The 115343-nt window shown below is 66.8% G+C and carries 90 protein-coding genes, 5 tRNA genes, 11 pseudogenes and 1 riboswitch (2 of these 107 only partly in view); of the genes and pseudogenes, 35 read left to right on the plus strand and 71 right to left on the minus strand.

Annotated elements, in window-relative coordinates:
- Window positions 1–23 carry the 3' portion of a serine O-acetyltransferase EpsC gene (gene epsC, locus NMQ03_RS12580; RefSeq protein ID WP_159631761.1) on the plus strand. It extends 562 nt beyond the left edge of the window, so only the last 23 of its 585 coding nucleotides appear in the window; the start codon falls outside the window, past its left edge; it ends in the stop codon at window positions 21–23.
- A gap of 82 nt (window positions 24–105) precedes the next feature.
- Here the strand turns inward: epsC and gndA are convergent, their stop codons facing one another.
- A complete protein-coding gene (gene gndA / locus NMQ03_RS12585; protein ID WP_255172483.1) occupies window positions 106–1542 on the minus strand; it encodes an NADP-dependent phosphogluconate dehydrogenase in 1437 nt (478 codons plus the stop codon).
- A gap of 232 nt (window positions 1543–1774) precedes the next feature.
- On the opposite strand from gndA, the gene NMQ03_RS12590 reads away from it, so the two are divergent.
- Window positions 1775–2500 (plus strand): FadR/GntR family transcriptional regulator, encoded by a 726-nt coding sequence (locus NMQ03_RS12590; protein WP_255172484.1) that lies wholly within the window; start codon window positions 1775–1777, stop codon window positions 2498–2500.
- 163 nt (window positions 2501–2663) lie between these two features.
- On the opposite strand, the gene NMQ03_RS12595 is transcribed toward NMQ03_RS12590, so the two are convergent.
- The 5 genes and pseudogenes from NMQ03_RS12595 to NMQ03_RS12615 all read right to left on the minus strand — a co-directional run bounded on the left by NMQ03_RS12595 (window position 2664) and on the right by NMQ03_RS12615 (window position 5065).
- On the minus strand, window positions 2664–2954 hold the full coding sequence (locus NMQ03_RS12595) for a hypothetical protein (protein WP_255172485.1): 291 nt from the start codon (window positions 2952–2954) through the stop codon (window positions 2664–2666).
- Between the two features lie 103 nt (window positions 2955–3057).
- Window positions 3058–3130 (minus strand) — tRNA-Val (locus NMQ03_RS12600).
- A 97-nt stretch (window positions 3131–3227) separates the two neighbouring features.
- Window positions 3228–4148: pseudogene (locus NMQ03_RS12605) on the minus strand (Sir2 family NAD-dependent protein deacetylase).
- Between the two features lie 6 nt (window positions 4149–4154).
- Complete coding sequence (locus NMQ03_RS12610) at window positions 4155–4649, minus strand: peroxiredoxin (RefSeq protein ID WP_255172486.1); 495 nt, start codon at window positions 4647–4649, stop codon at window positions 4155–4157.
- Window positions 4646–5065, minus strand: coding sequence for a DUF3052 domain-containing protein (locus NMQ03_RS12615; protein WP_255172487.1), 420 nt, complete (start codon window positions 5063–5065; stop codon window positions 4646–4648). Before NMQ03_RS12615 ends, NMQ03_RS12610 begins: the two co-directional genes overlap by 4 nt.
- A gap of 426 nt (window positions 5066–5491) precedes the next feature.
- On the opposite strand from NMQ03_RS12615, the pseudogene aceE reads away from it, so the two are divergent.
- The 6 genes and pseudogenes from aceE (at window position 5492) to fabF (ending at window position 13473) form a co-directional block, all read left to right on the plus strand.
- A pseudogene (gene aceE / locus NMQ03_RS12620) lies at window positions 5492–8232 on the plus strand (pyruvate dehydrogenase (acetyl-transferring), homodimeric type).
- 188 nt (window positions 8233–8420) lie between these two features.
- The gene (locus NMQ03_RS12625; protein ID WP_255172488.1) at window positions 8421–9665 is read left to right on the plus strand and encodes a CdaR family transcriptional regulator; all 1245 of its coding nucleotides are present in this window, start codon (window positions 8421–8423) and stop codon (window positions 9663–9665) included.
- A gap of 88 nt (window positions 9666–9753) precedes the next feature.
- Complete coding sequence (locus NMQ03_RS12630) at window positions 9754–10683, plus strand: ACP S-malonyltransferase (RefSeq protein ID WP_255172489.1); 930 nt, start codon at window positions 9754–9756, stop codon at window positions 10681–10683.
- On the plus strand, window positions 10680–11741 hold the full coding sequence (locus NMQ03_RS12635) for a beta-ketoacyl-ACP synthase III (RefSeq protein ID WP_255172490.1): 1062 nt from the start codon (window positions 10680–10682) through the stop codon (window positions 11739–11741). Before NMQ03_RS12630 ends, NMQ03_RS12635 begins: the two co-directional genes overlap by 4 nt.
- A 77-nt stretch (window positions 11742–11818) precedes the next feature.
- On the plus strand, window positions 11819–12064 hold the full coding sequence (locus NMQ03_RS12640) for an acyl carrier protein (RefSeq protein WP_009359314.1): 246 nt from the start codon (window positions 11819–11821) through the stop codon (window positions 12062–12064).
- Between the two features lie 173 nt (window positions 12065–12237).
- Entirely contained in the window at window positions 12238–13473 is a 1236-nt protein-coding gene (gene fabF, locus NMQ03_RS12645; RefSeq protein ID WP_255172491.1) for a beta-ketoacyl-ACP synthase II, read from the plus strand.
- Window positions 13474–13591: 118 nt separating this feature from the next.
- Here the strand turns inward: fabF and NMQ03_RS12650 are convergent, their stop codons facing one another.
- From NMQ03_RS12650 to NMQ03_RS12730, 17 genes and pseudogenes are all read right to left on the minus strand, one after another.
- Window positions 13592–14095, minus strand: a complete 504-nt coding sequence (locus NMQ03_RS12650; RefSeq protein WP_255172492.1) for a DUF3145 domain-containing protein — start codon at window positions 14093–14095, stop codon at window positions 13592–13594.
- Window positions 14096–14335: 240 nt separating this feature from the next.
- Window positions 14336–15262 carry a tyrosine recombinase XerC gene (locus tag NMQ03_RS12655; RefSeq protein ID WP_255172493.1) on the minus strand — a complete coding sequence of 309 codons (927 nt, stop codon included), beginning with the start codon at window positions 15260–15262 and terminating at the stop codon, window positions 14336–14338.
- Window positions 15263–15308: 46 nt separating this feature from the next.
- Window positions 15309–16483, minus strand: a pseudogene (dprA, locus tag NMQ03_RS12660) (DNA-processing protein DprA).
- Between the two features lie 74 nt (window positions 16484–16557).
- Window positions 16558–18102, minus strand: coding sequence for a YifB family Mg chelatase-like AAA ATPase (locus tag NMQ03_RS12665; RefSeq protein WP_255175603.1), 1545 nt, complete (start codon window positions 18100–18102; stop codon window positions 16558–16560).
- A complete protein-coding gene (locus tag NMQ03_RS12670) occupies window positions 18102–18458 on the minus strand; it encodes a YraN family protein (RefSeq protein ID WP_255172494.1) in 357 nt (118 codons plus the stop codon). The genes NMQ03_RS12665 and NMQ03_RS12670 overlap by 1 nt, the downstream gene beginning before the upstream one ends.
- A gap of 108 nt (window positions 18459–18566) precedes the next feature.
- Entirely contained in the window at window positions 18567–18893 is a 327-nt protein-coding gene (locus NMQ03_RS12675; RefSeq protein WP_056335405.1) for a DUF2469 domain-containing protein, read from the minus strand.
- Between the two features lie 49 nt (window positions 18894–18942).
- Window positions 18943–19728, minus strand: coding sequence for a ribonuclease HII (locus NMQ03_RS12680; RefSeq protein WP_255172495.1), 786 nt, complete (start codon window positions 19726–19728; stop codon window positions 18943–18945).
- 2 nt (window positions 19729–19730) lie between these two features.
- Complete coding sequence (lepB, locus tag NMQ03_RS12685) at window positions 19731–20558, minus strand: signal peptidase I (protein WP_255172496.1); 828 nt, start codon at window positions 20556–20558, stop codon at window positions 19731–19733.
- Window positions 20559–21236, minus strand: coding sequence for a signal peptidase I (gene lepB / locus NMQ03_RS12690; protein WP_255172497.1), 678 nt, complete (start codon window positions 21234–21236; stop codon window positions 20559–20561).
- Between the two features lie 84 nt (window positions 21237–21320).
- Entirely contained in the window at window positions 21321–21680 is a 360-nt protein-coding gene (rplS, locus tag NMQ03_RS12695) for a 50S ribosomal protein L19 (RefSeq protein ID WP_255172498.1), read from the minus strand.
- 233 nt (window positions 21681–21913) lie between these two features.
- Window positions 21914–22721, minus strand: a pseudogene (gene trmD, locus NMQ03_RS12700) (tRNA (guanosine(37)-N1)-methyltransferase TrmD).
- Entirely contained in the window at window positions 22722–23267 is a 546-nt protein-coding gene (rimM, locus tag NMQ03_RS12705; RefSeq protein ID WP_255172499.1) for a ribosome maturation factor RimM, read from the minus strand.
- Between the two features lie 115 nt (window positions 23268–23382).
- Entirely contained in the window at window positions 23383–23625 is a 243-nt protein-coding gene (locus NMQ03_RS12710) for an RNA-binding protein (RefSeq protein WP_013601399.1), read from the minus strand.
- A gap of 1 nt (window position 23626) precedes the next feature.
- Entirely contained in the window at window positions 23627–24049 is a 423-nt protein-coding gene (rpsP, locus tag NMQ03_RS12715; RefSeq protein WP_255172500.1) for a 30S ribosomal protein S16, read from the minus strand.
- Between the two features lie 246 nt (window positions 24050–24295).
- Window positions 24296–24742, minus strand: a pseudogene (locus NMQ03_RS12720) (hypothetical protein).
- A 140-nt stretch (window positions 24743–24882) separates the two neighbouring features.
- A pseudogene (locus NMQ03_RS12725) lies at window positions 24883–25706 on the minus strand (VOC family protein).
- 146 nt (window positions 25707–25852) lie between these two features.
- Window positions 25853–26936: pseudogene (locus tag NMQ03_RS12730) on the minus strand (amidohydrolase family protein).
- 77 nt (window positions 26937–27013) lie between these two features.
- Window positions 27014–27121, plus strand: a riboswitch (TPP riboswitch).
- A 16-nt stretch (window positions 27122–27137) separates the two neighbouring features.
- On the opposite strand from NMQ03_RS12730, the gene thiC reads away from it, so the two are divergent.
- Window positions 27138–28943, plus strand: a complete 1806-nt coding sequence (gene thiC, locus NMQ03_RS12735) for a phosphomethylpyrimidine synthase ThiC (protein ID WP_303695381.1) — start codon at window positions 27138–27140, stop codon at window positions 28941–28943.
- Here thiC and NMQ03_RS12740 read toward each other — a convergent pair.
- Complete coding sequence (locus NMQ03_RS12740) at window positions 28940–29674, minus strand: alpha/beta hydrolase (protein ID WP_255172501.1); 735 nt, start codon at window positions 29672–29674, stop codon at window positions 28940–28942. The two genes, thiC and NMQ03_RS12740, sit on opposite strands and share 4 nt — an antisense overlap.
- A gap of 103 nt (window positions 29675–29777) precedes the next feature.
- Window positions 29778–31361: a signal recognition particle protein gene (gene ffh / locus NMQ03_RS12745; protein ID WP_255172502.1), complete on the minus strand. Its 1584-nt coding sequence runs from the start codon at window positions 31359–31361 to the stop codon at window positions 29778–29780.
- Between the two features lie 84 nt (window positions 31362–31445).
- Between ffh and NMQ03_RS12750 the strand changes: the two genes are divergently transcribed.
- On the plus strand, window positions 31446–32849 hold the full coding sequence (locus NMQ03_RS12750) for a glucose-6-phosphate dehydrogenase (protein ID WP_255172503.1): 1404 nt from the start codon (window positions 31446–31448) through the stop codon (window positions 32847–32849).
- 96 nt (window positions 32850–32945) lie between these two features.
- Here the strand turns inward: NMQ03_RS12750 and NMQ03_RS12755 are convergent, their stop codons facing one another.
- Together NMQ03_RS12755 and NMQ03_RS12760 are read right to left on the minus strand one after the other, a co-directional pair.
- Window positions 32946–33284 carry a P-II family nitrogen regulator gene (locus tag NMQ03_RS12755; protein WP_159631736.1) on the minus strand — a complete coding sequence of 113 codons (339 nt, stop codon included), beginning with the start codon at window positions 33282–33284 and terminating at the stop codon, window positions 32946–32948.
- The gene (locus tag NMQ03_RS12760; protein WP_255172504.1) at window positions 33281–34633 is read right to left on the minus strand and encodes an ammonium transporter; all 1353 of its coding nucleotides are present in this window, start codon (window positions 34631–34633) and stop codon (window positions 33281–33283) included. The genes NMQ03_RS12755 and NMQ03_RS12760 overlap by 4 nt, the downstream gene beginning before the upstream one ends.
- 226 nt (window positions 34634–34859) lie before the next feature.
- Between NMQ03_RS12760 and NMQ03_RS12765 the strand changes: the two genes are divergently transcribed.
- Complete coding sequence (locus tag NMQ03_RS12765; RefSeq protein ID WP_255172505.1) at window positions 34860–36101, plus strand: MFS transporter; 1242 nt, start codon at window positions 34860–34862, stop codon at window positions 36099–36101.
- 87 nt (window positions 36102–36188) lie between these two features.
- Here NMQ03_RS12765 and ftsY read toward each other — a convergent pair whose 3' ends face one another.
- On the minus strand, window positions 36189–37394 hold the full coding sequence (gene ftsY, locus NMQ03_RS12770; protein WP_255172506.1) for a signal recognition particle-docking protein FtsY: 1206 nt from the start codon (window positions 37392–37394) through the stop codon (window positions 36189–36191).
- 62 nt (window positions 37395–37456) lie between these two features.
- Window positions 37457–41044 carry a chromosome segregation protein SMC gene (gene smc / locus NMQ03_RS12775; protein WP_255172507.1) on the minus strand — a complete coding sequence of 1196 codons (3588 nt, stop codon included), beginning with the start codon at window positions 41042–41044 and terminating at the stop codon, window positions 37457–37459.
- Between the two features lie 229 nt (window positions 41045–41273).
- Between smc and NMQ03_RS12780 the strand changes: the two genes are divergently transcribed.
- From NMQ03_RS12780 to NMQ03_RS12790, 3 genes and pseudogenes are all read left to right on the plus strand, one after another.
- Complete coding sequence (locus tag NMQ03_RS12780; protein ID WP_255172508.1) at window positions 41274–42296, plus strand: 3-oxoacyl-ACP synthase III; 1023 nt, start codon at window positions 41274–41276, stop codon at window positions 42294–42296.
- Window positions 42290–44982 (plus strand): annotated as a pseudogene (locus tag NMQ03_RS12785) (alpha/beta fold hydrolase). Before NMQ03_RS12780 ends, NMQ03_RS12785 begins: the two are co-directional and overlap by 7 nt.
- Complete coding sequence (locus tag NMQ03_RS12790; RefSeq protein ID WP_255172509.1) at window positions 44979–45950, plus strand: NAD(P)-dependent oxidoreductase; 972 nt, start codon at window positions 44979–44981, stop codon at window positions 45948–45950. The pseudogene NMQ03_RS12785 and the gene NMQ03_RS12790 overlap by 4 nt, the downstream one beginning before the upstream one ends.
- 54 nt (window positions 45951–46004) lie before the next feature.
- Here the strand turns inward: NMQ03_RS12790 and mutM are convergent, their stop codons facing one another.
- The 5 genes from mutM to coaD all read right to left on the minus strand — a co-directional run bounded on the left by mutM (window position 46005) and on the right by coaD (window position 49114).
- Window positions 46005–46970, minus strand: coding sequence for a bifunctional DNA-formamidopyrimidine glycosylase/DNA-(apurinic or apyrimidinic site) lyase (gene mutM, locus NMQ03_RS12795; protein WP_255172510.1), 966 nt, complete (start codon window positions 46968–46970; stop codon window positions 46005–46007).
- A gap of 6 nt (window positions 46971–46976) precedes the next feature.
- Window positions 46977–47705 (minus strand): ribonuclease III, encoded by a 729-nt coding sequence (gene rnc, locus NMQ03_RS12800; RefSeq protein ID WP_255172511.1) that lies wholly within the window; start codon window positions 47703–47705, stop codon window positions 46977–46979.
- Window positions 47706–47726: 21 nt separating this feature from the next.
- The gene (gene rpmF / locus NMQ03_RS12805; RefSeq protein ID WP_009356569.1) at window positions 47727–47930 is read right to left on the minus strand and encodes a 50S ribosomal protein L32; all 204 of its coding nucleotides are present in this window, start codon (window positions 47928–47930) and stop codon (window positions 47727–47729) included.
- Between the two features lie 36 nt (window positions 47931–47966).
- Complete coding sequence (locus NMQ03_RS12810; RefSeq protein WP_255175605.1) at window positions 47967–48491, minus strand: DUF177 domain-containing protein; 525 nt, start codon at window positions 48489–48491, stop codon at window positions 47967–47969.
- A 122-nt stretch (window positions 48492–48613) separates the two neighbouring features.
- Window positions 48614–49114: a pantetheine-phosphate adenylyltransferase gene (gene coaD / locus NMQ03_RS12815; protein ID WP_255172512.1), complete on the minus strand. Its 501-nt coding sequence runs from the start codon at window positions 49112–49114 to the stop codon at window positions 48614–48616.
- A gap of 43 nt (window positions 49115–49157) precedes the next feature.
- Between coaD and NMQ03_RS12820 the strand changes: the two genes are divergently transcribed.
- Window positions 49158–50387, plus strand: coding sequence for an aminotransferase class I/II-fold pyridoxal phosphate-dependent enzyme (locus NMQ03_RS12820; RefSeq protein ID WP_255172513.1), 1230 nt, complete (start codon window positions 49158–49160; stop codon window positions 50385–50387).
- Window positions 50387–51175, plus strand: coding sequence for a spermidine synthase (locus NMQ03_RS12825; protein WP_255172514.1), 789 nt, complete (start codon window positions 50387–50389; stop codon window positions 51173–51175). Before NMQ03_RS12820 ends, NMQ03_RS12825 begins: the two co-directional genes overlap by 1 nt.
- Here the strand turns inward: NMQ03_RS12825 and rsmD are convergent.
- The 4 genes from rsmD to thiL are packed head-to-tail and all read right to left on the minus strand — an operon-like array spanning window position 51172 to window position 56174.
- A complete protein-coding gene (gene rsmD / locus NMQ03_RS12830) occupies window positions 51172–51816 on the minus strand; it encodes a 16S rRNA (guanine(966)-N(2))-methyltransferase RsmD (RefSeq protein WP_255172515.1) in 645 nt (214 codons plus the stop codon). The two genes, NMQ03_RS12825 and rsmD, sit on opposite strands and share 4 nt — an antisense overlap.
- Window positions 51817–51858: 42 nt before the next feature.
- Window positions 51859–54129 (minus strand): ATP-dependent DNA helicase RecG, encoded by a 2271-nt coding sequence (locus NMQ03_RS12835; protein ID WP_255172516.1) that lies wholly within the window; start codon window positions 54127–54129, stop codon window positions 51859–51861.
- Window positions 54119–55105, minus strand: coding sequence for a DAK2 domain-containing protein (locus NMQ03_RS12840; RefSeq protein WP_255175606.1), 987 nt, complete (start codon window positions 55103–55105; stop codon window positions 54119–54121). Before NMQ03_RS12840 ends, NMQ03_RS12835 begins: the two co-directional genes overlap by 11 nt.
- Window positions 55106–55127: 22 nt before the next feature.
- Window positions 55128–56174, minus strand: a complete 1047-nt coding sequence (thiL, locus tag NMQ03_RS12845) for a thiamine-phosphate kinase (protein WP_255172517.1) — start codon at window positions 56172–56174, stop codon at window positions 55128–55130.
- Between the two features lie 69 nt (window positions 56175–56243).
- Between thiL and NMQ03_RS12850 the strand changes: the two genes are divergently transcribed.
- Complete coding sequence (locus tag NMQ03_RS12850; protein WP_255172518.1) at window positions 56244–56747, plus strand: DUF3515 domain-containing protein; 504 nt, start codon at window positions 56244–56246, stop codon at window positions 56745–56747.
- Window positions 56748–56935: 188 nt separating this feature from the next.
- Here the strand turns inward: NMQ03_RS12850 and NMQ03_RS12855 are convergent, their stop codons facing one another.
- The 6 genes from NMQ03_RS12855 to leuC form a co-directional block, all read right to left on the minus strand.
- Window positions 56936–58084, minus strand: coding sequence for a D-alanine--D-alanine ligase family protein (locus NMQ03_RS12855; protein WP_255172519.1), 1149 nt, complete (start codon window positions 58082–58084; stop codon window positions 56936–56938).
- A 2-nt stretch (window positions 58085–58086) separates the two neighbouring features.
- Window positions 58087–59136: an NAD(P)H-dependent glycerol-3-phosphate dehydrogenase gene (locus NMQ03_RS12860; RefSeq protein ID WP_255172520.1), complete on the minus strand. Its 1050-nt coding sequence runs from the start codon at window positions 59134–59136 to the stop codon at window positions 58087–58089.
- A complete protein-coding gene (locus NMQ03_RS12865) occupies window positions 59133–59903 on the minus strand; it encodes a 1-acyl-sn-glycerol-3-phosphate acyltransferase (protein ID WP_255172521.1) in 771 nt (256 codons plus the stop codon). The genes NMQ03_RS12860 and NMQ03_RS12865 overlap by 4 nt, the downstream gene beginning before the upstream one ends.
- A 9-nt stretch (window positions 59904–59912) precedes the next feature.
- Window positions 59913–61238, minus strand: a complete 1326-nt coding sequence (gene murA, locus NMQ03_RS12870; RefSeq protein WP_255172522.1) for a UDP-N-acetylglucosamine 1-carboxyvinyltransferase — start codon at window positions 61236–61238, stop codon at window positions 59913–59915.
- 148 nt (window positions 61239–61386) lie between these two features.
- Window positions 61387–61989: a 3-isopropylmalate dehydratase small subunit gene (gene leuD, locus NMQ03_RS12875; RefSeq protein WP_255172523.1), complete on the minus strand. Its 603-nt coding sequence runs from the start codon at window positions 61987–61989 to the stop codon at window positions 61387–61389.
- 9 nt (window positions 61990–61998) lie between these two features.
- A complete protein-coding gene (gene leuC, locus NMQ03_RS12880) occupies window positions 61999–63453 on the minus strand; it encodes a 3-isopropylmalate dehydratase large subunit (RefSeq protein WP_255172524.1) in 1455 nt (484 codons plus the stop codon).
- A 113-nt stretch (window positions 63454–63566) separates the two neighbouring features.
- Between leuC and NMQ03_RS12885 the strand changes: the two genes are divergently transcribed.
- Complete coding sequence (locus tag NMQ03_RS12885) at window positions 63567–64286, plus strand: IclR family transcriptional regulator (RefSeq protein WP_009356552.1); 720 nt, start codon at window positions 63567–63569, stop codon at window positions 64284–64286.
- A gap of 41 nt (window positions 64287–64327) precedes the next feature.
- A complete protein-coding gene (locus NMQ03_RS12890; protein ID WP_255172525.1) occupies window positions 64328–64873 on the plus strand; it encodes a DUF1697 domain-containing protein in 546 nt (181 codons plus the stop codon).
- Between the two features lie 10 nt (window positions 64874–64883).
- On the opposite strand, the gene NMQ03_RS12895 is transcribed toward NMQ03_RS12890, so the two are convergent.
- From NMQ03_RS12895 to NMQ03_RS12915, 5 genes are all read right to left on the minus strand, one after another.
- A complete protein-coding gene (locus NMQ03_RS12895; protein WP_255172526.1) occupies window positions 64884–66500 on the minus strand; it encodes a GTPase in 1617 nt (538 codons plus the stop codon).
- Window positions 66497–68266: a dynamin family protein gene (locus NMQ03_RS12900; protein WP_255172527.1), complete on the minus strand. Its 1770-nt coding sequence runs from the start codon at window positions 68264–68266 to the stop codon at window positions 66497–66499. The genes NMQ03_RS12895 and NMQ03_RS12900 overlap by 4 nt, the downstream gene beginning before the upstream one ends.
- Window positions 68267–68273: 7 nt before the next feature.
- A complete protein-coding gene (locus tag NMQ03_RS12905) occupies window positions 68274–69326 on the minus strand; it encodes an acyltransferase (RefSeq protein ID WP_255172528.1) in 1053 nt (350 codons plus the stop codon).
- 119 nt (window positions 69327–69445) lie between these two features.
- Window positions 69446–69521, minus strand: a tRNA-Glu gene (locus NMQ03_RS12910).
- 128 nt (window positions 69522–69649) lie between these two features.
- Window positions 69650–69721 (minus strand) — tRNA-Gln (locus NMQ03_RS12915).
- A 384-nt stretch (window positions 69722–70105) separates the two neighbouring features.
- On the opposite strand from NMQ03_RS12915, the gene NMQ03_RS12920 reads away from it, so the two are divergent.
- On the plus strand, window positions 70106–71590 hold the full coding sequence (locus NMQ03_RS12920; RefSeq protein ID WP_255172529.1) for a hypothetical protein: 1485 nt from the start codon (window positions 70106–70108) through the stop codon (window positions 71588–71590).
- Between the two features lie 72 nt (window positions 71591–71662).
- Here NMQ03_RS12920 and NMQ03_RS12925 read toward each other — a convergent pair whose 3' ends face one another.
- Genes NMQ03_RS12925 through NMQ03_RS12940 form a run of 4 tightly spaced genes read right to left on the minus strand, consistent with a single transcriptional unit; the run spans window position 71663 to window position 75577 of the window.
- Window positions 71663–72400: an HAD family hydrolase gene (locus NMQ03_RS12925; RefSeq protein WP_255172530.1), complete on the minus strand. Its 738-nt coding sequence runs from the start codon at window positions 72398–72400 to the stop codon at window positions 71663–71665.
- Window positions 72400–73914, minus strand: coding sequence for a glutamate--tRNA ligase (gltX, locus tag NMQ03_RS12930; protein ID WP_255172531.1), 1515 nt, complete (start codon window positions 73912–73914; stop codon window positions 72400–72402). The genes NMQ03_RS12925 and gltX overlap by 1 nt, the downstream gene beginning before the upstream one ends.
- Window positions 73915–73971: 57 nt before the next feature.
- Entirely contained in the window at window positions 73972–74748 is a 777-nt protein-coding gene (locus NMQ03_RS12935; RefSeq protein ID WP_255172532.1) for a fumarylacetoacetate hydrolase family protein, read from the minus strand.
- A 10-nt stretch (window positions 74749–74758) separates the two neighbouring features.
- Window positions 74759–75577 (minus strand): MBL fold metallo-hydrolase, encoded by an 819-nt coding sequence (locus tag NMQ03_RS12940; protein WP_255172533.1) that lies wholly within the window; start codon window positions 75575–75577, stop codon window positions 74759–74761.
- Window positions 75578–75710: 133 nt separating this feature from the next.
- Here NMQ03_RS12940 and NMQ03_RS12945 point away from each other — a divergent pair, with 133 nt between their 5' ends.
- Window positions 75711–76304, plus strand: coding sequence for a hypothetical protein (locus NMQ03_RS12945; protein WP_255172534.1), 594 nt, complete (start codon window positions 75711–75713; stop codon window positions 76302–76304).
- 82 nt (window positions 76305–76386) lie between these two features.
- Here NMQ03_RS12945 and NMQ03_RS12950 read toward each other — a convergent pair whose 3' ends face one another.
- The 10 genes and pseudogenes from NMQ03_RS12950 to ilvD all read right to left on the minus strand — a co-directional run bounded on the left by NMQ03_RS12950 (window position 76387) and on the right by ilvD (window position 91343).
- On the minus strand, window positions 76387–77499 hold the full coding sequence (locus tag NMQ03_RS12950; protein WP_255172535.1) for a branched-chain amino acid aminotransferase: 1113 nt from the start codon (window positions 77497–77499) through the stop codon (window positions 76387–76389).
- A 103-nt stretch (window positions 77500–77602) separates the two neighbouring features.
- Window positions 77603–78655: a 3-isopropylmalate dehydrogenase gene (locus NMQ03_RS12955; protein WP_255172536.1), complete on the minus strand. Its 1053-nt coding sequence runs from the start codon at window positions 78653–78655 to the stop codon at window positions 77603–77605.
- A gap of 91 nt (window positions 78656–78746) precedes the next feature.
- Window positions 78747–80303: pseudogene (gene metG, locus NMQ03_RS12960) on the minus strand (methionine--tRNA ligase).
- A gap of 36 nt (window positions 80304–80339) precedes the next feature.
- A complete protein-coding gene (locus NMQ03_RS12965) occupies window positions 80340–81095 on the minus strand; it encodes an ABC transporter ATP-binding protein (protein WP_159631700.1) in 756 nt (251 codons plus the stop codon).
- Window positions 81092–83889, minus strand: a pseudogene (locus tag NMQ03_RS12970) (FtsX-like permease family protein). Before NMQ03_RS12970 ends, NMQ03_RS12965 begins: the two are co-directional and overlap by 4 nt.
- A 217-nt stretch (window positions 83890–84106) precedes the next feature.
- Window positions 84107–85693: a phosphoglycerate dehydrogenase gene (gene serA, locus NMQ03_RS12975; RefSeq protein WP_255172537.1), complete on the minus strand. Its 1587-nt coding sequence runs from the start codon at window positions 85691–85693 to the stop codon at window positions 84107–84109.
- Between the two features lie 125 nt (window positions 85694–85818).
- Window positions 85819–86844, minus strand: a complete 1026-nt coding sequence (ilvC, locus tag NMQ03_RS12980) for a ketol-acid reductoisomerase (protein ID WP_255172538.1) — start codon at window positions 86842–86844, stop codon at window positions 85819–85821.
- 85 nt (window positions 86845–86929) lie between these two features.
- The gene (gene ilvN / locus NMQ03_RS12985) at window positions 86930–87442 is read right to left on the minus strand and encodes an acetolactate synthase small subunit (RefSeq protein WP_043453275.1); all 513 of its coding nucleotides are present in this window, start codon (window positions 87440–87442) and stop codon (window positions 86930–86932) included.
- 2 nt (window positions 87443–87444) lie between these two features.
- Window positions 87445–89350, minus strand: a pseudogene (locus tag NMQ03_RS12990) (acetolactate synthase large subunit).
- A 274-nt stretch (window positions 89351–89624) separates the two neighbouring features.
- Window positions 89625–91343, minus strand: coding sequence for a dihydroxy-acid dehydratase (gene ilvD / locus NMQ03_RS12995; protein ID WP_255172539.1), 1719 nt, complete (start codon window positions 91341–91343; stop codon window positions 89625–89627).
- Window positions 91344–91951: 608 nt separating this feature from the next.
- Between ilvD and NMQ03_RS13000 the strand changes: the two genes are divergently transcribed.
- From NMQ03_RS13000 to NMQ03_RS13010, 3 genes are all read left to right on the plus strand, one after another.
- Window positions 91952–92674: a hypothetical protein gene (locus NMQ03_RS13000; RefSeq protein ID WP_255172540.1), complete on the plus strand. Its 723-nt coding sequence runs from the start codon at window positions 91952–91954 to the stop codon at window positions 92672–92674.
- A complete protein-coding gene (locus NMQ03_RS13005) occupies window positions 92628–93827 on the plus strand; it encodes a sorbosone dehydrogenase family protein (protein WP_255172541.1) in 1200 nt (399 codons plus the stop codon). The genes NMQ03_RS13000 and NMQ03_RS13005 overlap by 47 nt, the downstream gene beginning before the upstream one ends.
- Before the next feature lie 114 nt (window positions 93828–93941).
- Window positions 93942–94017: transfer RNA gene (locus NMQ03_RS13010), tRNA-Lys, on the plus strand.
- Between the two features lie 270 nt (window positions 94018–94287).
- Here the strand turns inward: NMQ03_RS13010 and NMQ03_RS13015 are convergent.
- Window positions 94288–94746, minus strand: a complete 459-nt coding sequence (locus NMQ03_RS13015; RefSeq protein ID WP_255175607.1) for a MarR family winged helix-turn-helix transcriptional regulator — start codon at window positions 94744–94746, stop codon at window positions 94288–94290.
- A 95-nt stretch (window positions 94747–94841) separates the two neighbouring features.
- Here NMQ03_RS13015 and bcp point away from each other — a divergent pair, with 95 nt between their 5' ends.
- The 8 genes from bcp to NMQ03_RS13055 all read left to right on the plus strand — a co-directional run bounded on the left by bcp (window position 94842) and on the right by NMQ03_RS13055 (window position 104933).
- Window positions 94842–95315 carry a thioredoxin-dependent thiol peroxidase gene (bcp, locus tag NMQ03_RS13020; protein ID WP_255172542.1) on the plus strand — a complete coding sequence of 158 codons (474 nt, stop codon included), beginning with the start codon at window positions 94842–94844 and terminating at the stop codon, window positions 95313–95315.
- 126 nt (window positions 95316–95441) lie between these two features.
- Window positions 95442–95523 (plus strand) — tRNA-Leu (locus NMQ03_RS13025).
- A 232-nt stretch (window positions 95524–95755) separates the two neighbouring features.
- Window positions 95756–96460, plus strand: coding sequence for a fasciclin domain-containing protein (locus NMQ03_RS13030; protein WP_255172543.1), 705 nt, complete (start codon window positions 95756–95758; stop codon window positions 96458–96460).
- Between the two features lie 163 nt (window positions 96461–96623).
- Window positions 96624–98291: an ABC transporter substrate-binding protein gene (locus NMQ03_RS13035; protein WP_255172544.1), complete on the plus strand. Its 1668-nt coding sequence runs from the start codon at window positions 96624–96626 to the stop codon at window positions 98289–98291.
- A 79-nt stretch (window positions 98292–98370) separates the two neighbouring features.
- The gene (locus NMQ03_RS13040; protein WP_255172545.1) at window positions 98371–99873 is read left to right on the plus strand and encodes a malate:quinone oxidoreductase; all 1503 of its coding nucleotides are present in this window, start codon (window positions 98371–98373) and stop codon (window positions 99871–99873) included.
- Between the two features lie 69 nt (window positions 99874–99942).
- On the plus strand, window positions 99943–103173 hold the full coding sequence (locus NMQ03_RS13045; protein ID WP_255172546.1) for an efflux RND transporter permease subunit: 3231 nt from the start codon (window positions 99943–99945) through the stop codon (window positions 103171–103173).
- A 189-nt stretch (window positions 103174–103362) separates the two neighbouring features.
- Window positions 103363–104472 (plus strand): LLM class flavin-dependent oxidoreductase, encoded by a 1110-nt coding sequence (locus NMQ03_RS13050; protein ID WP_255172547.1) that lies wholly within the window; start codon window positions 103363–103365, stop codon window positions 104470–104472.
- Window positions 104472–104933, plus strand: a complete 462-nt coding sequence (locus NMQ03_RS13055) for a MarR family winged helix-turn-helix transcriptional regulator (protein WP_224026440.1) — start codon at window positions 104472–104474, stop codon at window positions 104931–104933. Before NMQ03_RS13050 ends, NMQ03_RS13055 begins: the two co-directional genes overlap by 1 nt.
- Here the strand turns inward: NMQ03_RS13055 and NMQ03_RS13060 are convergent.
- Together NMQ03_RS13060 and NMQ03_RS13065 are read right to left on the minus strand one after the other, a co-directional pair.
- Window positions 104930–105736, minus strand: a complete 807-nt coding sequence (locus NMQ03_RS13060) for a transglutaminase family protein (RefSeq protein WP_255172548.1) — start codon at window positions 105734–105736, stop codon at window positions 104930–104932. The genes NMQ03_RS13055 and NMQ03_RS13060 overlap by 4 nt on opposite strands.
- A gap of 70 nt (window positions 105737–105806) precedes the next feature.
- Window positions 105807–106634, minus strand: a complete 828-nt coding sequence (locus tag NMQ03_RS13065) for a hypothetical protein (protein ID WP_255172549.1) — start codon at window positions 106632–106634, stop codon at window positions 105807–105809.
- Window positions 106635–106814: 180 nt separating this feature from the next.
- Between NMQ03_RS13065 and NMQ03_RS13070 the strand changes: the two genes are divergently transcribed.
- The gene (locus NMQ03_RS13070) at window positions 106815–107477 is read left to right on the plus strand and encodes a DUF1684 domain-containing protein (RefSeq protein ID WP_255172550.1); all 663 of its coding nucleotides are present in this window, start codon (window positions 106815–106817) and stop codon (window positions 107475–107477) included.
- 25 nt (window positions 107478–107502) lie between these two features.
- Entirely contained in the window at window positions 107503–108003 is a 501-nt protein-coding gene (locus NMQ03_RS13075) for a GtrA family protein (RefSeq protein WP_255172551.1), read from the plus strand.
- A gap of 13 nt (window positions 108004–108016) precedes the next feature.
- On the opposite strand, the gene NMQ03_RS13080 is transcribed toward NMQ03_RS13075, so the two are convergent.
- The 5 genes from NMQ03_RS13080 to NMQ03_RS13100 are packed head-to-tail and all read right to left on the minus strand — an operon-like array spanning window position 108017 to window position 113755.
- Entirely contained in the window at window positions 108017–109183 is a 1167-nt protein-coding gene (locus NMQ03_RS13080) for a cysteine desulfurase family protein (RefSeq protein ID WP_255172552.1), read from the minus strand.
- A gap of 7 nt (window positions 109184–109190) precedes the next feature.
- The gene (gene nadC, locus NMQ03_RS13085; RefSeq protein ID WP_255172553.1) at window positions 109191–110108 is read right to left on the minus strand and encodes a carboxylating nicotinate-nucleotide diphosphorylase; all 918 of its coding nucleotides are present in this window, start codon (window positions 110106–110108) and stop codon (window positions 109191–109193) included.
- Window positions 110101–111744, minus strand: coding sequence for an L-aspartate oxidase (nadB, locus tag NMQ03_RS13090; RefSeq protein WP_255172554.1), 1644 nt, complete (start codon window positions 111742–111744; stop codon window positions 110101–110103). The genes nadC and nadB overlap by 8 nt, the downstream gene beginning before the upstream one ends.
- Window positions 111744–113048, minus strand: coding sequence for a quinolinate synthase NadA (nadA, locus tag NMQ03_RS13095; RefSeq protein ID WP_255172555.1), 1305 nt, complete (start codon window positions 113046–113048; stop codon window positions 111744–111746). Before nadA ends, nadB begins: the two co-directional genes overlap by 1 nt.
- Window positions 113045–113755 (minus strand): NUDIX domain-containing protein, encoded by a 711-nt coding sequence (locus NMQ03_RS13100; RefSeq protein ID WP_255172556.1) that lies wholly within the window; start codon window positions 113753–113755, stop codon window positions 113045–113047. Before NMQ03_RS13100 ends, nadA begins: the two co-directional genes overlap by 4 nt.
- A 287-nt stretch (window positions 113756–114042) precedes the next feature.
- Between NMQ03_RS13100 and NMQ03_RS13105 the strand changes: the two genes are divergently transcribed.
- Window positions 114043–115343 carry the 5' portion of an amino acid permease gene (locus NMQ03_RS13105; protein WP_255172557.1) on the plus strand. It continues 97 nt past the right edge of the window, so only the first 1301 of its 1398 coding nucleotides appear in the window; the start codon lies at window positions 114043–114045; its stop codon lies beyond the right edge, outside the window.

A 115343-nucleotide genomic window follows, 5' to 3' on the forward strand; every position in this document is an offset into this window, starting at 1 on the left:
ACGACATCGAGTATCGGATCTGATTGGTTTAGCAGGACAGCAAAAGGCGGGCAGGTCCCCGGGTCACCGGGAACCTGCCCGCCGTTGTTTAAGCGGCAGCAGGTGCTAGTGCGTGTCCACCGCTTCAACCTCGGATTTGTCCTCGCCCCAGAGGGTGTGGAAAGTCCCTTCGGTGTCGACTCGGCCGTAGGTGTGTGCGCCGAACAGGTCGCGCTGGCCCTGGATGAGGGCGGCGGCCACGCGCTTGCGCCGCAGGCCGTCGTAGTACGCCAGGGACGACGAGAACACCGGCACCGGAATGCCGAGCTGGACGGCGGTGGCCACAACTCGGCGCCAGGCCGGCAGGGCGTCTGCGATGGCCTTGGTGAAGGCCGGCGCGAAGAGCAGGTTGGCCGGCTTCTCGTCGGCGGCGTACGCCTTGGTGATGTCTTTGAGGAGCTCGGCGCGGATGATGCAGCCTGCGCGCCAGAGGGACGCGATTTCGTCCAGCTTCAGGTCCCAGCCGTATTCCTTGGCCGCGGAGGTGAGCATGTCCAGGCCCTGGGCGTAGGAGACCAGCTTGGAGGCGTAGAGCGCCTGGCGGACGTCCTCGACAAACGTCTCCGGGATCTCCACGGTGGCCTCGTTGCTTACCAGCAGTTCCTGGCCCAGCTTGCGCTGTGCGGCCTGGGAGGACAGTGCACGGGCAAAGACCGACTCGGCGATCCCCGACACCGGCGAGCCCAGTTCCAGGGCGGAGATGACTGTCCAGCGGCCGGTGCCCTTTTGGCCTGCGGCGTCGACGACGACGTCCACGAACGGCTTGCCGGTCTTGGCGTCAACGTGGCCCAGCACCTCGGCGGAGATCTCGATCAGGAAGGAGGACAGCTCGCCCTGGTTCCACTCGGAGAAGATCTTTGCCTGCTCGGCCGGCTCGATGCCCGCGCCGGAGCGGAGCAGGTCGAAGGCCTCGCCGATGACCTGCATGTCGGCGTATTCGATGCCGTTGTGCACCATTTTGACGAAGTGGCCCGCGCCGTCGGTGCCGATCCAGGCGCAGCAGGGCTCGCCGTCGACCTTTGCGGAGATCTTTTCCAGCAGCGGGCCAAGTGCCTTGTAGGACTCCTTGGAACCGCCGGGCATGATGGACGGGCCGTTCAGCGCACCTTCCTCGCCGCCGGACACGCCGACGCCCACGAAGTGCAGGTCCTTCTTGGCCAGGGCCGCTTCCCGGCGGCGGGTGTCCTCGTAGTGGGAGTTGCCTGCGTCGATGATGATGTCGCCCGGCTCCAGCAGCGGCTCCAGCTGTTCAATGACCGAATCGACGGGCTTGCCGGCCTTGACCATGATGAGGACGCGGCGGGGCTTCTCCAGGGAGTCCACCAGTTCCTGCAGGGTTTCGGTGCGGATGAAGTCACCCTCCGAGCCGTGCTTTTCCAGCAGCGCGTCCGTCTTCTCCACGGACCTGTTGTGCAGCGCCACGGTGAAGCCGTTGCGGGCCAGGTTCCGGGCGAGGTTGGCGCCCATGACGGCGAGGCCGGTGACACCGATGTGTGCAGACATCCATAACTCCAATTCATTGTTGGCCTCGGCTGCCGGCTTCCGCGGGCGGGAAGTCACCGGGCCAGATCAGGGGGTCGGAATAAAGCATATATATTCTGGCGGCGACGCGAAAGTAACGTTCGCGTCATGGAATCCATTGTGTCGGTGTCAGCCCAGGGCTGCTGCCTTTCAGTGTCCTGGGCCGCTGGCTTGCCTGAACTCCGGACGCCTGCCAACAACTAGGCTTAGCTTCATGACCAGCAGCCTCCACCACCGTGCCATCGACAACCTCGGTACGCGGATCATCTCGGGGGATCTTCCTGCTTACCACGTCATGCTCGCTGAGCAGCTTGAGGTTGAACTCAAAGTATCCCGTTCGGTCATCCGGGAAGCGGTGCGTGTCCTGCAGTCCCTGGGCCTGGTGGAGACCACCAAGCGGGTGGGTATCCGGGTGCTGCCGGTCAGCCGCTGGAATCCCTTTGATCCGCAGGTCATCCGGTGGCGTCTGGCCAGCGATGCACGCGGCGCCCAACTGCGCTCCCTTGCCGAACTGCGGGCAGCAGTGGAGCCTGCGGCTGCCGAGCTGGCTGCGCAGAACGCTCCGGCAGCGCTGCGGATGGAACTCGTGGACGTGGCCCGTGCCATGCGTGAGGCCGGCAACAACGGCGAGGTGGCCCGGTTCCTGGAGCTGGACATCCGCTTCCATTCGCTCCTGCTCTCAGGCTCCGGAAACGAGATGTTTGCCAACCTCATGGGCCAGGTGGCGGAAACCCTGACAGGACGCACTGTCCACGGACTGATGCCCGACCACCCCCATCAGGCCGCCCTGCAGTGGCATGAGGATGTGGCGGACGCGATCGCCCGTGGTGACGCAGTGTCCGCGCGGGAGGCCTCGGACCGGATCATGCGGCGCACGATGTCCCAAATGGCAGATACCTGGACGGAACAACCGCGGGTTTTTATCCCCGTTCGGCAGTAAGCATCGGCCGGAACCGGGAAATGACGTGAAACGCCCGCCACACGTGACTTTTTGTTTCCGGGAGTTCACGGTATATTCATCCCAGGCCCTCCACCGCGGCATCCCCCAATAGTCGCGGTGGAGGGTTTTCCAATGCCCGGACAAAGGCGCGGAGCTCAACCTCCTAGGCTGCGCCCACAACTGGTTCCCTCAGCCGCCAGCCGCCGCCCAGCCCGTCCCGCTGGAGATACATGGTGGTCAGGGCCGACCTGGAGTTGTTTCCCAGCCTGACCTGCACCTGCAATACTTCGACGTCCACGCCGCTGCTGCCCTTGGGCATCCGTCGGCTGGTTTCCCACCAGTTGACGCGCTCGAACCATCTCACCGGCTCGGCACCCACGGCCCATTCCCTGCCCCGGCTCAGCACCGCCGTCGGCATTCCGTCGCTGTCTGTCTGCACTATGACGTGTTCCATTCCTGCAAGCTATGGCAAGGCACTGACAATGGCGCCAGGAGGCCGGCGCAGCAAAAAACCCCGCTGCCTCCACCATCAGGCGGGGACAACGGGGTTCTACAGGTGGGTCCTACCGGGATCGAACCGATGACATCCACGGTGTAAACGTGGCGCTCTACCAGCTGAGCTAAAGACCCAAATTGCGTGGTTTCCGGCCGTTCCGCCGTAACCAACGAACATAGACTCTACCCGACTGTGGGCCGGAAACGCGAATCCATGGAAGAAGCGTCCCGCCTACAGGGAAGGAAGTTCCGCGGCGAGGTAATCCAGTGCCTGGCTGACACCGGTTTCCAGCTTGATGGTTGCCTTGTCGTCGCCACGGGTGGCGCCCCGGTTGATGATGACCACAGGTTTGGATTCCTTGGCGGCGTGCCTGACGAACCGCAGGCCGCTCATGACAGTCAGCGACGAACCGGCGACCACCAGGGCGGCAGCCTGGTCCACCATTGCGTAGGAGCGCTCCACACGGTCCTTGGGCACATTCTCGCCGAAGTAGACGAAATCCGGCTTCAAGGTGCCCCCGCATGCGGGACACACTGCCACCACAAAGCTGCTGATGAGGGTTTGGTCCTCCACAGTCGCGTCAGCGTCGGGGGCCATTTCCACGAGTCCGCCGGCCGCTGCCCGCTCCAGGAAGCCTGGGTTGAGTTCCTCAAAAACAGCGGCCAGCAGGCGCCGGGAGTACGTGCGCCGTCAGTCCAGGCAAACCACCTGGTCATACCTTCCGTGAAGATCCACCACGTTGGAGCTGCCCGCGTCCTGGTGCAGCCGGTCAACGTTTTGGGTTATCAGGCCGGTGAGGTAGCCGCGCCGCTCCAGCGCCGCGGCGGAATAGTGGCCCTGGTTCGGGTCTGCATGCCGCATGTGGGACCAGCCAATGTGGTTCCTGGCCCAGTACCGCTGCCGGTTGGCCGCGTCCCGGACGAATTCCTGGTACGTCATGGGCGAACGGGGCGGCGAATCCGGGCCGCGGTAATCCGGAATGCCGGAGTCGGTACTGAGGCCGGCGCCCGTCAGCAGGGCAAAGGGGGCGCCGGCGAGAAGGTCCCGGATCCGTGCCAGAACCTCAAGGTCATTGCCGGAAGGCGGGGCCGGGGCTACCGGCGGCATGCTGGCGAAGCCGGTAAGACCCGTCCCCCGCCGTTCCCCAGCCATGCTTCCTCAGGCCTGCTTCAGATCCGCCAGCGCGGCGCGGTATTCGCTGAAGTCGCGGGCCTGGCCGCGGGGGTTCACCACGCTGTAGCGGATCCTGCCCTCACCATCGATGATGAAGGTGGCCCGCTTCGCCATGCCGCTGCCGGCGTCGAACACGCCGTAGGCATTCGCCACGGCGCCGTGGGGCCAAAAATCGGCCAGAAGGTCGAAGGTGTAGCCCTCCTGCGCCGCGTAGGCCCGGAGGCTGAACTTGCTGTCCACGGACACGGCCAGGACAACCGCATTCGAATCCTCGAACATCCCCAGGTTGTCCCGGATTTCGCAAAGTTCACCGGTACAGATACCCGAGAATGCAAAGGGGTAAAAGACCAGTGCCACGTTTTGCCCCCGGAACGAGGACAGGTTCACCGGCTCGCCGTATTGGTTGGCCAGCTCAAAATCGGGAGCTGCAGCGCCCAGCGAAGGAACAGCCGGAGAAGCGGCCTCAACCGCTGCCGTCACTTGTTCTTCCTGCTGACCAGGCGGACGGCGCTCCAGTCCTTTGAGACGCCAGCTGAAGTGGTGACATGCAGGCTTACCGTGGGAGCGGCCTCCTGGATTTCCGCCGGCGAAACGTAGCCGTCGCGGCCTGACTTGGGGGTGAGCACCCAGACAACGCCGTTTTCGCTCAGGGTGGTGAGCGAATCCATCAGGCTGTCCACCAGGTCCCCGTCGCCGTCGCGCCACCAGAGGATGACGGCGTCCGCGACCTCGTGGTCGTCCTCGTCAAGCATTTCGGACCCGGTGAGGTCCTCAATATCGTCACGCAAGTCGAAATCGACATCGTCGTCGTAACCGAACTCCTGAATCAGATCCCCATTTTTGAAACCCAATTTTTCCGCCACATTTACCGAAGTGGCGGCGTCGGCCTCGCTCACGTGTTCCTCCAATACCTCATATATGCGGTGTGCATAGTGATTTCCATTACTCCCAAGCCAACACCCTTTGTGCCTGCGCTTCAAGCTGCCGCCCCCTGGACTGCGCATATTCTGCGTCACATCGGGCCACAGCGCCCCCGGGACAGGGGCTTTTCGTCACACAACCAGTATGACGAACGAAATACAACTGGAGCACCCGGACCGCAGCTACGCATCGTGTTGCCGTGAAGGCTAGAGTGGCTGATGACAACTATGCCTGCGGACGACGACCTTGTGACTCCGTGCAGACATAGGAGCGCTAGGAAGCTGCCCGGCACACATGACCGGGCTGTTGTAACCGATACGTCGCACACGGCGTATATACGCCGGGCAGTCACCCTGCCTGGCCTGAGTGCGCCGATTCATGCGCGCAAAGAGAGGTTGGACGTGGCTGCAGGAGAAGATACCTCCCATATCCTCAGCGGGTTGACTAACCAGCTGCCTGATCGTGATCCGGAAGAGACTGCCGAGTGGGTTGAGTCCCTGGACGCGTTGATCAGGGAACAGGGCACCGAGCGTGCCCAATACATCATGCGGAGCCTGCTGCAGCGCGCCGGCGCGCAGAGCGTGGGGGTGCCGATGGTGACCACCACCGATTACGTGAACACGATCCCGGTGGACCAGGAAGCTGCGTTCCCGGGCAACGAGGAGTTCGAGCGCCGGTACCGGGCGTACATGCGGTGGAACGCCGCGGTCATGGTGCACCGGGCGCAGCGGCCCGATATCGGGGTCGGCGGGCACATCTCCACCTACGCCGGGGCCGCGACCCTGTACGAGGTCGGCTTCAACCACTTCTTCCGCGGCAAGGACCACCCCGGCGGCGGGGACCAGGTCTTCTTCCAGGGCCACGCCTCCCCGGCATGTACGCCCGGGCATTCATGGAAGGACGCCTGTCCGAGGAAGACCTGGACGGATTCCGGCAGGAAAAGTCCCGCGAGGGCCACGCCCTGTCCTCCTACCCGCACCCGCGCCTGATGCCGCACTTCTGGGAATTCCCCACGGTGTCCATGGGCATCGGGCCGATGAACGCGATCTACCAGGCCCAGAACAACCGCTACCTGCACAACCGGGGCCTGAAGGACACCTCGGACCAGCAGGTCTGGGCGTTCCTGGGCGACGGTGAAATGGACGAGCCCGAGTCCCGGGGCCTGCTGCAGCTGGCAGCGAACGAGAACCTGGACAACCTGAACTTCGTGATTAACTGCAACCTCCAGCGCCTGGACGGCCCGGTGCGCGGCAACGGCAAGATCATGCAGGAACTCGAAGCGTTCTTCCGCGGCGCGGGCTGGAACGTGATCAAGGTCGTCTGGGGCCGGGAGTGGGATGACCTGCTCACCCGCGACACCGACGGGTCCCTGGTGAAGATCATGAACGAAACCGTCGACGGGGACTACCAGACCTACAAGGCCGAGTCCGGCGGGTTCGTCCGCGAACACTTCTTCGGCAAAACCCCGCAGACCAAGGACCTCGTCGCGGACCTCACCGATGACCAGATCTGGAACCTCAAACGCGGCGGCCACGACTACCGCAAGGTCTACGCCGCATACAAGGCCGCCACCGAATTCAAGGGCAAACCCACCGTCATCCTCGCCCACACCGTCAAGGGCTACGGCCTGGGACCGCACTTCGAGGGCCGCAACGCGACCCACCAGATGAAGAAGCTCACCCTCGATGACCTGAAGAAGTTCCGCGACCACCTGCGGATCCCGGTCACCGACGAGCAGCTGGAGAAGGACTCCTACCGGCCGCCGTACTACCACCCCGGTAACGATGCCCCGGAAATCAAGTACATGATGGAGCGCCGGGCCGCCCTGGGCGGATCCGTCCCGGAGCGCCGCGACACCCACGCCGAGATCGTGCTGCCGGAGGACAAATCCTACGAAGTGGCCAAGCGCGGTTCAGGCAAGCAGATGGCCGCAACCACCATGGCGTTCGTCAGGCTCCTGAAGGACCTGATGCGGGATAAGAACTTCGGCAAGCACATCGCCCCGATCATCCCGGACGAAGCCCGCACCTTCGGCATGGACGCGTTCTTCCCCACCGCCAAGATCTACAACCCCAAGGGGCAGAACTATCTGTCGGTGGACCGGGACCTGGTCCTGGCCTACAAGGAATCCCCCGCCGGGCAACTGATCCACCCCGGCATCAACGAAGCCGGCGCCGTGGCAGCCTTCACCGCCGCCGGAACCTCCTACGCCACCCACGGCGTACCCCTGGTCCCGGTCTACGTGTTCTACTCCATGTTCGGCTTCCAGCGCACCGGCGACGCCTTCTGGGCCGCCGGCGACCAGATGACCCGCGGCTTCATCATCGGCGCCACCGCAGGACGGACCACCCTCACCGGCGAAGGCCTCCAGCACGCCGACGGACACTCCCCCCTGCTCGCCTCCACCAACCCCGCCGTCCTCACCTACGACCCCGCCTACGGCTACGAAATCGGACACATCGTCCGCTCCGGCCTGGAACGGATGTACGGCGCGGATTCGACGGACAAGAACGTCATGTACTACCTCACCGTCTACAACGAACCCATCATCCAGCCCGCAGAACCGGAGAACCTCGACGTCGAAGGCGTCATCAAGGGCATCTACCTGCTCGCCCCGGCCAAGATCGACGGTCCCCGCACCCAGATCCTCGCCTCCGGCGTCTCCGTGCCCTGGGCCATCGAGGCCCAGCGCGTGCTGGCCGATGACTGGAACGTCTCCGCCGACGTCTGGTCCGTGACCTCCTGGAACGAACTGCGCCGCGACGGCCTCGCCGCCGAAGAGGAAGCCTTCCTCAACCCCGGCCAGCCCGCCCGCGTCCCATTCGTCACCCAGCAACTCGAAGGCGCCACCGGCCCCATCGTCGCCGTCTCGGACTACATGAAAGCCGTCCCGGACCAGATCCGGCAATTCGTCCCCAACGAATACGCCACCCTCGGCGCCGACGGCTTCGGCTTCTCCGACACCCGCGCAGCAGCCCGCCGCTTCTTCAAGAACGACACCCACTCCATCGTGGTCCGTGCCCTTGAAATGCTGGCGCGCCGCGGCGAGGTGGACGTTGACGCTCCGGTGAAGGCGATTGAGAAGTACAAGCTGCTCAACGTCAACGCCGGCACCACCGGCAACGCCGGAGGCGAAGCCTAGCCTTCCGGCTGGACAGCGGAACCAGCAGCGATACACGACGGCGGCCCTCACCCCACACGGTGAGGGCCGCCGTCGTTCTGTCCCGGGCGGCGCCCGCCGGCAGGTGACGGACGCTGTGACGCAGCGCAAGGCGGGTTGTAGCCTTCGCACAAATGGAGCTTGCCCGGCGGTGGCCGTATGCTCAAAGAATGCCAGCATCAGCCAGCCAGTCCCCGAAGCGGAAACCATCCCCGCCGAAGGTCACGCCGGAGAAGTCCGAGACCCTCAAGCAGCTCCGCGCCAACGTGGGCCAGCTCTCCACGACCACCATGCGCAAGCTTGAGCAGTCGCTGCCGTGGTACAGCCGGCTCAGCGCTGATGAGCGTTCCGCACTCGGCATGGTGGCGCAGAACGGAATCGCGGCGTTTGTCACCTGGTACGAGCGGCCAAGCTCTCCCTCATGGATCCTCACCGACGTTTTTGGGACGGCCCCTACGGAACTGACGCGTTCCATCAGCCTGCAAAAGGCGCTGCAGCTGATCAGGATCGTGGTGGAAGTGGTGGAGGACCAGGTTCCCGTCATTGCGCCCGAGGCCGACCAGCCATCCCTGCGGGAGGCTGTGCTGCGCTATTCGCGGGAAGTCGCATTCGCTGCCGCGGACGTCTACGCCCGCGCCGCCGAGTCCCGCGGCTCCTGGGACACCCGCCTGGAAGCTTTGATTGTGGATGCGATCCTGCGCGGCGAAAACACCGATGCCCTGCGCTCCCGTATCGCCGCGCTGGGCTGGAAGGCGCAGGAGCGCTTCACGGTCATGGTGGGCAATTCCCCGTCTGAACCCAGCGCCAGCTATGTCAGTGAACTGCGTCGGATGGCCGGGCGTTATGCCGAGGACGCGCTGGTGGGCATCCAGGGCGACCGGCTGATCCTCATCCTCGGCGGGGTGCAGGACCGCGAAACCGCCTATGTGAAGCTGAGCGACATGTTCGCCCCCGGGCCCGTGGTCTATGGACCCGAGGCCAGTTCGCTGCTGGAGGCCAGCGGATCCGCCCAATCCGCCTTCGCCGGATTGACGGCAGCCCGGGCGTGGCCGTCTGCGCCGCGTCCGGTGGCCGCGGACGACCTGCTCCCGGAGCGGGTGATCTCCGGAGATGACGCGGCCCGGCGCTCACTCGTTAAGAACATCTACCGGCCGCTCCTGGCCGCCTCCAACGGGCTGGTGGAGACACTGGGAACCTACTTGGAGCTGGGCCACTCGCTGGAGGCCACCGCCCGGGAACTCTTCGTCCATGCCAACACGGTGCGCTACCGGTTGAAGCGGGTCTGCGATGTCACGGGATGGGACCCGCTGCTCCCGCGGGAGGCATTCGTGCTGCAGGCCGCACTGGTGGTCGGCCGTCTTTCGGCGCCGCCGAAGGCCGCCACGGAGCGCCAGACGTCCCGTAACCAGGCCTGAGGCATTGTAGACTTCCTACAACCTGACCCCGTGAGCTTGGTGCGGAGAAACACCGCTGGATCACACAGTAATTTGGAAAGCTGGTTACGTGCTTGCAATAGTCTGCCCTGGACAGGGCTCACAGACCCCGGGTTTTCTTGCCCCCTGGCTGGAACTTCCCTCGGTGGCAGGCCAGCTGGCCTCCCTGAGCGACATCGCAGGCATCGACCTGATAGCCCACGGAACCACCTCCGATGAGGAAACCATCAAGGACACTGCCGTGGCGCAGCCCCTGATCGTTGCTGCCGGGCTGGTCGCCGCGGCCTCCCTCTTCGACGTGGAACTCAACTCCCTTCCGGTGATCCTCGCCGGGCATTCCGTAGGTGAGATCACCGCAGCAGCCCTGGCCGGGGTGCTGACCGAAAAGGAAGCCATGACGTTCGTCCGTGAGCGGGCCAACAGCATGGCCGCCGCGGCAGCCGTCACCCCCACCGGCATGAGCGCCGTCGTCGGCGGTGACCCCGCCGAGGTGCTGGCCGCCATTGAAGCCGCCGGCGCTGCCCCCGCAAACGTCAACGGTGCTTACCAGACAGTGGCGGCAGGAACCTTTGAGCAGCTGAAGGCCCTTGCCGACAACCCGCCGGCCAAGGCCCGCGTCATCCCGCTCAAGGTGGCCGGTGCGTTCCACACCAGCCACATGTCGCCCGCCGTCGATGCGCTCAAGGCGCTGGAACCCACTTTGAACCCGGTTGCCCCCAAGGTGCCCCTCCTGTCGAATTACGACGGCGGCGAAGTCACCGACGGTGGTGCCGCCGTCGCAAGCCTGATCGCCCAGGTTTCCCGCCCCGTCCGCTGGGACCTGTGCATGGAAACCATGGTGAAGCGGGGCGTTACCGGCGTGATCGAACTCGCTCCTGCGGGCACGCTGGCGGGCCTGGCCAAGCGCGGCATGCCCGGCGTCAAGACCGTTGCCGTCAAAACCCCCGATGACCTGTCCGCCGCACTGGCGCTCTTCGCAGAACTGGAGGGCAACGCATGAGCGTTCCCACGCTGAAACAGGCTCCCATCCAGGAGCACACCCGCATCCTCGGCCTCGGCGCCTACCGGCCGGACGTCATCGTCACCAACGAAGACGTTTGCCAGTGGATCGACTCCTCCGACGAATGGATCCGCCAGCGCACCGGCATCGTGACCCGCCACCGCGCCGCAGCGGACGTCAGCGTGATCGATATGGCCGAAGGCGCTGCCCGTGAAGCCATGGCGAAGGCAGGCATTGAAGCCTCGGAACTCGGTGCAGTCATCGTGTCCACCGTGACCCACCCGTACGCCACTCCCTCCGCCGCGGCCAGCCTGGCCGACCGCATCGGAGCCACTCCGGCGCCTGCGTTCGATATCTCCGCTGCATGCGCGGGTTACTGCTACGGCATTGCCCAGGCCGACGCGCTGGTCCGGTCCGGCACCGCGAAGTACGTCCTCGTGGTCGGCGCGGAGAAGCTGTCCGACGTCATCGACAACCGGGAACGCACCATCTCCTTCCTCCTCGGCGATGGCGCGGGCGCCGTCATCATAGGCCCCTCCGACACGCCGGGCATTGCCCCGTCCGTATGGGGCTCGGACGGCAGCAGGTGGGACGCCATCGGCATGACCCGCTCCATGCTTGACGTCCGCGACCTCGGCCTGGCTGCCCGCCAGTCGGACTCCACGGGCGATCTCGCACTGCTGGAAGAAGCCCAGGAGCTGTACCCCACCCTTCGCCAGGACGGCCAGACAGTGTTCCGCTGGGCCGTATGGGAGATGGCCAAGGTGGCCCAGCAGGCACTCGATGCCGCCGGGATCCAGGCGGAAGACCTGGTGGCCTTCATCCCCCACCAGGCCAACATGCGCATCATCGACGAGATGGTGAAGAAGCTGAAGCTGCCCGAGACGGTTACAGTGGCACGGGACATTGCCGAGGCCGACAACACGTCCGCTGCCTCCATCCCGCTCGCAACCCACCGGCTCCTGCAGGAGAACCCCGGACTGAGCGGCGGGCTGGCCCTGCAGATCGGTTTCGGTGCCGGACTGGTCTTCGGCGCACAGGTAGTTGTCCTTCCCTAGATACGCCCAAGGGTCGCAACCGCGGCCCGGACCGTTTCCGGCAGCCCCTGCCGACAATACAAGAAAAGGAGCCACCAATGGCTAGCAACGAAGAGATCCTGGCCGGTTTGGCTGAAATCGTCAACGAAGAAACCGGCCTGGCCCCGGAGGCCGTCGAGCTGGACAAGTCCTTCACCGAGGACCTGGACATCGACTCCATCTCCATGATGACCATCGTGGTCAACGCTGAAGAGAAGTTTGGCGTGCGCATCCCCGACGAAGAGGTCAAGAACCTCAAGACCGTTGGCGACGCCGTCAGCTTCATCGCCGGAGCACAGGCCTAATAACAGGCTTCCGCCGTCTCACGGCTTGGCAGGGCTGCCGGTCCGGACTGACCGGACCGGCAGCCCGCCGCATTTATCCGGGCAGAACCCCGACCGGGACTGGCCGATCATCAACATGTGCGGGACCCTGCGACAGGCGCAGACGGACTCCCCACCGACGAAAGAGTGATCCCATGACACGCAAAGTAGTCATTACCGGTCTGGGTGCCACCACGCCCATCGGCGGCGATGTACCCACGATGTGGAACAACGCCCTTAAAGGGGTCTCCGGTGCCCGCACCCTCGAGGACGACTGGGTAGCCAAGTACGAGCTCCCCGTCCACTTCGCTGCCCGCTGCAGCACCCCGGCGCTGGACGTGCTCAGCCGCGTTGAAGCCAAGAGGATGGACCCCTCCACCCAGTTCGGCGTTATCGCTGCCCGGGAAGCCTGGGCCGATTCCGGCATCACGGAATTCGACCAGGACCGGCTGGCAGTGGCCTTTGCCACTGGTATTGGTGGCGTGTGGACCCTGCTGGACGCCTGGGACACCCTGAAGGAAAAGGGCCCCCGCCGGGTCCTGCCCATGACGGTCCCCATGCTGATGCCCAACGGCGTTGCCGCAGCCGTCAGCCTGGACCTCGGCGCCCGCGCCGGTGCCCACACCCCCGTCTCCGCCTGCGCCTCCGGTACGGAAGCCATGCACCTGGGCCTGGAACTCATCCGCTCCGGCAAGGCGGACGTGGTGATGTGCGGTGGGGCCGAGGCCGCCATCCACCCCATGCCGCTGGCGGCATTCGCCTCCATGCAGGCACTGTCCCGCCGGAACGACGATCCCCAGCGCGCCTCCCGCCCGTACGACACCGCACGTGACGGCTTCGTCATGGGCGAAGGTGCCGGCGCCCTTGTCCTCGAAGCCGAGGAACACGCCCTGGCGCGCGGCGCCCGCATCTACGGCGAACTTGCCGGCACGTCCGTCACCGCCGACGCTTACCACATCACGGCCCCGGACCCGGAGGGTCTCGGCGCCACCCGCGCGCTGAAGGCTGCCATGTTTGATGGCCGGATCCAGCCTGAAGACGTGGTTCACGTCAACGCCCACGCAACCTCCACTCCTGTTGGCGACAAGCCGGAGTACACGGCCCTGCGTGCTGCCTTGGGCAACCACGTGGACAACGTGGCCGTATCGGCCACCAAGTCGCAGATGGGCCACCTCCTGGGCGCGTCCGGCGCGGTGGAGGCTGTTCTCACCGTGCTGGCCGTCCATGAGCGCAAGGCACCGGTCACCATCAACCTTGAGAACCAGGATCCGGAGATCCCGCTCGACGTTGTCACCTCCGCCCGCGACCTGCCTGCCGGCAACATCGTGGCGCTGAGCAACTCGTTTGGGTTCGGCGGCCACAACGCCGTCGTAGCGATCCGCAGCGTCTAGGCCTTGCCGGGGAAGCGCCCCCGGAAGCGCAAGGGAGGCCCCGCCAGCTGGCGGGGCCTCCCTTTTTGCTATGGAAGTGTTGCAGTACCCAGGTCACCGAGGGGACGGACGACGGCGGTCAGCCCACCTGGTGGAGCCAGCGCACCGGGGCGCCTTCGGCAGCGTGGCGGAACGGTTCGAGTTCCTCGTCCCAGGCTTCCCCGAGGGCGAGCGAGAGTTCGTGGTACACGGCGGCCGGGTCACCGGCGCCGGACTCGTAGGCGTAACGGATCCGGTCCTCGGACACCATGATGTTGCCGTGGACGTCCGTCACGGCATGGAAAATTCCCAGTTCGGGGGTGTGCGACCAGCGGCCGCCGTCCACGCCCTGGCTGGGCTCCTCCGTCACCTCGTAACGAAGATGCGCCCAGCCACGGAGGCAGGACGCCAGTTTGGCTCCCGTGCCGGGGGTACCGGCCCAGGACAACTCGGCCCGGAACATGCCGGGCGCGGCAGGCTGCGGGGTCCACTCAAGGTCCGTCCGCTTGTCCACCACAGCGCCGACCGCCCACTCAACGTGGGGGCACAGCGCCGTAGGGGCCGAGTGAACGAACAGCACACCGCGGGTCATTGCAACAGACATTCCATCCTCCATAGCTCTAGGTACGTCTTCCCCAACGACCTCTGCCTGGATGGAACTGCCGTGCCCTGCTGTGCGGCGGTGGTTCCCTGCGCGTATTCAGATGTATCACGTAAAGCTGAGTCCGGACTTGCCGCACCGCACAAAGCTCAGGGAGCTTCAAGCGACACTTGAAAGTTGCCGGACGTGACTCTTATTGTGCCGTACCCCGCAGAATTACGCCAGTGCGATTAGCCACACCGGTCAGGCCCTGGGATGGGCTTGTTGATAGCTCTTCCGAAGGCGGTCAACCGAGACGTGGGTGTAGATCTGGGTGGTCGCCAGGCTGCTGTGGCCCAGGATCTCCTGCACCGCACGCAGGTCAGCGCCCCCGTCAAGCAGATGCGTGGCGGCCGAGTGCCGCAGCGCGTGGGGCCCGGACGCCGAGGTATCGCCCAGTGCCGCGAACAGCGTGTTGACCAGGGCACGGACCTGCCGTTGATCGATGCGCCCGCCGCGGGCTCCAAGAAAAAGGGCAGGCCCGCTGTTGTCCTTCGCCAGTGCCGGACGCCCCCGCCGAAGCCAGTCGTCGACGGCCACGGCCGCGGGAACGCCGAAGGGAACTGTGCGTTCCTTGTTGCCCTTGCCGATCACGCGCAGCGTGCGGCGGTCAGGGTCGAGATCGTCGACGTCGAGCCCGGCCAGTTCGCCCACCCGGATGCCCGTGGCGTACAGGAGTTCCACCAAGGCGCGGTTTCGGACGGCGAGTGGCTCACCGTCCGTGGCGGAGGCCTCCAAACCCTCCAGCAGGCGCGTGAGCTGCGGCGCCTGAAGCACCCCCGGCAGGGATCCTTCGCGTTTGGGTGCCTTCAGGCGAAGGGCGGGATCTGTGTCGATGAGCTCCTCCCGGAGCGCCCAGGCTGTAAAGACCCGCGCGGTGGCGGACCGGCGGGCTATGGTTGCCCGCGAGGCGCCGGCGGAGCTTTGGCTTCCGAGCCACCGGCGGAAGGTTCCCAGTTCAAGGTCCTTCAGTTCTGCCACGCCTTCCGATGCCGCATGGACCAAGAGGCTGTGCAGGTCGCCCAGGTAGGCGCGCCTGGTGTGGTCTGACACCGCACGCTCCCCCGACAGGTAACCGGCGAACGCATCCAGTGCCTTGCCGAGTGCCCCGGGCAGTTCTTCATGTTCCACTCCTCTACTTTCCCAGTTGCGTGCCCAACACCATGCGCGGACACGGCTATCCTTTGCCGCGTTTCCAGCCTCCCCGTTCCGACACGGCCAGCCCGAGCAGCCCCAGCCTGCCAAGTCCGGCCCGCACCGAGTCCTGTCCCAGGCCGGCCACGGCGGAGAGCTTTTCTACGGATGTGGTGGAGCGAAGCGGCAGTGCGTCCAGCAGGATCAGGTCCTCCAGGGTCAGGCCGTCCTGGACTGCCGCTTCCGTGGTCCGTTGCCCGGGCAGTGCAGTTCCGCTGGGCGAGGCAAGTTCGGCAACCTCCGCCGCATCGGTGACGCAGACCGCCCCTCCGTCCCGCAGTAGACGGTGGCAGTAAGCGGAGTTGGCGCTGTGGACCGATCCGGGAACGGCGCCGACGGCACGGCCCAGGGTCTCAGCGTGGTGTGCCGTGTTGAGGGCGCCCGAGCGCCATCGCGCTTCCACCACGACTGTCACCGCCGACAGGGCAGCTATCAGCCGGTTGCGCTGCAGGAAGCGGTAGCGGGTCGGGGCGGAACCCGGCGGTACCTCTGCCAGGACTGCGCCCTGGTTGGCGACGGCACGCAGCAGGTCCTCATTGCCGGACGGATAGAACCTGTCCACTCCCCCGGCCATGACGGCGATGGTAGGCACGGCTGCGGATCCGCCGGCAAGGGCAGCCCGGTGCGCATGGGCGTCAATTCCGTAGGCGCCGCCCGAAACAATCGTGTAGCCGCGTTGCGCCAAGGAGTACGCGAGGTCTCCGGTGACCGCCGCCCCATAGCTGGTGCTGTCCCGGGACCCCACGAGGGCGATGGACTTCACCAGTGCAGGCAGCGGCTGCTCCTGTCCGCGCCACCAGAGGCAGATGGGTTCCTGGATTCCCAAGTCCGCAAGCTGGGCAGGCCACAGCTCGTCGCCGGGGATGATGACGCGTCCGCCCAGCCTGGCCATGGTGGCCAGGTCGCGTTCGGGGGCGAGGTCGGGGAGCCGTGGCTGCCAACGCTTCAACGCTGCTGCCAGTCCCGCCCAGCTGCCGCCCGCTCCGCTGTCTGCCAGGAGTGCGGTGATGTCGCCCTCCAGGCCAGGGGGCCGCCACCCGGTACCGCGATCCGCAGTGCGTCCGTCGCCCCTGCGAGCTGCACCAGGGCAAGGCCCGCCGCATCCTGCGGTTCCATCAGCCGTGAGAGGGCGGCCCGTGCCAGCCGTTCCGTTTCCATGCCAGGCGTCTTTTCCACTGCCCGTTCCTTTTCCACCCGCAGTTCCATTAGTCCGTTCCGTTCCTGCCCGGCTGTCATGCTGCGGCCGCCGCAGCCTGCCGGAGGCCCAGTGCCTGCCCGATGTCGTTGGTGTCAGGCGCGTGGCGGCGCCCCAGGTCCGCCAGGGTCCAGGCGAGCCGAAGGACACGGTCGTACCCGCGGGCAGTCAGGACTCCGCGCTCCAGCGACTGGTCCAGGATCCGGGTTGCTGCGGGAGCGAGCCGCAGGTCCCCGCGCAGGATCCGTCCGGGCACCTGCGAGTTCGTCTCGAGGCCAAAGCGCTGAAGGCGTTCGGCCTGCCGGCCCCGGGCCTCCCGTACCCGGCCCGCCACGGACGCGGTGTCCTCTTCGGCCCCTGCCTGGCCGAAGTCAGCCAGGGAAACCCGCTCCACCTGGAGCTGGATGTCCACCCGGTCCAGCAGGGGCCCGGACATCCTGGCAAGGTAGCGGCGGCGCATCACGGGAGTGCAGGTGCAGTCCAGTCCTTTGCCGGAGGCCTTGCCGCACGGGCAGGGATTGGCCGCAAGCACCAGCTGAAACCGTGCCGGGTACGCCGCAGTCCCGGCGGATCGGTGAATCACCAGTTCCCCGCTCTCCAGGGGCTGCCGCAGCGCGTCCAGGACGCGCCGTTCGTATTCCGGCGCCTCGTCCAGGAAGAGCACGCCCCGGTGTGCCCGGGATGCCGCTCCGGGCCTGGGCAGGCCCGATCCGCCGCCGATGATGGCTGCGGCGGTAGCGGAGTGGTGCGGGTTCTCAAAGGGCGGCCGGCGCAGGAGCTGTACGGTGGACGACGGGAGGCCGCACAGCGAATGGATAGCCGTGACCTCCATGGACTCATGGTCGCCAAGGTCGGGCAAAAGACCGGGCAGCCGCTCCGCCAGCATCGTCTTGCCGGCGCCCGGCGGCCCGGTGAGCAGCAGATGGTGGGCACCCGCGGCGGCCACCTCCAGGGCCTTGCGGGCGTCACTTTGGCCGGAGACATCTGCCATGTCGGGACACGCGGCGGGTAGAGAGGGCCCGTCGCCGGCCTCATCCGCGTCATCGGGTTCGAAATCCAGGGCGAGTTCCTGCGGATCTGCCCCGAAGTCGAGGGCAAGCCGGGCAAGCGTGCGGTATCCGCGCACCACGGCGCCCGGGACGAGGGAGGCCTCGGCGAGATTGGCCTGGGCCACCACGACCTCGGGATAGCCGGCCTGCACCGACGCCATGACGGTAAGCAGGATTCCGCGCACGGGCCGGAGCCTGCCGTCAAGCCCCAGCTCCGCGATGAAGACCGTGCGCCCCGTGGGCTTGATGTCGTTCGCCGCCCGGAGTACGGCCATGGTGACGGCGAGGTCGAAGCCGGAACCGCGCTTGGGAAGCGACGCGGGAATGAGGTTGGCGGTGATCTTCCGGCGGCTGAGCGGGATCCCGGAGTTCTTTGCGGCTGAGCGGATCCGCTCCTTGGCCTCGTTGAGGGAGGCATCCGGCAATCCCAGGAGGACGAAAGCCGGCAGCGTCTGGCCGATGTCCGCCTCGACCTCAACCATGTAGCCATTGAGCCCCACGAGGGCGACGGAATAAGTCCGGCCCAGCGCCATCACCCAACCCCCTTGAGGTGTTCCACCAGGGGTTCCCCGCCGCCGTCGTCCAAGACTGCGATAACGTCCACACGCCGCAGCGGCATCCGCAGCTCGCGGTCGCGGCACCAGGCAGCGCCAAGCCGGTGCAGCCGGGCCAGTTTTTCCGGGCCCACCGCCTCAAACGGGTGGCCGTAATCCAGGGAGCGGCGGGTTTTGACTTCAGCGATGACCAGTGCATCACCGTCCAGGGCAACGATGTCGATCTCGCCCTCGGCGCACCTCCAGTTGCGCTCCACCACCAGCATGCCCAGCGATTCAAGGTAGCCCACGGCGAGGTCTTCGCCGTGCCTGCCCAACAGGTCTTTCGATTTCATTTCTACCTCCGCAACCAGCCTGGCGGCGGATACGCGCGGAGAATAGAAGGCCCCTGTCCTATGTGGACAGGGGCCGGTGTGGAGGGAAAGTGGTGAATTCCGGGGTTTCTAGTTCCCCAGGTCCACGTCCTTGGGCAACGCCAGCTCCTCGTTGCGGGGCAGCTCCTCGACGTTGACGTCCTTGAAGGTCAGGACCCTGACGCTCTTGACGAACCGGGCGGAACGGTAGACGTCCCAGACCCAGGCATCCTGAAGCGTCAGGTCGAAGTAGACCTCGCCGTCAGCGCTGCGGGCCTGGAGGTCCACGTGGTTGGCCAGGTAGAAGCGCCGCTCGGTCTCGACAACGTAGCTGAACAGGCCGACGACGTCGCGGTATTCACGATAGAGCTGAAGCTCCATGTCGGTTTCATAGTTCTCAAGATCCTCAGCACTCATGCTTCCATCTTGCACCATGTCCGGCACGGCTGGCGCCGGGCGGCAGGAGTCAGTCTTCGTACGGCCCATCCCCGTCGGGGACCTCCGCCCCCTGCAGTTCCCCACCGAGCAGCCGCCAGCTGACCCGGTGGTAGGGGGTGGGTCCCGCTGCGCGAAGCACGTTCCGATGGGCTGCCGTGGCATAACCCTTGTTGATGTCCCAGCCGTAGTCGGGATACTCGGTGTGCAGTTCGCGCATCATCCGGTCCCGCTCCACCTTGGCGATGACGCTTGCGGCGGCCACGCTCAGGCACTGCATGTCGGCCTTTACCTTGGTGTGGACCGGGGCCTCGCACGTGGTCTCCAGCACGGGCTGGTCGAACAGGGACAGCTGCTCCGCCGGGGAAAGCCAGTTGTGGCTTCCATCCAGCAGGACCGCTTCCGGGACAATGCCTGCGCCGAGGATGCTCCCCCAGGCCCGGGTTCCGGCCAGCCGCAGGGCCGCGATGATGCCGAGCGCATCGATCTCGCCGGCGGTGGCGTGCCCCACCGCGGATGCGACGCTCCAGCGCCGCACCAGCGGATCCAGCCGTTCCCGTTCAGCCGGGCTCAGGAGTTTGCTGTCCCGCACGCCTGCAAGCGGTTTTTGGCGCTCCAGGTCCACGACGGCGATTCCCACGCTGACAGGGCCCGCGAGGGCACCGCGGCCAACCTCGTCAACGCCGGCCAGGAACCGTATCCCCTGGGCCTTGAAGGTTCGCTCGTGCCGCAACGTTGGCGCCTTGGCTCCGCGGGGCGTGGGCTTGGTGGCGGGACGGGCCGCGGGGGCCGGGGAGGCCTGTACTGCGGAAGACATGGTCAGCGGGCCGCCGGGACGTTCTTGAAGACGTCCGGGTAGTTGTCCAGCGTCTTGATCCTGTTCAGTGGCCAGGCGATGATTGCAGCCTTGCCCTCGAGATCCTTGAGGTCGACGAACCCACCGTCGGTCTCCATGTGCGCGCGGGAATCCGCGGAGTGGTTCCGGTTATCACCCATCACCCACACCTTGCCCTCCGGGACGGTGACGTCAAAGTTGCGGACCTGCGGGACTTCGGCGGGATTGATGTAGGTCTCGTCGACGGCGGTCCCGTTAATGGTCAGTTTACCGCCCGCGTCACAGCAGACCACGTGGTCGCCCGGCAGTCCGATGACCCGCTTGACCAGGTGCTGCTCTGAATTGTCCGGCAGGAGGCCTACGAACGTCAGGCCGTCCTGGACCCAGGTGAAGGGGCCCTGTGCCTTGGCCGGGGCGGGACCGAGCCAGCCCTTGGTGTCACGGAACACCACAACGTCCCCCCGGCTCAGGGCAAAGGGCTCGGGGACCAGGAGGTTGACGAAGATCCGGTCATCCACGTCCAGGGTGTTCACCATGGACTCGGAGGGGATGAAGAAGGCCCGGAACAGGAAGGTCTTGATGAGGAAGGACAACACCACCGCGATGACCACCACGGTGGCAATTTCCTTCAGCCATCCCAGCAAGGGATTGCCGGCGGACTTCCCGGCAGCTTTGGACCCCTGCCGGTTCCGCCTGTGGACGGGTTCTGACGCCTCCGGACCCTCAGCGGGCGTGGAGGAAACTGGAACGGCCGGTACCTCTGAAGCGCCGTCATGGCGGGGCTCAGGTTTCCGCGCGTGGTTCTCGGGCATTTACCGTCCGTTCTGTGTTGTCGGCCCCGGTACGGGCGGCCGTGCTACTGGGGCAAATCTATCAAGCGGCCAGAGGATCTGGACCGGCCTGCCGATGACCCGGTCCAGGGGGACGAGTCCGCCGCCGGGGGCGCCGAGCAGGCTCCGTGAATCGGCGGACACCGAACGATGGTCCCCCATCAGCCACAGCCTGCCCTCGGGAACCACCGTGTTGAACTTCTGCGTACTCGGCGCATCCCCCGGGAAGATGTAGGGCTCATCCAGCGCAGCCCCGTTGACAGTGACCTTCCCGCCGGCGTCGCAGCAGACCACGGTGTCACCGGGGAGGCCGATCACCCGCTTGACGTAGGTGGTGTCGCTGCCGGTCAGCCCGAGCCATTGCATCGCCGAGGCTGCGGCGTCCACCAGTGGGCCCTTGCCACTGTTCAGGGGTGCAAAGCTGCCACGACCGTCGAAGACCACAACGTCCCCATGCCGGATGGGCTCGGACTGGAAGCCGGTGCGTGAGACCAGGATCCGGTCCCCGCCTTCCAGGAGCGGCTCCATGGACTCGGACGGTATGAAGTACACATCGAGCCACAGGGACCTCACCAACCCGCTGATGGCAACGGCAAGGAGCAGCGCCAGAAAAACAAAACGCCAGCCCGTTTTGCGGGGCTGGCGTTTTGTCTGGTGCATGGTCCGTATCCTGGCGCTGGTGCATTGCTCCGGCGCTTGCCGGGTACGGCCGCGCTCCTGCCTGGCGGTAAGTCCGGTAAGGACTTACTTGGCGGAGCTGAAGTCGCGCTTTTCCTTGATCTTGGCGGCCTTGCCACGCAGTGCACGCATGTAGTACAGCTTGGCGCGGCGGACGTCACCCTTGGTGACAACCTCGATCTTTTCGATGATCGGGGAGTGCACCGGGAAGGTACGCTCCACGCCGACACCGAAGGAAACCTTGCGGACGGTGAAGGTTTCGCGCACGCCGTCACCCTGGCGGCCCAGGACGAAGCCCTGGAAGACCTGGACACGGGTGTTCTTGCCTTCGATGATGTTCACGTGCACCTTGAGGGTGTCACCCGCGCGGAAGTCGGGAACATCGTTGCGCAGCGAGGCTGCATCGACGGAATCGAGAATATGCATGATTGCACTCCTGGTGAACGCCACAGGTCATTCACTTTGGGTCACGGCAGGCAAGTCGGGCTGCTGGAATGCAGGCCGGGTCTCTCCGCCGAAGTAAAGTCCCGGCCGCTTCAAGGGTTGATGGGGCCGGTTGTCCGGCTGTTGGCCGCGCAACCCCCTGTGGCAGGTGCGGACCCAGCAGACACAAGGGTTAATTTTGCCACAACGGCAGGGTTACGCCAATTCCGGCGGCGCTAGTCCTGCTGTTCAGCTGCCGTCCCGGGGCGGCGGGCAAGCCTGCCGTCCACGACGTCGTAGCCCAGGTTGTGCAGTTCGGTGCGGTCGGCACGCGGGAGGCTGCCGGCGTCGAACCCTTCCAGCAGGTCCGGACGGCGCTCCGCAGTCCGGCGGTACTGTTCGTGGCGGCGCCACTGGGCGATCCGGCCGTGGTTGCCGCTGAGGAGGACCGGGGGCACTTCGCGGTCCCGCCAGACGGAGGGCTTGGTGTAGACCGGGTACTCCAGCAGCCCGTCAGAGTGGGATTCCTCCACCAGCGACTCGGGATTTCCCACCACCCCGGGCAGCAGCCGGCCAATGGCCTCCACCATGGCCAGGACGGCCACTTCCCCGCCGTTGAGGACGTAGTCGCCCAGGCTCACCGGACGGACAGTGAAGTGCTCCTGCGCCCATTCGATGACCCGCTCGTCGATGCCCTCGTACCGTCCGCACGCAAACGCGAGGTGCTGCTCCTCGGCCAGTTCGTAGGCGAGGGCCTGGGTGAACCGCTCGTGGCGAAGGGACGATCAGCACGGGCTTGCGGTCCGGGTCCGGACGTCCCCCGGCAACTGCCGAGAGGGCCTGCGCCCAGGGCTCGGGCTTCATGACCATGCCGGCGCCGCCGCCGTACGGGGTGTCGTCGACGGAACGGTGCTTGTCCGTGGTGAAGTTGCGCAGGTCGTGGACATGCAGGTCCAGGATGCCGTCCTGGCGGGCCTTGCCGATCAGTGAAAGTTCGAGCGGCGCGAGGTATTCGGGGAAGATACTGACGACGTCGATCCGCATCTAGGCGTTGCCTTCGGCTTCCCGGGCGGCGGCTTCGTCCGAGTTGATGTCGAAGAGGCCGTCCGGCGGGGTGAGGAGGATGAATCCTTCCTCGATGTTCACCTCGGGGACGATCTGCTCCACGAACGGGATGAGGATCTCGTCGCCGCCCGGGGTGGTGACCACCAGCAGGTCCTGGACCGGCATCGTGTTCAGGGCTGTCACCTTGCCCACCACCTGCGACCCGACCCGGGCTTCCAGGCCGACCAGTTCATGCTCGTACCAGCCCTCGTCGTCGTCCTCGTCCAGCTCTTCGGTTTCAATGAAGAGCTTGGCTCCGCGGAGGGTCTCGGCCTGGTTCCGGTCCGCCACTTCCTCGAAACCGAGCAGCAGGATGTCCTTGTTCCACCGGGCACTGCTGACGGTCAGGGGCCCTGCCGTGGCAGGCTCAACCACGAACTCCGTGCCGGGGACAAACCGGTCCTCCGGGGCGTCGGTCAGCACCTGGACGGTGACTTCCCCGCGAATGCCGTGCGGCTTGCCAATCCGTGCCACCTGAAGCTGCATCTGTTCCTCTGTTCCGCGTTGGGGTGTTTCTGCTGAAAGCACTTTGTTGTGAAAGAACTCCGGCCCCTCCACCTGTGGTGGAGGGGCCGGAGCAAAAACTGGTATTGCCGAGCGCTCAGCGGCGACGGTCGGTGTCGACGACGTCGACCCGTACCGGTTCGCCGCCGGCCAGTGCAGCCACCACGGTGCGCAGAGCGCGCGCGGTGCGGCCCTGGCGGCCGATCACCCGTCCGAGGTCGTCCTGGTGAACGCGCACCTCGAGGGTGTCCCCGCGGCGGTTGCTCTTGGAACTGACCTTGACGTCGTCCGGGGAATCAACGATTCCGCGGACCAGGTGCTCCAGCGCTTCTGCCAGCAATCTACTCAGCCTCGGTGGTCTCAGCTTCGGCGTCCGCCGGGGCCTCGGCAGCGTCAGACTTGGAAGCCTTCTTGGTGATGGCTTCCGGGATGATGACCGAGCCCTTTTCCGGGGCAACGAAGGCTTCCTTCGAGACCTTGGTCTTGAGGGTGCCTTCCTGGCCCGGCAGGCCCTTGAACTTCTGCCAGTCACCGGTGATCTTCAGGATCGCGGCAACCTGCTCGGACGGCTGTGCGCCGACGGAGAGCCAGTACTGTGCACGCTCGGAGTTGACCTCGATGTACGAGGGCTCTTCGGTGGGGTGGTACTTGCCGATCTCCTCGATGGCGCGGCCGTCACGCTTGGTGCGTGAGTCCGCGACGACGATGCGGTAGTACGGGGCGCGCATCTTGCCGAAGCGCTTAAGGCGAATCTTTACGGCCACTTTTGTGGTCACTCCTGTTTCAGAAAAGGGGTGAACCCGGCTTTCTGCACCCGTGGGGCGGGCCATACTTGCGGGCTCGAAGGACAGGATCCGGACGCGGAGAGAGGGGCCACGCAGATCGAGTACCTGTTTATTGTGCCAGATGAGCGCTGTTATTTCGACTTGGCGCTGCAGTCCGTGGCGCAGCAGGCAGCCCGAAGACTGCCGGCGGGCCGCCGGAAGGTTCCACGAACGGGCGGGGACGGGTCAGGCGGACCAGACGTACAGTCCGGTCCGTTCGGAATCGTCGATTCCGGCAGCAAGTTCCGCCAGCTGCTGCACGTACGCCCGCGCCTGGGCGGCACCAAACGGCATGTCCTCCTGGGCGGCCCATTGCTCCGCCACGTCATCAAGGACGTTGCCTTCACCCTCGGTTTCATAGGTGAGCAAGTCAGCAAGGGCCCGGACCATGGTAGCGGAACGGCAAGGAGGAGTCGCTGGCGACATCGACCATGGTCAGCTCATAATCGGCCCCGCATGGACGGCCGTCCCGGCGAGATCACCGAGTTGCTCCACCTCGAAGTCGCTGATGCCCTGGATCCGCACCGCCTGGCTGGCAGCAGCACCGTCCCCGGAGCTGCGTCCTTCATCAAGGAGGTCGGCGCGTTTCAGCGCGGCGTCATGGGTGGCGACAAAGATCTCGGTGAAGCCCATGGCTGGTGCCCTTCTTCCGTTGGCGGAGCTGCGCGCCGGGCGCTGCCTGCCGCCCGGCCGTACGGAATCAGCCTAGTAGCTGCGGGGCGGTGGCGCACACCCGCGGGCCTCCCGCTCAGTGCCGCCCGGAGCGGGATCAATCAGCGGACGGCGACGCGGATCCGGTTCCGCCACGGGTCCTCGAACCGGAGCTCCGCACCGGTGTGGTGGGCGGGCACCCCGGCAACCTTCAGGCGGTCGGTCAGCGCCCCGACGTCGTCGCCGGAAGGTACCTCGATGAGCACCTCGCCCAGCCCAAGGGTGTCCTTGCGCGGTAGCGCCGCGGCTGTTCCAGACGTTCATGGCCATGTGGTGGTGGTAGCGGCCTGCGGAGACGAAAAGCGCCTGCCCGTGCCAACCTGCGGTCTTTTCGAAACCGAGCGTCCCCACATAGAAGTCGCGGGCGGTCTGCACATCGCCAACCTGGAGGTGGACGTGGCCTACGCCGGCCGCCGTCTGCCGCTGGCCCTCCAGGGACTCCTCGGTGAGGTACTGCTCAAGGTAGCGCTGCGGCGGGAGCGCCAGGCTGTCCATGACCACGTCGGTCCCATTCCAGGACCAGTTGCTGCGGGGGCGGTCCCAGTACAGCTCGATGCCGTTGCCCTCGGGGTCGGTGAAGTAGAACGCTTCACTGACCAGGTGGTCGGCACTGCCCGTGAAGGCCCGCGGCTCGTACTGGGCAGCAGTAGCGACGGTGGCGGCGAGGGAAGCCTGGTCCTCGAAAAGCAGCGCAGTGTGGAACAGGCCTGCTTCTCCCCTGCCGGGAAGGTGCAGTCCGGGGTAGCGCGAGGTGGACCAACGGCCTGCCCAGGCGGCCAAGGTAGAGCCCGCCGTCCTGCTCGGCCACCACCTCAAGGCCCAGCGCACGCTGGTAGTAGTCGGTCATGACCTTCATGTCGCCCACCTTGAGCATCACGGTGCCCATGGCGAGGTCGGCAGGAAGAAGATCCTGGCTGCTGGCTGATGCGGTCATTGAACGCTCCTAGCATTGGCGGCCGTCCCATTGGCGGCCTGTCACCTCTTAAAATTACTTGAAGCTTCAATTTATTCCAAGTCCCTGCGAGCCGTTTGTCAGCGAATGATCCGCCCGCCCAGCACCACGTGCTCCAGCGCATGAATGGTCTCCGGTACCGCCCGCGGGTCTTCCCGGCATACGACGACGTCGGCGCGGGCCCCTTCCTCCACTCCGTGCGCTCCCAGCCACGTTCGTGCTGCCCAGCAGGCGGAGTCGAGGGCCGCGTCCATGGGCAGGCCGGCGCCGTGCAGGGCCAGGATTTCGTCCGTGATCCTGCCGTGCCGGATCACGCTGCCGGCGTCGGTACCGGCAAAGATGCGCACGCCCGCGGCATGGGCTTCCGCCACCCGCTCGAGCCTGCGTTCCCACAGGGCGCGCATGTGCGCGGCATAGCGTGGGAACTTGGGATCCGCCTGCGCAGCAATGTCGGGGAAGGTGGCGATATTGATGAGCGTGGGCACGATCGGTACGCCCTGCTCCACGAACCGGGGCAGGTGGCGGGGCAGGAGCCCGGTGGCGTGCTCGACGCAGTCAATGCCGGCGTCCAGCACCTGGTCCAGGGTGTCTTCGGCGAAGCAGTGCGCCGTCACCCGGGCGCCTTCGTCGTGCGCCGCCTGGACGGCATCGCGTACGACGGCGGCGGGAAACGACGGCGCCAGGTCGCCGGCGCTGCGGTCAATCCAGTCGCCCCACCAGCTTGACCCAGCCGTCGCCGTCGCGCGCCTGCTTGCGGACGGCCTCCACGAGGCCGTCCGGTTCAACTTCCTCAGCGAAGCCCCGCAGGTAGCGGCGCGTCCGGGCGATATGGCGCCCGGCACGGATCAACACCGGGAAGTCCCTGCCACCCTGCATCCAGCGGGTATCCGCCGGCGAGCCGGCGTCCCGGACCAGGAGGGTTCCGGCGTTGAGGTCCGCCTGCGCCTGGTCCCTGGCGGCTGCGGGCTCCACAGGGCCTGCGGGGCCCAGGCCGATGTGGCAGTGGGCGTCCACGAAGCCCGGCAGGACCCAGCCGTCGAGTATCCGGCCGGGAGGAGTGTCCGGCTTGTTGAACGTGAGCCTTCCGTCCACCGACCAAAGTCCATGCCGCACCCGGTCCGGTGCGGTCAGGACGGGTCCACGGAAGTGGATGATGTCTGCCATGGCGCTCCTTTCGATGCCCGGTCAGGCTAGCACCGCAATTATGACAAGCCCGGTTCAGGGGCCTGTGGTAGCTTCGTTCCTGACCACACGGGTGCCCTTGCAGGGGCTGAGATCGGGCTGACGCAGCCTGCGACCGTTGAACCTGTCCGGGTAATGCCGGCGAAGGAAGTGAGTATTCCCTTGAGTACGCAAAACACCCAGTTGAACCCTGCCCTGCTGCCGTCCGCCGGGGAGCCCGGCGACGCATCGGAACAGCCCGTGACCCAGTCCCTGAAGTCCCATTCCCTCGCCTACCTTGCGGATGAGGCGTCCGGGATCCGGGTACCTGTGACGGAAATTGCCCTTGAACCGTCACCCAACGGCCAGCCGAACGCACCCTTCCGGACTTACCGGACTGCGGGGCCCGGCAGCGACCCCGTCCGCGGGCTGCAGCCCTTCCGCGCAGAGTGGATCGCGGCGCGCGGGGACACCGAGCCCTACGGCGGCCGGGAGCGCAACCTGCTCGATGACGGCCGGTCGGCCGTACGCCGCGGCGCCGCCTCCGCGGAGTGGAAGGGCGCACAGCCGGTGCCCCGCCGCGCCGTCGACGGCCGGACGGTGACGCAGATGCACTATGCCCGGCAGGGAATCGTCACTCAGGAAATGCGGTTCGTGGCGCTGCGCGAAAACTGCGACGTTGAGCTGGTCCGCAGCGAGGTTGCTGCCGGCAGGGCCATCATCCCGAACAACATCAACCATCCGGAATCCGAGCCGATGATCATTGGCAAGGCTTTCCTGGTGAAAATCAACGCGAACATTGGCAACTCCGCGGTGACGAGCTCCATCGCGGAGGAGGTGGACAAGCTGCAGTGGGCCACCCAGTGGGGTGCCGACACCGTCATGGACCTCTCCACCGGCGACGACATCCACACCACGCGGGAGTGGATCATCCGCAACTCCCCCGTGCCGATCGGGACGGTGCCGATCTACCAGGCGCTGGAAAAGGTCAACGGCGAGGCCAACGCCCTCACCTGGGAGATCTTCCGGGACACGGTGATCGAACAGTGCGAACAGGGTGTGGACTACATGACCATCCACGCTGGCGTGCTGCTCCGCTATGTTCCGCTGACCGCCAACCGCGTCACCGGCATTGTCTCGCGCGGTGGCTCCATCATGGCGGGCTGGTGCCTGGCCCACCACCAGGAGAACTTCCTGTACACGCACTTCGATGAGCTGTGCGAAATCTTCGCCAAATACGACGTCGCCTTCTCGCTGGGTGACGGCCTCCGCCCCGGTTCCACGGCGGACGCCAACGACGCCGCGCAGTTCGCGGAGCTGGACACGCTCGCCGAGCTGACGCAGCGGGCCTGGGAGTATGACGTCCAGGTGATGGTGGAGGGGCCGGGCCACGTTCCCTTCCACCTGGTCCGTGAGAACGTGGAACGGCAGCAGGAGCTGTGCAAGGGTGCGCCCTTCTATACCCTGGGCCCGCTGGTCACCGACATCGCTCCCGGCTACGACCACATCACGTCGGCAATCGGCGCCACCGAGATTGCCCGGTACGGGACAGCCATGCTCTGCTACGTCACACCAAAGGAACATCTGGGGCTGCCCAACAAGGACGACGTCAAGACGGGTGTCATCACCTACAAGATCGCGGCGCACGCGGCGGACCTGGCCAAGGGCCACACGGGGGCGCACGAACGGGACGATGCCCTGTCCAAGGCACGGTTCGAATTCCGCTGGCGCGACCAGTTCGCCCTGTCCCTGGATCCTGTGACCGCGGAGGCGTTCCACGACGAGACGCTTCCCGCTGAACCAGCCAAGACGGCGCACTTCTGTTCCATGTGCGGGCCCAAGTTCTGCTCCATGCGGATCAGCCAGGATATCCGTGACGAATACGGGTCGGCAGACTCGCAGGCGGCACTGGCGGACATGGCCTCCGGCATGCGGGAGAAGAGCCAGGAGTTCCTGGCCAAGGGCGGCAAGGTGTACCTGCCGGAGCCGACGGTCGCTGCCGGCAGCTAGGACGCCCGGGCGGGCTGGCTCCGGCTGACCCCGCTGATGAACTGGCGGATGACCCGGTCCCCGTCCAGGGAGTCCTGGGGCCGGTGCCCTCCCGCGGCAACGCGGTGCAGGGCACCGGTCTCCCTGAGGTACCCGGCAATTTCCTCGTAAAGCGGCTCCCAGCCACCAGTCAGGACCAGCGTGGGGACACCGGGAACAATATGCAGCGGCGCCTCCCAGGATGGCGCCTGGAGCCTGAGCCTGCGGGCGGAGCGTTTTTCCTCGATGGTGGTAAGCTGCTGGAGGTCGGTGGCGTAGACGCGGCGGACGAATTCGCGCTGGAAGTCCTCGTCACTGAGCTGGTGGCGGACGTCGAAAAGCGGCTGCATCAGGCTGATGTGCGCGGCCGTGGTAAGCAGCTCCGCCGTCAGCGACAGGCAGGCCGGCTCCACCAGGGTCAGCGAAAAGACCAGGTCCGGACGTTCCACCGCGGCCATCATGGCGGGGATCGCCCCCTGGGAGTGTGCCACCACATGTCCGCCGGCGGCCCCGCGGCCATCGTCGGCAAGCGACCCCAGGATGATCGCGGTGTCTTCCGTGAAGGAGGATTCCAGCGGCTCCGCGGCGGAATCGTAGCCGTGCCTGCGGAGGAACAGGGCATCATAGGCCAGTGCCATGCCGTGCTGGCGGGGCCATGCGGCGGCGCCAAAGGTACCGGCGCCGTGCACGAACACTACCCTCTGCTTGAACATGTCCCAACCCTATTCCACGGTGCCGACATCCCAACGAAAAAGCGCCAGGTGTCGTCTTGAGCAGTCAAAACGTCACCTGGCGCTTCCCGATGTTGGGGAACTGCTACTTGCCCATGAACTTGTCGAAGCCCTTGGGAAGGTTCAGCTGGGACGGGTCGAAGTCGCCGCCCTGCTGGCCGAAGGCCGCTCCTGTGGGCAGCGCCTTGGCAGCGTTGGCACGGCGGGCTTCGGCTTCCTTACGCTCCTGCGCAGCCTTCGCCGGGTTTCCGGACTTTGGCTTTTTCTTCGGCGCGTTCTTGGCGTTCTTGCGCGCACCGCCGCCGGCTCCGGGCAGGCCGGGCATCCCGGGCATTCCCGGCATGCCGCCCTGGGCCATCTTCTTCATCATCTTCTGGGCCTGGGCGAAGCGCTCCAGCAGGCCGTTGACCTCGGAGACGTGGACACCGGAACCACGGGCGATGCGGGCGCGGCGTGAGCCGTTGATGATCTTGGGGGCCAGCCGCTCGTGGGGGGTCATGGACCGGACGATCGCCTCGACGCGGTCGATCTCCCGCTCGTCGAACTGTTCCAGCTGCTGCCGGATGTTCTGCGCGCCCGGCATCATCATGAGCATCTTCTTCATGGAGCCCATGTTGCGGATCTGCTGCATCTGGGCCAGGAAGTCTTCGAGGGTGAAGTCTTCCTGGTCGGCGAACTTCTTCGCCATGCGGGCAGCTTCGTCTTTGTCCCAGGCCTTTTCGGCCTGCTCGATGAGCGTGAGGATGTCACCCATGTCCAGGATGCGCGAGGCCATCCGGTCCGGGTGGAACAGCTCGAAGTCGTCCAGGCCTTCACCGGTGGAAGCGAACATGACGGGCTTGCCGGTGACCGACGCGACGGAGAGCGCGGCACCACCCCGGGCGTCGCCGTCGAGCTTGGACAGCACGATGCCAGTGAAGTTGACGCCTTCATCGAAGGCAAGCGCCGTGTTGACGGCGTCCTGGCCGATCATGGAGTCGATCACGAACAGGACTTCGTTGGGCACGATGGCGCGGCGGATCTGGCGGGCCTGCTCCATCATGCCGGCGTCCACGCCGAGGCGTCCGGCGGTGTCGACGATGACGACGTCGTGCAGCTTCTGGCGGGCTTCCTCGACGCCGGCACGGGCGACGGCGACCGGGTCACCGGCGGGCTGGTCCAGCTCGGTGGAGGTGGCTCCGGGGTGCGGGGCGAAGACCGGCACATTGGCGCGCTGGCCCACCACCTGGAGCTGGGTGACAGCATTGGGGCGCTGGAGGTCGCAGGCCACCAGTATGGGGCTGTGGCCCTGGGCCTTCAGCCACTTCGACAGCTTGCCGGCGAGGGTGGTCTTGCCCGCGCCCTGGAGGCCGGCGAGCATGATGACCGTGGGGCCGTTCTTTGCCAGCCGGATCCTGCGGGTCTCGCCGCCGAGGATCTCCTGGAGTTCCTCGTTGACGATCTTGACGATCTGCTGGCTCGGGTTCAGCGCAGCCGATACCTCGGCGCCCAGCGCCCGTTCGCGGACCCGCCCGGTGAACTCCCGGACCACCGGAACGGCGACGTCGGCGTCCAAAAGGGCACGGCGGATCTCGCGGACAGTGGCATCAACATCGGCCTCCGTCAGGCGGCCCTTGCCGCGGAGATTCTTGAAGGTTGCTGTCAACCGGTCAGAGAGTGAATTGAACACGCGCCGTGAACTTCTTTCAGGAGATGATCGGGACTCGACTATCTAGGGTATCAAGTCAGGCACGGTAGATGGCATGCTGGCAAAATGACGAGCCAAACAACTGTCAAGACCCTGCTCATCCTCGGCGCCTCGGGCGACCTCACCGGCCGACTCCTCCTGCCGGGCCTCGCCCGCCTTGTTGCGGCAGGCCGGGCGGAGGGCCTCAGCCTGGTGGGCGCGGGTTCGGATCCGTGGACACCGGAACAGTGGCGGGAGCGGGTGGAGTCGTCCTTTGCCGCGGCGGCCGGCACAGCAGACCAGCCGGGGAAAGACGCCCTGGAGGCCATGCAGAAGGAGACGGACTACCACCAGGTGGACGTCACGGCCAAGGGTGCCCTTGCTGCCCTGCTCGCCGGGCTGCAGGGCCCGGTGGCCGTCTACTTCGCCCTTCCGCCCCGGATCAGCCAACTGGCCTGCGAGACGCTCCAGCCTGCGGAGGTGCCGGAAGGCACCCGCCTGGTGATGGAGAAGCCGTTCGGCTCCAGTGAGGAGTCGGCCCGTTCCCTGAACCGGACCCTGAGCCGCCTCGTCCCGGAGGACCACATCCACCGGGTGGACCACTTTTTGGGCAAGGCCACGGTCCTGAACATCCTGGGACTGCGGTTCGCCAACAACTTCCTTGAACCCGTCTGGAACAGGCAGCACGTGGAAAAGGTGGAGATCTTCTTCGACGAGGACCTGGCGCTGGAAGGCCGTGCCCGCTACTACGACGGCGCCGGCGCGCTCCGTGACATGATCCAGAGCCACCTCCTGCAGGTCATGGCCATCATGGCGATTGAACCGCCTGCCACCATCGGCGAGCGCGACCTCCGGGACGCGGTCTCCGCCGTCCTCCGCGCCAGCAGCGTCAGGGCCCCCTTCACCGACTCAACGCGGCGGGCCCGCTACACGGCGGGTTCGGTGGCAGGCAAGGAGGTGCCGGACTATGCGAAGGAGGACGGGGTGGATCCTGCGCGGGGCACGGAAACCCTCGCCGAGATCCAGGTGGACATCGACAACTGGCGCTGGCGGGGCGTCCCCTTCATCCTCCGTTCTGGCAAGGCCCTGGGCGACAAGCGGAAGGAAGCGGTGGTCACCTTCCTTCCGGTGCCCCACCTCCCGCAGGGCTTTACCGGGGTGGACTCCCCCAACCAGCTGCGGATCGGCTTTGGTCCGGACACGCTGGAGTTCGACGTCGACGTCAACGGTCCCGGAAACATCTTCAGCCTGGGCCGGGTCACCCTGGAAGCGGAACTGAGCGCCTCCGAGCTCCTGCCCTACGGTGAAGTGCTGGAAGGTGTCCTGACCGGCGACCCGCTGCTGTCCGTCCGAAGCGACACTGCCGAGGACTGCTGGCGGATTGTCGAGCCCGTGCTCAAGGCCTGGGAACAGGGCAAAGTTCCCTTGGAGGAGTACGACGCCGGATCGGTAAGCCCGGCGTCGTGGCCCACCAACCGGCACAAGGACTGAGCTTTCACGGCAGACAGGACGGGCGGGAACCTTTCGGTTCCCGCCCGTCCTGCATCAGTCTTCAGTTGTTGCCCTGCTGGGGACCGTGCCGCCCGCCTAGATGGCGGCCACTCCGCGTTCCCCGGTCCGGACGCGCACTGCCTCATGGACGTCCATGGTCCAGACCTTGCCGTCCCCGGCCCGGCCGGTGTTGGAACTGGCAATGATCACGTCCAGAATGTCGTCGGCCTGTTCGTCCGTGGCCAGGACTTCCACCCGGATCTTTGGCAGGAGGTCCACGTTGTATTCCGCTCCGCGGTAGACCTCGGTGTAGCCGCGCTGCCGGCCGTACCCGCTTGCCGCGCTGACGGTCAGGCCCTGCACGCCGTAGGCTTCCAGGCCCTCCCTGATGGCTTCGAGCTTTTCCGGCCTGACGATTGCAGTGATCAGTTTCATGCCCCCACGCTTTCCTTACCTGTTGCCTGCTGTGCCTTTTGCGCACCGGATGCTGCCTGGACCGTCTCGCCCTGGCCCTTGCCGGTGATCATGTCGTGCAGCGGCTGGAAGCTTCCACCGTGGCCGCTGAGACCGAACTCGTAGGCAGTCTCGGCGTGCAGGCTGAGGTCCACACCCACCGTTTCCTGTTCCTGCGAGACCCGGAAGCCCATGGTCTTGTGGATGGCCAGCGCAATGATGGACGTCAGGACCGCTGAGTAGGCAATGGCGATTCCGGCTGCCGCGAGCTGCGCCCACAGCTGGGTGAGTCCGCCGCCGTAGAAGAGGCCGCCGCCAACACCGTCGGTGGGCAGTGCGATGAAGCCCAGGGCCACGGTGCCGATGATGCCGGAGACGAGGTGGACGCCGACGACGTCCAGGGAGTCATCGAAGCCCCAGCGGAACTTCAGGCCAACGGCGAGGGCTGAGGCGACACCGGCGACCACGCCGAGGCCAAGGGCACCGACCGGGCTGACGTTGGCGCAGGCGGGGGTGATGGCCACGAGGCCGGCCACGACGCCGGACGCGGCACCGAGCGAGGTGGGGTGTCCGTCGCGGATGCGTTCGGTGACGAGCCAGCCGAGCATAGCTGCTGCGGGGGCTGCGAGGGTGTTGATCCAGATGAGGCCGCCCTGTTCGGCAGTGGTGGCCGCGCCGCCGTTGAAGCCGAACCAGCCGAACCAGAGGATGGCTGCGCCGAGCATGACGAACGGGATGTTGTGCGGGCGGTGGTTGGGGTCCTTGCCGAAGCCCTTGCGGTTGCCGATGATCAGGACCAGGATCAGCGCGGCAACACCCGCATTGATGTGGACCACGGTGCCGCCGGCGAAGTCGATGGCCGGGCCGAGGGCCTTGCCGATGGCGCCTTCGGGGCCGAAGAGGCCGCCGCCCCACACCATGTAGGCCAGCGGGCAGTACACCAGCGTGACCCAGACGGGAACGAACACGGACCAGGCGCCGAACTTGGCGCGGTCGGCGATGGCCCCGCTGATCAGTGCCACGGTGATGATGGCGAAGGTGGCTGCGTAGCCCACCTTGATCAGGCCGTCGGGGGTGTTGATCCCCTCAAGGCCGAATATGGCGAACGGGTTGCCCACAATTTCCATGAACCCTTCCCCGGAGCTCATGGAGGCGCCCCACAGGACCCAGACGACGCCCACCATGCCGATGGAGATGAAGCTCATCATCATCATGTTCAGGGCTGCCTTGGCGCGGGTCATGCCGCCGTAGAAAAATGCCAGACCGGGTGTCATGAACAGCACGAGAGCTGCCGCTACCATGACCCAAACGTGACCTGCGGTAAGTTCCATGGTGCACGTCCTCTCTCATCGAATCTTGCGGAATACTCCGCCTGCCAACGCCTTTTTGCGTCCTGTAATGAGTGTGTGGGCGGCGTGTTTCGCCCGCGGAGGATTTAGATTGCCGGCCTGTTACAACAACCTCTAGGAAGTAAATGGTGCATATCCGCCTTGTTACGGTTATGTTTCCGCACCCGCGCAGCCACCCGGCTCCCTTTCCAGCAAGGACTCCTGCACCATGACGGCACCACCCCGCGCAAGCGGCGCCACTTCGAGGTTTTTGGCCCGGCTGAGGCCGCAGCGGGAGAAACTCCCCCGCGACATCAAGGTGATGCTGGCCGCGGCGTTCCTGATCGCGCTTGGCTTCGGGCTTGTTGCGCCGGTATTGCCGCAGTTCGCAACAACCTTCGGGGTGGGGAACACTGAGGCCGCCGTTATCGTGGCCATCTTCGCCTTCATGCGCCTGGCGTTCGCCCCTGCCGGCGGCGCCCTGATCGGCAGGCGCGGGGAACGTCCCATCTATGTCGCCGGGCTGCTGATCGTGGCGCTGTCCACTGCGGCGTGCGCCTTCGCCCAGGACTACTGGCAGCTGCTGCTTTTCCGCGGGCTGGGCGGGGCCGGGTCTGTGATGTTCACGGTGGCGTCAATGGCCCTGGTGGTGCGGCTGGCGCCGCCCAAGAGCAGGGGCAGGGTTTCCGGAGCCTACGCATCGGCCTTCCTGATCGGAAATGTGTGCGGGCCGATTGTGGGCGGCCTGCTGGCGGGACTGGGCCTGCGGGTCCCGTTCCTTGCCTATGCCGCTGCGCTGCTTGTGGCCGCGTTCGTCGTCCAGACCCAGCTGAGCCACCAGCGCCGGGGAGGCGCCGAAGTACAGGACCGCGCCCCGGACATGCGCTTTGGCGAAGCGCTGGCTGTGGGAACCTACAGGTCCGCCCTGGTCTCCAGCTTTGCCAACGGGTGGGCTACCTTTGGCGTCCGGATGGCAACGGTGCCGCTGTTCGCTGCGGCGGCCTTCGGAGCAGGCCCGCAGGCCGCCGGCCTGGCATTGGCAGTGTTCGCTGCCGGCAATGCCGCTGCCTTGACTTTCTCGGGACGGCTGGCGGACTCGGTGGGGCGAAAGCCCATGATGATCTCCGGCCTCCTGGTGGCGGCCCTGTCCACTGCAGCCATCGGCATCACCTCAGACCTGCCTTGGTTCCTGGCAGCGTCGACGCTCGCCGGCGTCGGGTCCGGTCTTTTCGGTCCCGCCCAGCAGGCCGCCGTCGCCGATGTCATCGGCAACGCGCGGTCCGGAGGCAAGGTTCTGGCGGTGTACCAGATGACGTCCGACGTCGGAGCGATCGTTGGGCCGCTCGTGGCGGGGATGCTGGCCGACGGACTGGGGTTCGGCTGGGCTTTCGGCGTGACCGGCGGGGTCATGCTCCTTGCAGCCGCCGGCTGGCTGCCCACCCGCGAGACACTGCGCACCGCAGGCAGCTAGCCTGTGGTGCGGGCAACGGCAGGCTCGTGCAGCAGGCCGGTTCAGCTGCCTATTCAACAGCTCACCGCAGAAGCTGAGTTTTGCAGGTCAGTTCAGCAGGGCGTCAACAAAGCCTTCGGTGTCGAAGGGGGCCAGGTCGTCGGCGCCTTCGCCCAGTCCAATGAGCTTGACGGGCACGCCGAGGGTTTTCTGGATGGCGACGACGATGCCGCCCTTGGCGGTTCCGTCCAGCTTGGTCAGGACGATGCCGGTGATGTTGACTACCTCCGAGAAGACCCGCGCCTGGTTCAGGCCGTTCTGGCCGGTGGTGGCATCGAGCACCAGCAGGACCTCGTCCACCTCGGCCAGCTTCTCCACGACGCGCTTGACCTTGCCCAGTTCGTCCATCAGGCCCACCTTGTTCTGCAGGCGCCCGGCGGTGTCGATCATGACCACGTCGACTTCCTGCTCGATACCGGCTTTCACTGCCTCGTAGGCAACCGAGGCAGGGTCGGCGCCGTCGATGTCGGACTTCACGGTGGGAACGCCCACGCGCTGGCCCCACGTGGCCAGCTGCTCAGCGGCAGCGGCGCGGAAGGTGTCCGCGGCGCCCAGCAGGACGTCCTTGTCCTCGGCCACCAGCACACGTGCCAGCTTGCCCACGGTGGTGGTCTTGCCCACGCCGTTCACGCCCACCACCATCATCACGGCGGGCTTATCGGCGTGCCGCTGCACGTTGAGGCTGCGGTCCATGGTGGGGTCCACAAGCTTGATGAGTTCTTCCCGGAGCATGGTCTTGACGTGTTCCGGGGTGCGGGTGCCCAGTACCTTGACGCGCTCCCGGAGGGCGTCCACCAGCTGCATGGTGGGTTCAGTGCCCAGGTCCGCGAGGAGGAGGGTTTCCTCCACTTCATCCCAGACGCTCTCGTCGATCCGGTCGCTGGACAGCAGCGCCAGCAGGCCCTTGCCCATGACGTTGTTGGAGCGGGCCAGCCGTTCCCGCAGGCGGGCCAGGCGGCCGGCGACGGGCAGCGGGGTTTCGACGGGAATGGTTTCCAGCCCGGCCGCATTGTCCGGAACGGTGGTGGTGTCCAGCCCGTCGAGGTCCACACCCTGCGGAACCGTGCCCTCGATGGTTCCCTCGCGGTCCGCCACCGCCGTGCTTCCGCCGGAGCGGATTTCGGGGTCGTTGGCATCCCTGGTGCCCGGGTAGCGGGTGATGTTCCTCCGCGTCTTGAGCAGGACCGGAATCAGCCCGCCGATGACCACCAGCGCAGCAAGAATGGACAGGACAATGGGAAGGATGTCGTTCACTCCCCTAGCTTCTCACAAACGGCCCGCCCGCTTCCGGCAGCCATCAGGCAGCTGACCTGCCGCTATACCTCGGCCCCCAACCGCTGGCTGATGACAGTGGAGACGCCGTCGCCCCTCATGGTGACCCCGTACAGCGCGTCCGCCACTTCCATGGTCCGCTTCTGGTGCGTAATGACGATGAGCTGGCTCGATTCCCGGAGTTCTTCGAAAATGGTGATGAGTAAGCCAAGGTTGGTGTCATCCAATGCCGCCTCCACCTCGTCCATGACGTAGAAGGGCGAGGGCCGCGCCTTGAAAATGGCCACCAGCAGCGCCACTGCGGTCAGGGAGCGTTCGCCGCCGGAGAGCAGGGACAGCCGCTTGATCTTCTTGCCCGCAGGGCGGGCCTCCACTTCGATGCCGGTGGTGAGCATGTCCGCCGGGTCGGTCAAAACCAGGCGTCCCTCGCCGCCGGGAAAGAGCCGCCCGAAAACCCGGACGAACTGGGCCTGGGTGTCCTCGAACGCTTCGGCAAAGACCCGCTGGACCCTCTCATCCACTTCCTTGATGATGTCCAGCAGATCCCGCCGGCTGGCCTTCAGGTCCTCGAGCTGGGTGCTGAGGAACTGGTGCCGCTCCTCCAGCGCCGCGAACTCCTCCAGCGCCAGGGGATTGACCTTGCCCAGGCTTGCGAGATCCCGCTCAGCCTTCCGCAGCCGTTTCTCCTGCTCCTGCCGGACATAGGGCTTGCCATCCCTGATTTCTTCCCCGTCCGCGTCAACCGGGGCCCGCAGGGCCGCCCATTTGTCACCGGATTCCTCCGCCGGAACGGGCACCGGCACGTGCGGCCCGAATTCGGTGACCAGCGCTTCGGGGGTGATGCCCAGCTCATCCACGGAGCGGGTTTCCACCGCCTCGATCCTGGCGCGCTGCTGGGCCCGGGCGAGTTCGTCGCGGTGCACGTTGTCGGTGAGTTGGGCCAGCTCCCTGGCCAGGGCATCGTTCGCTTCCCGAATCTCCCGCAGGCCGCGGTCGCGCAGCTCGCGGTTCTCCTCGGCCAGGTCCCGTTCGTGCCGGGCACGGTCCACGGAGACGTCCACATAGCCAAGAGCCAGTTCCACCCCCGAGGAAACGGCGGCCGCGCGCCGGGCCTGGATGCGGCGGCGGCGGGCGCGCTCTGCCGCCTCCTCACGGGCGCGGCGTTCCGTGGCGGCGGCGCGTTCCAGGGACGCCACCCTGTTGCGGGTGGCCACCAGCTGCTCTTCGGCACTGCGGAGGGACAGCCGTGCCTCCACCTCGGCGGCGCGGGCGGCGGAGGCTGCACGCGCCAGGGCGTCGCGCTGCTCCGTGGACGGTTCCTCTTCCACCGGCGCTTCCTGCGCCGCGGCCAACCGGGTAGCGACGGCGGCGAGCGCTTCCTCCTCCGCCGCGACGTTGCCTTCGGCCCGTGCCAGGGACGCTGCCAGCCGTTCGCTCTCGCCAACGGCGCTGCGCAGGACAGAGTTCAGGTGGCCCAAACGTTCGGCTACGGCAGCGAGCCGGGCATCGGATTCGTGCAGCTTGTCGAGCGCAGCGGCCGCCTCCTCCTGCGCTCCCGTGCGCCGTGCCTCCGCGGCTGCCAGGGCGAATCTGTTCCGCTCCAGGTCCGCCGTGACCGCCGAAAGCCCGCGCTCGGCGTCGTCCACCGCCGCCTGCACCTCAAGGAGGGACGGCGCTTTGGCAGAGCCACCCGTGGCGGAGACGGCGGTGAAGACGTCCCCTTCGCGGGTGACCGCTGTCATGTCCGGCAGTGCAGCAACCAGGGCAGCCGCGGCGTCGATGCCGGTCACGACGGCGGTCCGGGACAGCAGGTGCCGGACCAGGGAGACGTGCCCCGAAGGCCCATCGACCAGGCCGGCGGCCCACTGCGCTCCCTCAGGCAGCGTCACGTGCGGGCCATCTCCCTGGTGGAGTGCCGCCGCCGATGCGAGGAGCAGCGACGCCCGCCCGGCGTCGTCGTCCTTGAGCCGTCCCAGCACAGCGGCCGCTGCCTCCCCGTCCTGGACGAGCACTGCCTCGGACACTTCCCCCAGGGCGGCGGCGATGGCCGGCTCGAACCCGGCCTGCACGGTGATCCCGGCAGCAAGGCTTTCCTGCACGCCGGGGAGCCCGGACGCCAGCACGTGCCTGGCACCGTCCTTGCGGTCAAGGCCGAGCTTCAGGGCATCGAGGCGCGCGGCGAGGGCGTCCCGCTTGCGGACCCCCTCGTTGACGGCGGCTTTGAGGTCCGCGATCTCCCCCAGCACGGCGTCCAGGACATCGCTGGCGGCCTCATAATCGGCGTCAAGGGATTCCTCTCCCTCCTCCACGCCGGCCACCTGGTTTTCCAGCGCCGTGAACTCGGCCTGGGCACGGGCCCGGCGTTCGGTTCCGGCGGCAAGGGATTCGCGCAGCCTTCCAAGTTCCGCCTGCGCGGACTCCACCCGGGACCGGGCCGCCGCGACCTGGCCGGCCAGCCGCGCCAGGCCCTCGCGCCGGTCCGCCGCGGCACGGAGCTGGGCGGTGAGCCGCTGGTCCTCGGCCTGCGCAGCCCGCTCCGCTTCCACTTTCGCTGCGCTGGCCGCGTCCAGGGTGCTCCGCCTGGACTGGATGTCCTGTTCGAGTTCGGCCAGTTCCTGCCTCACCCGGGCTGCCTGGCGCTCCAGCTGTTCGGGGTCGCGGCCGGAAGACGGCGCGGCATCGTCGGAACCCAGCAGGCGGCTCCGTTCCGTGGCAAGCGAGCCGAGCGCCCGAAGCCGTTCACGCGCCGTGGACAGCCGGTACCAGGTGTCCCTGGCGGCATTGAGCCGCGGCGTGGCCTCGGCTGCGAGCTGCTCCAACGCTGCCTGCTGCCTGCGCCCGGCCTCGAGTTCCTGTTCGACGGCGGTCCGGCGCGCCTTGAGCGCCGCTTCGTCCGCCACGTCCTGCTCCAGGGCCTGCTGCAGCTGCACCAGGTCGTCGGCGAGCAGGCGCGCCCGCGCGTCCCGGACGTCGAACTGGACCCGCTGCGCTCGGCGGGCCACCTCGGCCTGCTTCCCAAGGGGCGTGAGCTGCCGCCGGATCTCGCCGGTGAGGTCGGTCAGGCGCTGGAGGTTGGCCTGCATGGCCTCAAGCTTCCGTACCGTCCGTTCCTTGCGGCGCCGGTGCTTGAGGATCCCGGCCGCCTCCTCGATGAAGCCGCGGCGGTCCTCGGGAGTGGCGTGCAGGACGCGGTCCAGCTGGCCTTGGCCCACAATGACATGCATTTCACGGCCCAGGCCGGAATCGGAGAGCAGTTCCTGAATGTCCAGCAGGCGGCAGCCTGCGCCGTTGATGGCATATTCGGATCCGCCCGTCCTGAACAGCGTCCGGGAAATCGTGACTTCGCTGTACTCGATGGGGAGTGCGCCATCGGTGTTGTCGATGGTGAGCGAAACGTGGGCGCGGCCCAGCGGCGGACGCCCGGACGTACCGGCAAAAATGACGTCCTCCATCTTGCCGCCGCGCAGGGTTTTGGCCCCTTGCTCGCCCATGACCCACGCCAGGGCGTCCACCACGTTGGACTTGCCGGATCCGTTTGGACCCACGACGGCGGTGACGCCGGGTTCGAAGTCGAAGGTGGTGGCGGACGCAAAGGACTTGAACCCCCGGACGGTGAGGCTTTTGAGGTGCAAGGCTTTTCTGGTCTCCTGGAGCGGGTAGGGCATTTTGCTGGAACCGGGTCACTACAATCTACTGCGCAGGACCGACATTTCCCGGCAGCAGCACCCGGGAACCGGCACGGGCACCGGGGGTGGATATGCGTGTTCCGGCACGGCAAAGGCATAGTTAAGCTCTTGAGCCTGCGCAGATGTGGGTACGGTCACCGCAGGAACGCGGGACGAATACGAAGAGGGGCTTGAATTGGCAGGTAATGCAACCTTCCGCCACAGCAACACCGCGCTGCTCTCGGTGAGCAGCGTCGAGGCTCCCAGGATCGTGAGCTCCACGGAATTTGACCGGCGGCTGGCATCGACCCTGCAGCGCCTCAAGTTTCCTCCGCGGCTGCTTGAGCGCGTGGCAGGCATCACGCACCGCCGGTGGTGGGCTGCTGGAACGTCGTTCGACGACGCCGCGGTGGAGGCGGGCGCCAAGGCCCTCGCCGAGGCCGGCATCGAAGCCTCGGAGGTCGGACTGCTGATCAACACCTCGGTGACCCGGCGCAACCTTGAACCCTCAGTGGCGGTGAAGATCCACCACGGCCTGAGCCTGCCGTCGTCGGCCATGAACTTCGACCTTGCCAACGCCTGCCTGGGCTTCGTGAATGCCCTGACCCTGGCAGCCAACATGATCGATTCGGGCCAGATAAGGTACGCCGTCATTGTCAACGGCGAGGACGCCCAGCTGACGCAGGAGGCCACCCTGGCCCGGCTGCAGCGGCCCGAGACAACGCGCGATGACTTTAACCGGGAGTTCGCCACGCTGACGCTGGGGTCCGGGGCTGCGGCGGCCGTCCTGGGGCCCGCCGACGAGCACCCGGGAGCACACCGGGTGGTGGGCGGCGTGATGCGCGCCGGCACCGAGCACCACGAGTTGTGCGTGGGCGGCATCGACGGCATGAACACCGACACGAAGGGACTGCTCGACGGCGGCCTCCAGCTCGTGGTCGATGCATGGCAGGAAGCCCAGCCCGAATGGGACTGGACCGCGATGGACCGCTACGTCACGCACCAGGTCAGCAACGCCTACACCCAGGCCATTATCGATGCGATCGATCTGGACCCGGACAAGGTGCCCATCACGTTCCCGCACTGGGGCAACGTGGGACCGGCATCGCTCCCCATGACACTCGCGGCCGAGGCGCAGTCATTGGGAAGCGGTGACAGGGTGTTGTGCATGGGCGTCGGATCCGGCCTGAACACCGCAATGCTGGAAATCGTTTGGTGATCGCGGACTGGCCGGGCGTCAACGCCGAGTGGTCGCGCCACATCGATGTCCCCTCCACCTCGGGGGCTGATTCGCCCGGCACGATGCGCCGCTGGCACCTGCTGGACAATGGCGGGGAACTGGCACGCCGCGGCCTGGCTCCCATGGGAACCCTGTTGTGCGTACACGGCAATCCCACCTGGTCCTACCTGTGGCGGAGCCTGCTGGCCGCCGGATCGAACCACGCGCACCCGTGGCGCGTGGTGGCCGTGGACCAGCTGGACATGGGTTTCTCGGAGCGGACCGGGACCTTCCGGCGGCTGGCGGACAGGATCAACGACCTGGGCGACTTGACCGACGCCCTGGACCTGGCAGGGCCGGTGGTTTCGGTGGGTCACGACTGGGGCGGGGTCATCAGCCTCGGCTGGGCGCAGGCCCACACCGACCAGCTGGCCGGCGTGGTCCTGACCAACACCGCCGTCCACCAGCCCGCCGGTTCCCCCATCCCGCCGGCGCTGCGCCTTGCCCTCCACCCTGCCGTGCACCGGTGGGGAACCACCACTACCGATGCTTTCCTGCGGGTGACGCATTCGTTGGCACACCCGCCGCTGCCCGCGGACGTGCGGAACGCCTTCATGGCCCCGTACCGCAGCGCCTCGCGGCGCGCGGGGGTGGGCAACTTCGTAGCGGACATTCCCGTTGACGCGTCGCACCCCAGCTTCGCTGCCCTCAACGGCGTGGCGGAGGGCGTGCGGGACCTTGAGGTGCCGGTCCTAATGCTGTGGGGCCCACGGGACCCCATCTTCTCCGACCGCTACCTGAAGGACCTGCTCACCCGCCTCCCCCACGCGGACGTGCACCGCTACGAGGGTGCTGGACACCTGGTGGCAGAGGACCGGAACATCGCGCCGGCGGTCTTCGACTGGCTTGCCGGCCGCGTCAGGCAGGGCGGGGACAGTGTTGCTGAAGCCGGCGCAGTTGCTGAAGCCGACGTGGTCACTGGAACCGCCGCCCCGGCTAACGGCAATGGCTTCACGCCCTTGTGGACGCTTCTTGGGGAGCTCGCCGCCGGCCCGTCCGCAGACGGGAGGGCCGTCGTCGAAATGGCACCGGACGGCACGGTGGCCCGCTCGCTCACCTGGCGGCAGCTGGAAGAAAGCGTCGGGCACCTCTCCGCAGGCCTGCAGGGGGCGGGAGTAGGACCGGGCAGCCGGGTGAGCCTGATGGTCCCGCCCGGGGTGGACCTGACCGTGGCCCTGTATGCCTGCCTGCGGCTGGGAGCGGTGGTGGTTGTTGCCGACGCCGGCCTGGGGACCAGGGGGCTGGGCCGGGCGGTCAAGGGAGCGACGCCTGATGTCCTGATCGGGATTGACAAGGCCCTTGCCGCTGCCCGGGCACTGGGCTGGGCGTCCAGGCGCATCAGTGTGCAGGACCTGCCGGCAGGTCCGCGCCGGCTCCTCGGGGTGGAGACCTCCCTCGCCGCCCTGGCCAGGGCAGGCGCAGGGCGTGCCGCTGCCGGTGGCGCTCCCGCCTCCAGCCCGGACGCGGACTCCCCCGCCGCCGTACTTTTCACTTCCGGCTCCACCGGTCCCGCCAAGGGCGTGCTGTACACGCACCGGCAGCTTGCCGCCATGCGGGACACCGTGGCGGGAACCTTCGGCATCAAGCCGGGCCAGAAGCTGGTTGCAGGCTTTGCGCCGTTCGCCTTGCTGGGGCGGCGCTGGGAACCGTGTCCGTGACGCTACCATGGACGTCACCGCGCCCCGCACCCTGACCGCGCGCGCCCTGGCCGATGCTGCAGCGGCCATCGATGCCACGGTGGTCTTTGCGTCCCCTGCCGCCCTGCGCAACGTCGTCGCCACCCGGGACGGCCTCACCCCGGAGGGCACCGCTGCACTCTGCCGCGTCCAAGTGCTGCTCTCTGCCGGCGCACCGGTTCCGGAACCTCTTCTTGCGGAGGTGCAGCGGCTGCTGCCCGCCGCCTCGCTGCATACCCCCTACGGCATGACCGAGGCCCTCCCCGTCACCGACATCAGCCTTGAACAGATCCAGGCCGCGGCGGCCGACGCCGAAGCCGGAACAACGCCAGGGGCCGGCAACGGCGTCTGCGTGGGGCATCCCGTCCAGGGCGCCCGCATAGCCGTGATCCCGTTGGCGGCCGACGGTACTGCCCCAGGGGCTGAGCTGGTGACCGAACCGGGGGTGACGGGGGAAATCCTGGTCAGCGCGCCGCACGTCAAGGACGGCTACGACAGGCTTTGGCTGACTGGGCGGGCGAGCGCCGGGCCGGCCGGCTGGCACCGCACAGGCGATGTGGGCCATTTCGACGCCGACGGCCGCCTGTGGGTGGAAGGGCGCCTGGCACACATCATCACGGCGCCCCCGGAGTGGTCACTCCGGTCGGCGCCGAACAGGCCATCGAACGGCTGGACGGTATCCGGATGGCAGCCGTCGTGGGCGTGGGGCCCGCGGGCACCCAGGCCATCGCCGCCGTCGTCGAAACCGTCCCGGCCGCCCGTAAGGGCCCTGCGGGCACGGAACTGGCCGGGAAGGTACGGAGCGCCGCCCAGGGGCAGGCGTGTCCGTGGCGGCAGTCCTGGTTGTTCCCGCGCAGCCGACCGACATCCGCCACAACGCAAAGATCGACAGGTCGCGGCTGGCCCAATGGGCCTCGTCAGTGCTGGCCGGTGGGCGGGTGGCGCCATGAAAATCCTGGTCACCGGGGCGAGCGGCATGCTGGGGCGGGAAGTGGCAGGGCTGCTGGTGCGCAAGGGCCATGCTGTCACCACCTTCCAGCGGCGTCCCTCAGGGGTCGACGGCGCGGCGGACCATTGCGGTTCGCTCACCGACGACGCCTCCGTCAGGGCTGCCGTCAGGGACGCCGAGGCAGTCATCCACCTCGCGGCCAAAGTATCCTTCGCCGGTCGCACCGATGAGTTTGACCGGGTGAACGTGGAGGGAACGCGGCGCCTCCTCCTGGCGGCGCGCGAAGCCGGCGTCGGCGACCTTGTGTTTGTCTCCTCACCGTCGGTGGCCAATTCAGGCGCCGCCATCGCAGGACACGGCGCAGAACCGGCCGATCTGGCACGCGCCCACGGCGACTACGCCCGCACCAAAGCGCAGGCAGAGCTTTTGGCCCTCGCCGCGGATGCCCCGGGCTTCCGCGTCGTTGCCGTCCGGCCGCACGTGGTCTGGGGACCCGGTGACACCCAGCTGGTGGAACGCGTGCTGGCGCGGGCGGCCCGGAACCGCCTGCCGCTGCTGGACGCGGGCGCCGCGCTTATCGACACCACGTACGTGGACAATGCGGCGGCGGCGATCGTTGCGGCCCTGGACCGCATCAGTGACACCCACGGGAGGGCATTGGTTGTCACCAATGGCGAACCGCGGCCGGTAGGCGAACTGATTGCCGGCATCTGCGCCGCCGGGCGCGTTCCCGCGCCGTCGTGGTCTGTACCGGGAAAGCTTGCCCGGATTGCGGGATCGGTGGTGGAAAAAGCGTGGCTCAGGCTCGGCAAAGAGGACGAACCGCCCATGACCAGGTTTCTTGCCGAACAGTTGTCCACGGCCCATTGGTTTGATCAGCGTGAGACCCAAGAACTCCTTGCCTGGACTCCAGCCGTCTCCATCGATGAAGGCCTTGAACGGCTGGCGGACTACTACCGCTCCCGCTGAGCCGTTTTACCGGCGCCGTACCAAGTGCAGGCGTTCGGGGTGCGGCAGGCGCTGTTACCAGCGCCCGTTGCGTGGCCGTGGCTGGCAGACCGGGCAGGTATGGGACGACCGGTTCATGAACTGGTCCCGACGAATGATCGCGTTGATCCCCGCTTCGGCGCACCGCTTGCAGGGCTCGCCCTGGCGGCCATAGGCGTTGAGGGACCGGTCAAAGTAGCCTGAGGCGCCGTTGACGTTGACGTACAGCGAGTCGAAGCTGGTTCCTCCTGCGGCGAGGGCATCGAGCATGACCTCCCGGGCGCTGTCCAGGACGCGCCGCGCCTCGCTGCGGCGAAGGGTGTCGGTGGGCCGGGCGAAATGCAGGCGGGCGCGCCACAGAGCTTCGTCGGCGTAGATGTTTCCAATGCCGGACACCAGCCCCTGGTCAAGCAGTGCCCGCTTCAGCCCGGTCTTGCGCTTGCGGAGGCGCTGGTAGAAGAGGTCGAAGGAAAAGGACGGGTCCAGGGGGTCGCGCGCGATGTGGGCCGCTTCCGCGGCGATCAGCGGAAGGGGGGACTCTGCCAGGCCGCCGGGGCCGCCGTCGTCCGTGGGTACTAAAGCGGTGACGAACAGGCCGCCGAAGATCCGCTGGTCCACGAACCGCAACTGGTCAGGCATGCCCTCCCGTGGACTGAGGCGGAGGCGGACCTTGAGATGCTTTTCATCGGGGACGTCCGGATCCTGCATCAAAAGTTGCCCGCTCATGCCCAGGTGTGCAATGAGTGCCACTTCCGGCACCGGCGCGGTTTCAGGATTTTCCGGTGCAGCGAGGCCGTCCGTCAGCGGCATCCAGAGGAATTTGCCGCGGCGCACGACGTCGGACACCGTGGCACCCTGGAGGTTGCCGACAAAGTCCCCGGGCCCAAGGGCATGGCGCCGGACGGAGCGCGGATCGAGGACGTCGACAGCACTGATGGTCCGGCCGCGGACCCAGCTCACAAGGCCGCGGCGCACCACTTCGACCTCGGGCAGTTCAGGCACGGAACACTACTTGGCGGTGACTGAGCCCGCGGACGTGCCGGCTGCACTCCGTGTCTCGGCACCCGAAAGTACACGCCAGGCGTCGGCCGCGGCTTCCTGCTCCGCTTCCTTCTTGGAATGCCCGGAGCCCTTGCCGTAGGCCGTTCCACCGATGTTCAGCACAGCGGTGAAGGTGCGGGCATGGTCCGGGCCGGAGCCATCCACTGCGTAGTGGATGCTGCCCAGCTGCCGGCTGGCCGCGAGTTCCTGGATACTGGTCTTCCAGTCGGTGCCGGCGCCCAGGACAGCGGCATCCTTCAGCAGCGGCCCAACCAGCCGCATGACCAACTGCCGCGCGGTCTCGATGTCGTTGGAGACGTAGGTTGCCCCGATGAGGGCCTCCATGGTGTCCGCGAGGATGGACGCCTTGTTTTTGCCGTGGGTGAGTTTCTCGCCCTGGCCCAGGTAGATGTACTCACCAATGCCCAGGCTGCGTCCGATGCCCGCAAGGGCGCGGGTGCTGACGACGGCGGACCGGCGCTTGGCGAGTTCGCCTTCGGGCAGGTCCGGGTTGTCCCGGTACAGGGCATCAGTGACGGAAAAGCCCAGGATGGAGTCGCCCAGGAACTCGAGGCGCTCGTTGGTGGGGATACCGCCGTTCTCGTATGCGTACGAGCGGTGGGTAAGCGCAAGACGAAGCGTCCCGGCGTCAATAGTGACACCGAGACGCTTCAGAAGCTCTTCAGTTGAAGACATCAGTCAGCCTGTTGGGGCCGATTAGACGTCAGCGACCTTGCGGCCCTTGTACTCAAGGAACAGCGCGGTGCCAGCAGAGTCGGTAACGACCTTTGCCTGGTGCGGCAGGCTGTAGGTGACCTGGCCGTTCTCAACGGTCTTCACCAGGTGGGGGGCGGTCGCCTTCCACTGCGAGCGGCGGGCGCGGGTATTCGAGCGAGACATTTTCCGCTTGGGAACAGCCACGGCTAACTCATTTCTCTCTAGACAAACACGTACAAATCAATTTTGCCGGTCAGGCTTAGCCATATCAGCTAGGGCAGCCCAGCGAGGATCCAGGACCTCGTGGTGGTGCCCCGGCTCGTCTTCCAGGCGAGCTCCACATTCGGAGCAAAGGCCCTGGCAGTCTTCCCGGCACACCGGCTGGAACGGCAGATTGGTGACAACTGCGTCCCGCAACACCGGTTCAAGATCGATTACATCGTGCTCGACTCGACGTTGCTCTTCATCTTCTTCTCCGTCCGAGAGCGCAGTGCCCTCGTAGAAGAAAAGTTCTTGCACATTGACCTCAAGGTCATACGCAAGGGGATCCAGGCATCGGCCGCACTCGCCGGTTACTTCGGCGATAACGGTTCCTGATACCAGAATTCCTTCGTGTACGGCCTCCAGTCTCAGGTCGAACTCGACATCCGAGCCTTCCTGAACACCAATGAGCGCCACACCAAGATCACCCGGTGCGGGTACATGTTCCTTCAGTGTCCGCATGCTTCCCGGGCTGCGCCCGAGGTCCTTGACGTCGAACGCCAGGGGCGAACCAGCATCTCTGTTAATGAGAACTCCTGTTGAACATATGACCGACGTACCATCTTAGCCTGAAGAGCCATGGTGACTCAAACCGGCAGCGGGCAGCGCCGAAGTACCGATCCAGCCTACCGCTTCGGCTGCTGATCCGGCGAAGGCTCGCCGGAAACCATGCGCCGGTGCACCGACCGGGGCACATAGTCCGAGACGCTGCCGCCCAGGACAGCCACTTCCTTGATCAGGGTGGAGGACAGATGGACGTAGCTGGCCTCTGCCGGGAGGAAAACTGTCTCCACCCCGCTCAACTGCCGGTTCATGGTGGCCATGGGAAGCTCGTAGTCAAAGTCCGACGACGACCGGAGCCCTTTGACGATGGCGGAGACGCCCCTCTGGCGGCAGTACTCCGCCAGGAGCCCCTCGCCCACGGGTTCCACCACGATGCCCTTGAGCAGCGCCAGGGTCTCCCGTGCCATTTCCAGCCGTTCCTCCAGGGTGAACATGTACTTCTTCGCGTAGTTGGTGGAGATGGCCACGATAACCTCGTCGAACAGCCCGGCAGCCCGCGCAATGACTTCGAGATGGCCGTTGTGGATGGGGTCGAAGGATCCGGGGCACACAGCGCGTCTCATGCTCCGAACCTACCGCATGGAAAGGCCGGGATACCATGGCTGGATGCATCCACCCCGGGATCTTTCCACCCCCCTGGCACCTGCTCCCTGGCAGCGCACCGCGCTCGGAGCAAACCTCCTGGCGCCGGACGGCGGACTCGGAGTCACCATCTTCGAAGAGATGACCACCCTGGCCGTCCAGACGGGCGCCATCAACCTGGGACAGGGCTTCCCCGATGAGGACGGGCCGGCGGAAATCAGGCATGCGGCGCGGGCGGCCATTGCTGCCGGGGCCAACCAGTATGCGCCGGGCAAGGGCCTTCCGGAACTCCGGGAGGCGGTGGCGTCGCACCAGGAGCGCTTTTACGGGCTGGCGCCGGACCCGGCAACGGAAGTCATCATCACTACCGGGGCTACCGAGGGCATCGCCGCCTCCTTGCTGGCGTTCGCCGGGCCGGGCGACGAGGTCCTCACGTTTGAACCGTTCTACGACTCCTACGGCGCGGTGATTGGACTTTCCGGAGCCACCCACACCACCGTCCCCCTGGCGGCCCCGGACTTCATGCCGGACCTGGCCGCGGTGGAGGCAGCCTTCAGCGAACGGACGCGCGTGGTGCTGCTGAACAACCCGCACAATCCCACCGGCGCCGTCTTTCCGCCCGCTGTCCTGCAGCGGGTGGTGGACCTTGCAGCCAAGCACGAAAGCATCATCATCACCGACGAAGTGTACGAGCACCTCACCTTCGGCGTGAGCCATATCCCGGTAGCCACCCTTCCGGGCGCCGCTGCCCGGACCATCACCATTTCCTCCGCCGGCAAGACGTTTTCCCTCACCGGCTGGAAGATCGGCTGGCTGAGCGGCCCCGAGGAGCTGGTCGCGGCGGTCCGAACGGTAAAGCAGTTCCTCACCTACAGTTCAGGCACACCCTTCCAGGCAGCGATCGCCCAGGGACTGGCCCTGCCGGATGGGTTCTACACCGGCATCGCCTCTGCTCTGGAGCAGAAGCGGGACATTCTCAGCGCAGGGCTCCGGGCTGCGGGCTTTGACGTCTTTACTCCGCAGGGAACCTACTTCGTCAATGTAAATACAGCTCCGCTGGGCATCACGGATGCGCTGGACCTGGCCCGGCGACTGCCGGCACTGGTGGGGGTCGCCGCCATCCCAGTTCCGGTCTTCTGCCACCCGGAAGGCGCCGAACGGACACGAAGCCTGCTCCGCTTTGCCTTCTGCAAGAAGACGGAAGTCCTGGAGGATGCCGCCGAGCGGCTGGCAACCCTGCGCGGCAGGCTCTGATGTCCGGCCGCGGCGGCGGTGCCGCCAGCCGCTTCCTGCGGACCACCGGCCAGCACGCCACGATCGAACCCGACGCCTTTACCGATGGCGGCTACGTCCTCAGCATCGGCGGCGCTGAACAGTCACACGTCAACCTTGACCGGCCGGAGGACATCTTCTACGAGTACCTTCGCCGGATCGGGCACCTGGTGGATCTGGCGGCACCGGCAGGGGAACAGATCAGGGCGCTCCACCTTGGAGCAGGGGCTCTGACACTGGCGCGGTACATCCAGGCCACCCGTCCGGGCTCAACCCAGTACGCGGTGGAGCTGGAACGTGAACTGCTGGACTTTGTCCTGCGGCACCTGCCGATGCCCGAAGGGACGAACCTGACCACCGTCATCGGCGATGCCCGCGAAGCACTCGGTGCGCTTGACCCGGGCCTCACCTTCGACGTCGTGATCCTGGACATCTTCTCCGGCCCTGAGGCACCGGAGCACATAGCCAACAGCGGTTTCTACCGCGAGGCCAGGGAACGCCTGGGCCCGGAAGGGCTCCTGATCGTGAATGTGGGCGACGAACCGGCGCTCACCCTCGTCAGGAGCCAGGTGGCGGCGATGCGCGGGGCCATGGCCGATGTGGGCGCCGTTGCCGAGGCCGGCATGTTCCAGGGCAGGTATCCGGGAAACATCATCCTTGCGGGAACCCAGGGCCCGTGGCCGGAATCGTGGACAGCTGAGCTGACAGCGCGGGGCCCCCACCCCGCAAGGGTCCTGGCCGGAGTGGACCTGGACCCTTTCTCGGCCTAGGCGCCCGGGGACTCAGCCCCGTCAGCGTCAGCAAGGTCACCGTCGGCCAGGTCACCGGGGGCGATGGCGTCGGGAACGAACGGCTCCGCGAACCACAGCCTGGTCTCCCCGTATTTCTTTTCGGCGAACCTGGTCATCCCCACCGGCCAGCCCGGTTCCGGTGACCGCGAGGAGCGTTCCACCACCACCACGGCTCCGGGGCCAAGGTGGGCCGCAAGCTTCTGCAGCACCGCTGACAGCGTTCCGTCCTCCAACGGATACGGCGGGTCCAGGAACACCAGGTCCCAGGCGCCCGTTGGTGCAGCGCGGTCAAGGAACGGCTCCACCTTTGAGCGGTGGACGGTAACGGTTTTCTGGCCCAGCACTCCATTGATGAGGTCCGCGTTGCGCTGGCACACGGCGCTGGCCTTGGCTTCCGACTCGACCAGGTCCACCGCCCGCGCTCCCCTGCTGCCGCTTTCCACGCCCAGGGCACCGGAACCGGCATAAAGATCCAGCACCCGGGCGCCGGCGATCACGCCAAAAGCATCGAGGCGGGAGAACAGCGCTTCCTTGACCCGGTCCGTCGTAGGGCGGGTCAACGATCCGGGAACAGCTGCCAGCGGTGTGCCGCCGGCGGCCCCGGCGATGATCCGCGTCACGGCGTCCACCGTGACCCGGCGGCGCCCGCTGCGCCCTCGTTGCTAACCGCGTTCAAGGAACGCCTCCTTCTCGGGGTTGAGGTACTGCTCAATGGCATCGGCGAGGCCGGGGTGGCCGGTCAGCAACGGGTCACCGCCGACGATTGCCTGGGCGTCGTCCCTGGCCCGGGCTATCACGTCTTCGTGTTCGAGGACCCGCAGCAGCTTAAGGGTGGACCGGCCGCCGGACTGGGAAGCACCAAGGATATCGCCCTCGCGCCGCAGCTTAAGGTCTTCCTGCGACAGAACAAAACCGTCCGTGGTTGCAGCCACGGCCTCCAGCCGCCGCCGGCTGGGATGGCCGGGTTCAAGGGCGGTGACCAACAGGCAGGTCCCCGGCAGCCCACCACGGCCCACACGCCCGCGAAGCTGGTGCAGCTGGGAGATCCCGAACCTGTCGGCGTCCAGGATCACCATCAGGGTGGCGTTGTGCACGTCCACCCCCACTTCGATCACGGTGGTGGAGACGAGCAGTTTGATGCGGTTGGCGGTGAACCCGGCCATGGTGTCCGTTTTCAACTCGGGGTCCTGGCGCCCGTGAAGGGGAGCCAGCGGAACTCCCGCCAATGAGGACTCAGCCAGCAGGTGGTCCATGACGGCGGTGACGGACGCGAGTTCCCTGGCCTCCTCCGCCTCCACGCCCGGTGGTGCGGCCTCCCCGGGGCTGAAGTCGCCGTCGTCGTCGGTTCCGATCTTGGGACAGACCACGTACACCTGGTGGTAAGCGTCGATTTCCTCCCGGGCGCGTGCCCAGATCCGTGCCGCCCAGGCAGGGTTCTCCGCGAGGCCCACGAGATGGGTGGTGATGGGGGCCCTGCCTTTGGGCAGTTCATCGAGGGTGGAGGTTTCGAGGTCACCAAACACGGTCATTGCCACGGTGCGCGGAATGGGCGTGGCGGTCATGACCAGCAGATGCGGCGGCTTCCGGGCCTTGGCCCGCAGGGCATCGCGCTGTTCCACGCCGAAGCGGTGCTGCTCGTCCACCACGATCAGGCCGAGGTCGTAGAACGAGACGTTGTCGCTGAGGAGGGCGTGGGTGCCGATGATGATCCCTGCCGTCCCCGAGGCCGCATCCAGCATGGCTTGCTTCCGTGCCGCCGTGGGCATGGATCCGGTTAACAGCGTGACCTGCACGGATGGCCCGTTGCTTCCGGCCAGGCCGCCAAGGAGTCCGTCGCTGGAGAGCGAACCCAGGGTGCGGCGGATGGAGTCGTAGTGCTGGGCTGCGAGCACTTCGGTGGGGGCCAGGAGCGCGGCCTGGCCGCCGGCGTCCACTACCTGGAGCATGGCCCGCAAGGCCACGACGGTCTTTCCGGAGCCCACTTCGCCCTGGAGCAGGCGGTTCATGGGCGTGTCCTGCGCCAGCTCCCCTGCGAGGGTCCTGCCGACGGCGGCCTGGCCGGCCGTGAGGGTGAAGGGCAGCGCCTGGTCGAAGGCGGCCAAAATGCCTTCTCCGACAGGGCGCCGGGCGGTGGCTTCCTCAGCGGCGAGCTGGGCCCGGCGCCTGGCAAGCGCTGACTGCAGCACCAGGGCTTCCTGGTAACGGAACCGGTCGCGTGCACGCTTCCAGTCGGCGGCGGTTTCAGGCACGTGGATGAGGCGGTAGGCGTCGGCCACGGGCAGGAAGTCTTCCCGGGCCGCGACCACCGGGGGCACCGGGTCCGGCACCGCGCCAAGGTCCGAGGTCTCAAGCAGCGTCGCGATCACCTTCTGGATCTTCCAGCTGGGCAGTTTGGCCGTGGCCGGATAGACCGGAATGGGCATGGCCGCAAGCTTTTCGGGATCCTGGCCCCCGTCGCTGAAGGGATCTTCGTCCAGGAGCTGGAAGTCCGGGTTGGTGAGCCCAAGCTTCCCTTTAAAACTGGTAACCCTGCCCGAAAACAGGGCACGGCGTCCCTGCAGGAGTTCGTTTTTCGCCTTGAACCCGTTGAAGAAGCTGATTTTGAGGGTCCCCGGAACTTTTCCGGTGTAATCCCGGCCACCCACCAGGCGAAGCCCCTGCTGCCCGTCGTCGTCGGAAACGATGACGTCGGTGATGGTCCCGCGCCGTGCCTGCATATGCCGGGTGCTGCTGGACAGAACCCTGGCAATGAGGGTGACCTCCTCATCCAAAGGAAGCTCCGTGATGGGCGTGAGCTCACCGCGGCTCATGTAACGGCGCGGGAAGTAGTTAAGGAGGCCCTCCACGGTGGTTATGCCGAGATGTTTCTCAATGACTGCCGCCGAACGCTTCCCGATCCGCCGCTCCAGGGCCAGTTCCAGCTCAGCGTTCATGCCCGCCAGTGTTCACCGCATCCGCATCAGGATCCCTGGGCAGGGCCAGTTCGCTGATGGTGATCTGGGAAGGTTCGCCCAGCGAGCGGATAATTGCAGCAGCCGGGGCAGCCTCCGGCACGTGCACGTGGACCCGCCACCGGTAGTTTCCTTCGGCGTCCGGCCCGTTGCCAACCTGGCTCATGATCACGGACTCGCCAATCTCGTCCAGCCGCTGCCGGAGGGTTGCGGCGTTCAAGGGCGAAAGGCTGATGGTGCACATGACTTCCACGCCGTCGTCGTCCGGCAGGGAGGTGTGGATGTGAGGATCGGAGACATCGTAGCCGTGCAGGCCGTCGAGGAGCTCGCCCTGCAGTTCCTGCCCCATGACGGCTGAGCGGAGGCAGTCGAGGATCAGCAGCATCCCCACACCGCCGGCATCCACCACCCGGGCAGACTGGAGCGCATCAAGCTGCTCCTCGGTGTGGATCACGGCGGCCAGGGCCCCCTCCACCGCTGCGTCCAGCGCGAGGCCCAGGGCGTGGTTGCTGTCATCGCCGTCCTGGCCGTCGTCCACAGCCCCAGCCGCACGGGCTGCCGCCTCCATCACCGAAAGCATGGTTCCCGGAACGGGATCACTCAGCGCAGACCAGGCGCGGATCTGGGCACGGTTCAGGGCTGCCGACAGGAGGGTGGACGTCAGCCGGGTGTGCCCGGCCAGTGGTTCGGCAGCAGCACACAGGAAAACCGAAAACAGGGTTCCGGAATTTCCCCTGGCCTCTTCCATGGCTGCCTGCCCGGCCTTGGAGAGGACTTCCCCGACGTCCACGGGGGCCGGCTGGTCCGCGTCCAGCACCAGCGACCGGGCGGCAGCGCGGACCGTGAGGTAGAGGTTGGTGCCGGTATCACCGTCAGCGACCGGGAAAATGTTGATGGCGTTGAGCCGGTCGCTGTGGTTTCCCAGGGCAGTTTCAGCCTTGCCCAGCCACCTCTTCATCGCCAGCGCGTTGGCGGCAACCTTAGTGTGCAAAGTGATCCCATCCCCCGGTGTCCGCGGCCCGGCCAGCTATCAGGACACCCGGGCCTTCGTCGGTGCCGAGTGCATGTATCGAGCCTATCGCAGTGAATCCGGGTGGCAGCTGAACGCCGGCCGGGAATGTGGCCAGCAGCCCGTGGTCCTCCCCGCCGCCCAGGACCCACGGTGCCGCATCTGCTCGCAGCCGCGCCGCAGCAGGGCCCAGCAGGTCCGCCAACTGGGTAAGACGCGCTGGGTCGAGGACCACCGCGACATGGCTGGCGGTGGCCAGCCGCTTCCCGTCGCGCAGGAGTCCGTCCGAGATATCCAGCATCGCCGTGGCACCTGCCGCGCGGGCTGCCGGGCCGGCTTCCAACGGCGGCCGCGGACGGCACTGCAGGTCCACAAAGGCCTGCTCTGCAGGGGTGAGGGAGTCCAGCGGCACGCCCGATTCGAGCAGGGCCAGGCCCGCTGCCGCGTGGCCGACGGTTCCGGCCAGCGCGAGGATGTCCCCGGGCCGTGCGCCGGACCGGAGGACGGGCCGCCCGCCGTCGAGGGTTCCCAGGACCGCAGCAGTCACCGAAATTTCCCGGCCCCGGCCAAGGTCGCCACCCGCCACGGAACAGTGGACTGCCCCGAGTTCCCGGATTCCGGCCGTCAGCCCGTCTGCCAGGTCCTCCACCCAGCGGACCGGCGTGTCAACGGGAAGCGTGAGGCTGACCACCAGGGATGTGGCATGCGCACCCATGGCGTTGATGTCGCTAAGGTTCTGTGCCGCGGCCTTCCAGCCGACGTCGAACCCGGTGGTGCGGTAGCCGTTGGGCCACAGGAGCCGGAAATCCTGGTCCTGGACCTGGGTGTCGATGCTGATGACGGTCTTCCCATCCGGAGCAGCGACGATGGCGGCATCATCCCCCGGGCCGAGGAGCGTGCTCGAGTTGTGGCCGCCCTCCATATGCAGGCGCGGAAAGATCCGGGCCAGCAGGTCGGCTTCGGAAAAGCCGGCCACGGTGGGCTGGCGGTCAACGCGGTTACGGAGGTCTTCAGGCACGCCACTACGCTACCGTGCCGGGCCGACATTGTGTCCGGACGGGGACTGCGGCGGCGATAGGCTGGAAGCATGCACCATCCCCAGCTGCCCCTGTCCGCCCGCGCCGCCAGGATCGCGGCAGTTGGGGCAATTGCCGCCCTTTCACTGGCTGCCTGCTCCCCCGCCGTTGATGTCACCGCCGCCAAGGACGCCGCCAACCCGGCGTGCGCGCCCATGATGGTGGCCCTGCCTGATGCCATAGGCGATTCCAAACTGCGGAAGACAAACAGCCAGGCCACCGCTGCCTGGGGCGATCCGTCCCTTGTCATTCTCCGTTGCGGCGTCAACGTTCCGGGGCCGACGACCGACCGCTGCGTCACCGTCAACGGAATCGACTGGGTGATCAAGGAAGGCGACCCCGTGTGGACGCTGACCACCTACGGCAGGGAACCCGCAACGGAGGTCCTGATGGACCCGGACAAGATCAGCTCCGCGACAGTGCTGGCGGACCTGGCAGCAGCGGTAAGCAAGGTTCCGTCGTCACGGAACTGCGTAGGCCAGGAGGATCTGCAGAACCTGCCCAAGAGCCAGTAACCGGCCGGTGAGGGCCCACGCCGGCAGGGTTCCCTGGCCGAAGCGGAGCGAGGTTAGGGTGCCGGTGGGTGGGCCCACGCCGGCAGGGTTCCCTGGCCGAGCGGAGCGAGGTTAGGGTGCCGGTGGGTGGGCCCACGCCGGCAGGGTTCCCTGGCCGAAGCGGAGCGAGGTTAGGGTGCCGGTGGGGATCAGCGGAGTCCGGTGTTGCGGTTCAGCGCCAGGTAGATCAGTTCGTCGATGAGGTCGGCGTAGCCCAAACCTGTTGCCGCCCACATCTGGGGATACATGCTCTTCGGGGTGAAGCCGGGCATGGTGTTGATCTCATTGATGATCAATTCGCCCTCGGGCGTGTAGAAGAAGTCCACCCGGCTGAGTCCCTCGGCCCCGACTGCGTCAAAGGCGGCTGCCGCCAGCTCACGGACCCGGGAAATGGCTTCCGCAGGCATGTCGGCCGGGCAGCTCAGTGCTGCGGCGTCATCCTCCACGTACTTGGCGTTGAAGTCGTAGAACTCGTGGGTACCCCCGGCGACGGAGATTTCGCCGGGCATCGATGTCCGTGGCGCATCCGTGCCCCGGCCCTCCAGGACCGCGCACTCGATTTCGCGTCCAACTATGCCGGCTTCGATCACGAGCTTGAGGTCGTGGCGGCGGGCTTCCTCGATGGCGGCGTCCAGCCCCTCGAGGGAGTCGACTTTCGAAATGCCCATCGAGGACCCGGCACGGGCCGGCTTGACGAAGACGGGGAACCCTAGGCGGTCCACCTGTTTACGCACAGCTTCCGGGTCCTTGCGCCATTGCCGGTCGGTCACAACCACATACGGGCCCACGTGCAGCCCGGCAGCTTCGAAGACCACCTTCATGTAGTGCTTGTCCATGCCGACGGCCGATGCCAGGACCCCGGCGCCGACGTAGCGCGTATCCGAGAGCTCCAAGAGGCCCTGGATGGTGCCGTCCTCGCCGAACGGGCCGTGCAGCAGCGGGAAAACCACGTCAACGGCGCCCAGTTCCTGGGGAACCTGGTTGGGCGAGGCCACGATCAGCTGGTGTTCCCCGCCGATCTCGGCCAGGGTTACGGTCTCCGACGACGGCACAACTTCCGGGAGCGATGATGCCGCCAGGGACCATTGGGCCGTTTCGGCGGGGGCGAGAACCCACTGGCCGGTCTTGGCGATCCCGATGGGGATGACCTCGTACTTGTCCTTGTTGATGGCACCCAGCACACCTGCCGCCGTGACGCAGCTCACGGCGTGCTCGCTGGAACGGCCGCCAAAAAGCACGGCAACGCGCGGCTTCCTGGTGGGGACCGTTTGGCCTGTGGTGGGTTTGTCTTGGGACATGGTCAGTAATCGCCTTCAGGTTTCAATTCCCGGGACAGCAGAACCGGCCCCAGTTGGTCAACGGACAGCTTGCCTGCCAGCACCGCCACGACGGCGGCAGTAATGGGCATTTCGACGCCGAGCTTGCCGGCAAGTTCATGGACGGCCTGGCCGGACTTGATGCCTTCGGCGGTCTGGGTCATCTTCCGGCCCACCTCCTCCAGCGTCAGGCCCTGTCCCAGCAGCCGGCCGGCAGTGTGGTTCCGGGACAGCGCGGAGGAACACGTCGCCACGAGGTCGCCAAGCCCTGCGAGCCCGGCCATGGTTTTCGCTTCGCCGCCCAGCGCCAGCGCAAGGCGGGATGTTTCCGCAAGTCCCCGGGTAATCACCGAGGCCTTGGTGTTGTCCCCCATCTGCCTGCCCTCGCAAATGCCAACGGCCAGTGCGATGACATTCTTGACGATGCCGCCAATTTCGACGCCGACGACGTCCGCCGTGGTGTACGGGCGGAAGTAAGGGGCGGTGCAGCTCCTGGCAAGCCAGCCAGCCGTCGCGGAATCCGTGCACGCCACAACGGACGCGGTGGGTTCCTCACGGGCAATTTCCATGGCGAGGTTGGGGCCCGAGACGACCGCGATGCGCTCCTGCGGCAGACCCAGTTCCTGGCCGATGACCTCACTCATCCGGGCATCAGTTCCCAGCTCCAGGCCTTTCATGAGGGAGACGACGACGGCCCCGGGGGCGATCATGTCCTTCCACTCCCGCAGCTGGGGACGCAGCGACTGGGCCGGAACGGCCACCACCACCAGCTCCGCCCCTGTCAGGACCTCCCGGACGTCGGTTGACGCCGTGATGCTCTCCGGCAGGACGATGTCCTTGAGGTAGTCGCTGTTGCGGTGGCTGGTGTTGATCTCTTCCACCACTTCGGCGCGCCTGCCCCACAGCTTGATGGCGCGCGGCGTACCGGTGGCAAGGGCGGCGTCGGCCAGGATCTTCGCGAACGTTGTTCCCCATGATCCTGCACCGAGGACGGCCACTGTGCGGGCCGCTCCCGGCTTTGCGTCAGCGGTCACTGCGCTTCCGTTTCTGCGCCTGGCTGCTGCCCGCGTTCCACGAACCGCCCGTGCTTGGCCTGCTGCTGCTTGGCCGGATCCCAGCGTTCCGCGGGAGGCTGCTCACCGCGCAGTCCCGCCAGGAGCTCCGTGATGGCATCCATGATGAGTTCGGTGGCCTCGCTCAGTGTGGCCTTGTCCAGGGGACGGCCCTTGAAGGCGCTCAGGTCCACGGGATCGCCCACGACCACCCGGGAACGCTTCCGCGGGAACAGGTGGAACCGCTTGCCGTACCGGGGGAAGACCTCGTGCGCACCCCAATGGGCGATGGGCACCACAGGGATGCCCCCCTCAAGGGCAAGCCGTGCCGCGCCGGTGTGCCCCTTCATCGGCCAAAGCCCGGGGTCGCGGGTCAGCGTGCCCTCCGGGTAGATGATGATTGCGCCGCCCTCAGCCACAATCTCCTGGGCCACCTGCAGCGACCGGTTCGCTCCCGCCGTCGAACGCTCCACGGGCACCTGCTTGGTCGCGCGCAGGAGCGGGCCCAGGCCCGGCACCTTGAAGAGTCCGGCCTTGGCCAGGAAGTGCGGGGCCCGCTTCTGGTTGTAGAGCATGTGCCCTACCACCAGGGGATCGATTTCGGTGCAGTGGTTGGGCGCGGCAATGAAGCCGCCCGCGGGAAGCTTCTCAGTGCCTTCCCACGTTTTGGACATCATGACGTTCATCAGGGGCCGGACGACGCTGGCGATGAACACAAATGTGGCCCTGCTCCTGGCAGATTCCTTCACGGTCCCGCTCTACTTCGTGGTGGTGATGTCGAAATCGGCACCGAGGCCGGCAAGCTTCTCGGTGAAGCGCTCGTAGCCGCGGTTGATGATGTCGATGCCGGTGACCCGTGAGGTCCCCGTGGCGGCCAAAGCGGCGATCAGGTGGCTGAACCCGCCGCGCAGGTCCGGAACATCGATGTCGGTTCCCTTGAGCTGGGTGGGGCCGGAAATGACCGCGGAGTGCAGGAAGTTGCGTTGGCCGAAGCGGCACGGAACGCTGCCCAGGCACTCCCGGTGCACCTGGATGCTGGCGCCCATGCGGATGAGCGCGTCCGTGAAGCCGAAGCGGTTCTCGTACACGGTTTCGTGGACAATCGAGACGCCCTCGGCCTGGGTGAGTGCCACCACCAGCGGCTGCTGCCAGTCGGTCATGAAGCCGGGGTGGACATCCGTTTCGAGGACCAGCGGGTTCAGCTTTCCGCCCTTGTGGTAGAACCGGATGCCGTCCTCGCCGATGTCCATTCCGCCGCCGACTTTGCGGTAGGTGTTCAGGAAGGTCATCATGTCGCGCTGGGAGGCGCCCTCGACGAAGATGTCGCCGCGCGTCACCAGCGCCGCCGACGCCCAGGACGCCGACTCATTGCGGTCCGAAAGCGCGCGGTGGTTGTAACCGCCCAGGTCCCGGACGCCTTCGATGCGGATGGTGCGGTCGGTCTGGACGCTGATGATGGCGCCCATTTTCTGCAGCACGGCGATGAGGTCGACGATTTCCGGTTCGGTGGCGGCACCGGAAAGTTCCGTGATGCCTTCCGCGCGGGTGGCGCTCAGCAGGACCTGCTCCGTGGCCCCCACGGACGGGTAAGGGAGGGAGATCTTGGCGCCCTGCAGGCCTTTGGGCGCCGAGATGTGGATGCCGCCGGGGCGTTTCTCCACAACGGCGCCGAACTGGCGCAGGACGTCCAGGTGGTAGTCGATGGGCCGGTCACCGATCTTGCAGCCGCCCAGGTCCGGGATGAAGGCTTCGCCGATCGCGTGGATCAGCGGCCCGCACAGCAGGATGGGAATGCGGGAGTCGCCGGCGTGGGCGTCGATCGCGGTGCTCGGCGCCGTCTTGGCGGCCTTGGGGTCGAGGGTGAGGTCACCGTTGACCGGGTCTTTCTCCACGGTCACGCCATGCAGCTGCAGCAGGGAGGTGACTACCTCGACGTCCTTGATTTCCGGCACGTTCCGCAACACCGAGGGTTCGTTTCCCAGCAGCGCCGCCACCATTGCCTTGGGGACAAGGTTCTTTGCCCCACGGACGCTGACGCGGCCTGTAAGCGGGACACCGCCGCGGATTGTCAGAACACTACTCATATACCGGTTTCCTCACGATCACTAGCCCCCAAAACCTTGCAAAGGCTCCAACCAAGCATAGGAGGTCGCGTTACCGAACCGAAATAAGGGGGCACCGGCGGCGGGGCGTGGCGGAACGGACACCCGCCGCCGGATGGCGCACCCCAGGCTAGGAAAGCTTCGCCGTCAGGGTCTTGGGCTTGAATGCCGGGCGGGTGGCCTCATAGGCCGTGATGTCGGCTTCGTGCTGCAGGGTCAGCCCGATGTCATCCAGGCCTTCCAGGAGCCGCCAGCGGGTGTAGTCGTCGATCTCAAAGGGCGCCACGATGTTGCCGCACACCACGGTCTTGGACTCGAGGTCCACCGTGACCTGGGTGCCCGGGGCGTTCTCGAGTTCCTTCCAGATGAGCTCGATGTCGTCCTGGGCCACCTGCGCGGCCAGGAGCCCCTGCTTGCCCGAGTTGCCGCGGAAAATATCGGCGAAGCGGGACGACAGCACGGCCTTGAAGCCGTAGTCCTTCAACGCCCAGACGGCGTGCTCGCGGGAAGACCCGGTACCGAAGTCCGGGCCGGTCACCAGGACCGAACCGGCGCTGTACGGCTCTTGGTTGAGGATGAAGGAGGAGTCCTTCCGCCATGCCGAGAACAGGGCATCCTCGAAGCCGGTCCGGGTGATGCGCTTGAGGTACACCGCGGGGATGATCTGGTCGGTGTCGACGTTGCTCTGGCGCAGCGGGACGCCAATGCCGGTGTGCTTGGTGAACTTTTCCATGGTGTTGTCCTAGGCTGCGTCGATGCGGATGGCTGCGGGTTCGGGAGCCGGTTCAAGGTCCGACGGCGAGCTGAGCGTGCCGCGCACGGCCGTGGCTGCGGCCACCACCGGCGAGACCAGGTGCGTGCGTCCGCCCTTGCCCTGGCGTCCTTCGAAGTTGCGGTTGGAGGTGGAGGCGCACCGCTCCCCGGGCTCCAACTGGTCCGGGTTCATGCCCAGGCACATGGAGCAGCCGGCGAAGCGCCATTCGGCACCGAAGTCCTTGAAGACCTTGTCCAGGCCCTCGGCCTCTGCTTCGAGCCGGACGCGGGCCGAGCCGGGCACTACCAGCATGCGGACCTGCGGATCCTTTTCGCGGCCGCGGATAATGTCCGCGGCGGCGCGCAGGTCCTCGATCCGGGAGTTGGTGCAGGAACCGAGGAAGACCGTGTCCACCCGGATGTCCTTCATCGGCGTGCCGGCTTCGAGCCCCATGTACTGCAGGGCGCGCTCCGCGGCGGCCTTGGCGTTCTCGTCGCCGAAGTCCCCGGGGGACGGAACGGACTGGGACAGCGATACGCCCTGGCCGGGGTTGGTTCCCCAGGTGACGAACGGCTCCAGCGTGTCGGCGTCCAGGTCCACCTCGACGTCGAAGGTGGCGTCGTCGTCGGTCCTCAATGTGTTCCAGTACTCGACGGCGGCGTCCCAGTCAGCGCCCTCCGGCGCGTGCGGGCGGCCCAGCATGTAGTCGTAGGTGGTCTGGTCGGGTGCCACCATGCCCGCCCTGGCGCCTGCCTCGATGGACATGTTGCAGATGGTCATCCGTGCTTCCATGGACAACGCCCGGATGGCCGAGCCACGGTATTCGAGCACATAGCCCTGGCCGCCGCCGGTGCCGATTTTCGCGATCACGGCGAGGATAATGTCCTTGGCGGTAACGCCCGGGCGCAGCGTGCCCTCCACGTTGATGGCCATGGTCTTGAACGGCTTCAGGGACAGCGTCTGGGTGGCCATGACGTGCTCCACCTCGGACGTGCCGATACCCATGGCCAGCGCGCCGAACGCACCGTGCGTGGAGGTGTGCGAGTCGCCGCAGACAACCGTCATGCCGGGCTGCGTGAGTCCCAGCTGGGGACCTACGACGTGGACGATGCCCTGTTCGGCGTCGCCCAGGCTGTGCAGCCGGACCCCGAACTCCGCGCAGTTGTTGCGCAGGGTCTGGATCTGGGTGCGGCTGGTGAGGTCGGCAATGGGCTTGTCGATGTCCAGCGTGGGGGTGTTGTGGTCTTCGGTGGCGATGGTCAGGTCCGGCCGGCGCAGCTTGCGGCCGGCCAGGCGCAGGCCTTCAAAGGCCTGCGGGGACGTGACTTCGTGGACCAGGTGAAGGTCGATGAAGAGAAGGTCAGGCTGGGCGTTGGCACCATCGCCGTCACCTTTGCGCACCACGTGTGCGTCCCAGACTTTCTCGGCCAATGTCTTTCCCATGGCCCTCTCCCTTCACTGCTGTTTGGCTGAATGGTCCAACTGAATCAGGAGGGCTCCACACCGCGCCACCCGAAAGATTTGCATCTCAGATAATGAGACGGCAATATCATTACATGGACAATTCTAGTGGAGTCGGTGTCATTGATAAAGCGGCCCAGGTGCTCGACGCCCTCGAGGCAGGACCCACCACCCTGGCGCAGCTCGTGGCGGCCACAGGCTTGGCCCGGCCCACTGTCCACCGCCTCGCTTTGGCGCTGGTGCACCACCGGCTCGTCAGCCGCGACATCCAGGGCCGCTTCGTGCTCGGCAGCAGGCTTGTTGAGCTCGCCTCGGCAGCCGGCGAGGACCGCCTGATCGCCTCCGCCGGCCCGGTCCTGATGCAGCTGCGCGACGCCACGGGCGAGAGCGCCCAGATTTTCCGCCGCCAAGGCGACTGGCGCGTCTGCGTCGCCTCCGCCGAGCGGCCCATCGGGCTTCGCGACACCATCCCCGTCGGCACACAATTGTCCATGAAGGCAGGTTCCGCGGCCCAGGTCCTGCTGGCGTGGGAAGACCACGACCGGCTCCTGGAGGGCCTGCAGTCGGCCCGCTTCACGCCCACTGTCCTGGCAGGAGTACGACGGCGGGGCTGGGGGCAGAGCCTGGGCGAACGCGAGCCGGGGGTCGCGTCCGTCTCGGCACCGGTGCGGGGTCCGTCCGGCAGGGTGATCGCCGCCGTCTCCATTTCGGGCCCGATCGAACGCCTGACCCGCCAGCCGGGACGCCTCCACGCCGAAGTGGTCTGCAATGCAGGACGCATCCTGACCGAGGCGCTGCGGAAGAACAACGACTAGGACCTTCCCTCCCCCGGCGTCCGCGCCGCTAGGCTGTGGCCATGGGCAGCTACGCAGTGTTCCTCCGCGGCATCAACGTAGGCGGAATCAATATCAAAATGGCGGACCTCAGGGGCGCGCTGAAGAACTGTGGTTTCGAGGACGCGAAGACCCTGCTGGCGAGCGGCAACGTGGTGCTGTCCAGCAGCCTGGACGCGGCAGCCGTGAAGCGCGAGTGCGAAAAGTGCCTCCGTGCGGCCTTTGGCTACGAAGCCTGGGTGGTGGTCCTGGAAGCCGGGCGGGTGGGCCACCTGGTGGAAGCCTGCCCTTACCCTGACGACGACAAGTCCACCCACGCCTACATCACCATCTCCTCGGACACCGCAGTCCTGGACGAACTCGAGGCGGCCGGTTCAGCCCTGGAAGGCCAGGACCAGCAGCGGCTGGCGCCGGAGGCTCTCGCCTGGCTGGCCCCCGTAGGCGGAACCCTTGACAGTCCCTTCAGCAAGATCAGCGCCAAGGCGAAGTTCAAAGCGGCAACCACCACCCGGAACCTGCGCACCATGATCAAGGTCCGCGACGCCGCACGGGCCCTCGCAGCAGGCTAGCGAACAGGCCCTAGGCCTGCCCGGCCTTCTTCAGTGCCTTGTTGAACGCCGCAAGCCTTCCGATTTCCGCTTCCACCGGTTCCACCACCAGCTCCTGCGCCGCCGCTGCAACGGCGCTGTTGAGCCGTCGTCGTGCCCTGGCAGCCCTGGCCCGGGCAGCCGCGGCTGCAATGAAACGTCCGGTGATCGCCAGGAAAATCCCCAAAACCAGTCCGAAGGCGATCATCAGGGTGGGCACCGGCCATCCCTCCACGCGCGGCACCTCCGGCACCGGCAGCTGAAGGTAGCCGAGCCCGGCCAGGACGCCCAGCCAGCCCAGACCGCCCACCAGGATTAACAGCGCCAGCCACTGCACCGCGTTGAAAGCACCCCACCACCACGCTTTCCGGTCGGCAGCCAGGTCGGTTCCGGCGATGGCCTGGTCCAGCGCATCGGGCAGGCGCTCCCGGTAAGCCCTTGCAGCCCCCCGGATCGCGGCCCGCCATGGGCCGGGCGCGCCGGCACTGGCCGCGTCCGCGAACTCCCTGACAGCTGCATCGGTGCGTGCCCGGTCCGGCGCACCGGCCGTCGGCAGCGAAGTCCGGTTCAGGCTGGCAGGAGAACTGCTGCGGAGGTTGAGCCGGCGCAGCGGGTCAACCCGGAACCGGGAGAGCCAGCGGGTTACCGGCCAGCCGGTGCGGCGCACGGACTCGAGGCGGTAAGACTGTCCCACGGCCCGCACCACGGCAGGCACATTCGCCGCAACGGCCAGTTCCTCCGCAAGCTGCGTCCTGGCGGCAGAACGGATCCCTGCGGCATCGCCGTCACCGGAGGCATGCAGCAGATCCTCCGCGGCCTTGCTGATGTCCGCTTCCAACCGCCGGGACTGGGCCTGCCGCTGCACAGCCACCTTCCGGATCGCGGCCCGCACCTCCGCAATCCCTGCCCCTGTCAGCGCGGATGACGCGAGTACGCGCACCTGTCCCAGCCCCTCGCCGTCAAGGATCGCGTGCAGCGAGTCAAGTACCGGCTGCACATCGTGCGCAGGCAGTCGGTCCACCTGGTTGAGGACCACCAGCGTGACGGCCCCGTGGGACGCCAGCGGCGCCAGGAAGCCGTTATGGAGGGCCGCATCCGCATACTTCTGCGGATCGAGCACCCAGACCAGGACGTCCACCATGCCCACCATGCGCTGCACGATCTCGCGGTTGGCGGCGCGGGTGGAGTCGAAGTCGGGGAGATCCAGCAGGATCAGCCCGGTCCGCTCGTCCGCAAAGCCCTCCACGGGCTGGGCGTGGTGCCGGTTCCCCACCTCCAGCCAGTCGAGGAGCGCTTCACTGCCCGCTGCTCCCCAGACCCCTGCCAACGGTTCCGATGTGGTGGGCCGGCGCGCGGCCGCCGTCGCGATTTCCGCGCCGCTGACGGCGTTGAAAAGGGACGACTTGCCGCTTCCTGTTGCCCCAAAGAAGCCGACCACTGTGTGGTCACCGGACAAGGAACGGCGGGAACTTGCGCGTTCCAGGACAGCGAATGCCTCCTGCAGCGCCTGGTCCGGCAGGACACCCTCCCCCAGTTCGCGGGCGTCCTGGAGGGCCTGGAGCCGGGTGTCCAGCCGTGAGGACTCCCGCGCTCCGCTGTGCCGGTTCACGCGCTCCCCGCCAGCCGCGCCAGTTTTCCGGCCTGCACTGCAAGTGCCTGTGCCAGGTCCGGGTTGTCCGCCGGCAGCCGCTGCAGGAACTTCTGCTGCTCGTCCATCAGCAGCTGCCGGCAGCGTACTGCCAGGTCCTCGCGCGCCTTGTCCGCCATCCGGCGCACGGCATCCTCGCCAAACACCGCCTCCAGCAGGCGCTGGCCCACGACGGCGGTGCCTCCGGCCACGCCGATCTCCAGTCCCGTGAGCCCCGCCGTCATCGAAAACACCACGATCATCAGCGCGGCACCGAGGCCGTTGATGCCGAACGACAACCAGCGCGCCTGGGTGCGTCTGCCCTGGCCTTCGGTGCGGATCAGCTCCATCAATGCTTCCTGCCAGGCCCGGATCTCTGCAGCCGCCCGGTCAGCGAACCCGGGCGCCGTCCCGGACAGGTCGTCCGCGGCCAGCAGTTGCCGGCCGGCCGGGTCCGAACGCCACCGCTGGTCAGTGTCTTCGGCAGCATTGGCTGCCTCGTCGACAATGACTGCCTGCAGGCCGGTCTCGATAGCCGCCTCCACCCGCACGGCCGGCGCGGGTTCGCCACGGAAGAATGCCCCCAGCCGGTCCCTGAACCGACCCACGTTCTGCTCGAGGGTGCGGAAAAATTCGCCGGTGCCCACGAAGTCCTGCCAGCGGGCCAGCACCTCGCCCCGCAGCAGGGCTCCGTCGCGGGTGGCGTCCAGGATCCGGGTGGCCGCATTTTCATAAGCCGCCACGGCATCGGATTCGAGCCGGGCAGCTGCCTGTTCCTGTTCACGCACAGATTCGGCGAGGTCTGCAACCCGCTGGGCCAACGCACGGACTGTCCCGTTCAGCGTTCGGCGTGCCACATCGGCCCGCCCCGCCGCATCGGATGCCAGCGACGCCAGCCACACCCCCAACTCATCCACGGCCCCGGCGGGCAGCATGCCGCGAGCATCCAGGACTGTTTCGGCGATGATGAACAGGCGGCTTCCGGCCAGGCCTTCGCGGTCCAGCAGGCCCCGGAGGTCCTGGCTCACCTCCGCTTCGGCGCCCTGCGGCACCCGGTCCAGCACCACGGCCACCGTGATGTCCCGGGAAGCGGCGTCCAGGAGGAGCTTCCAGGGGACGGCGTCGGCATACCGGTTTGCGGTGGTGACAAACACCCAGAGGTCGGCGGCAGCCAGCAACTGTCCGGCCAGGAGGCGGTTCTGGTCCGAAATCGAGTCGACGTCGGGCGCATCAAGGAGGGCGATCCCGGCAGGTACTGCCGCATCAGCCAGCAGGACCAGGGAATCGGTGGCAGCGGCCGGCTCCCCCGCGTGGCCCGTGGGCGCTGGACTGGCAGCCAGGGTTCCCCGGATCCGGCTTAGCCCCGGCAGGACGCGCTGGCCTTCAAACCAGGCAGCCTCGGCGGGGTTGTGCAGCAGGATTGGCTGGCGGGTGGTGGGCCGGATGGCTCCGGCGCGGGTTACCGGGTGCCCCACGAGTCCGTTCACGAGGGTGGATTTGCCCGCGCCGGTGGAACCGCCGACGACGGCGAGCAGGGGGGCGTCCAGGCTGCGGTACCGCGGAAGGATGTAGTCGTCCAGCTGGGCCCTTGCGGCTAAGGCGTCGCGGCGCGCCTGGTCTGCACCCGGCAGGGCCAGCGGCAGGGTGACATCGTCCAGCCCGCTGCGGATTTCCTCCAGCAGCGTCACCGCCGCCAAGGATTGCGGGGGCGGCTGGGCTGGGCGGCCGTGCTCGTCGTGGGAGGTCACAGCAACATCATGCCAGTTGAGTGGCTGGCCCCCGGTCTTTTGTAAGTGGGAACCAGCTCCGCGCCGACATTTCCACGTAACGGCACGATAGCCAGGCTGCAGGCGCTAGCGCCAGCAGCGATGCCGCGGCGAATAGCAGCGGTGGAACCCCAGTATGCAGCCCCATGGACGCCAGGACCTGCTGGACCGGCCAGCCGTAGATGTACACGCCGTAAGAGATATCGAAGCGCGAACCGATACGTGACAACGGCAGATGCAGAGAGCTGGCCAGAAGGAGAATACACAGCGGTATGTGCACGAGCGACTGCGCGTAACCCAGAGAAGCAACCAACACGACGAAGCCAGCGGACAACAATGCGGCTCCGCGTCCCGCCGGGATCCAGTCCCGGAACATGTACACCAGCGAGCCAGCGAGAAAGGTGATCACCGGCACAAGAGGCCAATCGTAAGGGGTTGGTGGGAAGGTCCAGCCGGCATCAACGGCAAATGCGGCAACGGTGCCCGCAAGGAAGAGACAAAGCACCGCCGCCCGCGCCAACTCCGCCTTAAGCGCGAAAAACAAAACGCCGATCAACATGTAGCAGGCGATTTCCCAGAACAAAGTCCATAGGGGCCCGTTCCACAGTCGGGGATCAGGAACGCCGTCCAACGATCCCGGAATGCCCCCAACGGCAACTCCGGGGAATCCCGCGGACAGGTTGCTTGCAAAGTAGAGCACGGCGTCGGGAAACCAATAGCTTCGCCCTGTCGTCACGGCCGTCAGTGGGGCGATGACAAACGCTACTGCCGCGACGCAGGCGACAAGTCCGGGAAATATTCTCAGGAAGCGCGCACGCCAATAGGTACTGCCCGTCACCCGCATCCTGCTCCGGGTGATCAGGTACCCGGAGATACCGAAAAATCCAAGAACTGCCCAGCTCCCCAGCTTGACTCCCCCCGGTGCCGGTTCGGGCCCATAGGCGCCAAGCCACCATGAGTGCGAAACAACCACAAGGGCTGCGAGCACCAGCCGGATGGCATTCAACGAATTCTTGCCATCAGCAAAAAGTTTCCCCAGCACATCTTCCCCCGACGCTCGCCCCTGGAGTTCAGAGTAGGCGGGGCCCCGCAACGTTTGCGCGGGGTATGCGCAAGTTAAACGAAAAATGGCCCCGGACTGTTGCCCGGGACCATTTCCGATGGTGACCCCAGCGGGATTCGAACCCGCGTTACCGCCGTGAGAGGGCGGCGTACTAGGCCGCTATACGATGGGGCCGTGTACTTCCGGCAGCGTTTCCGCTGCTCAAGCTCAGTGAGTATTTCACACACTTTGCCGTGGTTTCAAATCGGCGAACCGAGTGGAAACCTCCTGTTTTGCGGCTGAAATCAGCACTCAAACCAGAGCTGGGATACCAGGACTCGAACCTAGAATGACGGTACCAGAAACCGTAGTGTTGCCAATTACACCATATCCCAATGGCACTTTCGGGCCGGATTTCAGGGCGTTTTCCCTGCTCCGTGCGCCTCAGCACGAGAAATTACTTTACCCGAGACTTTCGGCTCGCACAAATCGAGAGCCGGACAGGCGCGGGAGCCACGGCAGAACGGTTGCACCAAACCCCTTGCCCGCCTTCCGCCCGTATGGTTACCCTCGAGTAAGTTACCCATCAGTAACAATCTCCCTTTCCCCTCTCATGGGGCACCCACGAGGAAAACGGGAACGCCTTACCAGCCACGGTTTTTCGCCCCCGGGCAGCGTCGTCCGGCGGAAGTTAGGAAGTGTCAGCGTTGACAACCCGCACAGCAACCATTGCCGCAGCCAGGCCCAGACCCCGGTCACAATCCATCGCAATCATCGCCTTGTCCCTCTTGCTCACCCTGTTCCTTGCGTTCTACACCTACCTCACCGGCCAGATTTCCAACGGTGCCGCCCAGCTCATGGACGGTGCCGGGCAGGCGGCCGCGGGGGCGTCGCAGCTCAGGGACGGCTCCGGGCAGCTGGCCACAGGAGCCGGCGCAGCGAACAAAGGCGCGGGCCAGGTCAAGGACGGCTCGGTCAAGGTCAAGGAGGGAAGTGCCGAGCTTAATACCGGGGCTGCGGCCCTGCAGGCGGGTGCCGGGAAGATCTTCTCCGGAGTCCGTGACCAGCTGGCGCCCGGGGTGGACAAGCTGCATGCCGGCACCACCAAGCTTCAGAATGATGTCCTGAACAAACTCGTCCCCGGCGTCTACCAGGTGGATGACGGCGCCCACAAGCTTCAGGCCGGCGCCATCGCACTGTCCGCGGCGCTGACTCCCACTGCTGCCGGAAACGCGCCGAACAACCTTGCCGACGGTGCGGGACAGCTGGCGGCGGGTACCGGCCGGCTCGCGGCAGGCGCCGGTCAGCTCGACGCCGGCACCACCAGCCTGAGCGCAGGGACAGCGGCGCTGAAGAACGGAACAGCGCAGCTGAAGGGCTACCCCGGCGCGGGGAATGATCCGGCCAAGGGAGACGGGCTCGCCGCGCTCAGCCAGGGGCTGGACCAGCTTGAAGCGGCGGCGAACGGGCCCCAGGGCCTGGTTCCCCTGGCCGTCATCAAGGACCAGATCGCCAAGTTGGCCGACGGCGGCCGGCGCGCCTACGCGGGAGCGGGGCAGCTCGATGCGGGAGCAGCGAAGCTGAACGACGGCGCCGGGCAGCTTAAGGCCGGAACCGGCAGTTTGACCACGGGAGCCGCCCAGCTGGATGACGGGGCAGCCCGGCTGAAGGCGGGCTTTGCCACGTTGGCCGGGAAGCTCAATGCGACGGACCCGCAAAATCCGGGTGTGGTGTTGGGCACGTCCATGCTGGCCGAGGGCACGGCCAAGATCAGGGTAGGAATGGACGGCGTCCCCGGCAACCCGGACAGCCCCGGACTGATCTACGCCGCAAACAACCTCCAGGACGGCACCACCAAACTCAGCGCCGGAATCAACGGCGGCGAAGACCCCGCCAACCCTGGCCTGCTGGCCGGAACCGAGGCGTTGTCCGACGGCACAGTGGCCCTGAGCCGCGGCACAGGCCAGCTGCAGGCCGGATCCGCCCAGCTCGCCGACGGAACGGGGCAGCTCGCGGACGGCAACGGCAAGCTGGACGACGGCTCAGTCAAACTCGCCGACGGTGCGGGCAAGCTGGCGGACGGCAATGCGAAAATCGCGGCCGGCACGCAGGAGCTGCACTCGAAGGTGGCCGCTGTATCGCCGTCGTCGTGGCTGGACAACCCGGTAGTCGCACTTGTGGTGGTGGCGCTGCTGGTGGCTGCCGCCGTCGGGGCCTACCTGGTCCTCCGCAGGCGTTCCCTGCGGCCGGAAGCTGCGGCCTGACACCCGGAGCACTCTTGTCGACACAGCGGCCGCCGTCCCGCAAGAAGGGCAGCGGCCGCTGTGGCCGGAATCTTATCCCAGCAGCTGGTCCAGGGATGCGACCATGCCGCCCTCGAAGTCGTCCACGACCTCCCCCACGCGGTTGAGCCACACACCCACCAGGCCCGCCGCCGTCGAGCCTTCTGCATCCAGCAGCCGGTTGTCGCCTACATACAGCGTTTCGGCAGGGCCAGTGCCCAGGAGCCTGACGCCTTCGAGATACATCGCCGGATGCGGCTTGGCGACGCCCAGGGTGTCGGTGCCCACCAGGTGGGTGATCCGCTCCAGCCCGGCGCCGTCCAGCTTGGCCCGCTGGTAGTCGTGGACGTTGTTGCTCACGGCGCCATACGGGATGCCCGCCTGGTCCAGGGCATCGAGCAGGGGCAGCACATCGGGAAACGGCTTCACGTAAGCGGGCTGCTTCTCCATGTAGGCGCTCAACCACTGGTGTGATTCCTCGCCGTCGGCCAGCTCCACGCCGAAGTGCCCCAGCGCCGCCCTTCCCCGGAGCAGCCGCTGTTCGTTGAACGTCAGCTCACCTGCAAGGTAGCGGTCGTAGTAATGCGTGGTTTCGTGCGTGAAGATGCGCCCGAACCGCTCCCATCCGGCCTGGTCCAGGCCGGGCAGGAGGTGTTCACTGACCTCGCGCAGGGCGGTCGTCATTGAATATTCGAGGTCCACCAGGGTGTCGTCAATGTCGAACAGGACACCCCGGACAGCGCCGAAAGGTGTCTGCAACACGCCGGCGGGTGCCTGGCTGGGGGCGGTCATCAGCCGCGGAAAGCTTGGAGCCGGCGCAGGGACGACTCCTTGCCCAGGATCACAATGGACTCGAACAGGGGCGGCGACACGCGGCGGCCGGAAACCGCCGTGCGGACCGGACCGAAGGCGAGCCGCGGCTTGATGCCCATGTCTTCCACCAGGGCCTGCTTGAGTGCAGCCTGGATGTTCTCCGCCGTCCAGTCCGCCACCGGCTCCAGGGCGGCGATGGCGGCGTCCAGGACCTCGGGAAGGTTGGCGGGGAGGCCCTTGCGGGCGTCATCGGCAACGTCGACGGCGTCGTCTGCCTTGAACAGGAATGCCAGCATCTCGGGCGCTTCACCCAGCAGCGTGATGCGCTCCTGGATCAAGGGTGCCGCTTCGGTGAGGATCTCCTCCTCACGGTCGGTCAGGATCTCCCCCACCAGGCCGGCCTCGCGCAGGTAGTGCGCCACCCGGTCGCGGAAGACCTTCGGTTCGAGCATCCGGACGTGGGTGCCGTTGATGGCCTCGGCCTTCTTCAGGTCGAAGCGCGCGGGGTTGCCCAGGACGTCATGGATGTCGAAGTGCTCCACGAGCTGCTCTACCGTGAAGATGTCCTCGTCCGCGCTGAGGGACCAGCCCAGCAGTGACAGGTAATTGAGCAGCCCTTCCGGGATGAAGCCCCGCTCGCGGTGCAGGAAGAGGCTGGACTCGGGGTCCCGCTTGGACAGCTTCTTGTTTCCCTGGCCCATGACGTAGGGCAGGTGTCCGAACTCCGGCATGTACTCGGCAACACCGATGGCATACAGGGCCCGGTACAGGGCGACCTGCCGGGGCGTTGAGCTGAGCAGGTCCTCCCCGCGCAGCACGTGCGTGATGCCCATCAGTGCGTCATCCACGGGGTTGACCAGGGTGTACAGCGGCGCACCGTTGGCCCGCACCACGGCGAAGTCGGGAACCGACCCGGCCTTGAAGGTGATGTCGCCCCGGACGAGGTCGGTGAACGTGATGTCCTCGTCCGGCATCCGCAGGCGGAGCACAGCCTGCCGGCCTTCGGCCCGGTACTGTGCCAGCTGCTCGTCGGTCAGGTGCCGGTCAAAGCCGTCGTAACCGAGCTTCGGGTCGCGGCCTGCGGCGCGGTGGCGTGCCTCGATCTCTTCCGGGGTGGAGAAGGACTCATAGATGAATCCGCCCTCCTGCAGCCGCTTGATGACGTCCTGGTAGATGTCGCCGCGCTGGGACTGCCGGTACGGCTCGTGCGGGCCGCCCACTTCCACGCCCTCGTCCCAGTCGATGCCGAGCCACTTCAGCGCATCCAGCAGCTGGTGGTAGCTTTCCTCGCTGTCGCGAGCCGCATCCGTGTCCTCGATCCGGAAGACCAGCGTGCCCTTGGTGTGGCGCGCGTAGGCCCAGTTGAACAGGGCCGTCCGGATCAGTCCCACGTGCGGGGTGCCCGTGGGCGAGGGGCAGAAACGGACCCGCACGGGCGTTTCCGCGGTGACGGGGGGAATGGAGGCGGCAGGTGACGAAGAAGCGATACTCATAGTGGCTTCAACTTTACCCGCCCGGCCGGATCCCGCCTCCCGCCCTGCGGGCCGGTGCTAACGGCGGACGATGGGGTTGGACAGCCGGCCGATGCCCTCGATTTCCACCTCGAAGCGGTCGCCCTCCTTGACCAGCCCCACTCCGGCAGGGGTACCGGTCATGATCACGTCGCCTGGCAGCAGGGTAAACGCCTGGGACACCACGGACACCAGTTCGCGCACGCCACGGATCATCTGGCTGGTGCTGCCGTCCTGGCGCACCTCACCGTTCAGGCGGCCCTGGATCTGCAGGTCCTCCGTGTCCAGGTCGGTTTCGATCCAGGGACCCAGCGGCGCCGAGGTGTCGAAGCCCTTGGCACGGGTCCACTGCAGGTCGGTTTTCTGGACGTCCCGGGCCGTGAGGTCGTTGCCGCAGGTGTACCCGAAAATGACATCGCCCACGCGGTCTTCCGGCACGTCCTTGCAAATGCGGCCAATGACCACGCAGAGTTCGGCCTCGAAGGAGACCTCCTCGGAAAACTCCGGCAGCACCACGGGGTCGTTGGGGCCAACGACGGCGGTGTTGGGCTTCAGGAAGAGCAGCGGCTGGGCGGGTACCTCGTTGCCGAGCTCATGGGCGTGCTCCACGAAGTTCCGGCCCACACCGATCACCTTGCTTCGGGGAATGATGGGCGCCAGCAGCCGGACGTCCTCCAGCTTGTGGCGCACGGAGGTACGCTCCACGCCGTTGAAGAAGGGGTCGCCGTGGATGACAGTGATTTCCTCACTGCCGGGAGCACCTTCCACAACGCCGTACAGGGGATCGGAATCGACGACAAACCTGGCAATACGCATGGCTCCTACCCTACCGTCCCGGCGGCGCCGCCTGCCCTTCATCCCCGCCGCGCAGGTACGAGAGCTGGGCGGCCACGGACAGTTCGGCGGCGCGCCGGACGGAAGGTCCGACGCCGGCATAGACGGCGTCAGCCACCTCACCCACGGTCGCGTCCCGGCCCAGCCGCGCCAGTGCAGCGCGGATTTGCGCCAGCCGTTCCTCCCGGTGCGTCCGGTAGTCGCGGGCTGCAGACTCCAGGGACGGCAGCACCGGGCCGTGCGCGGGCAGGACGGTTGCAGGGCCCATGGCCTCCAGCAGGTCCAGGGATGCAAGGTAATCGCCCAGCGTCCCGTCCGGGTAGTCCAGCACGGTGGTCCCCCGGCCAAGGATGGTGTCCCCCGTCAGCACCGATCCGTTCTGCCCGTCCGCCGGCAGATGGAAGCAGGCGGAGTCGGAGGTGTGGCCCGGGGTGGCAAGCACTGCGATCTCCAACCCTGCCACCCGGATAACTTCCCCGGACGCCAGGGGTTCTCCCCCGCCATGGCAGTGGTTGGCATCCATGGCGCGGACTGGTGCGCCCGTCAGCTCGTGCAGGCGCGCGGACCCGGCAGTGTGGTCCGCGTGCCGGTGGGTCACCAGGATCAGCTCCACGGTGCCAACGCCGGCCAGTGCGGCCAGGTGCGTTTCATCCTCCGGTCCGGGATCCACCACCACCACGGCAGAATGCGCGGGCGCGCGCAGGACGAAGGAGTTGGTGCCGTCCAGGCTCATGGGACCCGGGTTGGGGGCAAGGAAGAATTGCGTGAGTGCGCTGCTCCGCTGCAGGACCGGGCCGGAATTGAAAGTCACGGACCCATCCTTGCATCCATGGCCACCCCTCCCCCAGCCTGGCCGCTGCGGGCCGCGGAATAGAAGGGCGCCGGCTGCGGGTTGGCACCAGTGACAGCACCACGATCTCCATCAGGAAGCCGGATACCCGCCCATGAGCACAGCATCACTCGCAGACCTTCTCGCCCAGGCGGACGCCGACGGCCACGACCACTCGGCCACCGAAAAGGCCACTGGCCTGCTGCACGTCCACAACCACGCCACGGGCAGCATCGTCTGGTTCCCGACGTGGCGGAAGTTCCGTGAAACCCCGGACTGGACGGAGGCCGTCGCCGGCATCTCCGCGGAACTCGATGCCGCCTCCGCGCCGGCAGACCAGGCAGGCGCCGCAATCGTTGCCACGGACCTGGAATCCCTGCTGGACCAGGCCGCCCGGTCCGGCGATGCCAACCTCTTCGTGCAGGAGAACCTCACCCGGCACCTGACCAGGACCTGGGCTGTGGGCGATGCCGTGGCGAAGGCCGCCGACAAGGACCTGTTCACCAGCGGCCCCACCCCTGCCGTTTTCGCCGGCTACCCGTACGACGTCTATGCCCAGGACGGTGCCGTGTTCGCCACGGCCCTTTGGAACGACCTCATCGACGCGCGGCGCAACCGGGCTTTGGCGGAGGAAGCGGCCCGCAAGGCGCTCAAGCCGGTCTCCCGAAAAGCCATGAAGAACGCGGCCCGGAAGGCAGCACGCCGCTGACCAACCCGCCGTCGGCTGAAACGCAGAACGGCGCCTGCCGGACCAAAGTCCGGCAGGCGCCGTCGTGCGTTGAAGCCTGAAACTATGCCAGGCGGGTGAGCCAGCCGTGGGTGTCCGGCTCGGCGCCGGTCTGGATGCCCAGGAGCTTTTCACGGATGGCCATGGTGACCTCGCCGGCCTTGGCGTCCTCGGAGCCGATGAACTCGGTGTCATCCTTCAGGACCCCGATGGGAGTGATCACAGCTGCGGTACCGCAGGCGAACACCTCGGTGATCTCGCCGGACGCCACGCCGTCGCGCCACTCGTCCAGGGTGATCTTGCGTTCGGCCACCTCGCGGCCCATGTCCTTGGCCACCTGGATGACGGACATGCGGGTGACGCCTTCCAGGATGGTGCCGGTCAGGGCGGGAGTGGCCAAAGACCCGTCCTTCATGACGAAGAACACGTTCATGCCGCCCAACTCTTCCACGGCGTTGTCGTTGGCCTGGTCCAGGAACAGCACCTGCTTGCAGCCGTTGGCTTCGGCTTCCTGCTGCGCGATCAGGGAGGCAGCGTAGTTGCCGCCGCACTTGGCGTCGCCGGTGCCGCCGCGGCCTGCACGGGCGTAGTGACGCGAGATCCAGATGGACACCGGCTTGAGTTCGCCGCCGAAGTAGTTGCCGGCCGGCGACGCGATCACGCGGAAGGACACTTCACGGGCTGCCCTGACACCCAGAAAGGCCTCGGTGGCGATCATGAAGGGCCGCAGGTAGAGCGCTTCGCCGTCGCCGGAGGGCACCCATTCCTTGTCCACGGCCACCAGTTCACGGATTGCGCCAAGGAAGTATTCGGCCGTCAGCTCGGGCAGGGCAAGCCGGCGCGCGGACTTGTTCAGGCGTGCCGCGTTGGCTTCGGGACGGAAGGTCCAGACGGAGCCGTCCGCGTGGCGGTAGGCCTTGAGCCCTTCGAAAATCTCCTGGCCGTAGTGGAAGACAGCGGCGGAGGGGTCGAGCACGATCGGACCGTAGGGTTCGATCCGGGCGTCGTGCCAGCCGCCGTTGCCGTCCGCGTCCACGCTGTAGTCGACGATGGCGGTGTGGTCGGTGAAGTAGTTGCCGAATCCCGGGTTTGCCAGGATGGCTGCACGCTCTTCGGCGGACTTCGGGTTCTCCGAGGGCTGCCGGGTGAATTCGACGCCATGGGCGGTCTGAGTCATGGTTCCTCCACGATCGGCCGCCCGGGGTTCAGCGCTGAACGGGAAGGCGGCATTTGGTGATTCGAGTAAAGCTTACGCCCGATGCCGGCGGCCCCGGCGCGGGCTACAGGCCGGCAGTGATGGCGTCGCCCACGGCGCTGGTGCTGCGTGCGGTACCGTCGCGCTTTTCGACGTCGGCGACGACGGCCGCTTCGATCCTGCGGGCAGCGTCGGTGTAGCCGAGGTGGTCCAGCAGGAGCGCGGCGGAGAGGATGGCCGCGGTGGGGTCAGCCTTGCCCTGGCCGGCGATGTCCGGCGCGGACCCATGGACCGGTTCGAACATGGACGGCGCGGTGCGGTCCATGTTGATGTTGCCGGAGGCTGCCAGGCCGATGCCGCCGGTGACGGCCGCGGCGAGGTCGGTGAGGATGTCGCCGAAGAGGTTGTCGGTGACGATGACGTCGAAGCGGGACGGGTCGGTGACCATGAAGATGGTGGCCGCGTCCACGTGCAGGTAGTCATGGGTGACCCCGGGGAATTCCTTGGCCACGGCTTCGACGGTGCGCTTCCACAGGTGCCCGGCGAAGACCAGGACGTTGTGCTTGTGCACCAGGGTGACGTGCTTGCGCTCCCGCAGGCTGGCGCGGCGGAATGCGTCGCGGACTACGCGCTCCACTCCGTGGGCGGTGTTCAGGGACACTTCGGTGGCTACCTCGTGCGGAGTTCCCGCCCGCAGCGTGCCGCCGTTGCCCACGTACGGACCCTCGGTTCCTTCGCGCACCACGATGAAGTCGATGGTGCCGGGGTTGGCCAAGGGGCTGCCGACGGTTCCGTAGAGCCGTGACGGCCGCAGGTTGACGTAGTGGTCCAGGCTGAAGCGCAGCTTGAGCAGCAGCTCACGCTCGATGATGCCGGACGGGATGCGGGTATCGCCGGGGGCGGCACCCACAGCGCCGAAGAGGATGGCATCGCGGGTCTTCAGGTCGGCGAGGACTGCATCCGGCAAGGTCTCCCCCGTGGCCAGCCAGTGCTCGGCGCCGAGCTCATAGTGGGTCGGCTTGAGCTCCACGCCCTCCGCCGCCACAGCCTTTTCCAGGACTTTGATGGCCTCGGCAATGACCTCGGGGCCGATGCCGTCGCCGGGAATAACTGCAAGATCGATGGAGGATGCGCTCATGGTTTCAGGGTAGCCAAGACATCCATATGCTGGTCAAAACGTCTCAGCTTTTGGACATGAGCGCGTCCGCCGGGCTCGCGGAGGAAGGAACCTACTCCGCTGGTTCCTCGAACTTGGGGAACACCGGGGTGGGAGCGGGCAGCGGCGTACCGGGCACGATCGGGGTTGCGATTGCCGCGAACTGCCGGGCGTCGCCTTCCGGCTGGCCGAGGGCGTCCAGGAGCTTGGCCGTGGCGTCGGGCATGACCGGCTGGGCCAGGACCGCCACGATCCGCAGGACCTCCAGCGTCACGTACAGCACGGTGTTCATGCGTTCGACGTCGGTCTTCCGCAGGACCCAGGGTGCCTGCTCGGCGAAGTAGGCGTTGGTGTGGTGCAGCACGCTCCAGATGGATTCCAGGGCGCGGCTGAACTCCTGCTTGTCGAAGGCGGCGCGGGCGGCGTCGAGGAGTCCGTTCGCCTGGGCGAGGATCGCGTTGTCCTCTGCCGTGAAGGCTGCGGGCGTGGGAACGGCGGCCCCGCAGTTTTTCGCCACCATGGACAGGGAGCGCTGGGCCAGGTTGCCGAAGTTGTTGGCCAGGTCCGAGTTCATGCGGCCCACGATGGCCTCGTGGTTGTAGCTGCCGTCCGCGCCGAAGGGAACCTCGCGCAGGAAGAAGAACCGCACCTGGTCCAGGCCGTAGCGGGCAACGAAGTCCGCCGGTGCCACCACATTGCCCAGGGACTTGGACATCTTGACCCCGTTGTTGTGCAGGAAGCCGTGGATCATGACGCGCTTGGGCAGTTCCAGCCCTGCGCTCATGAGGAAGGCGGGCCAGTAGATGGCGTGGAACCGGGAAATGTCCTTGCCGATGATGTGGAGATCGGCTTACCAGTACTTCCGGAACTTCTCCGAGTCCACGTCCGGGTACCCCACCCCGGTCAGGTAGTTGGTCAGCGCGTCCACCCAGACGTACATGACGTGCTTGTCGTTGCCCGGGACGGGAACGCCCCAGTCGAAGGTGGTCCGGCTGATGGACAGGTCCTCCAGGCCGCGCTTGACGAAGCTGATGACCTCGTTGAACCGGTACTGGGGTGCGCCGAACTCCGGGTGGGATTCGTAGAGGGCCAGCAGCTTGTCCTGGTAGGAGGAGAGCCGGAAGAAGTAGCTCTCCTCCGCCGTCCACGTCACCTCGGTGTCCGTCTCTTTCGAGTAGCGCACGCCGTCGTCCTTCACCACGGTCTCATCCTCGGCGTAGAAGGCCTCGTCCCGAACGGAGTACCAGCCTTCGTACTTGTCGAGGTAGATGTCGCCGTTGGCTTCCATCTTCTTCCAGATGGCCTGCGAGGCAGCGTAGTGGTCCGGGTCGGTGGTGCGGATGAACCGGTCGTAACTAATGCCCAGGGCGGAGTGCGCCCCCTTGTAGACCGCAACGTTCCGGTCCACCAGTTCCTTGGGGGTGATGCCTTCCTTCTCCGCCGTCTGGGCAATCTTCATGCCGTGCTCGTCGGTGCCGGTCAGGAACATCACGTCAAAGCCGTCCAGCCGCTTGAAGCGCGCCATGGCGTCGGTGGCAATGTACTCGTAGGCATGCCCGATGTGCGGCACGCCGTTGGGGTAGGTGATGGCCGTGGTGATGTAGAACGGCGTTTTCTCTGGAGCAGTCACGTTCGGACGGTTACCTTCGGTGCGTAAGGGGGCGGACTAGATCAGTTCTGTCAGGGTATCGCTCAGACGCACCAGTTCGTGGTCGTGCGAGGCCACCAGGACGGCGATGCCATCGGAGGTGGTGTCCTTCAGGATGCTGATGATGCGGTTGGCGGAGGCACGGTCCAGGGAGGCGGTGGGCTCATCCACCACCAGCACCCTGGTGCCGAGGATCAGTGCCCGGGCGATGGCCACGCGCTGGCGTTCACCGCCGGACAGCTGGGCAGGGCGGTGCCGCATGCGGCGGCCCAGGCCCACCAGGTCCAGCAGGTCCTTGGCCATGTCCCGCCGTTGCTCCACTTCGCCGTCCGGAACGGCGGGCAGGAGGACGTTTTCCAGGGCGCTCATGCCGTCGATCAGGGCGCCGCCCTGGTCCACGTAACCGATCAGGGCGCGACGGCGGTCGGCGATTTCGTCGTCGCCCATGCTTTCGAGCGAATCACCTTCCCAGAACACGCGGCCCGACGTCGGCAGGGTAAGTCCCGCGCCGACGGTCAGGATGCTGGTCTTGCCGGAGCCGCTTCGGCCGGCGACGCAGTGCATCTCGCCCGCGTGCAGGGTCAGGTCGAAGCCTTCCACCACGCTCACGGCCTCGGCGCCGCCCTTTCCGCCGCCATAGCGGATGGTGATGTCGCGCATCTCCAGCGGGGTGGCGTGGTCGGCCGACTTGACGATGGTGTTGGCCCGGGTCTGCAGGGGGACCTCGTTGGAGCCGCTCCTGCGGCTGCGCTGGACGTTCGTCGGGTTTGTCATTGGACCACTTTCGTTGCAATCGGTATCCAGCAAATTACAGCCACCAGCCCGGCCACGGCAGCCCAGATGGCTGCATAGGGGGCCAGCAGCAGGCCGATGCCCAGGGCGCCCAGCACGCCCAGCGGCAAGGCCACGATTCCCACCAGTGCGTTTTCGAACAACCGGACCTGGCGGAGCATGTCCGGGTTCCAGCCCATGGCCTGGAGGATGCCAAGGTACTGCCGTTTGGCATTGAGCTCGAAGCGTCCCGTCACCAGGGTCAGCACCAGCCCCACGGCCACGCCGGCAAGCGCCAGCAGGATGCTGGGCAGCGTTACGCTCGCTGCGGCCAGCCCGCTCAGGGCGCTTGCTCCGGCGGCGCGCGGAATGTCGATCAGCAGGGCGATCAGGCCGCCGACCGCAGCACCGAAGACACCAACCGCGACTGCCAGGGACAAGGTGTTGAACTTGTTGGTGCTCAGCTGCCGGTTGGCGAAGGTCAGTGGCGAGTCGACCGGGATGAGGCGTTCGTCGTGCTGCGGTTCCTGGTCAATGACGTCGCGGTGCCGGAGCTGCCGGGCGGCAAACAGGGCCGCAGCGCAGTAGAGCACCAGGACAGCGGCGCACACCAGGGCGGTGGCCAGGCTCCAGCTCAGCAGGCTCAGGACGATGCCCGCAGCGGCGAGCAGCACGGCGCCGACGCCGAATTCCTCCAGCACCCAGCTGCGGATCCGCCGCTGGGTCCAGCCCATGGCCCGCAGTGTTCCGGCCTCGCTGCGGCGTTTGCGGATGTAGCTCACGGTCGATGCGCCCGTCAGGAGGGCGGCCCCGCACAGCGTCAGGAAGAGCAGGGTGATGTTGGTCCCGGAAAGAGCTCCGGCCACCGCTTCGGCGGCATTTTGCCGTACCCAGGACTGCTGCACCGTGCCCAGTGCCGATTCCTTGCCGGCTCCGTCCTTGGAGTAGCCCGGAACGAAGATGCTGGTGTCCTCACGGGCCGAACCGGCCACCACAGTGGCGTCCAGGCCCATGTCCCGGATCTCGGCGGCAAGCTTCTCCACCTCCGGCTGGGCGTCCTTCCAGCTGCCCGGCGCCTTGGCGCGGACGCGGACGGCGTCGATGACGGCGGCGTTCTGCTTGTAGCCACGAGCCGCGGCGAGTCCGTAGTAGTCGGTGATGGCACCGGCGGACTGGCTGGCCAGGCCGGTGGCACTGAGCGACGGCTTCAGTTCCGCTGCCGGCACGTCCTTGCCGGTCGCGTCCTTCTCCAGGGTGAACGGCGTGGGGTCGTACCCTCCGAGCGGAAGCTTGTTCACGTCACCGGAGGCTGCCTCAACTGCGGCGGGGTCGAACGTGCCGTAGACCATGGGCAGCGGCGAGGCGGCCTGCTGCTGGCCGGTGGGCAGGTTGTCCCGGTACGACCGCTCGTCCACGGGGTCGCGCTGGGTCTGGTCAACGGGGGCGCCGTTGGCGGCCTTGTCCGGCAGCCGGTTGACGGTGACCCACTCACCGGGAACGGCGGTCTTGTCCACGGCGCCGTTGGCGGCTGTGTCACCGTCCGTGTACTTGGGGGCTCCGGCAAAGTTGGTGCTCCACTTGGCGGGTGTGTACAGGCCGGGGTTGAAGTTTCCGTTGCTGCCCAGGAGGGACGAGTGGTCCGTGGAGCCGGGCCAGGACAACACGAAGGGGTCCTTGGAAACGAAGGGCAGGTAGTCCTTGCCCAGGGACTTCGACACGGTGCCGACGTCCTTGACTACCTTGCCGGCGCCGTCAATTTCCTCGATCTTGACGTTGTACTTAAGGTCCAGCGTCGTACCGGAGCGGACAATCAGTGGAACTGCCTGCGAGGCGCTGGTCAGCTGGCCGGTGCGCTTGGCCTGCTGGTACTGGGTCATCAAGGGGGCCCAGTACTTGAGCTTGACGCCCAGGAAGTCCGGCCCTTCCTTCAGCTGGTCCATGCTGATGCCCTTGGTGAAGAGCCCTTCCAGGTAGCGGCCCACGGCGCCTGCGTCACGCGCATCAGCGGGGGGCGCCTTCTCCAGCGGAGCAAGGAAGTCGCCGGCGGAGCCGAGCAATGCCCGTTCGGCGGCAGGGTCGACGGCCACGACGGACTCGGTGACCTCAGGGGCGAGCGGCAAGGCCACGGAGAGGTTGAAGAGGTTGTGCTCCGAGCCATGCGGCGGGCGGGGAACTTGATGCCGGTCTCCCCTTCTGCCGGGGCGATGCGGATGCTGCTGCCGCCAGGTGCCTTTTCCTCCACGAGGCGCGCCTTGCCCAGGCTGCCCTCGGCCGTGGTCTTGAAGAGCGTCTGCTCGGAGTGTCCATCGGAGCTCACGGCGCTGGCGGTCAGGCGGTACTTCTTGGCAGCATCGGTCAGCACCGATTCAGCGGCGGGCCACTTGTCCGGCGCGGTGGCGCCGGCAGCCTGGTCCGCCGTGGCGGTGCCTGCCAGTCCTGCGTTGTAGCCGAGGTAGTCCATGGCGTCGAGGCGGGGCGTCTCGAGGTTCTGTGTGACGCGGGAGACCAGGCTGATGGGGGCGGCTACGGAGGTGCCGGACAGCTTCCTGATGGAGTCCAGCTGGTCAAAGCCGATGCCGCCAGCGCCGTTGGCGATCTCGGGCTGCAGCAGCGCCCCGGACGGCGCCTTCGCCTGGACCAGGATGTCGTAGAGCCCCCTCGAATTTTCATTGACCGTCCGGTTGAGCGCAGCCTGTGACTGGCTCTGGACGACGACCGACAAGCACATGGCTGCGATCAAGATGGCCGCGGTCAACAGCAGCACCCTGCTTCTGATGAACCTCTGGACGGCGTTCATGGAACTCCCTGAAACCTGGATTGCGTGCGCGCACATCCATCCCCCGGGCAGACGTGGGCAATGACGGACGGATGTGCAAAAGGTATTGGCCGGTCTGCCGGCTATGGTCCCGAATCAGGACGTAGCCATTGTAAGCAGACCGGCCAATCATACGTGGCTCCGCACGGACGTACCCTTGCGGAGGAGCGGCTTTCGGCGTTTCGGCCGGTGTGTCGCGTTAGTCTTCCAGGTCCACTTCCCGGACCATCTCAGCGCCGATGCCGGCCTTGATCGCGTCCAGCACCTGCTGGGGAACGGAGCTGTCGATGGTCAGCAGGGCCAGGACCTGGCCGCCCTCGTTGGAGCGGGCCACCTGCATGCCGGCGATGTTGATGTTGTTCATGCCCAGGATGTGGCCGATGGTTCCGATGACGCCGGGGCGGTCGGTGTAGGCAACCACCACAAGGTGCTCGCTGATGGGGATTTCCACCTCGAAGCCGTTGATGCCCACGAGCTTCTCGATCTGCTTGGGGCCGGTCAGGGTGCCGGCCACGGAGATCTGGCTGCCGTCGCTGAGGGCGCCGCGCAGAGTCAGGACGTTGCGGTAGGACTCGGTCTCCGGCGTGGTGATCAGGCGGACGTTGATGCCGCGCTGCTCGGCGATGACGGGCGCGTTGACGTAGGAAACCTGCTCGGTCACGACGTCGGCGAAGATGCCCTTCAGTGCCGCAAGTTCCAGCACCTTGACATCGAGGAGGAAATTTCGTACCACTTCGACGTCGAACTGCGTCAGGGACGCGTGGGTCAGCGCGGTGAAGATCCGGCCGAGCTTCTCGATCAGCGGGATGCCAGGACGGACGTCGGGGGCAATGACGCCGCCGGCGACGTTGACGGCGTCCGGGACCAGCTCGCCCGCGAGGGCAAGGCGGACGGACTTGGCCACGGAGACGCCGGCCTTTTCCTGGGCTTCGTCGGTGGAGGCGCCCAGGTGCGGGGTGACCACTACATTGTCGAGCTTGAAGAACGGCAGGTCGGTGCTGGGTTCCTTGGCGAAGACGTCCACACCGGCGCCGGCGATTTCGCCGTCCTGCAGGGCCGTGAAGAGCGCTTCTTCGTCGACGAGGCCGCCGCGGGCCACGTTGACCACGTAGGCGGTGGACTTCATCTTCTTGAATGCGTCCGCACCAAGCATGCCCACGGTCTCGGGGGTCTTGGGCATATGGATGGTGATGAAGTCGGACTGGGCCAGGAGCTCGTCCAGGGTAACCAGCTGCACGCCGAGCTGCGCGGCGCGGGCCGAGGTGATGTAGGGATCGTAGGCCAGGATCTTGGTGTCGAAGCCCTTGAGGCGTGCCGCCACCAGGGCGCCGATGCGGCCCAGGCCGATGATGCCGATCTTCTTTTCGAACAGTTCGATGCCGGTGTACTTGGAGCGCTTCCATTCGCCGTCCTTGAGGGCGGCGCTGGCCTGCGGGATGTGGCGGGCCAAGCTAAGGATGTGGCCCACGGTGAGTTCCGCGGCGGACACGATGTTGGACGTGGGGGCGTTGACCACCATCACGCCGGCCTGGGTGGCGGCCTTGATGTCCACGTTGTCCAGGCCCACGCCGGCGCGGGCGATGACCTTCAGGTTCTTGGCCGCGGCGATCGCTTCGGCGTCCACCTGGGTGGCGGAGCGGACCAGGATGGCATCCACGTCGCTGATCGCCGAGAGCAGCTGGGAACGGTCGGCACCGTCGGTCTGTCGGATTTCAAAGTCCGGGCCAAGGGCCTCGACGGTGGCGGGGGAAAGTTCTTCGGCGAGCAGTACTACGGGTTTTGACACGGCTGATCCTCTGCGTTGCAGTCCTGGGGATGGAAACAAGTCTAGGCCGACAGAAAGGCCGGGCTCACATTGTTAAGTGTGAACCCGGCCTCACCATTGGGGTCTATGCGGTTGCGCTGGCAGCCTTAGCGGGCTGCGGAGCCTTCCACGTAGTCCACGTCCTGCTGCTGCCAGGAGAACAGGGAGCGCAGTTCGCGGCCAACGGCCTCGATGGGGTGCTGCTCAGCCTTGGCGCGCAGTTCCTTGAACTCGACGGCGCCGTTGTCCTGGTCTTCGATGAAGCGCTTGGCGAATGCACCGGACTGGATGTCGGCCAGGACGGCCTTCATGTTTTCCTTCACCTCGGGGGTGATGACGCGCGGGCCGGAGACGTAGTCGCCGTACTCTGCAGTGTCGGAGACGCTCCAGCGCTGCTTGGCGATGCCGCCCTCCCACATGAGGTCAACGATCAGCTTGAGCTCGTGCAGCACCTCGAAGTAGGCGATCTGCGGCTGGTAGCCGGCCTCGGTCAGGGTCTCGAAACCGTACTGGACCAGCTGGGAAACGCCGCCGCACAGCACGGCCTGCTCGCCGAAGAGGTCAGTTTCGGTCTCTTCGGTGAAGGTGGTCTTGATGACGCCGGCGCGGGTGCCGCCGATGGCCTTGGCGTAGGACTTGGCCAGCTCCCAGGCGTTGCCCGATGCGTCCTGTTCGACGGCGATGATGTCAGGGATGCCGCGGCCGGCTTCGAACTCGCGGCGCACGGTGTGGCCCGGAGCCTTCGGGGCAACCAGGATGACGTCAACGCCTTCCGGCGCCTTGATGTAGCCGAAGCGGATGTTGAAGCCGTGAGCGAAGGCCAGGGCCTTGCCGTCGGTCAGCTTGTCCTTGATGGAGTCGTTGTAGATGGCGCGCTGGTGCTGGTCCGGCGCGAGGATCATGATGACGTCGGCCCATTCGGCGGCGTCGGCAACGTTCTTGACCGTGAAGCCGGCGTCCTCGGCCTTGGCGGTGGACTTGGAGCCGTCCTTCAGTGCGATGACGACCTCGACGCCGGAATCGCGCAGGTTCAGCGCGTGGGCGTGGCCCTGGGAACCGTAGCCAACGATGGCAACCTTGCGGCCCTGGATAATCGACAGGTCGGCGTCGTCGTCGTAGAACATTTCAGTCACTTGCGTAACTCCTCTTGAGTGGTTGTAGATAGTGGTCTTGCGGTGCTGCGGTTACGGGCGCGTGGTCCCGCCTGGACGCAAATGCCTAGGCGGAGCGGAGCGCCCGGTCACTCATGGAGCGGGATCCCCGTCCAACGGCCAGGGTGCCGGACTGCACAATTTCGCGGATGCCGAAGGGCTCCAGCACTGAGAGCAGGGCTGTGAGCTTTTCGGGGTGGCCGGTGGCTTCAATGACGACGGAGTCGGTGGAGACGTCGACCACTGAGGCGCGGAACAGGTCTGCGGCCTGGGTTACCTGCAGACGTGTTGCGGCATCCGCACGTACCTTGACCAGGATGTGGTCGCGCTGTACGGAAGATTCTGGGGTCAGCTCAACGATCTTGATGACGTTGACCAGTTTGTTGAGCTGCTTGGTGACCTGCTCGATAAGGTCGCCGTCGGCGTCGACCACCACCGTCATGCGGGACACGCCCGGCACTTCGGTGGGGCCCACGGCCAGGGAGTTGATGTTGAAGGCGCGACGGGCGAAGAGGCTGGCCACGCGGGTCAGGACGCCGGGCTTGTCCTCAACCAGGACGGAAAGTGTGTGGCGGCTCATGCTCAGTCTTCCTCTTCCCATTCCGGGGTCATGTTGCGGGCAACCTGGATCTGGTCGTTGCTCACGCCGGCGGGCACCATTGGCCACACCATGGAGTTGGGGCTCACCACGAAGTCGATGACCACGGGGCGGTCGTTGATTTCGAGGGCCTTCTGAATGGTGGCATCGATGTCTTCTTCGCGTTCAACACGGAACGACGCGCAACCGTAGGCCTCCCCCAGCTTGACGAAGTCCGGAATGCGGACCGTGTCATGGCCGGTGTTGAGGTCCGTGTTGGAGTAGCGGCCCTCGTAGAAGAGGGTCTGCCACTGCCGCACCATGCCCAGCGAGGAGTTGTTGATGACAGCTACCTTGATGGGGATCTTGTTGATGGCGCAGGTGGCCAGTTCCTGGTTGGTCATCTGGAAGCAGCCGTCGCCGTCGATGGCCCAGACCACGCGGTCCGGGTTGCCCACCTTGGCGCCCATGGCTGCCGGTACGGCGTATCCCATGGTGCCGGCGCCACCCGAGTTCAGCCAGGCGTGCGGACGCTCGTACTTGATGAACTGGGCGGCCCACATCTGGTGCTGGCCCACGCCTGCCACATACACGCCCTCGGGGCCGGTCAGCTCGCCGATCCGCTTGATGACCTTCTGCGGTGCGATCAGGCCGTCGTCCGGTTCCGTCCAGCCCAGCGGGTAGGTTTCCTTGAGGTTGTTCAGGAAGGCCCACCAGGTGGTGAGGTCAGGGGTCCCGGAAGCATCGAACTGGCTGCGCACGGCCTCGGTCAGTTCCGGGATGATCTCCTTGACCGACCCGACGATAGGCACGTCAGCGGTGCGGTTCTTCGAGATCTCGGCAGGATCGATGTCGGCGTGGATGACCTTGGCGTTGGGCGCGAAGGTCTTCAGCACGCCGGTGACGCGGTCATCGAAGCGGGCACCGAGCGTGATCAGCAGGTCTGACTGCTGCAGGGCCGTGACGGCGGAGACGCTGCCGTGCATGCCGGGCATGCCGACGTGCTGCGGGTGGGAGTCCGGGAACGCGCCCTTGGCCATCAGGGTGGTCACCACCGGCGCGCCGGTGGCTTCGGCGAGGGCGAGCAGCTCGGCTGAGGCATGTGCCTTGACCACGCCGCCGCCCACGTACAGCACAGGCTTGGTGGACGCGGCAATGAGCTTGGCCGCTTCGCGGACCTGCTTGTTGTGCCCGCGGGTCACCGGACGGTAGCCCGGCAGGTCGATTTTCGGCGGCCAGGAGAAGGTCATCTGGCCCACCTGGGCATCCTTGGCAACGTCCACCAGCACGGGGCCGGGGCGGCCGGTCGATGCCAGGTGGAAGGCCTCTGCCATGACGTGCGGGATGTCGTTGGGGTCGGTCACCAGGAAGGAGTGCTTGGTGATGGGCATCGTGATACCCACGATGTCGGCTTCCTGGAACGCGTCGGTGCCGATCACGCCGCTGGATACCTGCCCGGTGATGGCCACCAGGGGCACGGAGTCCATGTGGGCATCCATGATGGCGGTAACGAGGTTGGTGGCGCCGGGGCCCGAGGTGGCGATGCAAACGCCCACCCGCCCGGTGACCATGGCGTAGCCTTGCGCGGCGTGGTAGCTCCTGTTCGTGACGGACCAGCACGTGGTTCATGGTGGAGGCCATCAGGGGGTCGTAGGTGGGCAGGATCGCGCCACCAGGCAAACCGAAAATGTCGTCGACGCCGAGTTCTTCGAGCGAGCGGACGATTGCTTGCGAGCCGGTCATCACCGTCGGGGGTACGACGTTGTTCGGCCCAAGGACAGGAGAGACGGCAGCAAGGTCGGCGACGACGGCGGCATGGTCAGCCGTCCGGTCGGCGCGTTCCGGAGCCTTGGGGGCTCCAGCGGACTTGGTGGCCATCAGCGAGGGGCTGATGGGCGATCCTTTGCTCATCGGACTCTTCCTTGTGGATCTTCTCTGGTTTTGGAACTGGTTTGGAACGGTGGGAATAAAAAAACCCCTCGGCCTGGCGGCTTGGTGAGGGGTTTGCGCGTGACTGTTTGTTACCAGGGGCTAATGTGCCACGCGCTTGGTAAGGACGACGACGATGCCGGTAACGAAAGTCATGCGTTCAGTTTTCCCTCTTGGTGAGATGGGTGTCAACGAGCAACAACCCTATCTCACCATGTGGACGACGCTGTCCACCCTTTGATCCTATCCCGCCGGATCAGCCGGTCCAGGCGCCTTGGCTGGCGCTGTGGACCAGCTTGGCGTACTTGGCGAGCACGCCCTTGGTATACCGGGCCGGGAGCGGCTCCCAGCCCACCTTGCGGGCCTCAAGTTCCGCCCCGTCCACCAGCAGGTCGAAGGTGCGCGCGGCGATGTCCACCCGGATCCGGTCGCCGTCCTTCACGAAGGCGATGGGGCCGCCGTCGACCGCTTCCGGTGCCACGTGGCCGATGCACAGGCCGGTGGTGCCGCCGGAGAAGCGGCCGTCGGTGAGGAGCAGGACATCCTTGCCGAGTCCCGCGCCCTTGATGGCGCCGGTGATGGCGAGCATCTCGCGCATGCCCGGTCCACCCTTGGGACCTTCATAGCGGATGACGACGACGTCGCCGGCCTTGATCTCCCCCTTGTCCAGGGCGTCCAGGGCGCCCTGCTCCCGCTCGAAGACCCGGGCGGTGCCTTCGAAGACGTCGGCGTCGAAGCCGGCACTCTTCACGACGGCGCCTTCCGGGGCCATCGAGCCGTGCAGGATGGTGATGCCGCCGGTCTTGTGGATCGGGTTGTCCAGGGCGCGCAGGATCTTGCCGTCAACGTCCGGCGGATTGATCGCCGCAAGGTTCTCCGCGACGGTCTTGCCCGTGACGGTGAGGCAGTTGCCGTGCAGCAGGCCGGCGTCGAGCAGTGCCTTCATGATGACCGGCACGCCGCCGATCCTGTCGACGTCGGTCATGACGTAGCGGCCGAACGGCTTGAGGTCACCCAGGTGCGGGATCCTGTCGCCGATGCGGTTGAAGTCGTCCAGGGTGAGTTCCACCTCTGCCTCGCGGGCAATCGCCAGCAGGTGCAGGACGGCGTTGGTGGAGCCGCCGAAGGCCATGGTGACGGCGATGGCGTTCTCGAACGCCTCCCTGGTCATGATGTCGCGGGCCGTGATGCCCAGGCGCAGCAGGTTGACCACCGCTTCGCCGGACTTGCGCGCGAACTCATCACGACGGCGGTCCGCCGAGGGCGGTGCGGCGGATCCGGGGAGTGACATGCCCAGGGCCTCACCGATGCAGGCCATGGTGTTGGCCGTGTACATGCCGCCGCAGGCACCTTCACCCGGGCAGATGGCCTTTTCAATGCGGGTGAGGTCCTCCATGCTCATCTTGCCGGCAGCGCAGGCGCCCACCGCTTCGAAAGCGTCAATGAGGGTGACTTCCTTTTCGGAGCCGTCCTCGAGCTTGACCCAGCCGGGCATGATGGACCCCGCGTAGAGGAAGACGCTGGCAAGGTCCAGCCGGGCGGCGGCCATAAGCATGCCCGGCAGGGATTTGTCGCAGCTTACCAGCAGGACGGAGCCATCAATCCGCTCGGCCTGCATGACGGTCTCCACGGAGTCGGCGATAACCTCGCGGGAGACCAATGAGAAGTGCATGCCTTCGTGGCCCATGGAGATGCCGTCGGACACCGAGATGGTGCCGAACTGCATGGGGAAACCGCCGCCCGCGTGGACGCCTTCCTTGGCGCCCTGCGCCAGCCGGTTCAGCGAAAGGTTGCAGGGGGTGATTTCGTTCCAGGAACTTGCCACGCCCACCTGGGGCTTGGCGAAGTCGTCATCGCCCATTCCGACGGCCCGGAACATGCCGCGGGCGGGGGCCGCGTGGATGCCGTCGGTGACGACGCGGCTGCGGGGTTTGATGTCCGGCTTGTTTCCGGTTGTGGTCTGGGCGTCGCTCATGAGGGAAAGTCTAGGGCTCGGATGCTGCCTGAACGACCTCCGGCGGCCGGACCCGGGGAAAATCCCGAAAGTTGCCGGGCCAACCGATGGACGGGGATCTCATAGTGTGAGACGCGGACGACGTGGCATTGCACTTCAGTGCACCGGCCCGTGTTTTCACCAGGCCCTGTCCGGCGTGCCGCGGCATGTCTGGACAGCAGTGGTGACCCGACGTAGCGTCGGGGACAGGACACCCGCCACCTGTAGAGAAGGGCCTGCCATGGACATTATTTTCTGGATCATCCTCATAGTCGTCGTCGCCGTCATTATTTGGTGGCTGGTCAACCGCAACAAGTCCGCCAACGCGCCGGGGGGATCATCGGCCGGCGCGACGACTGATCGGCCCCGTGCCGATGGAGCCCTCGAAGGGGGCAGCGCCGCGGCGTCGGCCGCGGCTGCGGGGACCACCGGCATTCCAACAGCTGCCGGATTCGGAAAAGCCGCAGAACCGGCAGCGCCCGCCACGGCCGAAGAGCGGCCGACTCGTCCGCCATGGCCGCCAAAGCCACCGGACACGACGAACAACGGTCACATGATCTGGAGGCAGACCAAAACGCAGAACAGGCCAAATGGGAAACCCAGTGGTCCGAGGCTCCGGGTCCCGGTCCGGCTCCTCCGTTGCCGGTGGGGCCGCAGCCGCCCAAGAGGTCGCGCCCCACCCCGGGACCAATACGGACGCACAATCCGGACAGGCAGCCCCCGCAGCGTCCCGCCCCGTCCACCACGACGAATACACGGCCCCCCACGCCCCCACGCTTCCCGGCGCCGAAACAGCTGCAGTGGAGGGCGTGGACGACGCCGGCACGGCAGCCGGCGGACGGCCCATTGGCCAGGCGCCCCAGCACGTGGCAGACAGCTACCGGGCAGCAGACCAGCACGAGCCCGCGCCGGTCTCCGGCGGCAGCCTTGGCGACGCCGGCGATGCCGAAACGCTGGAGCGCGCCCAGTCCTCCGCACTGGTGGAAAACGGCGCGGACCACCACCAGCCGGCCGGCCAGGGACAGGACGCCGTTCAGGGATTCGCGCAAGGATCCGCCCCGGAGCATGGCACCACTGCCGCCGAGCCTGCCGGACACCTTGCAGCCGACGAGCCCTACGGCGCAGGCTCGGCTGCGCCGGGCCCTGACGGCAGCGGACCGGCGGACTACACGGTCAAGGGCGATGCCGCCGCAATGGTCTACTACGAAGAAGGACATCCGGACTATGAGCAGACCCGGGCGGAAGTCTGGTTCGAATCTGCCGCGCATGCGGAGGCCGCAGGCTTCCGCGCTCCACGGCGCAGACGGCTCTAGCAGGAGGAAGGCCCGCCGCATTGCGGCGGGCCTTCCTTGCCTGGCCCTGTTCCTGGTGCTGGCAGCCTGCACGGGCACGCCAGGGCCGCCTGCACCAGGCACGAACCCTGCCGGCGCGGACACCCCGCCGGGAGCCGCCGTCGCCAGCCCCGCTTCCCCGGCCACGGAATCCGCCGGCACAGCCCCCGTCCCCGCCGCACCCGCCGTGCAGGACCGGTTGGAGCTGCAGTTGGACACGCCCTGGGCAGCGGTATTCCTCCCCGATGGCACCGCCGTCATTTCCGAGCGCGGGACCGCACTGCTGAAGGCCGTTCGGGACGGCACCGCCACAACCATCGGGAAAGTGCCCGACGTGGTGCCCGCAGGAGAGGGGGGTCTGCTGGGCCTGGCGCTTTCCCCGCATTTTGAGGCTGACCGCTCCCTTTATGCCTACACGACCACCAGGGAGGACAACCGGGTGGTCCGGCTTACCGTCGAGCGCAGCGCTGATGGTTCACTGACGCTGGGCCCGCCGCAGACCGTCTTTGCGGGAATACCCAAAGCCGGCACCCACAACGGAGGCAGGATCCGGTTCGGCCCGGACGGGTTCCTGTATGTGGGCACCGGCGACGCCCAGCGCCGCGAGCAGGCCCAGGACCCCGCCGCCCTGGGTGGGAAGATCCTCCGGCTCACCCCGGACGGCGCCCCCGCGCCCGGCAACCCGTTCGGGAACGCCGTCTACAGCCTTGGCCACCGGAACGTCCAAGGCCTGGCGTGGGACCAAGCAGGCAGGCTGTGGGCCAGCGAGTTCGGACCGGATGTGGACGATGAGCTGAACCTGATCCTCCCCGGCGCCAATTACGGCTGGCCGGAAGTCACCGGCACACCGCACCGTACCGGCTTTGAGGACGCAAAAGTCGTTTGGCCCTCCACCCGCGAGTCCTCCCCCAGCGGGCTGGAGATCTCCGGGGGTATCGCCTACCTGGGTGCACTCCGGGGCGAACGGCTCTGGGCGGTGCCGCTCAAGGGCACGGAAGCCGGACAACCTGTGGCCTATTTCACAGGTCAGTACGGCCGGATCCGGGACGTCATCCGGGCACCCGATGGCAGGTTGTGGCTGCTCACAAACGGCAAAAACCCTGATTTTGCGCTGGTTTTGCGACTCTCACAGTGATTCAGGACCCCACAGGAGGGCCGATTTCACTTGCACCAAAAGTTCGTGTAGAGTTTCATGTCGTTGCGGAGATCAACGGGAAAGAAAAAGCCCGGGGATGGAAGCAAATAAGATGCACCTCTAGCTCAATTGGCAGAGCAATTGACTCTTAATCAATGGGTTCCGGGTTCAAGTCCCGGGGGGTGCACCACTGGGAAAACAGCCTCCGGTTTGTGGAAACACAGACCGGGGGCTGTTTTGTTTTGCCGGTCCACGTCATCCATTGCTGAGTACATGTCGTTTTCACGACTCAAAACGGCCGGTACGCAGCAATCGATGATGGCCGGGCACAAAAGGCCGACGGCGGGCGGCGGCCGGGCACAAAAGGCCGACGGCGGGCGGCGGCCGGGCACAAAAAAGCGCGGCCCTGGTTTTCCCAAACCAGGGCCGCGGTTGGCTTTGCTGCCTTCAGCACCAACGGCTATTTTGCGATGTTGTCCATGAGGGCTCCGGCGTTGCTGGGCGTCGTGGAGAACTGGCTGGCCAGTTCCCGGACCACAGCTTTGAGTTCCTGGCGGAGCAACTCAGGGTCGATCGAGGCCGATGCCAGGACCGAGCGCTCCATCTCCACGGCCTGGGCAACGGCTTCCTTGCCCTGCTCGGTCAGCGACACCACGTGGCTCCTGCGGTCCGAGGTGCTGCGCACCCGGGCAATGTGGCCGTGGGACTCAAGGCGGCTGAGGGTCTTGCCCATGGTCTGGGCCTGTACGCGGACGTACTGGGCAAGCTGGGCCTGGGTCATGGGTCCTTGCGCGGCAAGGACCTCGATGGCGATAACACCGGCATGGGTGAGGCCGATGGCGCCGAGTTTTTCGTTCCAGGAGTGCTCAACGAGTCGCGCAGCAGTGGACAGAAGGCGCCCTGTGGGCCAGTGATCCATATCAGGCATAGCAGCAAGTATAGCCAAATGCCGATTAGCACTCGTTCCACCTGCTTACTAGGCTGTTGTGTCCGCCCGCAACAAGGAGAAAAACAATGGCTGAAAGACTCGTTACCGGCGACAAGGCACCGGCTTTCACCCTGCAGGATTCCACCGGCAAGGACGTCAGCCTGGCCCCCCGGCCCGGCCGCTCCACCATCGTCTACTTCTACCCGGCAGCCTCCACTCCGGGCTGCACCAAAGAGGCGTGCGACTTCCGGGACAGCCTTGCCTCCCTGCAGGCTGCTTACTATGACGTCCTGGGGATCTCCCCCGACCCCGTCGACAAACTGGCAAAATTCGCGGACAAGGAGTCCTTGACGTTCCCGCTGCTTTCGGACGCCGACCACGCCGTGGCCGGGGCCTACGGCGCCTGGGGTGAAAAGAAGAACTACGGCAAGACGTATGAGGGCCTGATCCGGTCCACCATCGTGGTGGACCCGGACGGCAAGGTGGCACTGGCCCAGTACAACGTCCGGGCCACCGGCCACGTGGCCAAACTCCGCAGGGACCTCAACCTGGACGCCTGATCTGTTCCGCGCCTGCCCCGCCGCCAAACCCGGGGCCCGGCCCGGGCGTGGCCGCAGACCCCGCTACAATGGACACTGGCATCCGTCGTCGAACATCCTGTCTGGGTGTTCACGGCAGGACGCCGAGCGCGAGTGGTGAAATTGGCAGACACGCAGGATTTAGGTTCCTGTGCCTTCGGGCGTGGGGGTTCAAGTCCCCCCTTGCGCACACTGGATCCCCCGGCCCCCGGCCGGGGGATTCCTGCGTTAACACGCCGGCCGTTCCACCGCCAGTTTCTGCCCCGAATAGAAAAACTCCGAAGATCCACCCATCCGCCGCCGCCCACCCGGCGAATAGCCATTGAGACACCAGCCAAGGGCAGGTGCCCACCCCAAGGCAGGCTGCACGCCACGAACATACAGTCCGATGGCGGCAGGCAAACGATCCAAGGAGAACCCAAATGCAGACCTTCAAGCGCACCACTTTCACCGTCGCAGGCGTTGCAGCGGCCGCTCTGCTCAGCCTCACGGCATGCGGCGGTTCCGGCAGCACTTCCGGTTCCTCGGCGTCGTCGGCGCCGATGTCATCCGCCCCCAGCTCGAGCATGGCGTCCCCGTCCAGCTCCAGCATGGCGTCCCCGTCCGCAAGCTCCTCAGCAGGAAGCATGGACCCCGCCGCCAACCTGGTTGGCCCCGGCTGCGCCGCCTACGCCCAGCAGGTCCCCACCGGCGCAGGCTCGGTGGAGGGCATGGCCCTCGATCCGGTCGCGGTCGCAGCCTCCAACAACCCCATCCTGACCACGCTTACCGCGGCAGTTTCCGGCAAGCTGAACCCCAAGGTTGACCTGGTGGACACGCTCAACGGCGGCGAGTTCACCGTGTTCGCACCGGTGGACGACGCCTTCAAGAAGATCGACCCCGCCACCATCGAAACGCTGAAGACGGACGATGCGCTGCTGAGCAAGATCCTCACCTACCACGTAGTCCCCGGCCAGATCACCCCGGACAAGATCGCCGGCACGCACGCCACGGTTGAGGGCGGCTCCGTCACCGTGACCGGCAGCGGCGACAACCTCAAGGTGGACAACGCCAACGTGGTCTGCGGCGGCGTCAAGACCAAGAACGCAACGGTCTACCTGATCGACTCGGTCCTCATGCCCAAGTAAGCCCTCTCCCCGCCCCCCAACACAGGGCCGGGTCCGCCGGTAGACCGGCGGACCCGGCCCTGGCGCGTCATGTGCCAGCCTGGGGCCGGTCGCAAGCCCGGTCCTCTAGACTGGTCCCGGCCCGCAAGCGGCGGAGCCGGCAGCATCCAGAGGTGATAAACGAGTGCCCAGCAGTACATCGCGGCGGACGGTCATCAAGGCCGGCGCCGTCCTCATGGCGCTGGGCGTGACGTCGTGCACGGGCATGCCGTCCCCCTCCCCCACGTCCGGCACGCCCAGTTCCCCTCCGGCCGAGCCCCAAGCCACCTTCAATTTCGGCACCGCGGCCCAGCCCCTGGGCCTGGACCCGGCCCTGTCCAACGACGTGGAATCCCAGCGCATCACCCGCCAGATCCTCGAATGCCTGGTGGGTGTGGACCAGACCACCGGCAAACCCACCCCGCTGCTGGCAACCGAATGGAACGAGTCCAACGAGGGCCGGACCTACACTTTCAAGCTCCGCACCGGGGTCACCTTCCAGGACGGCACCCCGTTCAACGCCGACGCCGTCTGCGCCAACTTCAACCGCTGGTTTGCTTTCCCTGCCGAGCTGCGGAAGCAGGCTCCCGGCAGCTCCTTCAAGGGCGTGTTCAAGGCCCACTCCGACGAGCCCGGGCTTTCGATTTTCAAGAGCTGCACCGCGTTGGCACCTGACACGGTACAGATCGACCTCACCCAGCGATTCAGTGCATTCCTCCAGGCACTGACCCTCCCGGCCTTCGCGATCGCATCCCCGGCCGCCCTGGCCTCGGGCAAAGCGGACGTCCTGGACCAGAACCGGGGCGGCCAGGCCATGTCGGCGTTCGCCACCAAACCGGTCGGTACCGGGCCCTTCACCCTTGCCGACTGGGGCACCGACAACGTCACCCTCGCCAGCAACAAAACCTACTGGGGGGACCGCGGCCAGATCGCCACCATCAACTTCCTGGCCTACAACCACCCCCAGACCCGCCTCCAGGCACTGCTGGACGGCACGATCGATGGCTATGACGCTGTCACCGTGGGAAATTTCGACCAGCTGGTCAAGCGCGGCAAGCAGATCGTGCAGCGCGACCCGTTCTCCGTGATGTACGTGGGCATGAACCAGGACATCCCCATACTCCAGAACCAGAAGATCCGGCAGGCGGTGGAGCTTGCCATCGACAAGGAAACGTTGATCCGGAAGTTCTTCATCGACAACACCGCCAAGGCCACGCAGTTTGTCCCGCCCAAGATCAGCGGCTTCAACAATGACGCGCCGGAACTCGGACACGATCCCGCCAAGGCCAAGGACTACCTGAAGGAGGGCGGCTACGCCGGCGAGGAACTGAAGTTCTACTACCCCATGAACGTCACCCGGCCATACCTGCCCACCCCCGAAAAGGTCTATGCCGAGCTCAGCCGCCAGCTCACCGCCGTCGGCTTCAACATCCGGCCCGTGCCGGTTGACTGGTCCGACGGCTACCTGCAGAAGGTGCAGTCGGCCGTCGACCATGCCCTCCACATCCTTGGCTGGAACGGCTCCTACTCCGACGCCGACAACTTTGTGGGCCCCCTCTTCGGAGAGAAAAACGGCGAGTTCGGGTACCAGGATCCACAGGTCTTTTCGAAGATCAACCGCGCGCGGGGGCTCCCTGACGGGAAAGAGCGGGATGAGCTTTATCACACCATCAACGCCCAGATCGCCGCGACGGTGCCGGCGGTTCCCATCGCCTTCCCCATCTCCGCACTTGCCTTGTCAGACCGAGTACTCAGCTACCCGGCTTCCCCGGTCTTAAACGAAGTTTTCACGAAGGTCCAGCTAAAGCCTTGACGGCCCGGGCCAATTTCAGTATGCGGGCTGCGCGGGGATATTCTGTGACAGCCAGAGCCGCTGCAATCGGAGACTGATCGTGACCTTCATTTCCAAGACCCCACACGCCGACGTTGTCCTGATAGGCGGCGGCATCATGAGCGCCACGCTGGGGGCATTCCTCAAGCAGCTGGAGCCGAACTGGACCATCTCCCTGTTCGAACGGCTGGACCAGCCTGGCCTCGAAAGCTCGGACCCCTGGAACAACGCAGGAACGGGCCACGCCGCCCTCTGCGAACTCAACTACTCGCCCGCAGCCAAAGACGGCTCGGTCAGCCCCGCCAAGGCACTGCTCATCAACGAACAGTTCCAGCTCTCCCGCCAGTTCTGGTCCCACCTGGTGGACAACAACCTCATCGGTTCCCCCAAGGGCTTCATCAACACCGTCCCGCACATGAGCTTCGTGATCGGCGAAGACCACACCAGGTTCCTGAAGACCCGGTACGAGGCGCTGAAGCCGCACCCCCTGTTCCGGAGCATGGAGTACTCCGAGGACCACGCCCAGATCGCCAAGTGGGCGCCTCTGATCGTCAAGGGCCGCGACCCCCAGCAGCGTATTGCCGCCACCCGCGCCGCCGAGGGCACCGACGTGGACTTCGGCGCACTCACCCGGGAGCTGACCACCTACCTGGGGAACAACGGCGTCGAAATCAACTACGGCCACGACGTCACCGGGATCTCCCGCGCCTCCGACGGCGGCTGGGACCTGACGCTGAAGTACCCCAAGTCCGGGGAACACGGCAAGATCCACGCCAAGTTCGTCTTCGTCGGCGCCGGCGGCGGTGCCCTGCACCTGCTTCAGGCCTCCGGCATCCCGGAAAGCAAAGGCTATGGCGGATTCCCGGTCTCCGGCCAGTTCTTCCGCTGCACGGACGAGACCATCGCCGCCCAGCACAGCGCCAAGGTCTACGGCCAGGCCTCCGTGGGCGCGCCGCCGATGTCCGTTCCGCACCTGGACACCCGCTACGTCAACGGGAAGCGTTCGCTCCTGTTCGGCCCGTACGCAGGCTTCTCCACCAACTTCCTGAAGAACGGCTCCTACCTGGACCTGCCCCTGTCCATCCGCCCCGGCAACATCATCCCGATGCTGGCCGTGGCGAAGGACAACATGGACCTCACGGCCTACCTGGTCAAGGAAGTGGTCAAGCGCCACGACCAGAAGGTGGAGGCGCTGCGCGAGTACTACCCCGAGGCAAAGGGCGGGGACTGGGAACTCATCACCGCCGGTCAGCGTGTACAGATCATCAAGAAAGACCCGCAAAAGGGCGGCATCCTCCAGTTCGGTACTGAAGTGATCGCCGGTCGTGACGGCTCCATCGGTGCGCTCCTGGGCGCTTCGCCGGGGGCGTCGACCGCTGTCCCCATCATGATCGAGCTGCTTCAGAAGACGTTCCCCAAGAACTTCAAGGGCTGGCAGTCCAAGCTCAAGGACATGATGCCCGGCTACGGGGTGAAGCTGGATGAGAATCCTGACCTCGCCGCGGAGCTGGAACGGGCCACGGCCGCGTCCCTTCAGCTGGAGAGTGTTTCCGCCAGCCACTGACCCTGCCGGGGCCAGCGGCTGGCACCCCCAGGGCTTGTACCAGTCACTTAGACCCCCCAGGAGACACCCATGTTCCGGTTGGCGCACCTTTCCCTGGCGAACCGGGCCCTGATCGCGCTGATCACCGTCTTCGCCTCGGTCTTCGGCGTGATCACTATGTCGTCGCTGAAGCAGGAGCTCATTCCTTCCATTGAGTTCCCGCAGATCACAGTGCTCAGCTCCATGCCGGGTGCATCGCCCGAAGTGGTTGACAAGCAGGTCAGCGGTCCGCTGGAAAAGGCGCTGAACGGCGTGGAGGGGCTGGAATCCACCTCCTCCACGTCGCGGACCGGCGTCTCCCAGATCACCATGGTGTTCACCTACGGATCCAACCTGGACCGGGCCCGGAACCAGATCGACCGGGCCATTTCCAACGCCAAGCGGACGCTGCCCAGCGATGTCCAGCCACAGGCCATCGCCGGAAGCATCAGCGACTTCCCCATTGTTTTCCTCGCCGTCTCCTCGGACAAGCCACTCAGTGAACTGAACGCGGACCTCCAGCGCCTCAGCGTGCCCCGGCTGCAGAAGATCGACGGCGTCCGCAGCGCCGACGTCACGGGCGGCGCCTCCCAGCACATCGAGATCCTCCCCCGCACCGAGGCCATGGCAGCGGCAGGGGCAGGCGTTACCGCCATCCGCGACGCCCTGTCCAACAACGGCGCGCTGATCCCTGCCGGAACACTTGAGGACCAGGGCAAGACCCTCTCGCTGCAGATCGGCAGCCCCGTCGATTCCCTCGATGCCATCAAGGCCCTGCCACTGTCCGGCGCCAAGAACGCGGCGACCATCGGCTCGGTAGCCGATGTTTCCCTCAAGGACGACGAGCGCACCTCCATCACGCGCACCAACGGCGCCGAGACGCTGGCGGTCTCCGTGCCCAAGAAACCCGAGGGTGACACGGTGGCGATCTCCCACGCGGTGCGGGACTCCTTGAATGAACTCGAGGCGGAGCTGGGCTCGAACGCCAAGTTCACCCCCGTCTTTGACCAGGCGCCGTTCATCGAAAAGTCCATCAAGGACCTCACCACGGAAGGCCTGCTGGGGCTGGGATTCGCCGTCGCCATCATCCTGCTCTTCCTGATGTCCGCCCGGTCCACGCTGGTCACGGCCGTCTCCATTCCGCTGTCCCTGCTGATCACGTTCATTGGCCTGTCAGCCACCGGCTACTCGCTGAACATCCTGACGCTGGGCGCCCTCACCATCGCGATCGGGCGGGTGGTGGACGACTCGATCGTGGTGATCGAGAACATCAAGCGGCACCTGAGCTACGGCGAGGAAAAGTCGACGGCGATCCTCACCGCCATCAGGGAGGTGGCCGTCGCCATCACCGCCTCAACCCTGACCACGGTGGCGGTGTTCCTGCCCATCGCGTTTGTCGGTGAACTGGCCGGTGAACTGTTCCGGCCGTTCGCCCTGACAGTCACCATGGCCCTGCTGGCGTCGCTGCTGGTATCCCTGACCATCGTTCCGGTGCTGGCCTACTGGTTCCTGAAGAACCCCAAGGGCGGCCCCGCCGGCGCGGCCGCAGGATCCCCCGAGGCGCGGCGCATTGCCGGCGAGGCCAAGGCAAGGGCCCACGACGCCGAGCAGCGCAGCCGGCTGCAGCGCGGCTACCTTCCCATCCTCCGGTCCACGCAGAAGCACCCCGTCATCACCCTGGTGGCGGCTGTCCTGGTGCTCGGAGCCACCGGTGCCATGACACCGCTGCTGGCCACCAACCTCCTCGGAAATTCCGGGCAAAACAGCCTGACCGTGCGCCAGGTACTGCTTACCGGAACCAGCCTGGCCGACACCAGTGCCGCCGCCGTCCGCCTCGAAGGGGTCCTGCGCGGCATCGACGGCATCAAGGATGTCCAGGTCACGTCCGGCAACGCCCAGGCAGGCTTCGCCGCACTCACCTCCACCGGCTCCTCCAACTCAACGTTCACGGTGGTGACCGACGAAAAGGCCAACCAGGAACGGCTCCAGGACACCGTGCGCTCGGAGCTTGCGAAGGTCCCCGACGCCGGAAAGATCTCCGTAGGCACCCAGCAGGGCGGCTTCGGCACCTCGTCCACCGTCGACATCACGCTGAAGGCTGCCACCAGCGCCGACCTGCAGTCGGCCAGCGACACCATGGTGGCCGCCATGACGGGCGTCCCCGGGACCAGCGAGGTGGCCAGCAACCTTGCTGCCAGCAACCCCGTGGTGCAGGTCAAGGTGGACCGGGCCAAAGCCGCGGCCGCCGGCCTGAACGAGGAACAGGTGGCCGGCGTCCTGGCCTCCACCATCAGCCCCATCCCGGCCGGCACGGTCCGGATCGACACCAACGACTTCCCCGTCCGGATCGGCCAGGGCACCAAGTTCACCAGCATCGATGCAGTCCGGAACATCCCGCTTCCGGCGGGCGGCCGGTCGGTGACGCTGGGAAGCATCGCCGCCGTGGAGCAGGTGGACGTCCCGGTCTCCATCACTGCCAGCAATGGTGAGCGCACCGCCAAGGTGTCCATCACGCCGTCGGGCTCCAACCTGGGCGCAGTGAACACCGAAGTCCAAAAGCGCCTGGCCGATGTCCAGCTGCCGCCGGGAGTCACCGCCACCATCGGTGGCGCCACCACCCAGCAGGCAGAGTCCTTCCGGCAACTGGGCCTGGCCCTGCTGGCAGCCATCGCCATCGTGTACGTCATCATGGTGGCCACCTTCAAGTCGCTCATCCAGCCGCTGATCCTGCTGGTCTCGGTTCCGTTCGCGGCCACCGGTGCGGTGGCCCTGCTGCTGCTCACGGGCGTGCCGCTGGGCCTGCCGTCGCTCATCGGCATGCTGATGCTCGTGGGCATCGTGGTCACCAACGCGATCGTGCTGATCGACCTGATCAACCAGTACCGGCAGCCACGCGATGGCCGGCCGGGCATGAACGTGGCGGACGCCATCACGAACGGCGCCCGGCAGCGGCTCCGGCCCATCCTCATGACGGCACTTGCCACGGTCTTTGCCCTGACCCCCATGGCCCTGGGCCTTACGGGCGGCGGCGGGTTCATTTCCCAGCCGCTGGCAGTGGTGGTGATCGGCGGCCTGGTGTCCTCCACGGCGCTGACCCTGATCCTGGTTCCGGTGCTCTACCGGCTGGTGGAAGGCCGGCGCGAGAAGAAGGCGCTGCTGCGGGACCTGCAGGCCCGCCCGGAACCCGGGCCCGGTTCGGACATCGACGCCGAACTCAGGGACTGGACCACTGGCCAGGTCCCTAAAGTCAGCGGCCGCCGGGCGGCGCCCGGCGCCGGATAAAGCCCAACGTAGCCGCGATGCCCGTACCAGATCCTGGTGCGGGCATCGCTGCGTTCCAGGGCATGGCCCCTAGGCAAGGGCGGGGAATAATCCACGGGACGTGGTGTTACAGAAGGCAATAGATGCAAATGCATCTACATTGGTCTACACTGGAACCAAGCCAGCAAGTCCAGGAACGGAAGGCACGTCATGCAGATCGGTGTATTCAGCGTCAGCGACATCACCACGGACCCCACCACGGGCCACACCCCCACCGAACACGAGCGCATCAAAGCCTCGGTGGCCATCGCCAAAAAGGTCGAGGAAATCGGCATGGATGTCTACGCCATCGGCGAGCACCACAACCGGCCGTTCTTCTCCTCCTCCCCTACCACCACCCTGGCCTACATCGCAGCCCAGACCGAACGCATCATCCTCTCCACGGCCACCACGCTGATCACCACCAATGACCCGGTGAAGATCGCCGAGGATTTCGCCATGCTCCAGCACTTGTCCGACGGCCGCGTCGATTTGGTCCTGGGCCGCGGCAACACCGCGCCGGTCTACCCGTGGTTCGGCAAGAACATCCAGGACGGCGTGGAACTGGCCATCGAGAACTACAGCCTCCTGCGCAAGCTCTGGGACGAGGACACCGTGAACTGGTCCGGCAAGTTCCGCACCCCGCTGCAGAACTTCACCTCCACTCCCCGCCCGCTCGACGGCGTGGCCCCCTTCGTGTGGCACGGTTCCATCCGCACGCCGCAGATCGCCGAGGTGGCCGCCTACTTCGGTGACGGCTTCTTCGCCAACAACATCTTCTGGCCCAAGGAGCACTACCAGCAGCTGATCGGCCTCTACCGCGAGCGGTATGAGCACTACGGCCACGGCAAGGCGGACCAGGCGATCGTGGGACTCGGCGGCCAGTTCTTCATGCGGAAGAACTCCCAGGATGCGGTGAAGGAATTCCGCCCGTACTTCGACAACGCCCCCGTCTACGGCCACGGTCCGTCCCTGGAGGACTTCACCTCGCAGACACCGCTGACCGTGGGCAGCCCGCAGGAAGTCATCGAGAAGACCCTGACCTTCCGCGAGCACTTCGGTGACTACCAGCGCCAGCTGTTCCTGATCGACCACGCCGGCCTGCCCCTGAAGACCGTCCTGGAGCAGCTGGACCTGTTCGGCGAGGAAGTGCTGCCGGTCCTGCGCAGGGAGTACGCAGCCCTTAAGCCCGCCCACGTACCGGAGCCGCCCACCCACGCAGGACGCGTGGCCGCCCTGCTGGCGTCACAGGACGCCGGCAAAGCCACCCCGGTGGCGTAATGGCTGCGGGAGGATCGGAATCGCCGGTGCGGCTGGCGGCGGAAACCTGGGAATCGCTGTTCCGCGCGCAGGTGGCTGTCATGCGGAAGCTGCAGTCCGGACCGGCGTTCCGGAAGCTTGCGGTGAACGAATACGACGTCCTGTTCACGCTCTCCCGCTGCCCGTCCGGCTGGCTGCGGCTCAACGAGCTCAACGACAACGTCCTGTTGAGCCAGTCCAGCCTCAGCCGGCTGGTGGAGCGGCTCGAAAAGCGGGGACTCGTGGCCCGGATGCCGGCACCGGAGGACGGCCGCGGCGTGCTGCTCAAGCTGACGGACGAGGGCCGGGAACTGCAGAAAGAGATCGGCCGCGAGCATGTGCGGGACATCTCGGCCCTGGTGGGGCCCGCCCTGACGGCCGCTGAGCAGAAGGAACTCATGCGGCTGACCGACAAGCTGCGGAACTCGCTGGGGAAGCGCTAGCCCAGCTGCACCAGCCGGGCCGGATCCTCGGCCGGAAGGTCCCCGTTCACCACGGCGGTCACGCGCAGCTGGTTCAACACCAGGCTGCCGCCCACCGTGGAAAGGAAGGCCGTGTCCGACGAATCCCGGCCCGCAGTGATGCGCAGCATCGACTCCCGCGGGGCAAGCCCCGTGGGGTCGATGACGTGCCAGGCACCCTCCACATAGGCTTCCGCCACGGCGTGGAAATCCATGGGATTCAAGCCGGGGGCGTAAACAGCCGCGAGGCGGGCCGGGATGTCCTTGGACCGCAGCAGGGCAATGGCCAGGTGAGCGAAGTCCCGGCAGACCCCCCGCCTGCTCAGGAGCGTCTCCACCGCGCCATCCGTGCCACGGGAGGAGCCGCTGATGTACCGCAGTTCGCCATTGACCCACTCGCGGACCGCATGCACCAGGTCGGCCCCGTGGACCCCGCCGAATTCGGCGTAGGCCGTCGGTAGCAGCCGGTCCGACTCGGCATACCGGCTGGGACGCACGTAGCGGATGCGGTCGGCCAGGCACGCCTCCTCGGGCACGGCGCGGCCGGTCACTGTGGCCGAGTATTCCACCGTGACTTCGGCAGGCTCGGCGAACTCCATGTAGTGGAACCGGCCCCCGTGGTGGTCCGAAATTTCCGTGAGGGGAACCTCCGCGCCCCCGGCCGTCACGGACAGGGATTCGTCAAAGGATGAGTAGCCGCTGTTCCTCGCCACGGCGATGGCCATGGCCACCTTGGTGTTGGCGATGGTCTTGAAGGCCAGGCGTGCGGAAACAGAGCGTTCCATGAATCTCCGGGGGTGTTGGGGGTGGAAGGCAAGTCGGCGCACCGGCGCCTGGTGGGCGCGGGCAGCGGGACTAGTTTTTGACCTTCAGCGACATTAGCATCCGCTGCACGTTGGCGAAGTCAGGGCTCCCGTTGACGTACTGGGCCGCCTGGCCCAAGGTGTCGAACGCCTTCGCCGGGGCCACCTTCTCGTCCGGCGCGAAGGCCTTGAGGGCCACCAGGTCCCCAAACGAGTAGTCCCCCTGCCCGGCCGGGCCGCGGACCACGTTGCGCAGCTCGCACGCCTTCCCGTCGGTTCCTCCCACCAGGTTGGTGATGCCGTAGGAACCGAAGTAGCGGTAGCCCTGGATCACCCGGTAAACCATGCGTGGCGGGATGGTGCCCTCCCCACCCTGCGCGGCAAGGTCGAACGGTACGCTGCTGATCACCGTGTACGGGCGCTGTGCGCTTTCCGGGCAGTCGGCGGACGACGGCGGCAGTCCCGTCCGGAGCGCGGCCATGAAGGTTCCGTCGGGCTTCTTCACGTCAACCCTGAGTCCGCCGGGAAGGACGCCTTCCTCCGGCGCCACGGACTGGGCGATCCAGTCCGCCGGCAAATCGAAGCTGACCGTCTTTGCGGGATCGGAGAACGTCTTCCAGGACGTTGCGGTGGGTACAGCCCGGGGCTCGCCGGAGGCCGGGGCTGATGCTGTTGCGCTGCCGGCCGGCGCCGCTGCCGTGGCCCCGGCGCCCGCCCCGTCGGCCGGTGAGGCCGTTCCGGACGCCGCCGGTGCCGAGGGGTCCGGTTGCGCAGTCCATCCGGACCCGGCCGTCTGTTGTCCGGAACACGCTGCCAGCAGAACCGCGGCAGCCACGAGTGAGATACCGGAAAGAACAGTCTTTACTGGCGCGCCCGTCATGAGGCCCAGCCTAACGGGACCCGCCCCTCCCCCGCCTGCCGCGGCGGTGTTTTCCGCATCGCGGACACCCGCCCCCAGGCTCCTCCCAACCCGCCCGCCACCCGGCCGCAGGCCGGGCACCCGGCCCGGCGTGTCGCCGTCGGACGTCTACCACCCCGGCCTGGGACTAGGCTGGAGGCTATGTCGGAAGAGCAGCACGGCGCAGCCGAAGAGAATCCCGCGGACATTTCCGCCCTGGACATTGCCGACTGGCGGCTGCGGACGTTTGCGCTCTACGACAATGTCCGGCGGATCTCCGCCGAGAGCCCGTCCGAGGCGCACTCATACTGGCGCCACCAGCGGGACCTGATGTTCGCAACGCACCCGGCTTCCGCCCTGACAGCGGCGGACAAGGCGCGCTTTTCCGGCCTCAAGACTGCCGACTATGATCCCATCTACCGCTTCCACGTCCCGCTCACCAAGGAAGGCGCAGGCCGGGAGATGAGCGTGGACACGGGAACCGACGGCGTGGTCAACTTCGTCCGGCTGGGCACGTTCGACCTGCCGGAAATGGGCCAGCTGGGGGTCTGGAAAATCCATGGCTACGGCGGCGGCATCTTCGTTCCGTTCCGCGACGCCACGGCCGGTCAGCCGGGCGGAAGCTACGGGGCCGGGCGCTACCTGCTGGACACCATCAAGGGCGCGTTCCACGGGGTCAGCGGCACGGGGCCCGGCGCCACCTTTGTGCTGGACTTCAACTTTGCCTACAACCCCTCCTGCGCCTACAACGAGGCGTGGGCCTGCCCGCTGCCCGGGCCATCAAACCGCCTGGCAGTGGAAATTCCCGTGGGCGAGCTGTACTGATGCCGGCCGTCCCCAGTTACGCCGCGTGAGGGAAGGTCTGTCCGCACCCGCCGCCACGGAGACTGACACGGAGACCGCCACCCGGCGCTTTCCCGCCACCAGGCACCACCGTGGTGTACTGCGCTTTCCGGTCATCCGGCAGCTGCTGCGTTTCTCCGGCGTCGGGGTCATCTGCACCGCGGCGTCCCTGGGGCTTTACGCGCTGCTGCGGCCGTGGCTGGGCGCCCAGCTGGCCAACGCCGTGGCGCTGGTCCTCACGTCGCTGCTGAACACGGCCCTGAACCGGCGGCTGACCTTCAAGATTGCTTACCAGCAACGCCGCACCCGCGACCACCTCAACGGCCTGGTGGTGATCGCCGTGGCGTTGGTGATCACCGGCAGCAGCCTGGGCGTGCTGCACTGGTTCAATCCGGACGCCACCGTGGGTGACGAACTGGTGGCCACCACGCTGTCCGGCTTCCTGGCCACCGCCGTGCGCTTCAGCATGCTGCGGCACTGGATCTTCCGCCGCGCGCGCCACCGCTAGGGTTTACAGGGGGCTACCGGCCCGGGCCCGCTCCGAGGTTCCTGACGCCGGCCACGGCCGCCTGGACGGCAGCCGCGGCAGCGTCGAGGTCCTCCCGCGTCACCGACGCGTCGAAACTGAACCGGACCGCCGTCTGGGCCACCTCGGCCGGAATGCCCATGGCCGTGAGCACGGGCGACGGCGCGTCCGACCCTGCAGCGCACGCCGAGCCGCTGGAGCAGACCACGCCGCGGCGTTCCAGCTCGAGGAGCACCGACTCGCCGCTGGTACCGGGGAAGCAAAACGACGCCACTGACGGCAGCCGTTCGGACGGATGCCCGGTGAGGACGGCGTCCGGCACGCCTGCCAGGACGGCTGCGATGAACCGGTCCCGCAGGGCGGCAACCCTTGCCTGCTCCCCTGCCTGGCGGTCCCGGGCAAGCGTGAGGGCGGTGGCCAGCCCCACCGCGCCGGCAACGTTTTCCGTTCCGGACCGGCGGCCCCGCTCCTGGCCGCCGCCGTGGATGACCGGTTCCAAGCGCGTACGGCTCCGGATGAACAGCAGGCCGCAGCCTTTAGGTGCCCCCAGCTTGTGCCCCGAGATGCTCATCGCGTCCACGCCCAGAGGGCGGGTGTCGAGCGGCAGCCAGCCGGCGGCCTGGACGGCGTCGGTGTGGAACGGGATGCCCTGGGCGCGGGCGAGTTCCGCCAGCCCGGCGATGGGCTGGATGGTTCCCACCTCGTTGTTGGCGTACATGATGCTCACCAGCGCGGTTTCCGGGCGCAGCACCCCGGCAAGTGCTTCGGGTGTGACGCGGCCTGTTGGATCCACCGGGACCACGTCGACGGCGAAGCCGTGGAAGCGCTCCAGGTACCGGGCGGATTCCTCCACGGCGGGGTGTTCGACGGCGCTGATCACCACCCGGTCCAGCAGCGGGTTTGCCGCCTGCCGGGCCAGGGCGATGCCTTTCACCGCCAGGTTGTCCGCTTCGGTTCCACCAGAGGTGAACACCACTTCGCCCTGCCGGCAGCCAAGGACATCCGCCACGGCCCTCCGAGCCTGCGCGAGAGCCTCGGCTGCCGCCTCGCCCAGGGTGTGGTGGCTGGAGGGATTCCCGAATCCGCCCGTGAGGTAGGGCCACATGGCGTCCAGCACTTCACGGCGGACCGGGGTGGTGGCGGCGGCGTCAAGGAAGATCACGGCAGCGTCACCCTGCGGCCAGTTCGACGTCGAGGCCCAGGTCCAGCGCGGCCACCGAGTGGGTGAGTGCGCCAACGGAGATGACATCCACACCGGTGGCTGCAATGGCCGCGACCGTGCCGGTATTCACGTTCCCGCTGGCCTCCACCCGGGCACGGCCGGCCACAAGGGCAACCCCGGCCCTGAGCCCTTCGAGGGTGAAGTTGTCCAGCATGATGGTGTCCACTCCGGCGGCCAGCACGGGTTCGATCTGGTCCATGCGGTCCACCTCGACCTCAAAGTGGGTGGTGTGGCCCAGCTGTGCCTTGGCGGTAAGCAGGAGTGCGGTGAGTTTCGCCGGGTCCCCGCCGGTCATTACGGCGAGGTGGTTGTCCTTGGCAAGCACGGCGTCGGACAGGCTGTAGCGGTGGTTGGAGCCGCCGCCGCAACGCACCGCGAAGCGTTCAAGGATGCGCAGCCCAGGGGTGGTCTTGCGCGTGTCGGTGATGCGGGCCCGGGTTCCGTCGGCGAGCCGGACAAATTCGGCGGTCTTGGTGGCGATGGCGGACATCCGCTGGACAAGGTTGAGCGCCACGCGTTCTGCCAGCAGCACCGAGCGGGCGGTGCCGCTGACCCGGGCGAGGTGCGTGCCGGCGTCGAACGTTTCCCCGTCCGCCACCAGCAGCTCCACCATGGTCGCCGGGTCCACCAGCTGCATGGCGTCGCGGAAGACCGTGGCTCCGCTCATGACGCCGGGCACGCGGGCGTTGAGGACGGCGGTGGCGCGGGCACCGGCGGGGATGAGCACCTGCGAGGTGATGTCACCCGAGGGCGCATCCTCGGCGAAGGCCCGTTGCAGGATGTCCCGGACGGGGGCCGTCGGAAGGGTGAGGTCCAGCGCGGGGCGCAGGGGCGTTGCCTGGTCGATCACGGCGGGTTCAGTCATGGAGCAGGCTCGCTTTCGGGCGGAGGGAAGTCAGTTTGTCAGTCTCGACTGGTTCATCGCTGCGGTAATGCGCCCCCAGGGATTCACCACGTTTAAGGGCAGCGTCGACCAGCAGCTGCGCGGCCAGCAGGAGGTTCCGGTCCTCGCAGGCAACAGGGTCAGCATCGCACCCCGGACCAGGACGGACGACGGCGGCCCACCGGTCAAGCGTCCGCCTGGCCTGGAGCAATAGCTCCCCGGACCGCAAAACCCCGGCGTGCGAGGTCATGAGGCGGCGTAGAGCCTCCCGCGAAAAGGGTTCCCCGGAAGCGTGCGCCAAGGGGAGGCCGTCCGCGGCCGAGGCAGCACGCGGAGCATCGCTGACGCGGGACGCGTCCCAGCCCCCGTCACAGGAGAGGAAGCTTTCAACAGCGCGGCGGCCGAAGACGAGTCCCTCGAGGAGGGAGTTGCTGGCCAGCCGGTTTGCCCCTTGGACTCCGGTGCAGGCAACTTCGCCGGCGGCGTAGAGGCCCGGAACGGTGGTGCGGGCGGAGAGGTCGGTGCGTACCCCGCCCATCCAGTAGTGGGCGGCGGGGGCGACGGGAACCAGTTCGCGGGTCCAGTCGATGCCGGCATCGAGGGTTTTGCGGGTGAGGGTGGGGAACCTCTGCTGGAGGAAGCCCGCGCCCTTGGCGTGCTCGATGCCCCGGGCGTCGAGGTAGACGTGGCCGGTGGGATCGCCCAGCTTGGCCAGGTGGAGGGCGATGCTGCGGGATACGACGTCGCGGGGCGCCAGTTCGGCATCAGGGTGGTAGGCCTGCATGAAGCGGCGGCCGCCGGAGTCCAGCAGGATGGCTCCTTCGCCCCGGACGGCTTCTGAGATCAGCAGCGGCCCGTGCAGGCGGGCCGGGTGGGCCGTGGCAGCGCTGACCAGGCAGGTGGGGTGGAACTGGAAGAACTCGAGGTCTGCCACTGCCGCTCCGGCGCGGACGGCGAGCGCCAGTCCGTCGGCGGTGGCAACGGCGGGATTGGTGGTTTGGGCAAACAGTTGTCCTGCTCCCCCGGTGGCGAGCAGGACGGCATCCGCATCCAGGACCGCACGCCGGCCGTCCTGGAGGTACTGGACTCCCGCCACCTGCCCGTCCCGGGTCACCAGGGCGGTGGCCTGGGCATGCGTGAGGATGGCGAGCTTGCCGTCATCCCGCCGGGACAGGACGGCTTGGATCAGCGCCCCGGCGACGCGTGCACCCGTGGCGTCTCCTCCTGCGTGCAGGATCCGCGGGGCGCTGTGGGCTGCTTCAAGCCCAAGGGCCGGGCCGCCGTCGTCCGCTGCGTCCCCGTGTTCCGTGTCGAAGGCGACCCCGTAGCGCTGGAGGCCGGCGATGTCCCGCCGCGCCTCCATGCACATCAGCCGGACTGCGGCCTCGTTGCAGTGGCCGTCCCCGGCGCGGAGGGTGTCGGCGATGTGCGCGGCGACGGTGTCTCCTGGTGCAGGTTCGGCGAGGACGGCTGAGATGCCGCCCTGGGCGTACCAGGTGTTGCTGTGGTCCAACGCGCCCTTGGTCAGGAGCACTACGTCCGTGCCGGCATCGGCAGCGAGCAGGGCAGCGTAGAGCCCGGCAATGCCACTGCCGACGACGGCGAGCCGGCCTGTCATCACGGCCTCGCGGCGAGCATGCGCTCGAGCGCCGTCCTGGCGTTGGCCTGCACGTTGTGGTCCACGGTGATGCGGTTGACCACGCGGCCGGTCACCAGTTCCTCCAGTACCCAGGCGAGATAGCCGGGGTGGATCCGGTACATGGTGGAGCATGGGCAGATCACCGGGTCCAGGCAGAAGATGGTGTGCTCCGGGTATTCGGCGGCCAGCCGGTTGACCATGTTGATTTCGGTGCCGATGGCGAACGTAGTGGGCTCGGTGGCGGCGGCGATGGCCTTCTTGATGAAGTCGGTGGGGCCGGCAGCGTCTGCGGCGTCCACCACCTCCATGGGGCACTCGGGGTGCACGATGACCTGCACGCCGGGGAAGTCCGCGCGGGCCTTCTCGATCTGGGCTACGTTGAAGCGCTTGTGCACGGAGCAGAACCCGTGCCAGAGGATCACGCGGGAATCCAGAAGCGCCTGTTCGTCATTGCCGCCGAGTTCCTTGCGCGGGTTCCACATAGGCATCTGCTCCAGCGGGACGCCCAGGGCCTTGGCCGTGTTGCGGCCCAGGTGCTGGTCGGGGAAGAACAGGACCCGCTGGCCCCGCTGGAAAGCCCACTCCAGGACCGTCTTTGCATTCGAGGAGGTGCAGACAATCCCGCCGTGTTCACCGCAGAACGCCTTCAGGGCTGCGGAGGAGTTCATGTAGGTGACGGGAATGACCGGAACCCGCCCGTCGGCGTCGGGCTCGGTGCCGAAGATTTCCGCAAGCTGTTCCCAGCACTCCTCCACGGAATCCGCGTCCGCCATGTCGGCCATGGAGCATCCGGCGGCCAGGTTGGGCAGGATGACGGCCTGCTCCGGGGTGGAGAGGATGTCCGCGGTTTCGGCCATGAAGTGGACGCCGCAGAAGATGATGGCCTCTGCCTCCGGCCTGGTCAGTGCCGCGTTGGCGAGCTGGAAGGAGTCCCCCACGAAGTCCGCGTACTGGATGACCTCGTCGCGCTGGTAGAAGTGGCCCAGGATGACGGCGCGTTCACCCAGGGTGGCTTTGGCGGCCTTGATCCGTTCCCCGAGCTCGGCGTCGCCGGCAAGTTTGTACTCCTCGGGGAGCTGGCCCTGGCGCGGGGTGGTGGCGGGGGCAGGGTCGGCGCTGGACGCGCCCGGGCCATAGGCGGGGACACCGGCGAGCGCCTCGGCCAGGTCGTAGTCCCACGGGCCCTTGGCCAGCGCCGGGCTGCAGGTGCTGCGTTCGGCGGCTGCGCCCTTCTCGGCCTGTTCGCGCGTGATCAGCTGGATTGCCGTGTTGACGCTGCTCATGGTGTGCTCCTGTTGTCTGGGTCAAGGCCTGGCCGGTCGGTGTAGCGGTAGAGGCGGGGCGGGCGGTGCTTCCCGCCCTGGAGGTATTCCCCGGTTTCTTCGATTTCCGGGGTCGACTTGAGTTGGCGGCGGAAGTTGGCCGGGTCCAGCTGGCGGTCCAGGACGGCTTCGTAGACTTCGCGGACCTGGGCCAGCGTGAAGTACTCGCCCAGCAGGTGGTAGGCCACCGAGCCGTAGGCCAGCTTGTTGCGGAGGCGCCAGAGGGCGTAGTCCACGATTGCGTTGTGGTCGAAGGCCAGGTCGCCCAGGCGGTCGGCCCGGAACCACTTCACGTTTTCGGATTCGTCCGCGAGCGCTGCCTCCGTGGGCTGGACCAGGGCCCAGTAGACGATGGAGACCACGCGCTGGGTGGGCGAGCGGTGCAGGCCGCCGAAGGCGTACAGCTGCTCAAGATAGCGGGGCGCAAGGCCTGTGGTCTCCTGCAGGTTCCTGGCGGCGGCGCTTTGGAGGGACTCGTCATGGCTGAGGGGTCCGCCCGGCAGCGCCCACAACCCCTTGAAGGGTTCCCGGATGCGGCGTACCAGGGGAAGCCATAAGGTGGGCCGGCCCGAGGACTCGCTGGGCCGCAGTGCGAAGATCACCGTGGAGATGGCCAGCGACGGCGGCGCGGCCTGCCGCTCGGAAACGTTCGCCGAACTGTAGTACACCCGCTTCACCGCCTTCCGTCACCATCGACCGCCCTCTGGGCGCTCCTCGGTTAGTTATGGTCATCTTGACCAAAACTAATTCTACGGCCGGGCGCGCCCGAAAGGGAAATATTTCTGCATCCCGGTCGGGGCCGCGGCCGGCTGCCCCGGAACCCTCTTCCCGCGGCCCCTGCCTTCCCGTCCGTTTCCGGGCGCGTTCCGGAGGCGGTAAATTCAAGAGGTCCCACGAGGACCCCGGCCCCCAGAGGCCGGACCCCCTAACCAGCCCCCAGAAGGTGCATTGCCCCATGACGACGAAGTCCGGCGGGACCACGTCCGCCACATTCCCCACCAAAGCCACTGCCGGCCACAGCATGAAGCCGCGGCAGCTCACGATGATGGGGCTGGGCAGCGCCATCGGGGCGGGACTGTTCCTGGGATCCGGTGCCGGCGTCCAGGCGGCCGGACCGGCAGTGCTCGTTTCCTACCTCGTTGCCGGAACGCTGATCATCCTGGTGATGTGGGCCTTGGGCGAGATGGCCGCTGCACATCCCACCAGCGGGGCGTTTTCCGTGTACGCGGAGCGGGCGCTGGGCCGGACCGCAGGAGCCACCATCGGCTGGCTGTGGTGGCTGCAGCTCGTGGTGGTGATTGCAGCGGAGGCCCTGGGTGCCGCCGGCCTGCTCTTCTCCGTCTGGCCCGTGGTGCCGGTCTGGGCGCTGGCGCTGTTATTCATGGTGGTCTTCACCGGCATCAACCTGGCCGGCGTCCGGAACTTCGGTGAGTTCGAGTTCTGGTTCGCCATCCTCAAAGTGGCCGTCATCGTCCTGTTCCTTGCAGTGGGCGCCGCCCTGCTCCTTGGCCTGCTGCCCGGCGTCGACTCCCCCGGGGCGGAAAACCTGACCGGCAACTTCGCGCCCCAGGGCCTGGGCGGTGTTGCTGCAGCCCTGTTCGTGGTGATCTTCGCGTTCGGCGGGACGGAGATCGTCTCCGTGGCCGCGGCCGAAACCGAGGATCCCGAGCGCAGCGTCGGCAAGGCCATCCGGACCGTGGTGTGGCGCATCCTGGTGTTCTACATCGGCTCCGTCTTTGTCATTGCCGCCGTGCTTCCCGCCACGTCCAAGGGTCTCGCTTCGCCCTTCGCCGGCGTGCTGGACGCTGCCAGAATCCCAGGCGCCTCCACCGCCATCACCCTCGTGGCCGTCGTCGCCCTCCTCTCGGCGCTGAACGCGAACCTCTACGGCGCCTCCCGCATGGTGTATTCGCTCTCGCAGCGGGGGGAGGCGCCCCGGGTCCTCACCCGGCTCAACAATGCGGGCGTGCCGCTCCTCGCGGTGGCAGTCTCGGTGGCCTTCGGTTTCATCGCCACTGTCCTGGAGCTGTTGTTTCCGGAACGGATCCTGCCGGCGCTGTTCCAGCTGGTGGGATCCACGTGCCTGGTGGTGTGGGGCAGCGCTCTGGTCTCCCAGCTGATCCTGCGGCGGCGGGCAGACCGGGACGGCACCGCGCTTCCCTTGCGCATGCGGGGCTTCCCCAGCCTGACCATCCTGGGCCTGGTCCTGCTGGGACTTATCTTCGCCGTCGGCTTCAGCGCCGAGGACAGCCGCAT

Origin of the sequence: Arthrobacter sp. DNA4, assembly GCF_024362385.1 — a bacterium.
Taxonomy (GTDB): Bacteria; Actinomycetota; Actinomycetes; order Actinomycetales; family Micrococcaceae; genus Arthrobacter.

What these genes read in the sequence shown, in the direction of transcription:
- NMQ03_RS12625 (WP_255172488.1), top strand. Translation starts at nt 8,421, where the DNA reads ATGCCAGCATCAGCCAGCCAGTCCCCGAAGCGGAAACCATCCCCGCCG.
- NMQ03_RS12740 (WP_255172501.1), bottom strand. Translation starts at nt 29,674, where the DNA reads ATGTTCAAGCAGAGGGTAGTGTTCGTGCACGGCGCCGGTACCTTTGGC.
- NMQ03_RS13000 (WP_255172540.1), top strand. Translation starts at nt 91,952, where the DNA reads ATGGGAAACCCAGTGGTCCGAGGCTCCGGGTCCCGGTCCGGCTCCTCC.
- fabF (WP_255172491.1), top strand. Translation starts at nt 12,238, where the DNA reads ATGACACGCAAAGTAGTCATTACCGGTCTGGGTGCCACCACGCCCATC.
- NMQ03_RS12790 (WP_255172509.1), top strand. Translation starts at nt 44,979, where the DNA reads ATGAAAATCCTGGTCACCGGGGCGAGCGGCATGCTGGGGCGGGAAGTG.
- NMQ03_RS12765 (WP_255172505.1), top strand. Translation starts at nt 34,860, where the DNA reads ATGACGGCACCACCCCGCGCAAGCGGCGCCACTTCGAGGTTTTTGGCC.
- rimM (WP_255172499.1), bottom strand. Translation starts at nt 23,267, where the DNA reads ATGCAGCTTCAGGTGGCACGGATTGGCAAGCCGCACGGCATTCGCGGG.
- gltX (WP_255172531.1), bottom strand. Translation starts at nt 73,914, where the DNA reads ATGAGTATCGCTTCTTCGTCACCTGCCGCCTCCATTCCCCCCGTCACC.
- nadB (WP_255172554.1), bottom strand. Translation starts at nt 111,744, where the DNA reads ATGACAGGCCGGCTCGCCGTCGTCGGCAGTGGCATTGCCGGGCTCTAC.
- lepB (WP_255172496.1), bottom strand. Translation starts at nt 20,558, where the DNA reads ATGCCCGAGAACCACGCGCGGAAACCTGAGCCCCGCCATGACGGCGCT.
- coaD (WP_255172512.1), bottom strand. Translation starts at nt 49,114, where the DNA reads ATGAGACGCGCTGTGTGCCCCGGATCCTTCGACCCCATCCACAACGGC.
- NMQ03_RS12945 (WP_255172534.1), top strand. Translation starts at nt 75,711, where the DNA reads ATGAGCACAGCATCACTCGCAGACCTTCTCGCCCAGGCGGACGCCGAC.
- NMQ03_RS13015 (WP_255175607.1), bottom strand. Translation starts at nt 94,746, where the DNA reads ATGGATCACTGGCCCACAGGGCGCCTTCTGTCCACTGCTGCGCGACTC.
- NMQ03_RS13045 (WP_255172546.1), top strand. Translation starts at nt 99,943, where the DNA reads ATGTTCCGGTTGGCGCACCTTTCCCTGGCGAACCGGGCCCTGATCGCG.
- bcp (WP_255172542.1), top strand. Translation starts at nt 94,842, where the DNA reads ATGGCTGAAAGACTCGTTACCGGCGACAAGGCACCGGCTTTCACCCTG.
- NMQ03_RS12680 (WP_255172495.1), bottom strand. Translation starts at nt 19,728, where the DNA reads ATGTCTTCCGCAGTACAGGCCTCCCCGGCCCCCGCGGCCCGTCCCGCC.
- NMQ03_RS12835 (WP_255172516.1), bottom strand. Translation starts at nt 54,129, where the DNA reads ATGAACGCTGAGCTGGAACTGGCCCTGGAGCGGCGGATCGGGAAGCGT.
- NMQ03_RS13005 (WP_255172541.1), top strand. Translation starts at nt 92,628, where the DNA reads ATGCGGAGGCCGCAGGCTTCCGCGCTCCACGGCGCAGACGGCTCTAGC.
- NMQ03_RS12935 (WP_255172532.1), bottom strand. Translation starts at nt 74,748, where the DNA reads ATGCGTATTGCCAGGTTTGTCGTCGATTCCGATCCCCTGTACGGCGTT.
- NMQ03_RS12635 (WP_255172490.1), top strand. Translation starts at nt 10,680, where the DNA reads ATGAGCGTTCCCACGCTGAAACAGGCTCCCATCCAGGAGCACACCCGC.
- nadC (WP_255172553.1), bottom strand. Translation starts at nt 110,108, where the DNA reads ATGACTGAACCCGCCGTGATCGACCAGGCAACGCCCCTGCGCCCCGCG.
- NMQ03_RS13030 (WP_255172543.1), top strand. Translation starts at nt 95,756, where the DNA reads ATGCAGACCTTCAAGCGCACCACTTTCACCGTCGCAGGCGTTGCAGCG.
- NMQ03_RS12965 (WP_159631700.1), bottom strand. Translation starts at nt 81,095, where the DNA reads ATGACAAACCCGACGAACGTCCAGCGCAGCCGCAGGAGCGGCTCCAAC.
- NMQ03_RS12670 (WP_255172494.1), bottom strand. Translation starts at nt 18,458, where the DNA reads ATGAAATCGAAAGACCTGTTGGGCAGGCACGGCGAAGACCTCGCCGTG.
- leuD (WP_255172523.1), bottom strand. Translation starts at nt 61,989, where the DNA reads ATGGAAAAGTTCACCAAGCACACCGGCATTGGCGTCCCGCTGCGCCAG.
- NMQ03_RS12820 (WP_255172513.1), top strand. Translation starts at nt 49,158, where the DNA reads ATGCATCCACCCCGGGATCTTTCCACCCCCCTGGCACCTGCTCCCTGG.
- NMQ03_RS12850 (WP_255172518.1), top strand. Translation starts at nt 56,244, where the DNA reads ATGCACCATCCCCAGCTGCCCCTGTCCGCCCGCGCCGCCAGGATCGCG.
- NMQ03_RS12890 (WP_255172525.1), top strand. Translation starts at nt 64,328, where the DNA reads ATGGGCAGCTACGCAGTGTTCCTCCGCGGCATCAACGTAGGCGGAATC.
- NMQ03_RS13065 (WP_255172549.1), bottom strand. Translation starts at nt 106,634, where the DNA reads ATGACGGGCGCGCCAGTAAAGACTGTTCTTTCCGGTATCTCACTCGTG.
- NMQ03_RS12665 (WP_255175603.1), bottom strand. Translation starts at nt 18,102, where the DNA reads ATGGCGCTGGGCCGGACTTATTCCGTCGCCCTCGTGGGGCTCAATGGC.
- ilvN (WP_043453275.1), bottom strand. Translation starts at nt 87,442, where the DNA reads ATGAGCCGCCACACACTTTCCGTCCTGGTTGAGGACAAGCCCGGCGTC.
- NMQ03_RS12955 (WP_255172536.1), bottom strand. Translation starts at nt 78,655, where the DNA reads ATGAGCGCATCCTCCATCGATCTTGCAGTTATTCCCGGCGACGGCATC.
- nadA (WP_255172555.1), bottom strand. Translation starts at nt 113,048, where the DNA reads ATGAGCAGCGTCAACACGGCAATCCAGCTGATCACGCGCGAACAGGCC.
- murA (WP_255172522.1), bottom strand. Translation starts at nt 61,238, where the DNA reads ATGAGTAGTGTTCTGACAATCCGCGGCGGTGTCCCGCTTACAGGCCGC.
- lepB (WP_255172497.1), bottom strand. Translation starts at nt 21,236, where the DNA reads ATGCACCAGACAAAACGCCAGCCCCGCAAAACGGGCTGGCGTTTTGTT.
- NMQ03_RS12590 (WP_255172484.1), top strand. Translation starts at nt 1,775, where the DNA reads ATGACCAGCAGCCTCCACCACCGTGCCATCGACAACCTCGGTACGCGG.
- NMQ03_RS12925 (WP_255172530.1), bottom strand. Translation starts at nt 72,400, where the DNA reads ATGACCGCCCCCAGCCAGGCACCCGCCGGCGTGTTGCAGACACCTTTC.
- NMQ03_RS13060 (WP_255172548.1), bottom strand. Translation starts at nt 105,736, where the DNA reads ATGGAACGCTCTGTTTCCGCACGCCTGGCCTTCAAGACCATCGCCAAC.
- NMQ03_RS12760 (WP_255172504.1), bottom strand. Translation starts at nt 34,633, where the DNA reads ATGGAACTTACCGCAGGTCACGTTTGGGTCATGGTAGCGGCAGCTCTC.
- NMQ03_RS13055 (WP_224026440.1), top strand. Translation starts at nt 104,472, where the DNA reads ATGGCTGCGGGAGGATCGGAATCGCCGGTGCGGCTGGCGGCGGAAACC.
- NMQ03_RS12595 (WP_255172485.1), bottom strand. Translation starts at nt 2,954, where the DNA reads ATGGAACACGTCATAGTGCAGACAGACAGCGACGGAATGCCGACGGCG.
- NMQ03_RS12755 (WP_159631736.1), bottom strand. Translation starts at nt 33,284, where the DNA reads ATGAAACTGATCACTGCAATCGTCAGGCCGGAAAAGCTCGAAGCCATC.
- NMQ03_RS13050 (WP_255172547.1), top strand. Translation starts at nt 103,363, where the DNA reads ATGCAGATCGGTGTATTCAGCGTCAGCGACATCACCACGGACCCCACC.
- rnc (WP_255172511.1), bottom strand. Translation starts at nt 47,705, where the DNA reads ATGTCTTCAACTGAAGAGCTTCTGAAGCGTCTCGGTGTCACTATTGAC.
- NMQ03_RS12675 (WP_056335405.1), bottom strand. Translation starts at nt 18,893, where the DNA reads ATGAGTGCTGAGGATCTTGAGAACTATGAAACCGACATGGAGCTTCAG.
- NMQ03_RS12825 (WP_255172514.1), top strand. Translation starts at nt 50,387, where the DNA reads ATGTCCGGCCGCGGCGGCGGTGCCGCCAGCCGCTTCCTGCGGACCACC.
- leuC (WP_255172524.1), bottom strand. Translation starts at nt 63,453, where the DNA reads ATGGGAAAGACATTGGCCGAGAAAGTCTGGGACGCACACGTGGTGCGC.
- NMQ03_RS13070 (WP_255172550.1), top strand. Translation starts at nt 106,815, where the DNA reads ATGTCGGAAGAGCAGCACGGCGCAGCCGAAGAGAATCCCGCGGACATT.
- NMQ03_RS12950 (WP_255172535.1), bottom strand. Translation starts at nt 77,499, where the DNA reads ATGACTCAGACCGCCCATGGCGTCGAATTCACCCGGCAGCCCTCGGAG.
- rplS (WP_255172498.1), bottom strand. Translation starts at nt 21,680, where the DNA reads ATGCATATTCTCGATTCCGTCGATGCAGCCTCGCTGCGCAACGATGTT.
- NMQ03_RS12855 (WP_255172519.1), bottom strand. Translation starts at nt 58,084, where the DNA reads ATGTCCCAAGACAAACCCACCACAGGCCAAACGGTCCCCACCAGGAAG.
- ilvD (WP_255172539.1), bottom strand. Translation starts at nt 91,343, where the DNA reads ATGAGCGACGCCCAGACCACAACCGGAAACAAGCCGGACATCAAACCC.
- NMQ03_RS12840 (WP_255175606.1), bottom strand. Translation starts at nt 55,105, where the DNA reads ATGAAGAGGTGGCTGGGCAAGGCTGAAACTGCCCTGGGAAACCACAGC.
- NMQ03_RS12640 (WP_009359314.1), top strand. Translation starts at nt 11,819, where the DNA reads ATGGCTAGCAACGAAGAGATCCTGGCCGGTTTGGCTGAAATCGTCAAC.
- NMQ03_RS12885 (WP_009356552.1), top strand. Translation starts at nt 63,567, where the DNA reads ATGGACAATTCTAGTGGAGTCGGTGTCATTGATAAAGCGGCCCAGGTG.
- gndA (WP_255172483.1), bottom strand. Translation starts at nt 1,542, where the DNA reads ATGTCTGCACACATCGGTGTCACCGGCCTCGCCGTCATGGGCGCCAAC.
- NMQ03_RS12750 (WP_255172503.1), top strand. Translation starts at nt 31,446, where the DNA reads ATGACGAGCCAAACAACTGTCAAGACCCTGCTCATCCTCGGCGCCTCG.
- NMQ03_RS12650 (WP_255172492.1), bottom strand. Translation starts at nt 14,095, where the DNA reads ATGTCTGTTGCAATGACCCGCGGTGTGCTGTTCGTTCACTCGGCCCCT.